Raw genomic sequence first — 115,343 nt, forward strand, 5'->3', positions numbered from 1 at the left:
AAGCCTTCCTCGGTGTTGGAGGCCTGCTGGTAGGTATAGCCGAACGAGAAGTCGACATCGTAGAAACCCGGCGTGTAGCCCGGGTGCGCTCCGAAGGGCTCCTCGGTGACGGCCACCACCTTGAAGGCCGGAAGGATGGTGCGCGACGGATCCTTGCCGATCGTCTCGCGGCTGACGATGCGCTCGCAGCTGACGATCACCTTCTTCGCCGCGTTCGCGCCCCACTTGCAGTCCCCGCCGATCCCCCACATCTGCGCGTTGCCGTCCTCGTCCGCCTGTTGGACGTGGATGATCGCCGTGTCGGGATTTAGCGCCGGGACCAGCATCACGGGACTGCCGTCGAACGGGGATTCGATCATCCGGTACTTGTTCTCGCCCATGAAGGACTTCACCCTCATGAGGTCGGTGCCCACCATGTCCTTCACCGGAACGAAGGGCATCCCGAGCGCCCCGGCCATGAGCATAAGCGGAAGCGAGAGATTGGTGTATTCCTCGAGCTCGATTTTGTGTGGAATACCTTTCTCAATCGAGCGGCGGTAACAGCGCGCGAGACCGTAGAGGCCAAGCGAAATGAAGGTGGCGATGAAGCGTTTGACGCACCCCGCCCCGATAAGCATGTCGAAATCGTCCGCGGCGTTGCTTCGCGTCACCGTGAGCTCCCGTTTTTTCTGGCGGATGATCTCGTGCACCGCGGCGAAGGGGGGGCGGCATATATACCCCCCTATGAAAAGAAAGTCCCCGTCGTTCACGAAGCGCTGGACCGCTTCGGACGTACTCATCACCTTGCTCATACTCCCTCCGATCTACACAGCGATGATGAAGCCGGGGGCGCGAATGCGCCCCCGGTATCGGTTACAGTTCGAACTCGGTCCGGCTTATGATCTCGTCCTGGGCGATCTCGGAAAGCCCCGTAAATTCCGCGGAATAGCCGCTGACGCGCACCACCAGGTCGCGGTGCTTTTCGGGCTCTTGCTGCGCCTCGCGCAGCGTTTCGCTGTCGAGCATGTTGAACTGGACCTGCACGCCGCCCTTTCCGAAATAGGCCCGGATCAGCGAGGCCAGGTTCTCGTTCGAGATCTTTTTCCCCTGGAAACGCATATTGAGATTTACTCCGTTATATGCTTTCGTAAGCGGGAGCTTCGTTATGGAGTTCATTAGCGCCGTCGGGCCCGATACGGCGTTTCCCGTGGTCGGCGTGATGCCGTTGCCAAGCACGTCTCCCGCGTAGCGCCCGTCGGACGTCGCGCCGGTGAACGCGCCGAAACTTATATGAAAGCCCACGGAGAATATCCCCGGCCAGAACCTTCCTCCGCGGAAGTTCGGATACCCAAAAACGACGTCGCAGTAATGGTCCATCACCCTCGCCGCCATCGCGTCGACATCGTCGTTATCGTTTCCGAACTTGGGCACGCGGTGCAGGAAGTGGGCGCGTTTTTCGTCGACGTCCTGCCAGTCGTCAGAGAGCCATGCGGCCAGGTCGGTTATTGAAAAGCGCTTCTCGTCGAACACCGTCGTCTTTACGGAGTACAGGCTGTCCGCGACGTTCGCGAAGCCCATCATCTGGACCCCGGTCGAGTTATACACCGCGCCGCCGCGCGTGAGGTCCAGCCCCTTCTCGAGGCAGCCGTCGATCATGGCGGAGGCGAATGGCGACGGAACCTTTTCGGCGATGGTGCGGTCGAGGATTTCCATCCCCCGCGTCATCTGTCCTATGAAATGGCGCATCTGCGCGTCATAGGCCTTCCAGACGTCGTCGAACGAGGTAAAGCCCGACGGCTCGCCGGTCTCGATCCCCGTGCGGTACCCGAAGACGTTGTCGATGCCGTTGGAGAGCGCAAGCTCGACGCACTTGATGCCGTTGAACTGCACCGCGAAGGTCGAGCCGAAGCTCTTGCCCTGGGCGTTGGCCTCGAGGCAGCCGACCACGCCGTAATCGCGCGCGTCCTCGACCGAATGCCCCGCGTCGACGAGCGAGCGCACGACCGCCTCGTCGTTGAAGAAGTGCACGAGCACCCCGTCGCGCGCGTACTCGACCGCCCGGTTTAAAAAATCGGCCGGCGGGTTCTTCGACAGGCGCACGCCGAAATTGGGCTGCACCGTGCGTACGTCCGCGTAGGCGTCAAGACCCATGTAACTCAACTCGTTCGTCGCGTCGGCGCCGTCCGGACCCATCCCGCCGACCGTTACGTTCTGCGTGGTCTTGCCCTCGGTGCCCTCGCCGCCCGGAATGAAGGCCTCCTCGAGCACGTTCCAGATTTCGTTGGTCTTGATAAAAAGCAGAGCCATGAGCTCGCGCGCCCCGTCGGGCGTGATGCGTCCCGCCGCGGCATCGGCCCTGTAGTACGGATAGAGCACCTGGTCGATCCTCCCGAGCGAAATGGAGTTCCCACCCGATTCTATCTGCGAGATCAGGTGAATGAAATACACGGACTGCACCGCCTCGTGGAAACTTCCGGCCGGATGTTCGGGCACCCTTTCGCAGACGCGGGCGATCTCCCGAAGCTCGGCCGCGCGCGCGGTATCGCGCTCCTTTTTGGACTGCGCCAACGCGGCGGCGGCATAGCGGCGCGCGAAGGATATTGCCGCGCCGCACGAACGGATCATCGCGTCGTACAACAGGCCCTTCTCGCCTTCACGCTCGGCGGGCGACAGCCGCTCCATCGCGGCCTTGGCGTCCGCGATGACGCCCGAAAGTCCCTTCGCCAGCACCCTCGAATGGTTCATCGTGAAGTGTCCGATACCGTAGGTAATCTCGAGCATCATGGTGAAGATGTACTTGTCCATGTCCGCGGAGACGTCCTCCGGCAGGAGCTCCTCCAGCCGGTTCTCCACGGTCTTCCCCTGCCAGAAGGGAAGGATCTTATCCGCCAGTTCCCTTTTTTCTTCGGCGGTGATGAGCGCGCGCTGCAGCATGCGGACGTCGAAGTTCTCAAGGTCCCCCTCGATCCAGCGGGACTTGTTCTCGGGAAAGAGCGGCGCGCCCTTCAGCTTCGAGGTGCGGCACCCGACGACAATCTCGTCATCCCGGATGATTACGCTGATGTTGTTCAGGATATGCTCCAGCGCGAGGCTCATCCGGGTGAGCGGGTGTTTGTCCCAGTGGAGCTTCATCGACTCGGTGAGATATCGGGCCCGCTCCACGCAGACCTCCTGGTTCGCGTCGATGATCCGCTGTCGGAGGCGCTCCACGCGGGAGGCCCCGACGGCCGCACGGATTGCGTGCTGTGTATTCATACAAGCCTCCTGTTCGTCGATGGTGGTGCGGACGGGCCGGTGGGATCGGTTTTATATGTTCGGCAAAGGGCCAGTCCGTACAGATACAATACGGCGGCAATCACGGAAAAGCCACCTTTTTATACCTTGATGTCCATGTGGTTCACCAGTATCGCGTCGCGCCACGCCCTCGGCAGGTAGTTGTTGAGCCACAGAAAGAAGGTGCTCATGAAATCGACCTGGTTGAAGATGGCGGGCTTTTCCGATTTGACCACCTTGAAGATCCTTTTCGCCGCGGCGTCCGGCGTCGGAGCGGTCTTGATGAGCTCGTCGTCGCGCGCGATGAAACGCCCCGCTCGTTCGCGATAGGGCGAACCCTCGGGCGGAAGCACGTGTATCTTCGCGGCGAAGGTGGTCGACACCTGCGCGGGCTCGATCAGCGCCACGCGTATGCCGAACGGCTCGACCTCGTAGCGGAGCGAGCACATGAGGCCGGTAATGGCGAATTTGCTCGCCGAATAAATCGACTCGAACGGAAACGGAATGCGCCCTACAAGCGACGACATCGCGATGAGTTTCCCCCTGCGCCGCTCCCTCATGGAGGGCAGGAAGGCCTGGAATATGGCCGAGGCGCCGATCACGTTGATTTCGAGGCATTTGAGTGCCTTCTCGAGGTCCGCCTCCTCGAAGGGACTGAAGAAGCCGATGCCCACGTTGGAAAGCACCGTGTCAACGCGGTTGAACCGCTCGAGCACGCGGTTACGAAAACGCAGAATGCCCTTGCGGTCAGTGATGTCCAGCGTTTCGAGATAATGGTCCCCGCCGATCGCGGCGAGTTCCTTTTCGAGCGACGCGATCCCCTTCTTATCTACATCGAACCCGGCGATGCTGTCCCCCGACGCGGCGAGCATCTTCGCCACCTCGCGCCCCATCCCATCGCCCAGCCCCGTGATCACCACTACCTGTTTCATTGCCCGCCCTCCTTTTTATCCACCGCTGTATTTGTTCGGCATGCCGTGCATACCTCCGACGACAGCCCCGCCGAGGCGGGGAGAACGACGATCATCGAGATGCGTTATTTCCTCGCGCGATACCACTCTCCCATCTGCTTCATGGAATCCCGGAAATCGGAATAGGCCATTTTGTAGCCCGCGGCCTTGAGCTTGGTGTTATCGACTACGTAGTCATCGTACAGATAGTTCACCGCGTCGTATTCCAGGTCGGGAATGCTTCCCTTCCGCGCGGCCTTGGCCCCGTCGATCTTCGCCGCTATCTTGACCAGCCACAGTGGAAGGTGAAGTTTCGGCGGCTTCGTTCCGAATGTCTTCGCGGCGAGGACGAGCGCCTCCTCGAGCGACGGGCAGTAGTCCTCGGCGATGTTATACGCCTGCCCCACCGCCGAGTCCAGGTACGACAGATGGTCCACCGCGCCTGCCACGTCCTCCGCGCGGATGTTCGAGAGAAGCTGTCTGCCGCTTCCGGGGATCGCGCTTATATCGGTCGGGCGCGAAAAGGCCTTGCCGGCGCCGTCGTTGCAGCGCGGCCCGTATACCGTGCAGGGGCGCGTGATGATGGCGGGAAGGCCTTCCTTTATCCTTCGCCATATCACGTCCTCGCCGTCGCGCTTGCTGCGGCCGTAGGAATCGGCCGGATCGCGCGGCCCGTCCTCCCTGAACGGCGTCCCCTTGTAATAACCGTAGACGCTGGTGGAGCCCACGTGCACGTAGCGCTTCACGCCGTGCTCGAGCGCCAGGCCGGTGATGCGATCGACCCCCAGGACATTGGTTGGATGCAGTTTTTCGTACGGCGTGGAAAAATTACAGATGGCGCCGAGGTGGAAGATGCGGTCCACCCCGCCCTCGAAGAGCGCCGGCAGTGTTTCCGGCTTTGTCAGGTCGGCGGGAACATATTCCACCCCGAGGCGGTCGAAGAAGGATGTATCCTTGCGGGGACGCGCCGTTGCCCGCACGCGTACTCCCTTTTTCGCAAGGTACTCGACCAGATGACTTCCCATAAAACCGGCCGCGCCGGTGACCAGCGTAATCCCGTTGAATTCCATGCGAACCTCCTCCCGGACTATAGGCGGGGGAAATTACACCTTCTGCAAAAGCGCATCCCCCGACTCTTTCTTTATCTCTTCCCGCGCGCGCCGCAGCCACGCGAGAAACATTTCGTTGAAGTTTACGCCGAGCTCGGCGAGCATGCGCACGTACACGCCCTGCCTGCGCCAGCGGGCCTGGTTTTTTACGCGGCGCTCGAGCTGCTCTTCGTACAGTTTTATCTGCTCGTCGATTATCGAAAGCGAACGCTCCGGATCGCCGAAGCCGAAAAAGGCGAACTTGAGCAAAAAAGGATCGCGAAGCAGCATGGCCCGCTCGGGCGAGTCCATCAGCCAGCGGGCGAATTCCGCGCGACCCTTCTCCGTTATGGAGTAACTCTTCTTATTGGGCCCGCCATCGTCGGAGGGAACGAACCCGCCCATGGAGATGAGCCCCTCGTCCTCGAGGTCGCGGAGGTTCGGGTAAATCTGACCGAAATTGATCGACCACATGTGGCCGAAGTTTTTCTCGATGTGCTCCTTGATACGGTAGCCGTGCATATCCGTGTAATGCAGCAGGCCGAGGATCGCGTATTTGATCGACATTTATTACCTCGATTCCATCACCATAATAGACTAAGTGTAAATCTTGGAGATATCGGCCTCTTCCTGCCGCACCCGGGGGGAAGCCCCGCCACATCCTCCAGATTAAACAACAATCTCACTATATATAATCTATATATATTATATATATAGTGTCAAGTGCTATTTTATTTTTTTTGTAGAAACGGAGTACTTTGCCAGAGGGATTATTTATAAAGAATCTGAGGCTGAACAGAAAGAGTTCGAAATACCGCCTCGAGTCGTGTGGACGAATGCCGCTGCTCCAGGCGGGCAAGCCCCCCTGGAATGCTGAAAGCCGTCTATTCACCTGCGTAAATCGTAGTCACATAGAGCAAAGAATCACCCTGATCCTATGGAAATTGGGAACGTATACAGGTTCCCTTCAGATAATCATTGAAGGCGAGGTTGCCTAACGACCCAAAGGCCGTTTTCGTACTGAACCGCGGTTTCCTTCCTTCTGCGGCGTTCCATGTAAAAGAATAGCACCACGGGTTTATGGGAATTGAGAAACTGAAGCGCTTCTGTTTCTGTAATAATATTAAAGGCCCACCAGACGGCCATTTCGGCCACGTATTCATTTATACTCCCGTCCCAGTAATAGGGTTGCCTGTCTTCATCGTGCGCACGCGCTCCCGACGATGTCGCCGGGACGACTATCTCAATATAATTTGAAGGAGCAAAATCGGCATATCCCTGGTATCGGGTAAAAAGCTCGTACCTCTGCCCGAGCGACTGCCATCCATCCATTCGATTGCCCGTGGTCGACAGGCCGAACGGAGACCTTAGAAGCCCGATCATGCGTGCCTCTTCCTCTTTCTCGAGGACGTACTCGTTTAATCGTTTATCAATCACAGGTCCGCCGCTCATATGCCGCATTGTACATTCCCAAACTTCGCCTTCAAGCATTATTCCAGACACTGATTTTTGACAAATTGCTTTCTCCTTTCCTGGTTAAAGCCATCAATTCGGTGCGGCGCTCGGATGTGCCGGTGGGATTGCAGATTTTTGAAGTGAACCAGGTTAATCCGGCATGGAACGGGTGTATTCACTATTAAGAAAAAGCCCGTCGACATCGACGGGCTTTTTCTTTTTCCTGTTGTAGGCGGTTTCGGGTGTAACCACCCGCGGCGGCGGTGTGTCCAGACGTATCCCGGTTCTGATAGTTTTCAGAAGGCTTTTCTTTTTATTCTTCTTCTTTTTCATAGCTTCCACCGGAACATCATTCTGTCGCTCAAAGATGCTTTCCTGTCAATGATTATTCCTACCGTATCTGTGAACTGCACAGCAAATTATCACTTCTGAAAAGAATCCCCGTCTTATACGTTCCCATGTACGGGTCCGCCTGCTATTGAGCGGGATTATTGCATAATGTTACGGCTTTACGGCAATCGCTTCAATCTCGATAAGGGCGTTTTTCGGTAGGTTTGCGACCTCGTAAGCCGCCCTTGCCGGATAGTCCCCGTTGAATTGCAGGGCGTACACCTCGTTGACAGCGGCGAAATCACCGATATTTTTCAACAAAACCGTAGTTTTCACCACATGTTCGAATCCCAGGCCTGCCTCCTGGAGTATTGCCTTCATGTTTTTAAATACCTGCTCCGCCTGTTCGGCGGCGGTGGCCCCGATCATCTCCATGCTCACCGGATCGAGTGGTATCTGGCCCGAAATAAACAGAAGGTTTCCCGCCAGAACGGCCTGTGAATACGGACCTATCGCCCCGGGTGCTTTATCGCTGGCGATTATCTTTTTCATTGGAACACCTCGCGTATCATTAATGAATTTGTTTCTTGATCGCGCCGTATGATCATTGCCTTTTCTTGCGCGAAAAGAAATTTTCGACATCAAGGGTGTTATCGAAATCGTCGTCGGTGAAATCGGCGTTTCAAAATATACCATTTATCGCTACCTGCGGTAAGCGAAAAACGCACGGTGAAACTTAGGGAAACGGCGTACCGTCCGCCATCTACAGTCTGTCCATGATCCACTGAAGTTTCCCTTTTTTCAGGGTAATTGCCGCCTCGGGGCATATTTCCATGCAGCAGTAACATCTGATACACATGTCATAATCGTAGCGGGGCACCCGCGCTGCACCCTCCGCTTTATCGATCGCTCCCGCCGGGCATATGCTATTACACTGATAGCAAAGGGTGCAACGCTCCGCGGATGGAACGGGCCGTTCCACACAGAGATTTTTGACCGCATTGAATTTGAGCACACCGTCCTGCAGCCTGGACGAAAAGCTCCTCCCGGGGGCCTTGAAATCCCGTACGGTCATGTCTTCCGGTGATTGTCCCGCAATCTCAATGTCTTCCAGATTGCCGGCGCCAAGGCCCCGGGTAACGGCGGAGCTGATGGTCACGATCTTTGACACATCCATGCCGGTGAGATGTGCGACGACTCGGTCAACAGCCACCGCATCGGTGCCCGCAATCACCATATCAAGCCTGCGCGGGGTACCGCCCGGCCCCGGACCTTCTCCTTCCATGCCGACAATCCCGTCGACAAGGTGAATAATCCGCCTGCCGTCACCGAATAGACCCTTTATCGCACCGTAAAAATCGAGTATGAACTCCGGGAACTCTTCCCTGGTCTTCGCCCGCATGTGCCATTGCGATTTCGCCTTCCCCGGTATCGTACCGAAGAGGTTCTTGACCGCACAGGTGAGGCAGGTTATGGCATGAGTTTTTATTTTCGGAAGATTCAACAGCACGTCAGCCTCCAGCAGGGTCTTCGCCACCTCGAAACGTTTGAACTTCCTTCCCGAGTTATTGGCTATTACGGCGACCGATCTATTGTCCCAGACCTCTATCCGCTCTTCCGCTATAATCCTGTCGTATCCTGTTTTAGCGGCGACTTTTTCGAGGCTTTGAAATGCGGGAGACTCCACCAGCACCGGCACCCCTCCGTGGTCTTTCACCATGCGCACCGCGGCGGCGAAGAATGCCGGGTGCGTGACAACGGCCTTTTCCGGAGCGCTCGCATTCAGCATGTTCGGCTTTAGCGCTACTCGCGCACCGCGGAAATCCTCAGCCTTGAAGCCCACATCGTCAAGGGCCCTGATAAATATTTCATTTAATACGCGCTCATCATATTCGGCACAACTGTAAATGGAAACCCTGGTCATCGGCATTATTTCCCCATTCGCGCGGCCTGCAAAACCCTGACCTCTCTGGCTACAAGGTACGGCCGGGTGTCGCCGCCCGGATTGTTGACAAAAAGGGCACGCACCATGACCATGTTTCCGTTTGAAACGCCGGGTACATCCTTTTCGCAGTATATGTCCGCTATTCCTGAAAAAGTATTCGCCCCATCATGCCCCGTCATCAGATTGAAAAGAAGCCTTCCATCCTTCCTGCTAACGTTGGCCGCCCTCCCGGTCCATTCCACGGCGAATCCCCGGTAGAGGTAAGGCCTGCCGGCGACATCTTCAAACGCGATGGCGTCATACGCCCTGTCCTCCACGGTAAGCGTGTATTTACTCAAAAACTCGGCCCGCTCCTTGACCGAAAACGCGGCATTGCTGTTCAGTATTTTATTAATCATAATAAGAGCCTCGTTGTGCCGATTTTTCTTGAGCAGCGCGCGGGCATTGTTGAAATCGGCCACGACCTCTTCGTTGGAGTAGTAGAATACGCGCGCGCGCTCCCTGCGTATCTTATCTATCAGGTCGTGCCGGCTGCCGTCTATCGTCACCATGTCTACAGGTGTCGAGCCGGTAAAATTTCCGACTGTTTTAAAATCGAATAAACCGATCAGCCCGTCTCTGTACAGAAACGCCGTCGAAAAGATTACGAGCAGAGCGATTGAAAACGCGGCGACGACCAGCATTCTCGTCGAAATACGATGTCGGCTCATTCCATTAAAAGCGCCCAGCGCCCTGCGGTTATTTTTCGTCGGGTGTTCGAGCGGAACAAAATCGAGAAGCCGGGCCTTGCGCTGGAATGTGGCAAAATCACCCGCCCGGCGGATGGACGCGATGGCCCGCGCGATATGGCGATCCCCGGGAAAACGCTGCAAGGCATCGATATATCGTGCGAGCGCGGAAACCGTGTTTTCCGCGCTTTTTAAAAAAAGGAAAAGCTCGAGGCGCACGAGCGGGGGATACTGCTGATCGATTGAGCGGAGCTTCCTTAAAACGGGCTCTATTCTGCCGATCGCCCCCGACTGGAGATACTCAACCGCGAGCAGGAATAAAGCATACGGGTCCGAGTGGGAAGCGGCGGTTATTCTTTCGAGAATGAGCACGGCGTCATCATGTCGCCCGGAACTGGCGAGACGGTACGCCTCTTTCAGCAGGGGGTTTTTCGTATTCACTCAATGCCAACGGGTATCAATAGTATATGGGCGAGCGCCCGGCGGCCTTTGTCGGCCACGGTTTATCGCCGCCTGCGGAACAGATCGTTCAGCTCGTCGAGGATGGAAACATTGTCGTCTCTGCTTTTACCGATGATGTACCCGATCAGTACGAACAGGACTATGAGGAGCGTTTTTATGATCCCAATGGTAAACAGCAACACTCCAAACAGAAAACCCGCGAATGCGCCCGCGGCCTTCCCCGGATTCCGCCCGATCCATTCGCCGGCCGCTCCCAGAAAGCTCATTATTGTTTTACCCTCTCTACATATTCGCCGGTGCGGGTGTCCACCTTGATGGTATCGGATTCGTTTACGAACAGCGGGACCTGGATCATGGCTCCAGTCTCGACCTTCACCGGCTTGGTGACATTGGTCGCCGTGTCGCCCTTGACGCCCGGCTCCGCATAAACGACCTTCAGGCTGACGAACGTGGGAGGTTCGATATTGATCGGTTTATCCTCGTAAATCGAGATATCCACCGTGTCCCCTTCCCTGATGTAATCGAGAATATTGCCGACGTATGTCTTGGCGACGGAATCCTGCTCGTAGCTTTCGGTATCCATAAAAACGAGCGAATCGCCCTCATCATAGAGATACTGCATCTTCTTTGTTTCGATTCGAACGTCCTCGACCTTCTCGCCGCCCCTGAATGTCTTGTCGACGATCGAACCCTTCATTATCGAACGCAGTTTTGTACGGACGAAAGCCGCTCCACGGGCCGGTTTAACATGCTGATACTCGACAACCGAATACAGGTTGCCGTCCAGCTTGATGACCATTCCCCTTTTAAAATCGTTGCTCGTGATCATGGAGTACTCCTCACACTATATGAATATCTTTGGATGATTTCGTCAGTATTTCGGAGCCTTCGCCGGTAACAAGCACCACGTCTTCTATCCGAACACCGCCTTTGCCCGGGATATAGATGCCCGGCTCCACCGTTATCACCATATTTTTCCTCAGTTTTGTCCGCCCGCCCGACTTCACCGCCGGTATTTCATGGACTTCCATGCCGACACCATGCCCCAGCGAGTGCCCGAAGGCATCCTCATAGCCGGCCGCCCCGATCGAACTGCGCGCCACCGAATCGAGCGTCCCACAGCTTATTCCCGGCCTTACCGCCTCTATGGCGCGTTCCTGCGCTTCCCTTACGATTCCGTATATTTTGCTCAAATCTTCATCAACGCTATTGATGAAGATGGTTCTTGTCAAGTCTGAATTATAGCCATCATACTCGCATCCCATGTCTATGAGCAGCGCGTCGCCCTTTTCCAACTTTTTTGTCATGGAGGTTAAATAGTGTGGCATTGATGAGCCCGCGCCGGAGGCGACGATGCTGTCAAACGAGGTTTTCCTGCAACCATTTTTCCTGTAAAAGTACTCTATCTCTACCGACAGGTCCCATTCCAGCATGCCCGCTTTCGCCATCGAAAGAATATGCTTAAAGCACCGGTCGGACAGATCGACCGCCGCCCTGATCGTTTCAATTTCTCCCGGCTCCTTTGCCATTCGGAGCTCGTTGACCGGACTGCCCCCTTCCCTCAGGTCAACCTGATGGAGCGCCTTTTTAAGTGCGCAATACTGTGAAAGCGTTGTGGTGTGATCTTCCAGGAAGAGCCTGCCGCGGCGACTTCGCCTGATGATCCCTGAAATGGTCTTTACGGCCGTCCCGCGCATGAGGACGAACTCCATCCCCGAGGGTATAATCGAGCGTGCATATTCTTCATAACGGGAATCTGATATAAAATAATCCCCGTCAGCATCCAGGAGAAGGAGGGCTGAAGAACCAATGAAACCCGTCAGGTAGCGGATATTTACCAGATCCTGTACCAGGAACGGGAATTTATCCTCACGTTCAAACCGCTTTCGCAGAATATCGAGCTTCATCCAGTCGGCCGTTCCTTCCGCATATGATCGAGCAGCGCCAGCAGTCCGGCAATATAAGAATAAGGGCCGAAACCGCAAACCTGCCCCACGCACACCGGGGCGATCATCGAATGCCTGCGAAACTCCTCGCGTGCATGAATATTCGAGAGGTGAACTTCCACCGTCGGCACCCTGACCGCCGATATCGCGTCCCTGATGGCGATCGAGGTATGCGTATACGCTCCGGGATTGATGACGATGCCGTCAAAATCGCGGACCACATGAATGTGATTGATAATTTCACCTTCTATGTTGGACTGGAAAAACTCAACAGAGGCTCCGCCCGGCGCGGCTGCGTTTTCGATTGCGGAATTAATTGCGTCGAGTGTCGCTCCTCCGTATATGCCCACCTCACGGTCCCCAAGCAGATTGAGGTTCGGACCGTTTATGACCGCTATCCTCATTTTGCCCATTTGCAGCCTCCTTTCAGCCAGCTGTCTGAAGCATCTTAACCGCCGCAAGCCGGCAGCAACCGCCCTCTCTGCGGCATGTGACATTGCCTGTCGCCAATGGCGCGGCATGCCTATTTGGAAAAATTGAGATATTCGGCGAGATTCTCGGCCTGCGCCTTCATCACCGCATTTTCGGGGCCCGCCTCTATTTCTTTGAGCAGTTCTTCAGCCCTCGCGCGATTTGCGCCTTCGCTCATCAACAGGGCCAGGTTTATTCTCGCTTTCATGGCGAACGAGTTTTCGGGATCGGATGTATCAATCAACCGCTGGAAATGTCCCGCGGCGATACGTGCGTTTTTGTGGTGATGCAGGCTTATTATCCCCAGGAAAAAAAGCGCCTCCTCGCGGTACTCACTCTCTGTCGCCGCAAGCCTGCCGAAAAAATAACTCGACTTCGTATACTGTTGCTGTTCGAAATATATTTTTCCGGACAGGTAATTCAGCAGCGGATCATTACCCGAATATTTTGTGAGATGTGAAGAGTACACGGCGAAATTTTTTAAATCGCCTTTCAAATAATAATAGAACAGGGCTTCCTTAACGACCGTTTCGCCCGCCGGGTGTCCGAGTATGTTCCGGATGCCCGATCTGGTCATTTCCACGGCTTCTTCGATCTTCCCCGTTCGGAACATCGCGACGATTCGGAGGATCAGCTTCCTGTCGGCGTGCTTTTCGGATTTGATCTCGTCGAGAAGCGTGAGTGCTTCTCCGTATTTCCGATTATTCCCGTGTATCTCCGCCATTTCAATACGGGCGTCATCCCTGAAGGCCGAATCCGGGCAGTCCGCGATCACTTTCGCAAAATAGTCGAAGGCCACATCCTCTTTTCCCTCGGAGATATAATATTTTCCGAGAATATACAGGGACTCTGCATACTGATCCGATCCCTTGTGGAGGAGCGCGGGAACGGCCTGGGCCGTCCAGATGTCGCCCGCTTTCAGCGCGCTTTTAGCCAGTATCAATCGGTCATCGTCTTCAAGATCCCCGGATGATAATGGCAGCAGTGTCTTGTACGACATTTCGAGGTTTTTCTCATTAAAGTACGCGCGCCCAAGGTATAGCGAGAACTGTATCGACGCGTTTTTGTCAAGCTCCGGCATGGTCTCGTCTCCGGCGATCGAGATGATCTCCCGGTAACGTTTAAGGCGGGAAAGAGAATCCACGCGGCCTAAAAGCGCGTCCTGCGCCCTTTCCCTCGCGGGCACCGCCAGGTATTGCCGGTAAAACTGTTCTGCACGGGAGTAGTCACCCGCCACATAGCTCTCCGTGGCCCAGGCGAACATGATCCTGCCGGCGCTGTCGGACTTCGGGTGGGTGTTAACGACAAACTGCAGATACCGCGCGGGATTTCCGCCTTTGAGGGCGAGCGCCTGCGCGAACGCATAGAGGGCTTTTTCCGCTCCCTCCTGCCTGGGATAACCGGACTGTATAAGCTGGGCCGTCTTTTCCGCATTTTTGATGTCCGATGCGCTGATATAGAGTTCAAGAAGCCGTACCAGTGCGTCGTATCTCTTTTCCGCTCCGGTAGTCGAGATGTATCTGTTGAGCAGTTCGACTGCCTGGATGTACTCATTCTTCATCGCGTGCGCGAGCCCGAGATAATAGACCGCCTCGCGAAGGTAGGGGGATGATGGGTTGATTGATTGTATCCTGTTAAATCCGTCGATCGCGGCCACGGGATCGTTACGCTCCAGCGCAACGCGCGCTATTAGGAACTGCACCTGGTCGTTTCCCTCGTTTTCGGGGTATGTATTGATCAGCATGGAAAGAATCCTTTCGGCATCCTCGTAGCGCCTAACATCGACATATACCCTGGCCAGGAGCGACAGGGCGTCGCGCTGTTCCTCCTGATCGGGAAGGGAGACTGCGTCTTCCAGATATGGAATCGCCTCGACCGGGTTTCGCTCAAGGTGTATCCGGCTCAGTACGAGGGCCGCGCGGCTTCGGAGCGCCATCACCTTTGTGGAATTACGCACCTCCTCCAGAAGCTCGGTCCCCTCTTTCTCGTTGTTCTGGCGTATAAAAATGCTGCCGAGTTCATATTTCCCGTGATAGTACCATTCGGAAGATTTGCCGATAAGGAGAAACGATTCCAGGAAGGATTTCGCCGAGTAGGCGTCGCCGAGAGCGATAGACGACATGGCCTTAAAATACTGTGCGTCACAGTATGGCGACTCTCTGAGCATAATTTCGGGGATGCCGTATAAGGCTTTCAGCGCCTCGCGGTGGCGGCCCTTTATCTGGTATATCCTGCCGATGATCATGCGCGCCTGGGCTTCGTGAGTTTTGTCACTCTTCGTCGAGATGAGCGATTCGAGCAGTTCGAGGGCCTTGTCATAATCCTCGTTGAGGAAGAGGGCCCGCCCGATCCAAACCACCCGCTGGCTGTTCTGCGAAACATTCGTATTGCGGTTGATGGCCTCCTTCCATTCTATCACGGCCTCGTCGTAGCGCGCCTGCATAAAGTAGATCTCCCCTATCCTGTCCAGGGCGGCCACCGTGAGCATTTCGTTCCTGCTTTTCGCGATGAATCGCTTGAATTCCTCGATGGCCCTAATGTAATTTTTAAGGAAGAAGTTCGATTCCGCGATCCAGTAACGCGATTCATGGCAGAGGTCCTGGGCCGTACAGATGAGGAGGAAACGGTTGAATTCGAAAATCGCGTCCTTATATTTTTTCTGGTTGAAGATCGAAAGGGCCAGATAATACCAAGCCCGGTCCCGGTACTCGGCACCGTCCCCCGAATCGATTATCTTCCTGAACAGCAGCTCGGACGATCCGTAATTGCCGGCCTTGAAGGCCTCCGTTCCCTGTTCGTAAAGGGACTGCAAGCCCCTCATCGACGCGTCGGATACGCCTACCGAAAGGGCCAGGACCGTGATGGCGAGTATTGCGCGCAATGGTCTCATTATGAAAGTATGCCTCTCCGGATTCCGTCAAGCGCGTACTGGGAGGAAAACTGTCGAACCCTTTCCCTGTCGCCCGTGATATTTCTTGTAAAGGTTTTAGCCGTCCCGACGGTGGCGATGGCGAAGCAGACCGTACCTACCGGCTTCGCCTCCGTTCCGCCCCCTGGCCCCGCGATACCGGTAACGGCGACGGCCATGTCCGCGGCAAAACGCCGCAAAGCGCCGTGCGCCATTTCGAGCGCGGTCTCCTCGCTCACCGCGCCGTAAGTATCCAGTACCTCCGCCGAAACATCAAGCAAATTACGTTTCGCCTCGTTTGAATAGGCGACGACGCCTCCCTTAAAAACACGCGAGGATCCCGGCACATCGGTGATCCTCTGCGCAATAAGCCCTCCCGTGCAGGATTCCGCGGTCGCCGCGGAAATCCCGCTGGCTTCAAGCAGGCGCACCATATCCTCCTCAATGTTTTTTGAGGAAAGGGCGAGCATTTTATTGCCGAACGTACGCTTAGCCTCCGCGATTATCAAGTCCTTCGGTAACGGGTCCTCGGCGCGGCTGACAAAGCCAACCGTGTTCATCCCCGGGGAGGTAGTGATTCCCCAGTCAATCGAGTCGAAAGGAAGCGCCATCTTCTTTATCTGGTCGTTGACCTCCGCCTCGCGCATAAGTACGACGCGCAGGGTCAATGAGTCGCGACCCGAACCAGGATAAAGCAAGTGCAGGTGGGGCATCACCCTTTTTTCGAACATCGGCCTCAATTCGTGGGGGACGCCCGGCATCGCCACCAGGATTTTTCCTCTATAGTCTATCGCAAAACCCGGCGCCAAGCCTGTTTCGTTCTCGAAGACGATGGAGCCCGCGGGCACCGTCACCATCTTGACGTCGCCGGGAAGCATTTCCCTTCCCATGCTATTAAAAAAGAATTCCACCCGCCGCAGGGCCGGCTCGTTGACAGTGGACTTAACACCGCAATGTGCGCCTACGACTTCCATGGTTCGGTCGTCGTCGGTCGGTCCGAGCCCGCCTGACATGATAACGATGTCCGCCTCGCAGAGCGCCGTGTTTATTGTGCGGCGCAGGTCTTCCACGACATCGCCGACCGCGTGGTGCGAAACCACGGTGAAGGCCGTCGGGAAGAGGCACGCGCTTATAAACGCCGCGTTCGAGTCCTGTACCCTTCCGTATACGAGCTCGCTTCCGGTGGAGATTATCGAAACGCGCTTCATTGCCGCAACCTACATGCGCTCCGGAGCGGAGACACCGAGGAGCCTCAGCCCGTTTTTCATGACGATGCGCACGCAGTCGCACAGCGCCAGGTTCGTGTTGGCCTCGGACCCATCTTCTGAAAGCACACGGTGCTCGGCATAAAACCTGTGATATGCCTGGGCCAGCCGCATGAGAAAGGTCGCGATGCGATGCGGCTCGAACGCGCCGGCCGCGTCAGCTATCTCCTCCGGAAAACGCGCAAGGAGCTTGAGGAGGGCGAGCGCCTCCGGGTTCCTGAGGTGCACGGTGTCTCTTTTGCCGGGGTCATGGCGAAAGCCCCGTTTTTCGGCCTCCCTAAAAATGGAACAAATTCGTGCGTGCGCGTATTGCAGATAAAATACCGGATTTTCCGAGCTCTGCCGCTTTGCCAGGGCGAGGTCGAAGTCGAGATGACTCTCGGTTGATCGCATGGTGAAGAAATAGCGCGCGACATCCCCGCCGATCTCGTCAAGGAGTTCGCTCATCGTGGAGAACCTGCCCAGCCTCTTGGACATCTTAACCATCTCTCCTTCCATTACCAGGTTTACCTGCTGCGCGATGAGCACCCTGAAGGCGCCCTCGGGGCACCCCAGGGCCTTCATGGCCCCGGCCAGCCGGGCGATGTAGCCGTGGTGATCCGGGCCCCAGATGTCGATAATCAGGTCGTAGCCCCGGTCCTTTTTATTCCGGTGATAGGCTATATCCGCCAGCAGGTATGTGGGCCTCCCGTCGTCACGCATAACCACGCGGTCCTTGTCGTCACCGTATTCGGTGGAGCGGAAAACCTTTTTACCCTCCTCCTCGTATATAACGCCCAGTTTCTCGAGTATTCCGAACGTTTCCCCCACGCTGCCGTCCGCATGTAAAAGGCTTTCTTTGAACCAGCGCTTGAAATTAACGTTGAATCTTTCGAGATCGCGCCTCTGCCCGCTCACGTTGTATTCCACGGCCTTGCGCGCCATCAATTCTATGAGCGCGTCCTCGCCGGCGGCCGACCGCACTTCACTTTCAAAATTCCCCCGTATGAACGCCGCTATGTCGCGTATGTATTCGCCATGGTATCCGTCTTCCGGAAATTCCACGCTCTCCCCCTCGAGCTCCCGGTATCTGCACAACACCGATCGCCCGAGCAGTAAAACCTGGTTGCCGTAATCGTTGATATAGAACTCGCGGTCCACGTTCTCTCCGCAGGCCTCGAGCAGATTGGCGAGCGTGTCCCCGACGGCCGCCGCGCGCGCCGATACGATATTCAGCGGGCCCGTCGGATTGGCCGACACAAACTCTATGCTGATGCGCCTCGGGTTTTTCTTTTCCTGCTTTCCATAGCGGTCGCGTTCGGTTAGAATCTCCTCCATTTGACGATAGAGTAATTCCTGGTTAAGGAATATATTAATGAAGCCCGGTTTCGTAACCTCGACCGCGCCGGCGAGTTCGCTGCGTTCGATATACCCTTTCAACACGGCGCCGATTTCGAGGGGCGAGCGCTTCAGCACGCGCGCCGATTCCATCGCTATCGGTGTTGAGTAATCGCCGAACTTTTCCTCCCTTGGGTATTCTATTTTCGGGACGGGCAGATCCCCGGAACCGAGCGCTCCGTCGGCCACGGCCTGTCGAAGCGCGGTTTCGACCACCTCGGCGATCTTATCTTTGACGTTCAAACTCATACCTCTCAAACTGTTGATGAGGATAAAATCTCCCGGTCGCGGAAATATTTTGTCAAGACTTTAATAAAATACTTGAAAAACCCGCTCCATCCGGTGAATCTATGGGATGCCTTCTCTTCATTCCCATCAAGACACGAGGGACATCGTATGAACAACAAGTTCATCCAGGAACACAAAAACCATTTTATCGGCTTCCTATTATCCATCTGCCTGTTCATCGCCCTTGGCTTCGTTTACACCCAGACCCGAATTCTCGACGGCCTCGAGAACGGCGCCGTCAATTTCCGTTTTTTCCTGCGAGACCCCTCGGAGAAAGCGAAAAAACTCCAGGAGGGAGTGCGGATCACGAAAAAAAACCAGCGCTCGCGTGACGACATCATCATCCTCGGCATAGATGAAAACACAATCCGCGAATTTACCGGCCAGAATATACACTGGCCGTTCTCCTGGGACATCCACGCCAAGTTCACCCGCTACGTTGCAACTGGAAACCCCAAGGCCATTTTTTTTGATATCATGTTCCTGGACCATAAAAAACACGAGCAGGAGTTCGCCGACGCGATTCGCGAAGCCGGCAACGTGTTTCTGGATTTTCCCTTCGAAACGGCGGAGGTGGACGTCAAGTATTCGGACACCGACGATCGAATGGCCATACTGAACCGCCTGCGTTTCCCCGTCGACCCGAGCGACAGCAGTTATGAGTGGGCCGAAGAGGCCGTGCCTCCCACTACGAAACTTGCCGGGGCCGCGAAGGGAATCGGTTACGCCAACATCCGCCCGGACGCCGACAGTATAAACCGGAAACTTCCGGTCGTCATCAAACACAAGGGGTTTTATTACCCGTCAATCGACCTCGTTCTCGCCATGCACTATTTCGACATCGGGGCAAAGGACGTGGAAATCATGATGGGCAAGTATGTTAAGCTAAAGAACCTTCCGACCGAAAAAATGAAAAAGCCGAATCCGGAGAGGGAGGTGCGGATCCCGATCGACAGCGAGGGGTTCATGGATATCAACTTCATCGGGGGCCCCGGAAGCTTTCAGAACTACCCCTATTATTATTTCTATAACGACGGAAAAATCACCAACAAGTCGCTCGAGAACAAGATCATTTTCGTGGCCGCGTACTCTGTTACCGGAATTTCGACCGATATACACAAATCCCCGTACGGAGACCTTTTCGGAATCGAGCACCACGCCAACGCGCTCAACACAATCCTCAATCAGGATTTCATCATTAAATTTTCCGAATGGGAGAACGTTCTCATCCTCCTCGTGATCGCGATTATTCTGGGGCTCCTTGCTCCAAAGCTTTCTATACTGATGTCGATTCTGTTCTCCACCGGCTTCGGGCTGGTATACATCGTGGCCGCATACCTGCTCTTCGACACGATGAACCTTCTCTGCGTATTCGCCACTCCCGTCATTCAGATCGGAGGAACCTTTACGCTGATTACCGTTTACCGGGTTATGACCGAGCAGCGCGAGAAAAAATACATCCGCCAGACCTTTTCCAAGTTTGTTTCCAAGTCGGTCGTCGATGAACTGCTCAAACACCCCGACAAGCTGAAGCTCGGCGGAGAGAAAAAGATACTCACCGTGCTCTTCTCCGATATCCGCGGTTTTACCACCATCTCGGAGCGCCTCACCCCCGAGGCCCTTGTCGAACACCTCAACGAGTACCTCCAGGCCATGACCGACATCGTCTTCAAGTACCTCGGTACGCTCGATAAATACGTCGGTGACGAGATTATGGCCTTCTGGGGAGCTCCGATCCCACAGGACGACCACGCCGTTCTCGCGGCCAAAGCCGCGGTCGAAATGATGCACGTACTCGATGGGCTCAACAAAAAATGGGTCACCGAGGGCAAACCCGAGCTCCACATAGGCATAGGACTTAACACCGGCGACATGGTCGTCGGCAACATGGGTTCGGCATCGCGAATGGATTATACGCTTATGGGCGACAACGTAAACCTTGGAGCCCGGCTCGAGGGCACCAACAAGGTGTATGGAACCGGCATAATTATAAGCGAGGTGACATACGAGTACGTAAAGGAGCACATCATTGCCCGCGAGCTCGATCTGATCCAGGTAAAGGGTAAGAAGTTGCCGGTTAAAATTTACGAATTAGTCGATATTATAGAGGGCTAATTCGGCCGAATCCTTTTTGTTCATCACCCGAAGCACCGGCGCGAACAGGCGTCCCGTTATCACCAGCGGGGCGTTTGTCATTTTGCCGGGCGCGTCTTCCGTTCCGATCCCCATATAGGTGAAATTGATCGGTAGGCGCAGGCCATCCTGGGGTCGGAAGGCACCGTATCCGCTTGCGCTCAGTGAATCCCCGCTGAAAACCACATTGCTGAAGTATACGTTTTCCGCCGATTGGTTCGCCGAAAGCGTAACCCTGGTGAAACCGATATCTCCGATTGAAGGCTCATCAAGACCGTTGGCGACAACGAATTTCTTCAGTCGTTTCTGGAACACCGTATCGCTTAAACGCCCGGAATCCATTCCAAGGTTGAACTCGAACTTCCCGTTGTCCAGAAGGTGCGCCTTCCTGGTGCCGCTGAATTCGAATTTGAAATCCGCTCCCAGTGTTCCCGACATAGAGCCTTCCACTCCGAGGCTTCTGCCGATCTCCTCAAGATTGATTCCCGTAATCCTGCCCCACACTGACCCCCCAGGATAATCGCTTTTAAGGTACGCGCGCATTTCAAGACCGTACTCGCCCCCCAACCCGGAAAGTGCGAACTCCTCGAGCCTGAGGTATCCGTCCGCGAGTCGAAACCTGGATTTCAGATTGCTCAGGGCCGCCCTCCCGCCGAAGAGCAGCTTTTCCACGTTGAAATCACATTCGATCGTGTTGTTATTCACGAAAACCCCCAACGGAGTTTTCATGAAAAATATCTGTTCGTATCCCCGGGCCTTGTCTTCAAACGCGTCTGTGTAAAGTTTTTTCAATGCACCGCCGGCCGTCTTTATCGGGTAGAGCGCCTCCATCCTTCTGGAATTAAACGCGAACCCGCTTTCGGAAACAAGCGGCATCCATCCCGCAATATATCCTTCACCTTTCAGCCCAAGGTCCGACCGGCCCTTCCGCGCGTCCACGGAAACCAGGAACGCCCCGTCGGCGATTGTCAGGTGTGCAGCGGGCGCCGAGAGTAGCGTGGTCTTCCTGCCATCGGCCTTCCTCGTTATGGAAAAATCATCAAGTCTCATGACAAGCGACACGTTCGTGGATCGTTTATGCCGGATGTCATATGAAAAGCGGCCCGTGCCTTCTATGGAACCTTGATAAGACACATTTTCCCACGGTATCAGCCATTCCGAAAGTCGCGCGAGATCGATCCTGCAGCGTTCGAGAAGCACATCGAAATATTCCTCTTGATTGCTGCTACAGTATATTCCGCTGGCGTTAATCCTCGACGAATCATCGCCGATATCGATCTTCCGAACGATTATGCGTTTGCCGGCATTCAACACATCGGCGGCAAGTGCGATGTTCAGGTTCTCGTTCGCCACTACACTGCGTGCTCCCTCCTGCCGTTGTTCGACGAGATTCAGGTTGTTCAATTCCGCCGTAGCGTCGATGCTTGCATGCCCGTCCATGACATGCACGGTCGCACCGGCCGACAACCCGCCGAAAACCGCATATGGCGGCGACATCAGTTTCGCGTTGATATGCGATATATCTAAATTCTCCACTGAAAAGCGATGGACGGACGAGTACCCCCGTCCATTACCGGCGCGATAAACCGTCCCCCTGGCCGTTACGCTCCCCCTGCTGATCTCCCTGCTGCCGAAAGGCACCAGAATGCCGTTAAGGTAATAATTCACCGCATCTTTTCTGAAATTCAGCCCAATGGATACTTTTCGACATTCAACTGAAATCCTGCCGCCAACCAGGTATTCAACATACATGATCCTGCCATTGGAGAGGAGCACGCTGAAATCATCCATGTCGACATCGCTGACTTCAGCGAGCGGTTTGCCCGACATGAACAGATCGCGCAGGGTCTCACCGTAACCAAGGTTATATCTTTTTAACAGGGTGATCTGGGGATGGTCGAAACGGATTCCAGTTATGCTGATCTTTTTACTCAACAGCGCAGGAAGGTTAAGGTCGATGGTGACCGATGGACTCCGGATCAGACTTATGTTGTCGTTGAAATCGCTCGAAATCGACACGTCGAGGTTGACTATCCGTACATTGCCGGCAAGCGTCAGCCTGACATCCTCAAACTTTACGGCCTTGCCAAAGTTGTCCTTGAAGAAAACGCTGAGCGAATCTTTCAACAGCCGCTCCGGGGCGACCCATGACAGGTATAATCGCAAGACTATTACCATCGCAAAAAGGGCCGCGGCGGCGGCTCCAATTTTAAACAGTATTGACTTTTTTACGGCTTTCTTTATTATGTTGGGCATGGCATGTTTTCGTGCATTTCTTAAAACAACAATGAGATCGCGTCAAGTACATTAGCCCCGGTGAATTGGTAAATAAGGTCATGCCTGAAAAACGATACATCAAGAAGCTTCTGCAGATATCAGAGAAATTCGATATCGATCGCTATGAAGATCCTGATTTCGTCAGGTCCCACGTTTCCTATGAGGGAATGCCCCGGAAACACGCGACCGACAATAAAAAAATAGTGCTGCTTACCGATCCTTTTTCCGATGAAAACCGTTTTTATGAGTTTCCTATCAGCGCCATCAGCTTTATCGAAGAAATCGGTACGATTGCTTCGGAGGACGGCCGAAGCGCCCAGAAACTGCGCCTCTGGATAAAAAAAGGCACACTTGGGCTCAGGTACACGCCTTTCATCGTCTGAATCGCTTTGGTGTTTGAGGGAGTTTATTCCGATTATTATTTGCATTTTTTGTTGTCTTCGCTATTATTAGCGGAGATGGGCGCTTTCTCAACCTCATCCTGCTCCGGTAAGGGCGATGAGGCGTAGAACACTTCTCTTCGGTTCGGGAAAAGGCATGGCCAAACGCGCGATCGCGACTATTCGGGAAAAGAACATCATCATCAACAACATCATAGAGATGATGCTTGCGCGGAATAATTTTCTAATCTGCGGACATAAAAACCCCGATGAAGACTGCATCGCGAGCATGGTGGCTTTCGCCATTCTGCTTACCAGGTTCGACAAGTTCCCGCAGATATACCTTCCCGGAGCGGTTCCCGGTAATTTACAGTACCTGATAAACATCTGCAAATACAATTCCATACGGATCGTCAGCGGAAGGCTAAGAATAGTGAACAGCGTCGAAGCGATCGTAATCTGCGATACGCCCAAACGTTCCATGCTCGACATCAATCAAAAAATCGTCCGCATGATGAATACAGAGGCAATCGTAAAGATCGAGATCGACCACCACCTCGGAGGCGACAGCGATTATATCGGCATGCCGGCCTACTCCCTGGTGACCGCGGCCTCATCCGCGAGCGAGCTTGTGGGTTACCTCGCCCTTAAGTTGCGCGGCAGGAAAGTGATCCTCAACAGGTACCTGATATCCGACCCGTTCTCCCGCAACTTTGTTCTGGCGATCCTTACCGGCATTCTGGGCGACACACAAAAGGGGCAGTTCCTGAAATCCCGGAGGGAAAAAAAGTTTTACGACATCTTCTCCGGGATGTACAACTCCATCCTCGAACGGATGACCGTGAGAGACACCAATTTCACCAACATGGAGCAGATATTCCGCGAGCTCCAGCATCTGACCGCGCGCGAGGTGGCCTGTTACGAATACATCAACGAACGACGACGCTTTTCCGAGTCAATAGGGTATGTGATTCTGCATGAAGACGATATGGGATACCTTTACCGTGAGTTCGACAATGAAATCATCACCACCGTCACCAAGGCGATAGCCAACACCCTTGCCGAAAAGAGCGGCAGACTCAGTCTTATCTGCTTCGCGGACGGAACCGGAGCCGAAAAACTGGTGCAGTTTCGCATGCGTCGCGGCCATCTTTTCAGGAGCTTTGACCTGAGGGACGTACTGAAGCTGCTCAATATCGCCAACGGCGGTGGCCACGAAGGGGCCATAGGGTTCCGCTTTCCCCGAAAGAGCATCCCCGACGTGGACGCGTACGTCGCGGGGATGATCCCACTCATAGAACAGGCGGTCGAGCGCACACTGAAGGCGTGACGCCGGGCCTCATTTCATTTTTCTTAGCTCATTCAGTTCGAAAAGCGCGAGTTTATTGTCCGCGTCGAGATTGGCGACCTTCTCGAAACATCGTATCGCCTCCGCGCGGTTGTCCCGCTTCTTGTGCGACATCCCCAGCGCGAAATGCGCATTGGCGAAATTCTGATCTATCCTGACCGCCTCCTCGAGCACGTCGATCGAGTTCTGATAGTCCATCATCTGGTAGTACGCGGCTCCCGCGATATAGAAGGCGAATTTGTTTCGCTTGTCGCCGGCTATGTACGACTGGATGCATTCAATCGTTTTTGCGTAGTTATTGACCCTGAAATAATTCTTGGCGAGGTTGTACATAAGTTTTTTGTTTTCCGGATACAACGAAAGCCCTCGCTCCAGGTGTTCTATGGCCTCGTAGTAACGGTTCTCCGTCACCAGCTTCTTCGAGTTCTTGATGATATCAACCGCCGCGTCGCGCGTGAGCTCCACAACTAAAAGGGTAATATCGTCCTCGACCTGCGCGCTGCCGATAAAGCGCTGCACGTCCTCTATGATCGCGCTGGTAAAGTCCTCGAGCGGCAGGTTACGGTTCTTCACGACCATGTTCTGAAGTCGGTCGAGTGAATATTCGCGCCTTTCCGCGTCGATCGCCTCCGGTATACCGTCCGTGTACATGATAAGCCTGTCACCGTATTTCATCTTCGAGGTCTTTTCCTCGTAGGTGTCCCGCGCCTCCTCGATGGCGCCGATGAAGAGGCCATTTGTGTCGAGCAGCTCGGTCGATTCCGCCCCCGCACGGAGCAGGATGGCCTTCTGGTGGCTCGCGTTCGCGTACGTTATGGTGTAGTCCTCGTCAATCGACAGGAAAAAGCAGGTCAGGTAATCCTGGGTTTTGACGTGGTCGATGATGTTCTGGTTCACTTCCTGGAATATACGCCTCGGCGAGTCGTTTTTGTTGCAGGCGTTGCTGAATGATATCTTGGCCATCGTCGTCACAAGCGCCGCCGGAATACCGTGACCCGAAACGTCGGCCATGAGGAGGCCCAGCTTGTTGCCCTTCAACTGATAAACGTCATAAAAGTCTCCCCCGATTTTCTCCATCGCGATATAGCGTATTGAAAATTTAAGCTCGTTCCAGTCGTCTATGCGGCCGGGAAGGATGCCCCGCTGAATGGTACTCGCGATATCGAGCTGTTTCTGGATGAGGTCGTCCCGCTCCTTCAGGTCGGCGAGTGCTCCCTGAAGCTCCGCCGTGCGCTGTTCCACCTTCATCTCGATGTTTTTACGGTACTCCCTGATCTCGCGGGCCATTTCAACGAAACCGAACTCGATCGCCGAGAACTCCTTGTCGAGGGAAAGGACGCGGAATTCCGCGTCGCCTCCGGTCGAGATTTCTCTCGCCACACGGCTCATCTCCCTGAGCACCCGGAGGATGGAGCTGGAGTTGACGGACATGAGAAAAGCCATCGTGATAATGGCAACGAGGAGGTACACGATTACCGCCGTCATGTCCGCCTGGTAATAAAAGCGGCTCTTTTCCATCAGCGCCGCGAAGGTGAGAAGCGCGAGCACCATGAGAATGAGGAAAAACGAGAACTTAACCCTCACTCCGCTCAGTACCCTCGGATAGGTAACAACCCCGCGCGCGAGGAGGGTATTATAACAGGTCGCCCGCTCGTAGCCGGTGATGATCTCGGTGAAAAGATACGTGGACATCCCATACAGTATAAAAACCACGAGTGTCGCAATCCCGATGATCTTGACCATCATCTTGAAAACCGCCGGATCGAAGGTACCGCCGAGATGCATGTCGGCATATAACGCGGCGATTAACAGAATCCCGCTGAGCAGCGCGTAAAACACGGAGCTGAACATATTATGCAGAGAAAGATCGGACACATTCCCGTACAGCCTGCGGAGCTCTTCATCGCCGATTTCGCCATGAAGGATCCCACCGTCAAAGTGCCTGTTGACCATCCTGAGCGATTTAAAAAAAGCCGGAACCCCCATACGCGTCAGCAGACCGAACTGCATATAATGGAGCGCCGTCACCGTCGCGACGACCCAGGGGAACCATTTGATAATGAGGATGTTTATCTGTTCGACCGACGAGAGGAGAAAGGAAGTGCCGAGGAAATAACCGAACACCGCGCCCACCCATCCGCCGAAAACGGTCAGAAAGGCGAGCGCAAAAGTGTAACTGATTTTTCTTGCGAGAAAGTAGAATAATCTCATATCGGCACCTTGTTACACTGGATCACGCGCCCTTTCACAGGGCGACAACCGCGAAAACGCCGAAGTGGTCCGAGGGATGTATTTCCTCGTACGGACGGTCGAAACACACCGAAGCGTCCACGACCGGCCCGGCGCCGAGCGATTCGTTGAGCAGAATGAAGTCTATCCTCTTTCCGGTTGCTTCATTTATACTGTTGAGGTGCTCGTATAAAGAATCAAACCTTTTTTCATTATCGGTTAAATAAAAGCTTTTGATGTTCATATTAATGGCCGGATTCCAGGTGTATCCGGGGAGGCGCGATACGCGCGACCAGACGTCACTGTAACCCTTGTCCGCCATGATCCGCATCTCCGGGCTGCCTATCTCAGCGTTGAAATCGCCCATCACCACCAGGGGCGCCCCGCAGGGAACGAGGGTATCAAGGTATTGGGCCATCGCCGCGGCCTCGCTCATGCGCCACTCATTGTCGGAAGCGAGGGCCTTCTGCGCCTCCGCGTATTGGGCATCGCCATAACTCCACTTCTCATTGAGCCTCTTCAGGGTTGTGCGTGTAGCCCCGTCGCCGGGCGGCGAGGCGTGCCAGTGCGTCACGGCCGCGTAGAGGTCTTTGCCGTTCACCTTCATCCTGCCGACAAGCACCTGGGTGGCGTCCTGCGTGTGAAAGGAAAAAGTATTGCCGATAAACCCGCCGCCCGAAAGCTGCTTTCTGCCCGCGATCGAAAGGCCGAGGTCCTTTTTCGCGAGGATAGCATCTCCCTCACGGAGATTCCACGGTAACCCCACCCTGCCGATATGCAGGCCGGAAACGCCCACGTGATAGATATAATCGTAATCGATTTCCTTCGCCAGTCGCTGGATGTAGTCCGGAAGGAAGTTGGCCTCGTTGATTCCAATGATATCCGGATCGAGGCGCCGTATTTCCGCAAGAAGGCCCTGAAAACGCGTCTCACGACGCTCAGGAGTCTCGTATTCCCCCATGATAAGCGTTCCCTTGTAGTCCAGGCCCGACCATATATTGATGCTCATGAGCCTTAGATTTTCCCGCACGGCTCCGGTCTCGTTTTGCTTCCGGCCGCAACCGATCGCCGTCATTACGACGACCAGAAAGATGAACAACGATATGGAACGTTTACCCATTCCGACTTCCTCCGAATGCGTAATTTATCCACGTTTGTGGATAAGTTTGTTGATAACTGTAGCATTTTTACACATAGCAAACAACGCTAATGTTGTTCTAATTCCCTTCAGAATCGATATCGAGCAGCGCCGGAGACTTGACACAGCGGAATCCAGCCGCCGCGTCGCTATTGAGATTCGGAATACCCCCTATCTGACGCCTGGTAGTACGTACCGCTTCGCGCCCTGAATACCATGCCCCGCCTCTGATCACTTTGAACCTCGTCCCGAATCGCTGATTGGCATACCGGCTCCCCGGATAGGCCCTGTAAAAGTCGGCCGTCCATTCGGGCGCGTTTCCTGCCATATTGACGGCGCCATATGAAGAATCACCGATTCCCCCGAACGATATAACGGGCAGAAGGCCCCTGGAAAAAGATCCCTTAATGTCTCCTCCCGATTTCGGGTCCTCCCAGAATTCCATCGTGTTCGCCCGTCCCGCTTCGAAGTCCGGCCCCCATGGGTATGGCAGCGAACCGGATCGGGCGGTTGCCTTCACACCGCCCGAGTCGTACACCGCCGGACCGCGCGCCGCTTTTTCCCATTCCATCTCGGTGGGAAGCCGCTTGTTCGCCCATCGCGCGTATGCCGCCGCTTCCATCCAGGTAACGAGTACAGGCATCTGCATCAGCCTTTCCTCGGGAAGCCCCCCCTTCCATGAGCGCGGCGGACCTGTCCTCGCGTCGCGCACATATGCCAAATAATCCGCGTTGGAGACTTCATATTTGTCGATGAAGTAATCTCCCAGTTCAAGAACGCGTTCGGGTGCCTCGTCCCTGTCACCGGTATCGCTGCCGAATACGAATTTGCCGGCGGGGACGAGCACCATTTTGCGGCCATCGATGGGCGATACGATCTCGTTTTTATAGACGAGGATCTCCCTCTTCTGCGGCTCGGAGTAATCCCGCAGCTTTCTTTCAGCTTCGCTTCGCAGGCCTATCTCGATACCGGCACGCATGAGCGCCTCGTCCACAGCTTTTTCGAGCATATAGTATGCACTTACCCGGTAAACACGGTTTTTCCCGACGGGTATTTCATCAAAAGAAATCACCGAGATATTGCCGATAACCCGCTCGCCCTCTATGATAAAATACGAGCCGGCCGCGGGCTTCTCATCAAAGCGCAATGTCAATAGACCGTCCTTCCGTTTGGACTCGATGCGGGCCAGTATATCGTAGTTCCGTGCCGACAGCACCCCGGCCACCGCGACGACGAGAGCCAGCACAGAAAGTATCGGAAGAATTCTGCGCGTCATTTTCCCCTTCATCGATTGATGTGCTCTCCAACTCCCATGCCTAATCTCCATGAGGCGGGCGGCGCCTCACCTATCTCTGAAAAATCTCCCTGTCAGGCCATCTCAGACAAGTCAGCCTGCCTCCGAACACGGCGCCTGTATCCAGCCCTATTATATTGCGCCGCTCGTCGAAATAGGGCCTTGACATTACCCCGGCGAAATGAACCGCGGCCGTATGGCCGAAGATGACCGTTTTGGGCCAGCGTTTATCCGCATGATAGAATTCCTCGCGGATCCAGAGCATATCCTCTTCGGATTGCAGGTCCATTGTGGTTATTTTCGGATTAAGGCCCGCGTGAACCGCAATAAAATTGTCGGTTTCGTGGTAAAGGACCAGGGATTGAAAAAACTCCATGTGTCGGGAGGGGATGCTGAAGGAGCCGAACGCGCGCCGGTAGCTCTCTATGGTGCGCCTGCCGCCGTTTTGAAAATAGATGCCGTCAGTGTCCCCACCGGACAGGTACGCGAGCAGCATGAACTCGTGGTTTCCCTTTAAAAATACGGTCGGATGCAGCCTCGAGAGCCCTATGAGAAATTCAACGGTCTTATATGAGTCGCCGCCCCGGTCGATATAGTCTCCGAGGAAAAGTAGGGTGTCGTCCTTCCGTATGGTTTCGCGCAGCCGCCCGTACAGGGACTCAAGCCTGGAATACATGCCGTGCAGGTCGCCGAAGATATAGTACATCGCAGGCCCGATACCCCCGTCAATCGGTTGTTGTGGCGGAAACCTCTCCATACAATATGTTGATTGCCGCGTTCCCGTCCACAAGATTTTCGGCGCGCACGAGGCCGAAAACCAGGTCCCCCCACCGCGCCGCGAAGACGTACCCTCGGTCCGGCCGGGGCTTGAACGAAACCTGCCGCGCACCGGCGCTCGAGAGCACGAATCCGCCGCCACCCTGCCCCTGAAGACCCGCAAAATCCCGTATCGCCGAGGATTTCGATGAACGCCGGGAATAATACACGTCGTATTCTATACCGTTTATCGACCTTGTTCGCACGAACAGCCCCCCTTTCAGCGGGATATCGGACGGCGCCCGGGAGTAATATACCAGTCCTTCCCTTTGATTACCGACGCCGAAAAGGTTTGCCCAATCGGGCAGGTCGGATTTTACCGGCGGTATATTCTCGAGTATGATCCGCGCAAACGCGACAAGATCGCCCCCGGCGTCGTTCTCGTCGGCGACAAGGGCGATGAAATGAAGTCCCTGGCGAAGCAGAAGCCCGTTCCGGATTACCGCGATGTCATCGCACATGACAGACGGCGCGGGCATCCTCATTGCTTTCCCGACCCTTCGGCCGAAGATGCCGAACGCGTCGACCGGAGTGCGCATCCGGTATACCTCGATCGTTACCCGGCCACGCGTTTCTCCGATCGGGCGGTAGGACGAGGTCGCGAGGCTTTCACCGCCGTATTCCCGAAAGAGCGCCGATTCATCGTCGACCCGGAGGGCGATATTGGTATTGTCGTAGCGTCGCGGAGGGGCCGCGATTTTCCAACCGGGCAGGTCGGACTCCCGCGGAAGCAAATGGAGGACATCCGGATCGCGTTCCATCAGCGCCGCGCACCCCGAAAGTGCGCCGAGCATGACGACCGCCGCAAAACATCGGGCGGCGAACGTCAATCTATGTCCGGTGGCGGGCGCTTTCATCATCCTGAATTGGATTTATCGCATATCCGGTTAATTATTTTTTGACGGAACGCGGATCGATCGCGTCCTGGAAACCCTCGCCTACGAGGTTGTATGCTGTGATCGTGATGAATATCGCGAACCCTGGGACGAGGGTGAGCCACCAGGCGAAATCCATGAAGTCGCGCGACTGCGACAGTATATCACCCCAGCTCGGGGTCGGGGGCTGTACGCCGAAACCGAGAAACGAAAGCGACGATTCGATCAGGATGGTCGAGGCTATACCGAAGGTGGCCGAAACCAGCACCGGGGCGAGTGCGTTGGGCAGCATATGCCGGAATATGATGGCGCGGTCGCGCGCTCCCAGCGCGCGGGATGCCTGTACGAATTCCATCTCGCGTAGTTTCAAAAATTCGCCGCGCACGATGCGCGCGATTCCGGTCCACCCAGTAATACCGATGACGAGCATCACGTTTACCAGGCTGGGGCCTACAAGCGCGAGTATGGTAAGAATGAGGAAAAAGGTCGGGAAGCAGATGATGATTTCGATAAAACGCGAAATGACCATGTCCACCACGCCGCCGTAATAGCCGGCGATCGCGCCGATGATGATGCCCATCGTCACATATATGAAGACCGCGATAAAACCCACCAGGATCGATATGCGCGTTCCGTGTATCATCCGCGCGGCGAGATCGCGGCCCTGCTCGTCGGTCCCCAGCATGTGCCGCGCGCTCGGAGGCATTACGATGGCGTCGAGATCGTACTCCGAGCTGGTATAGGGCACCGGCGGCATGAGGACGAGGGTTTTGCCGGCCTCGTCCCGGAAATTTTTTCCGGCGAGTTCCGGGTAGTCGAACAGGATTGGGAAATACAGTCTGCCGTCGGCCGAGTATATGTAGGGTTTGTCGTTGGCGAGTAGCGGCGCGAAGAGCGCCACGGCGAAGAGCGCGAGCACCACGACCAGGCCCGCGAGCGCGAACCGGTTGCGCCGGAATTCGCGCCAGGCGATCGCCCAGTATCCGCGTGCCGCCTTCACTGCCGCGCCTCCAGCCTTATACGCGGATCGACCACCGCGTAGAGGATGTCGGCGATCAGTATACCGATAAGCGTCAGCACCGCCGATATCGAAGCGATGGCCATGATGACGGGTATGTCGCGCGCGAGGATCGCCTCGAACGCAAGCATTCCCATGCCGGGGATCGAGAAGATCGATTCAACGATGACGCTTCCCCCGAGAAGGCCGGGAAGAATAGACGCCATGAGCGTAACGAGCGGCACGAGCGAATTGCGAAACGCATGCACCAGCACCACGCGCTTTTCGGTAAGTCCCTTGGCCCGGGCGGTCATGATGTACTGCTGGTTGACGACGTCGAGCATGGTCGAGCGCGTATAGCGCGAGAGGAAGGCGAAACCGCCGTAGGTGAGGGTAACCACCGGCAGCACAAGGTGCCAGGCGATGTTCACCATCCTGTCGAAAAACGAAAAGTCCTCGGCCCAGTCCGAGATGATTCCCCCAAGCGGAAAGAGGTTCAGGTAATCGCCGCCCGAAAGGACCATGAGCAACAAGAGCCCCACCCAGAACGATGGAAGTGAATAAAGGACAAAAAGGACCAGGCTCGAGACTCTGTCGTAGAGCGAGTCTTTTTTCAGCGCTGAAACGATCCCGCCGGGAATGGAAATGATATACACGATGATCATACTGATGATGTTGAGGGAGAGCGTAATGGGCAGGGCCTCGCCTATCCGCTCCGCCACCGGCCTGCCGTCCTTTCGCGAGACGCCGAAATCCAGCACCACGAGTTTTTTAAACCAGTCCCAGTATCCGACGATCACCGGTTTATCGAGCCCGTAGAGCTTTTTTTCCTGCTCGATGATCTCAGTGCCGATGGCCCCGGCCTTCAGCTCTCCCTGGAGGCCGGCGCGCAGGGTCGTGTAGTCGCCCGGCGCCAGGCGGATCATGGCGTAGGTGATGAGGCTGATGCCGATGAAGGTCGGCACGAGCAGGAGAAGGCGCCTGACAAGATATTTAATCATCGATCGCCGCCACCTTCCATTCAAGATAATTAAGGCCCCTCAGGTGGACCTTTACGTCGTTGAAACGGCGGCTGACCACCACCTGCGCGGGCAGGCAATAAAGAAAGGTATAGGGCTGCTCCTCGTGGAGTATGCGGTGAAAGCGGTGGTACATTTTTATACGCCTGTTTTCATCGAACTCCTTGCGCAACCGTATGATGATATCATCGGCCTCGGCGTTTTTAAACGAGCAGAAGTTGGAGCCCCCGACAACCTGCGTCGAATGCCAGAGCTGATAGGGGTCGTCCTCCCACGAGAGCGACCAGGCCAGGGTGACCGCGTCGAAATCACGCTGATGGAGCTTCTGCACGAAGACGGCCCACTCGTAGCGGTTGATGTCCATCGTTATGCCGGCTTTTGACAGGTCCTCCTTCATGATGGTCCCCAATCGCTCGGCGAACTTGCTTCCCGACGGCATCGTAAAGGTAAACGTAAACTTTTTCCCGCCTTTATCCAGTATTCCGTCACCGTTGGTGTCGCGCCAGCCGGCCTCGGCAAGGAGCTCCCGCGCCCTGGCTGGATCGAAGGGCCAGGGCTTTATGCTTTTATCGTAGCCCTTGCTGTGGATATACGACGAGCCGGTCACGATCTCGCCGATGCCGAAGAGCAGCTTGTCGAGGATCGCTTCTCGATTAACCAGATGCGTCATGGCAAGGCGCACCCGCCGGTCGGCGAAAAGGGGCCGGGCCGCATTCCAGCCGATGTAATTATACGCGGGAAGATAATACTGGAGCTTGTAAAAGCCCTCGTTGAATTTCTTCGAGTTCGTCTGACGCACCCATTGGATGGCTCGCACGGACATCACGTCCATCTCGCCTTTTTTCACCATCTGCAGGGCGATGTTCGGCTCGGCGACTATCCGGTACACGATACGATGCAGGTCCGGCGCCTTTCCCTTGTACCGCTCGTTTCGAACCAGGACGATGCGTTTGCCCGTGTCCCAGCGTTCGAATCGGAACGGCCCCGTACCGACCGGAAACCGGTTGTTTTTGTGCGTGTTGAAGTCCGTACCGTTATCGAACACATGTTTGGGCACGATAGGGATCGTACCGCAGATTTCGAGCGCCCGGAAGTACTGCGTAGAATAGCGGAACTCGACCGTATAGCGGTCGATCTTTCGGACCTCCCGTACGTCGATGTAATATACCTTCAGCGGCGCACAGGCCACTTTCGGATCCTTGATCGTTTTAAACGAGTAGACGATGTCGTCGGCGGTCAATTCAACGCCATCGCTCCACTGTATCCCCTTTTTAATCCTGAACCGGTACCGCAGCCTGTCGCCGGATATCGACCACGATTCGGCCAGCCGGGGGATGAGCTCCGCCGTGTCGTAGTCGCGGTCCAGCAGCGTTTCATAGATATGCTGATTAATGGACGAGGCCACCGCCTCGGTCGAGGTGATGGGGTTGAGATGCCCCGGCTCGGACCCCAGATGGATGTAGAGCGCGCGCGGGTCGCGGACGGATGAAAAATCTCCGCATGCCGTCAGGGCATGGAGCGCGACACAGAGCGCAATACACCGGGCACCGAACACCAGTATATTCAGAATCCTCATTATAGCGCCGCCGGAAGGTAGCCCATGGTCCGTGCACTCTACGGCCCCCTGTTTCAGTAAATCAAGTCTTTTTCCTTAACGCCCCGAATGACCCGGGCAGGCGCGTGATTAACTGTATTTTGCGGCAATATTTCCGTATCTTTACCGGTATTGTATATTCGTTCAACACGAAGCCTTTCGCTTGACAAAAACAGGGTGAATATCCATATTCGAACATAGATACGGGAAGGAAATATGGTCTCACGAAAGATAAAAATAGACCTCGAGTACCTCAGGCCCGATAACAGCTTTATTTATCCGCTGTATTCGAAAACCGGCGAGATGGTGCTCGAGGCCAGGGCCGTGCTTACCGCCGAAAAGATAGCATACATTTCCGAAAAATACGGCCATAAGCTATATTACACCGATACCGGTGAGCGCGCGGTCATTCCCGCCTACCGCATGAAAATCGCCTACAACAAGTCGCGCGAGATCATGGAAGAGATCATGAACACCGAGAAGCTCTCGCGCACCTCGCTCCGCGATGCCGAGAAAGTCGTCGAGGAAATCGTCAACGACCTGAACACCGCCGACGTGGAGGCCGTGGAGCTGTTAAAGGACCTGAAATCCCACGATGAATACCTGTACAATCATTCCGTCAATGTGGGGGTTCTCGCCGCGCTCTTCGCGAAAAAGCGGGGCAATTTCTCGCTCGAAGAGATCAAATACATCACCCTCGGCTCGTACCTGCACGACATCGGCTCCACCAGGATCGACAAGCAGCTGCTCAACAAGGAGGGAAAGCTCAACATCACCGAAGTACAGAAGATGAAGCGCCACCCGCAGCTTGGATACGAGATTTTAAAGAACATCGAGCGGGTGAGCCCGATAGTGTTACAATCCGTTCTTTTTCATCATGAGAAATTCAATAACCGTGGATATTACGGGCTGCCGTATGAAAACCTTCCCGACTTTCCCAAGATCGTGTCGATTTGCGACATCTACGACGCGCTCACCTCGAAGCGACCGTTCAGGGAAGCCGTATCGGTCGAATACGCCCTCAAGGCGATCGTAAACACCATCGATGTGCATTTCGATTATGAAATAATCAGCGACTTTATAAACAGGATAGCCCCGATACTCAATCACTCCCAAAGCTTCTATACTAAAAACGATTTCTGCGAGCTCAACACGCAAGAGCTGGCAATGGTCCGCGAGCTTGGAGTGAAAGACTACCTGAAACCGAAGGTTACGGTCTTTTGTAAGTTCGTCAGGGAAGGAAACAGGCTGGCCGTCAACTTCTACCAGAAACCGATACAGGTGGACCTGGACAAGGACGCACAGCGAAAGCTCGCGAAGATCATCAGCAACGAGACCCAGATCGCGGCCATCAAGAAAAAGCTTGAAGAGCGCGACTTCTTTTAACCCCCGGGCCCCCCGGATATCGGCCGAATCGACCGGTCGCGGTTCCAGGCCTCAAGGCCGAAAAGCCCATTTTCGATCCGTACGGCCTCTTCCTCCTCCCGTCCATTGAGGCCTCCTTCCCCGAAGACGCATCCAAGCCTGTCCGCGAACGCGCGTGCAAGTCGCCCGGCGAGTTCGGACGCGAATCCCGTCGCCAGCACCCGTTCCCCAAGCAGCCGGCGAAGCGATGTCACACGGCCTTCAGGCGCGGCAGACGGGCCGTCCGGGGACTTTTCCTTCGCCACGTTTAAAATGCGGAACATCCGTTCGGTGTCGACATCAATGAGCAGCGTTCCATGCTGGAGCAGGACCCCTTCCCTTCTGGTCTGGGCGCTGCCCGACACCTTGGCCCCTTCCACCAGAACATCGTTGACCGGGGCGAATTCCGCCTTCAGTCCGAGCCCCTGCAGGGCATCAACGATCGGCGCGCAGAGCAGCCCGTATGATTCTCGGATGGATTGCGCGGCCGTGCGGTGCGAAAGCGGTATAAAGACGCTGTAGGTAAGCTCGTGCTCGTGGAGTACGGCCCCTCCGCCGGTAACGCGCCGTATGACGGCCACGCCCTCCCGGCTGCACTCCGCCTCGCGCACCTCCTCCTCGATCCTCTGGAAGTAGCCGATCGTAACGGCGGGCGTATCCCACGAGTACAATCGGAGCGTCGGCGGACACGCGCGACGGGCAAGCGAATGAAGGATGGCGAGGTCGACCGCCATGTTGTACGCGCCCCGCCGTGGAATATCGATGATAAGCCGCCATGTCTCCATTATGGCTGTTTCTCCGCATCGCAGCCCGAAGCGGCCTCGACCGTTCCACGCGCGATGCTCTCTATTGACAGGCCGATAAGTTGAATGCCCCCGGAATCTACCGCCTCCCGCAGACGGTCCCGTACCGTGTTCAATTCCGGGCGCACTCCGCGCAGCGCCTCCTCGATCCTGAGCACCGCTTCTTCCGGATGCACGAAAAAGTCGCCGGTGAGCCGCACGCCTTGCACCAGGCCGTCCGCCATGTCGATCGAAACCCGAAGGAGCTTTTCCCCCGGCGCTTTAATGACCGCGGTATGCATCGTCACCGCTTCGAAAGCTCGCCCGCGTGATAGGAGCTTCGCACCATCGGGCCCGCGAGCACCCGGGCAAAGCCCATCGATTCGGCACGCAGGCGGATCGACTCGAACTCCGCGGGAGTGTAATACTTCGCGACGGGGTGGTTTTCCTTTCGGGAGCGGAGGTACTGCCCTACGGTCAGGATGGAGCAGCCCGCATGGCGAAGGTCCTCCATCGTCGAGCTGAGATCATCGATCGATTCTCCGAGCCCCGCCATAAGGCCCGACTTCACCGGTATGCCGGATAGGACTGCGCGCGAAATAAGCCCGAGCGACAGTCCGTAATCCCCCTGCGGGCGAAGGGCCGGAAAAAGCGGGCCGACGGTTTCCATGTTGTGATTGATTACGTAAGGACCGGCACCGACGACGCGTTCGAGCGACCGCTCCATGCTCGCGCGGAAATCGGGCACGAGCACCTCGACACGGCACGATGGGGAGATATCCCGTATGGCCGAGACGGTTTCGGCAAAAATGGCGGCGCCGCCGTCCGGCAGGTCGTCGCGCGTAACCGAGGTGACGACCGCGTATTCGAGGCCGAGCTCGGCGACGGCGCGCGCCACGCGGCCTGGCTCGTCCGGGTCTACCGGCGTGGGCCTTCCGTGCCGTACCGCGCAATAGCGGCAGTTCCGCGTGCACACATCACCCATAATCAGGAACGTCGCTGTCCCGCTGCAGAAACAATCGCCGATGTTGGGACAGCGCGCCTCCAGGCATACGGTGTGAAGGCCCTCGCGTTCTATGACGCCCTTTACCCGCACGTAGTCGGTGCCGCCGGGTATCTCCAGGTTGATCCAGCGGGGGATGCGCGCGCCTATCCCTCCCATTTAAGCACCGGTTTGCGCGCCGCGAGCACCGCATCGACCCTCCGCACAGGCGTTGAGTGCGGTGCGCTTTTAACGGTTTCGGGATCGCTCTCCGCCTCGCGCTTAATTTCGATCATCGCGGCGGCGAAGGACTCCAATGTCTCACGGTTCTCCGTTTCGGTCGGTTCAATCATGATCGCACCGGGGATGAGGAGCGGGAAATAAACCGTGGGCGCGTGGAATCCGTAATCGAGAATTCTCTTGGCGATATCGTTGGTGGTGACGCCGTTGGGCATGTCTTTATCGTTGAGGACGAACTCGTGCTTGCATATTCGGTCGATCGGGAGGTTGTATTCCCTTCTCAGCAGGGAGAGCAGATAGTTGGCGTTGAGTACGGCGGTCTCTCCGGCGTCGCGGATGCCATCGGGTCCCAGCATTCTGATGTACGCATACGCACGGAGCGCCACCAGAAAATTCCCATGGAACGAGTGAATGCGGCCGATGGAATCGGGCCGGTTTTGCTCGAGGTAAAAGCCGTCATCGCCCTTTAACACAACGGGGACCGGCAGGAAGGGCTCGAGTTCGTCGCTCACTCCCAGTGGGCCCGAGCCCGGGCCGCCGCCGCCGTGCGGCGTCGAAAATGTCTTGTGTAAATTGATATGCATTAGGTCGAAGCCCATGTCGCGCACCTTCGCCACGCCGAGTATCGCGTTGAGGTTCGCGCCGTCGCAATAAAAAAGCGCACCCTTCCCGTGCAGCACACTGGCGATTTCAACGATGTTGCGGTCGAAAAGACCGAGCGTATTGGGACTGGTGAGCATCATTGCGGCCACGTCTTCATCGACCATCGATGAAAGCCTCTGCATGTCGACATCGCCTTCGGGGGTCGACGGCACCTCCCGCACATCGAAGCCGCACATGGCCACTGATGCGGGGTTGGTGCCGTGCGCTGAATCGGGGATGAGGATAACGCTGCGCTTTTCGCCTTTCTTCTCAAAATATTTTTTTGCCACCATCAGCCCGGCAAGCTCGCCGTGCGCGCCGGCCGCGGGAGCGAACGAGAAGCGCCGCATCCCGGTTATGGTTGCAAGATACTCCGACAGATCGTACAGCACCTCGAGCGCCCCCTGGGCGAGGGCCGGCGATGAAAGTGGATGGAGCGAAGTGAAGCCGGAGAGCGAGGCGACGCGTTCGTTGACCTTGGGATTGTATTTCATGGTGCAGCTTCCCAGCGGATACATTCCCGTATCCACACCGAAGTTCATCCGGGAAAGGGCCGTGTAATGCCGCACGATGTCGACCTCGCCCACTTCGACAAGGTCCACGCCGTCGTTACACAGAGCCGCGGGGATGGGGTCGGTTTCCTCGAGCTGCCACGACGGCATGGCATAGGCGCTTCTTCCGCATCTGCTCTTTTCAAAAATAACCGGCATGTCTCCACCTCTTCATCATAATTCCAAAAATCATTATTCCTTTTGTTCCCGCACGTCGGATGGCCCTGAATACGGGTTTACCGGGCGCACCGCTTCACCGCTTCAGCGAAGGCGTCTATTTCCGCGGGGCTCGTCATCTCCGTACAGCAGACGAGGACGCAGTCTGCGTATTCCCCGTAATAATCCCCCAGGTGTACTCCGGGAATAAAACCTTCTTCCTCCAGTCGCTTCATCACGACCGGGGCTTTTTTTATCCCTACCGCGAACTCGTTGAAATAGGGTCTGTCGAATACGGCTGTAAATCCCTTCGATGCCAGCAGGGATTTGCAACGCGCCGCAAGCCGGTGGTTGAGTTCCGCAAGCGGTCGAATGGCGTTGCCCAGCGCGGAAAGGTAGATTACCGCTCGAAGGGCGCAAAGCCCCTGGTTGGTGCAGATGTTCGACGTGGCCTTCTCGCGGCGTATGTGCTGCTCGCGCGTCTGGAGCGTCAGCGCGTACGCGTCCTTGCCGTCTGAATCGACCGTTTTTCCGACAAGGCGGCCGGGCATGCGGCGCATGAACTCGCCCTTTGCCGCCAGGAACCCGAGCGCCGGCCCGCCGTATCCCACGGGATTACCGAAAGACTGCGCTTCACCGCAGAGGATGTCCACGCCGAGCTTTCCAGGCGCGGCGATCAGGCCAAGGCTGTGGGGCTCGGTCACCACCACGATGCTGTGCGCCTTCGCGACATGGGCGGCCCCGGTTATCGCCGCGACGTCCTCTATACAGCCGAAGAAATTGGGGTTCTGGGTGACCACCGCGGCCGTGGCAGAGTTCAGCGCCCCGGCGAGTGCGGATGTATCCATCACCCCGTTCGCAGATGGCAGTATGCGCAGTTCGAGCCCGTTCGCTCCGCAGTAGGTTTCAAGCACCGCGCGATAATGAGGATGCAGCGTGTCGCCGGCGACCACCGATTTTTTCCCCGAAGCGTGCATCGACATGAGCACCGCCTCGGCGAGCGCCGTCGCGCCGTCGTACATGCTCGCGTTGGCGACGTCCATGCCCGTGAGCCTGCAGACGAAGGTCTGAAACTCGAAAATGGCGGTGAGGGTGCCCTGGCTCACCTCGGCCTGGTAGGGCGTATACGCGGTGTAAAACTCCGACCGCGAGGCGAGCGCGTCAACCACCGCGGGCATGTAATGAACATAGGCCCCGGCCCCGGCAAAGCAGCGTCCCGGGCGGTTTTTTGCGGCCAGTTCCTCCATAAGACGCATGGTCTCGATCTCGGATAGCGCGGATGGAAGGTCGAGATCCTTCCCCAGACGCATGGCCTCGGGTATATCCGTGAAGAGGTCGTCGACGGCGCGCACGCCGATTGATTTCAGCATTACATAACGGTCGTCCTCGGGGCTGCACGTATATTTCATATCACTTCTCCGGTTCTATGTGGGCGGCGTAGGCGTCGGCGTTCATCAGGCTGTCGAGCTCGCCCGGGGATTTTACCTCTATCTTGAATATCCAGCCCTCGCCGTAAGGGTCGCCGTTGAGAAGTTCAGGTGAATTTTCGAGCGCCTGGTTGACGCCGGCGATTCTTCCCGAAAGCGGCGAATACACGTTCGATACCGCCTTTACGGATTCGACCACTCCCACCTGCTCCCCCTGCGCCACCTCCATTCCGGTTTCGGGCAGTTCGACGAAGACGATGTCGGTAAGCATCTCCTGTGCGTGGTCAGTGATGCCGCAGGTGGCGTTGAACTCGTCGTCCATGCGTATCCACTCGCTGTCTTTCGTGTACTTAAGATCTTCCGGTATATTACTCATGTATTCCTCCGATGTGTTTCTCCGGACCTGGCCGGAAATGGATACCTGACTTCATGCAAATCATGGGATTATCGGGTTTGCCCCCGCGCCCGGCGGGATGAAGCCCGTCGTATTGCCCGGTTATGAAGCAACTTAACTACTTTCGATCTTGTGCGATGTTTGAGAACATTTTATTCAGCCGTTGAAGGCGTAGAACGGTCGTTTTACCACCCTCGCCGGGACCGGATTGTCCCGTACCACGAGCGAAAACCAGTCGCCGATCCCGAGCGAGCCGGCCCGTACCAGGGCCATACCGATCCCTTTTTTGAACGTGGGAGAAAAACCGCCGCTGGTGCTTATCCCGATCCCGACACCGTCTTTGATTACCTTGCAGTGTTCACGCGGCACACCCCTGCCCTCGAGTTCGAAACAGATAAGAGCGCGCGGCGCACCATTTTCCTTCTGCCCGGCAAGGACACCGCGGCCGATATAGTCGTCCGCGCTCGTTACAAGCCATCCGAGGCCCGCTTCGACCGGCGTGATGGTATCGGACAACTCGTGACCGTAAAGCGAATAAGCGGCCTCCAGACGCAGCGTATCGCGCGCGCCAAGGCCGACGGGCCTTATTCCATACGCCTCTCCCGCGCCGAGGATGTCTCTCCACAGGGGAACCGCCAAATCGTTCGGAACGAAGAGCTCGTAGCCGTTTTCGCCGGTATAGCCGGTGCGCGAAACCATCATCCGAACGCCTTTGTAATCGGTATGAAAGAACTGAAAGCGGCCCATGCTTCCAGCCCGCTCATCACCGACGACCTTTTTCAGAATATCACCCGAGGCGGGCCCCTGCAAGTCAATTTTGGACGTTTCGGCCGAAACGTCGATTATTTCAGTGTCACCGGTCGCGTGAGTGCGCATCCAGTCGAGGTCCCCGTCGAGCGTCGCTGCGTTTACCACGATATAGTATTCAGTTTCAGAAACCATAAAAATGAAGATATCATCGACCACTCCGCCGTTGTCGCGGCACAGGCAGCTGTACATCGACGTCCCAGGAGCGAGTTTGCTCAACCTCGTCGGGATCAGACGGCGGAGAAAACTTTCCGCCCCCGTTCCCTTCACGATCACCTCTCCCATATGTGAGACGTCGAACAGGCCCGCCTTCGTTCTTGTTGCGTTGTGTTCCTCTATTATCGACGAGTACATTACCGGAAGCTCCCATCCCGCGAAATCGACCATGCGTCCCTTGAGGGCCAGGTGTTCCCCGTGGAGCGCCGTTCTTTGTATCATCGGGCAATCCTCCTTAATGCGAATTCAACCGCCCTGTTGAGGGGATCGATCACCTTGCTCACCGCGGGGCAGTACGCGAGCTCGACCCTCCAGAAATCGGCCGGCATTACCCCTGCATCAAGCGCCATGCTCACGAGGTTGATGCGTCCGGCCGCTCCATTTTCGGCCACCGCCTGAGCCCCTAAAAACCTCCCCGAGTCCCTGTCACATATCACCTTGAGTGAAATCTCGGTATTGCCGGGGAAATACTCCGGAAGTATACCGGTGCGGATTTTCCCCTCGACCGGGGTATAGCCGGCGCCCTTCGCGGCCTCGGTGGTATATCCGGTGCCGGCCACCTCCAGCTTGCCGACTTTCGTTACGAACGTGGCGGCCGTTCCCCGATAGGCGACATCGCCCCCCGACGCGTTGATGCCCGCGACAACGCCCTGGCGATAGGCGCAGGTTGCGAGCTTGACCGGCACCCTCGCGCCGTCGATCACCGACCAGGCCGCAATACAGTCTCCCGCCGCGAACACGCCGGGGACCGAGGTTCGCATCCGTTCATCCACGGTGATGCCGAGCGGTTCGAAGGCGATTCCGGAACCGGCTGCCAGGTCCGTGTCCGCGCGGAACCCGGCCGCGAGGATGCCGATCTCGGCCTCATATGCTTTTTCTCCGCTCGTTACACCGGCGAACCCGGCGTCCGAAAGAATGCCGTCGACCGACGCCCCGGCGTTCATCACGACACCGTGTAACTCCATATGTTCCCGTACCGGCACGGACATGTCCGGGTCGAGGATGCCCGGAAGCACCTGCGGTTTCATCTCAAATAGATATATTGTTTTAAGATGTTTGCGGAGCGCGATCGCCGCCTCGAGGCCGATCGCCCCGGCCCCGATAACAACCCCCCGAACCGCCGAATCGAGTCGATCCTTTATCTTCTTTAAATCATCCACGGTCGCAAGTGGATAGAGCCCGTTGTAGAGCGCCCGCTCCATTCCCGCTATCGCCGGTATCGCGGGAACGCTCCCCGTGGCGATGATAGCGGCATCGAACGCAATGGCGCGCTCTCCGTCGCCGGCGTGCATTGTTATTGTCCGTGAATCGGCGTCGATTCTCACCGCCTCTCCGGCAAGTTTTTTGACTCCCATTTTGGAAAGAAGGATATCCTGTTCGAGGCCCGCGGCGGGAACATGTCCCCCGAGGGAATAGGGGATGCCGCAGGGGTGCATCAGGTCGGTCAACTTTGGATCTATTACGGTAATCCGCGATTTCGGCGCCGTGCGTCTGATGCTCATCAGCGCCGCGTATCCGGCGCTTCCCAGTCCGATGATAACAATATGGTTCATACAGGCCCCCGCCATCTCACCTGTTTTCGGGTATAAAACAAGCGATACCCCCCGATCCGCGGGATATCATTTTCCCGGAAATAAAAAAAGGAAGACGGTCGTGAAACGCGTCTTCCTCCTGTCGTTCAACCTGGGATATTATCCCCCCGGGGAGGATTTATAGCCTTCGGTGCCCGTTATTGCCGGGACTCTCCAGGATGTATACAGACCGCAGTCCTTTTGCCTGAGAGTTTCATCCTTAAACGTTACGGACTTGCCCCTTCGGCGCCCCTTTAGCGACAGGAGTCTCTCGTGCGAACCCTGTTGAGCATAGCCGTCGCTCTCCCATCAATGTCAAGAAAAAATTGGGCATGAAGCCATATCCGGCCGGCAAACGGCTGCGGTCTTTGTCGTTCCATCCTGTTTTTTACGTTTCAGGACGGCAGGAACATGAAGACAAAGAGGCCCACAACAGAGAGCAGGGCAAAAACTATAAGCGATATGCTGAACTTGTCACTTTTCCGCTTCATGCGGCTTGACTGCACCGCAAGCCCGGTGACGCAGAGAATGAACTGCGCCGCCATGAGGGCGATCGCCCAGCCCGTAAGAGCCCCGCCGCCGGCCCTGACGGCGCCATACATCTGCCCGCCACCGGAAGGCCCGGAAATCGACACAATTATGAATGCCACAAGAAACACCCCCCATGAAATGACCACCATGCCGTTTATCGCCTTAACCACACCGTCCGCGCCCTGCCTGCGTATTTTTTTTATTTCCTCAGCCATTGGACACCTCCGCGCTACAATAGTACACACTTCATCGGTCTTTTCCAAGAGGTAAATTCCATTGTCAGTTACATAAGCGCCGAATATTTTGTCACCTCCCGCTGTTCGGGGGCCATGCCCAATTTGTATGTATTACGACAGGCCGTTTCCAATTTATACTTGCAAACGCCGGGGTCGGGTAGTATAGCCTGAACCGTCATGGGACCGCTTAAAAAGATCATAACTTTCATCACGGCATGCCTCCTCGTTTTTTATTTCGTGCCTTTGATCGTCGAGGGGCTCAAGCCGACCACCGACCGGCTGCGCGCCGGCATGACGGAGCTCAATACCGTCCCGGTACTCAATTATACCATGAACTACCGCACTCGCGGCAGGGGGCCGGCCGTCATATTGGTCCACGGCTTCAGCCAGTCCACCCTGATCTGGGAAAGCAACATCAACGCGCTCGCGCGCGCCGGATACCGCGTCTATGCCATCGATCTTTTCGGACACGGCATGAGTGACAAGCCTTATGGAATCCGTTATTCTCTCGACCTGTACGCCCTGCAGATCCGCGAATTCATGAACGTTCTCGGAATACGTCGTGCTCACCTCGCGGGCCACTCGATGGGAGGGGCGGTCGCACTGAAGTTCTCCTGCCTGTATCCTTCGATGACCGGGAACCTCGTGCTGATCGGAAGCGCCGGTCTTCACCATGAACGAAACGGAAACCTCGTCTTCCGCCTTATGCGCTACCCGCTCCTTGGTGAATTCCTCATCCTCTTTAATTTCAAGCCCGTTGTCCGGATGGTCAACAGCGCCATCAACACCAACGGCCTGATCGCGGTGAGCGATGATTACATCAACCGCTATATTATGCCGTCGAGCACCCGCGGGTATAACTACGCTTTTTTAAGAATACTGCGGAATTTCAGCACCCCCCCCTGGGAGGTGGAGGACTGCATAGCGGGCGTTAAAAGACCGGCGTTCATCCTTCATGGAACCGACGACCGGCTGGTCCCGGCGTCGTCGGGGAGAAGAATGCACGCACTGCTTCCCGGTTCGAAGCTGGTAATGGTCTCGAAGGGGCCGCACGCTCTCATGGAAACCCACGCCGGGCTGGTCAACAGGGAGATTATCGAATTTTTACGAACACGGCGGTAACATTTTTACCGGATATCTCCACCAACTACTCGTATTCTCGGCCGGTACGGAGACCCGACAAAGAAAATCGCCGGTGACACAGGATACAATAGACATGTTTCTTTACTCGAAAATTTTGTATATTTTACCCCGCCGCCAAAGGCGGAGTGGTAAAATATAATCAAAGAACCAAATTAAGAAACAAGTCTGATCATAGTAATCACGGGAAGTGGTGCAACGGTTCTTGCAAACGGGACGGGAATCCCGTTATCCGGTGTTTGGTTCGGTCGAACCAAACACCATCAGGAGGAGGACATAATGAAACCGATAGAACTTAAAAAGGGCGTTTACTGGGTGGGTGGAATCGACTGGGACCTCAGAAACTTCCACGGATATCTCACCCAGCGCGGCTCGACCTATAACGCGTACCTGATCATTGACGATAAGATTACGCTGATCGACACGGTTAAACACTACCTCTACGAAGAAATGCTCGCGCGCATTTCGGCGGTGGTCGATCCTGCGAAGATCGATTATATCATATGCAACCACGTGGAGATGGACCACTCCGGTTCCATCCCGCTCATCACGAAAACAGCGAAAAATGCCAAGGTGCTTGCCTCTCCGGCCGGCGAGAAAGGGCTCAGGCATCATTACAGGGAAGAGCTCAATATCCGCGCGGTAAAGGCCGGCGAGACGATACTACTCGGCAAACGCAGCCTCCAGTTCCTGCTGACCCCCATGGTCCACTGGCCGGACAACATGATCGCCTACTGCCCTGAGGAAAAGATACTCTTTTCAAACGATGCCTTCGGCCAGCATATAGCGACCTCGGAGCGGTTCGATGATGAATACCATGCGGACGTCATCATCGAGGAGGCCAAAAAGTATTACGCAAACATTGTCCTGCCCTATTCGGCACAGGTTAAAAAAGCGCTCGACGCCGCGGCCACGCTCGACATCGGCGTGATCGCCCCCAGCCACGGCATCATCTGGAGGAGCGCCATTCCCAACATCCTCCGGCACTACAAAGCGTGGTCGGAGAACACCGTCGAGAATAAGGCACTGGTCATATACGACACGATGTGGAATTCGACCAGGAAAATCGCGTACGCGATACGGGAGGCTTTTGAGAACAGAGGCGTTCACACGGCGATGTACGATCTGAAATTCAACCACATCTCGGATATCATGACCGATGTATTGACGGCAAGATACATCTGCGTGGGTTCTCCTACCCTCAACAACAACATGCTTCCCGGTGTCGCGGCTTTTCTAACGTATTTAAAGGGCCTCGCCCCGAGGGATCGCACGGGCCTGGCCTTCGGATCGTTTGGCTGGGGCGGGCAGAGCATCGAGCTCGTCCACAGGGAACTCGAGGGATGCGGCTTCAAAATGCTCGAAAAAATAAGGGTACAGTACATTCCCGACGACGACACGCTTTCAGGGATTGCCGGAAAACTCGAGTCGGCGTTGTAATCGCATTATCGGACCCGCCCGAATATGGGTTTTCAGGTCTGGCGACAGGCGGAATATTTTTCTTGATTTCATGCCGCCCTTTGCATAGTATCAATTGAGTGTTTGGCGGAGTCTGAGCCTCGAGGCGGGCGACAGGAGACAGGTGATGAAATTTTTAGTGAAAGATATGTCCTGCCATCACTGTGTCGGGCGAATCAACGATGCGCTTTACCGCCTTGACGGTGTAGACGGTGTGAAGATCGATCTGGAGCATAAACTCGTTGAAGTCAGCGGCCGGGCGAGCGTCGACGCCGTTATCGACGTCATTAAAGGCGCCGGATACACCGCAGAAACTGAGTAATCAGGCCGCGGACCGGGCGTTTCATTTTTCTGTTGAAAATTTTATTAAGTTATACCAATTACCTGGGGAGGATTTTATGAAAAAGTACGTATGCACGGTGTGCGGCTATATTTATGATCCCGCCATCGGTGATCCCGACAATGGCGTTAAACCCGGCACCGCTTTCGAAGACGTCCCAGCCGACTGGGTATGCCCCGTTTGCGGAGTTGAAAAGGATTCGTTCGAGGCGGAGAAGTAATACGGCTCAATCGGGAGGTATACAATGGATGTTGTTCTTCTTTCCCGCATTCAGTTCGCCGTTGCGGCGGGCTTTCATTTTATCTTCCCGCCGCTGACATTCGGGATAACGCTTGTCATCCTCGTTCTCGAAACCCTGTATCTTAAATCGGATCAGGAAATCTTCAAGACGATATCTTCGTTCCTTATCAAAATCCTGGGGCTAATATTCGTTTTGGGCGTCGCGACGGGCATAGTTCTCGAATTCTCTTTCGGAACCAACTGGTCACAGTATTCGCGCTTTGTGGGGGATATTTTCGGCGCCCCACTCGCCGCCGAGGGTATACTGGCGTTTTTCCTTGAATCGGTGTTTCTTGGATTGCTCCTGTTCGGCCGCAACCGCGTATCGCGGAAGTTTTACTGGTTTTCGGCCTTCCTGGTCTTTTTCGGCGCGCTCCTGTCGGGTTTCTGGATAATCATCGCCAATTCCTGGATGCAGACCCCGGCCGGCTATGCTATAGAAGGCGGCCGCGCGGTGCTGACGGACTTTTACGCCGCCGTGTTCAATCCATCTACAGTCATAAGGTTCCTGCACACCATGCTCGCCGGCTGGATTACCGGCTCGCTTTTCCTCGCGGGACTTGCGGCCTGGTACCTGCTCAACAGGCGTCATGAGGCCATCTCCAAAATACTAATGAAGATATCGCTGACTATCTTTATCTTCTCGGCGCTGGCCCAGTTCGTATCCGGTCACTCGAGCTCGGTCCAGGTGGCTAAAACACAGCCGGAAAAAATGGCGGCCTTTGAAGCGCTCTGGAACACGATGGAAGGGGCGCCCCTCTCCCTCTTCGGAATCCCCATCGAGAGCGAGCAGAAAACATACCTTGAGGTTTCGGTCCCGAAGCTGTTGAGCCTGCTGATTTATTCCGACCCGGACGCCAGGGTGCTTGGACTCAACGAATTCAAGCCCGACGAGAGACCGCCAGTATTCCTTCCGTACCTGTCCTATCATGTGATGATCGCACTCGGCGCGCTGTTCGCCCTCCTGGCGGCCGTCGGCGCGGTGATGCTCGTTCGCGGCACCGCGTATACCGCCAGATGGTTCCTTGTCGCTCTCATCGCCGCGATCCCGCTGCCGCATCTTGCCAACCAGTTCGGCTGGATCGCCGCGGAGGTCGGCCGCCAGCCCTGGGTCGTGTACCGAGTGCTTAAAACTGCCGACGCGGTTTCCGTCGTCGTGCCAGCCTGGCAGGTGCTCTTTTCTCTGATCATGTTCTCGCTTATCTATATGCTTCTTTTCGTGGTGTTCATCATGATACTCCTTAAAATCGTGAAGAAGGGACCCGGCGCGACATCCGAAGGATACTGACCTGCACGGGAATTACAAAGGAGAAATCACCATGGAAACAATGGCATTCTTACAGACGTCCTGGTTTGTGATCATTGGGATTCTACTGACCGGCTACGCGATCCTTGACGGTTTCGACCTGGGAACGGGCGCCCTGCTCCCCTTTCTTGCCAGGGATGACGACGAGAAGCTCATGGTCTTCAACTCAATCTGGCCCTTCTGGGACGGGAACGAAGTCTGGCTGATCACCGGGGGGGCGGTCCTTTTTGCCGCGTTTCCGCATGCATACGCGACGGTTTTCAGCGGTTTTTACCTGGCTTTCATGTTTATCCTTTTCGCACTCATCTTTCGTGCTGTTTCCATCGAATTCTGGTACTACGATGAGAAGCGCCGGGGCCTGTGGAGCGCGGCCTTCGTTGTGGGCAGTCTGCTTCCCTCGCTCCTCTTTGGTGTCGCTCTCGGCAATGTGATAGTCGGCATCCCGCTCGCCGAATCGATGGAGTTTACCGGTAATTTTTTTACGCTCCTGCGTCCCTACCCGCTTGCGCTCGGCCTGCTCGGCCTTTCCGCCATATTGATGCAGGGGGTTACATTTATCACCATGAAGACTGACGGCGCGGTCCAGAAACGCGCCCGCGAACTCTTCGGCAAAATATGGGCCATCTTCGCCGCCGCGCTGGCCCTGTCGTTCATCGCCACCATTATCTACATGCCCGAAAGCCTCGCGAGCCCGTATGTATGGATATCAGCGACCGTGGTAATCGCCGCGTGGCTCCTCTGCAGGCGTTTTGCCTCGACGGGGAAGATGGGGGCGTCATTCGCAATGTCATCGCTCAGTTTCGCGGGACTGTGGGGTATCGTTGGCGTAACCCATTTCCCAAACCTGGTAAAGGCGACCGGCGACGCCGCGCTCAGCATCACCATATACAACGCCTCCTCGGGGGAGAAGACTCTTACGGTCATGTTGTGGATAGCGCTTATCGGCATGCCGATTGTCATCCTGTATACCGCCTTTGTTTACAGGGTGTTCAGGGGGAAAGTGATGACGGCAAAATAGGCCTACCGTGTTACTTTGGCGGGATTGTATTCTTTATATTGAAAAGGAGGAAATATGGTTAAAGAAAGGCTGGAAGTCTATAAATGCGATGTATGCGGAAATATCGTGGAGGTTCTTCATGTGGGCGGCGGCGAACTGGTATGCTGCGGTCAACCGATGAAGCTGCTCTCCGAAAACACCACCGACGCCTCGAAGGAGAAGCACGTTCCGGAGATTGAAAGGACCTCCGACGGCCTCAAGGTAAAGGTTGGAAGCGCACCGCACCCGATGGAAGATAAACACTGGATAATGTGGGTTCAGCTTATCGCCGACGGAAAGAGCTACCGGCAGTTCCTCAATCCCGGCGACGCTCCAGAGGCCGTGTTCAAGGTCTCCGCGGACAAACCGGTCGCGCGGGAATACTGCAATCTGCACGGGCTCTGGAAGGCTTAGAACGGTATCGGGTCAGTATATTTTACGCACGAATCCGGCGAGAGGCTTCGGCGCATTCACCGTTTCTATCAACGTATATATTAAACTGGGAGGATCAATGAAAAGCGTTAAGGGAACAAAAACCGAGAAAAATCTCCTCGCTTCTTTCGCCGGCGAATCGCAGGCGCGGAACAGATACACCTATTTCGCGTCGGTGGCGAAGAAAGAAGGGTACGAACAGATGGCCGCCATATTCCTCGAGACGGCCGAAAACGAGAAGGAGCACGCCAAACGATTTTTCAAGTTTCTCGAGGGCGGCGAAGTCGAAATCACCGCGTCGTATCCCGCCGGTGTGATCGGCACCACGGCCGAGAACCTCAAAAATGCCGCCGCGGGCGAGAACATGGAGCACACCAAACTTTATCCGGAGGCGGCGAAGATCGCCGAAGAGGAGGGATTCAAGGAAATCGCGTTTGTATTCCGCAAGATCGCCGAAGTCGAGCTTCACCACGAGATTCGGTATCTCAATCTTCTTAAAAACCTCAAGGAAGGGAAGGTTTTCAAAAAAGACACCGAGGAGAAATGGATATGCCGCAACTGCGGATACATTCACGAGGGCAACGCGGCCCCCGAGAAATGCCCCACGTGCGATCATCCCAGGGCGTATTTCGAGCTGCTCTGCGACCATTTTTAGGAGTTGCCGTCATCCGCGATGTAAAAAGGCCGCCCCGTCGGGCGGCCTTTCCTCAGGCCTCGACGAAGGTTCGCATCATTCTTTCCACGCTCGCGGCGAGCGCATTCAGGTTATAGCCACCCTCCAGAAGCGCGACCACCCGGTTTTTCGCGTGCCGCGCGGCGACCCCCATGAGCACCGTGGTGAATTCGCCGAACATGCCGGTTGAAATGTCCATTCCCGCCAGCGGATCATTGCGGTGGGCGTCAAAACCGGCGGATATCAAAATGAATTCCGGTTGAAAAGCCTCGAGCGCAGGTATGAGGCGGTTCCTGAAGGCGGCGCGATACTCCTCGTCGCCGCTGCCGGCGTCCATGGGAATATTAAGCGTGAAGTCGACGCCGGCGTCCCTCCCCTTTTCCACGCCGGAACCGGTCCCCGGATAATAGGGAAACTGGTGGAGGCTCGCATAAAACACCGTGTGATCCTTTTCGAACGTGTGTTGTGTTCCGTTGCCGTGGTGCACGTCCCAGTCCACTATGGCCACCCGTTTCAGACTGTGCTCTTTTTGAATATAGCGCGCCGCTATCGCGATATTGTTGAAGATGCAGAATCCCGCCGCGTAATCCCTCTCGGCATGGTGGCCGGGCGGCCTCAGGGCGCAAAACCCGTACTCGGCCCTCCCTTCCATGACCGCGTCGCATATGGCGAGCGCGCCTCCCGCCGCATAGAGCGCGACCTCGTACGAACGCGGGCAGACCGAGGTGTCCATCGAGTCGAAATATTCTTCACCGCTCTCGATTTCCTCACGCGCCCGCCTGATATACGCCAGATCGTGAACAAGCTCTATGTGCCTGATATCGGCCTTCCTCGGCCTGACGCGCACCAGATCCCCGTAATACGGCCGCGACTGAAGCATGGTGTCGATCGCTATCAGCCGCTCGGCGCTCTCGGGATGCCCCCACTCGGTCTGGTGTTCCAGGTATATCGACTCGAAAAGGTACGCAGTCCTGCCCATTGAATACCTCCGTAAACAAACATCCCCCTGCTTTTTACAGGGGGATGTGGGTTGTCCGAATCTCGCCGCACGCGCTCCCTTTAAACCTCGACCTCGGCCGTCACGTTCTTCTCGACCTCGTCGCCGTTGTGCCTTGTCACCTTGAGGTTCAGTACCGCCCTGCCGCCCGAAACGTCGAGCACCTCTCCGGCGACGGTGATGGTGTCCTCGATATGCACCGGGGTCGCGAACCTGCACCGGAGTTTCTTGAGTTTGCCGGGATCGCCGGTCCAGTCGGTCACGCTCTTGGCGACGAAACCGAGCGCACAAAGACCGTGAAGGATGACGCCGCCCAGCCCGACCATCTTGCCGAACTCCGGATCGATGTGTATGGGATTGAAATCCCCCGAGGCGCCCGCGTAATAGATGGCGCGATACTTGTCGACGACCTCCTGCGCCTGGAACGTCGCCCCCTTTGTTATTTTATCCGCCATGGCTATTTCCTTACCACGAAAGTGTAGATTCCCCTGCAGACGTTGCGACCATGCTGGTTTTTGCTGAGCGCCTCAATTGTCAGAACGTCCAGCTTCTCCTTGTTGACGATATCCGTTATTTTCGCGGTGCTGGTGATGGTGTCCCTGTCCTTCACCACCTCGAAGAACTCGAATTCCTGTTCGCCGTGGACCAGCATCATGAGATTGAGGTTCAACTCGTTGTCGAAGAAAATCGGTTCCATGAGCGCCCCGCCGAAAACAACGCAGAAGGTCGGCGGCGCTATTATACGGCCATACTTGGATTTCTTCGCAAATGCCTCGTCTACAAAGTGAGGATCCGGGTTCTTAATGGCCTTTGCGTATTCCCGTATCTTCTCCTTGCACACGTCGTAGGAGATTTCCGGCCATGTCTTCCCGATGAATTTTGTATCGATCGCCATTGCCCCTCCTCTATTTCTTGAAGCGCGCCAGAATACTTTTCGCTATCAGCACGCGCTGTATTTCAGAAGTACCTTCGCCAATTTCGCCGAGTTTGGCGTCGCGATACAGGCGCTCGACGGCGAAGTCCTTGATGTAGCCGTATCCGCCGAACACCTGTACCGCCATGCTCGCTATCTGCGTGGCCGATTCGCTCGCGAAAAGCTTTGCGCACGACGCCAATACCGCCGACTCCGGGTCCTTCACTTCCTTGGCCCACGAGGCCCGGTAGATGAGCAGACGCGAGATGTCGGTCATGATCATCATGTCCGCGAGCTTGAACGAAATTTCCTGGTAGCGGTTGATCGGCTTGCCGAACGCTTTGCGCTCCTTGGAGTATTTGTTGGCCTCGTCCATACAGGCCACGGCGATCCCCAGCGAGACCGTCGCCATGCCGATCCTGCCGAATTCCAGGGTCTGCATGGCCTGTATGAATCCATGCCCTACGTTACCGAGCACGGCGCTCTCCGGCACCCTGCAATCCTCGAGAACCAGCTCGGAAGTAGGAGAGCCCCTGAATCCCAGTTTGTCAAACGCTTTCCCCACCGAGAATCCCGGGGCGTCCTTTTCGACCAGGAACGCCGTAACGCCCGCACCCGGCCCGGCGGCCTTGTCGTTATATGCCATGATCAGTGAGACGTCGGCAATCGGGCCGTTGGTGATGAAGGTCTTGGTGCCGTTGAGGACCCACTCCGGGCCCTTCTTGACCGCGGAGGTGCGTATCGCAGCGGCGTCGGAACCGGCTTCCGGTTCGGTGAGCCCGAAGCATCCCACAAGGTCTCCCTTAATGATCCCGGGCAGGTATTTCTGTTTCTGTTCGGCGTTTCCGAAAAGCCTGAGCGGTATTCCGAATAGCCCGTAGCTCGCTCCGCACGACAGGAAGGTCGAAGCGCATGCCCTGGCCACCTCTTCGCCCGCGATCGCCTGGCTTATCAGGTCGTTCGAGGTGCCGCCGTACTGCTCCTCGTGCGGCATTCCGAGAAAGCCTATGGAGGCGAGTTTCTTCATGTTCTCCTTAATAAGCGAGTGCACCTCCTGCTCGCTCGCCCGATCCAGTATCGAGGCGCGGGGCGCGATCTCCTTCTGGCAGAAATTGGCGAAGTTTTCTTTTATCGCCTTCTGTTCATCGGTCATTGTATAATCCATATCGATGTTCTCCTTATTACATTTCGCTGTTCGTTTCGAGCCGCTTAAAAGCTCATGAGGCGCGAGATGATGAAACGCTGAATCTCAGAAGTCCCCCCGCCGATCTGGGCGAGCTTTGCGTCCCTGAGCATCTTTTCGATCGGGTAATCGTGTATGTAGCCGTAACCGCCGAATATCTGCACGGCCTCCGACGCGGCCTTCATCCCCCAGTCACCCATGAAGGCCTTGGCTATTGACGTGTGCATGTGATTGAGCGGCTGACCGGAATCCTTGTCGAACGCCACGCGGTAGACCGCCATCCTCGACGCTTCCAGAATGACTTTGATATCCGCCAGCTTGTGCTGTATGGCCTGGAAACTCTTGATCGGTTTGCCGAACTGGACGCGGTCCGTGGCGTACTGCCCGCACTGCTCAAGCGCAAACATAAGGCCGCCGACGAAAGGCGCCAGGAGTGCGCTCCGGTCCCACGAAAGCGTTTCGTGCGTATAGGCGAAACCCATGCCGATTTCGCCAAGCACGTTCTCTTCGGGCACCTCGCAGTCTTCAAGGAAGACCTCGGAGGTAGCAGAAGCGCGCACACCCATCTTGTGGAAGGGCTTGCCGGTTGAGAATCCCTTGAAGTTCTTTTCAACGATGAACGCGGTGATTCCCTGGTGCTGTTTGGCCTTGTCCACAGTGGCATACACTACGCAGATATCACACACCGGCGCGTTGGTGATAAACGTCTTGCTCCCGTTGAGCGCCCAGCGGTCGCCCTTTTTCACGGCCGTCGTCTGGATGGATCCGGCGTCCGACCCGGCGCCGGGCTCGGTAAGCCCCATGCAGCCGATCCACTCGCCCGAGGCGAGTTTTGAAACATACTTTTCGCGCTGCGCTTCGTTGCCGTGCTTGTACAGCGTGTCCGTGCACAGGTAGGTGTGTGCTCCGAGCGCGAGCGTGTGCCCGCCGTCCACGCCGGCATGCCCCAGCGCCTCCGCCGCGAGGCAGCAGGTGACGACGTCCGCACCCGATCCACCGTACTGTTCCGGAAACGGGAGTCCCAGAAGGCCCATCGCTCCCAGTTTCTTCCAGACCTCGAAACTGAACTCGGCCCTGAGGTCCGCCTCCTCGCAGAGGGGGTATATCTCTTTTTTCGCGTACTTGTAGATGGTATCCCTGAACATCATCTGTTCTTCGGTGAATCCGAATTCCATGATCGCCTCCCTCTAATTTTTCCTGGCCGATCGGCCCTTTATTTTTGTTTCGTTATCATTTTTACGATCTGTTCCCTGGTCTTCTGCGTGTACCGCTGATAATCGAACGCCCCGTTATCGATAATGTACTGGATGATGGTCCCCTGGATAAGCGAGATTATCAGCGTCGCCGTGTACATCACGTCCATTTCAATAAAGAGCCCGTCTTCGAGTCCTTCATGGAGGATGGCCGCGCATTCGTCGCGGTAGCTCTTGAAAAGCTTGATATTCGCCGCCCGCATGCGGTTGTTGTGGTTTACCTGCGTCCAGAAATCGATAAGGACGTAGAAGTATTCTTTTTCCTTCTCCACCAGGCCGAAGGCCTGATCGATATAGGCCATCAATTTTTCCAGCGGCGTCACGCAGTTCTGAAATTCTTTGTTAAGATAGTCCCGGATATTCTGGTTGATCTCCTTGAGCAGGTTGAGAAGCAGGTCCTGCTTGTCTTTGAAATAATAATGCACCAGTCCAGCCGAAAGCCCGGCCTCCTTCGCGATATCCTTGATGGTGAAGTTATAATAGCCCTTTCGGCTAACAACCTTGTATGTCGCCTTGGTCAGCTGTGCGCGGCGCATTACGCTGATGTCGTTGAGTCGCTTATCTTCCATGCCATTTCGACTGTTCTTTGCTGGATGACCAACCAAAGCATTTGCGCCTTTTTCCGGCTTCATTACTACAATATCCTAATGCCGCAGGAATTGATCAGCGAGGATTGCGCCGCCATCTCACCCACGCCGAGCCACCTGTTGAAAATCCTCTCGGGCAGCACCCGCCGCTGGTATTCCTCTTCCTCTCCGGGGCTTGTCCCCCCCATTACCATGCGCAGATCACCCGACTCGTTCATCACCGACGGCTCCAGCACGATGAAGCTTATGTCGTCGTAATCCCTTTCCGCCTCCCTCATCAGGAAATCGCTGATGATCTTCTTCACCCGTTCGGGGATTTTCCTGACCGCCGCCCTGAGCGCGGTGGACGACAGAAGCCCGGCGATGTCCCTTCCCGCGAAACGCGCCACGTCGATGAGACCGTCCGAACAAATTACGATCCTGTACTCTCCCTTTTTCAGGTCTATTTCGGTGACATTCGTCACGGTTTTACTCCTGCCCGCAAAGCTCATATCAACGCCTGTGCGAAACTCTATGGCTCCCGTATGCTTGTTGACGACAAATACCATGCTGTCGCCGCCGTGAATAACGACGAGCCGCCTCGATCCGGGCGGACCGGCCAGCGCCGCGCAGCTGAACGTGGCCTTGTGCTGGTATCGCTGTCTCGAATAGACCCTGTTGACGAGATCCCGCCATTCGTCCGTTCCCGTCGGCACCCCTTCGACCTCGATGGCCTCCGACAGTCGCTCGAGCAGCAGGCGCGACGCGCGCGCATAGCGTTCGGCGCCGTCGGAAAGCGCGAAGACACTGTGCTTAAAATCGAGCAGCAGGCAGTCCCCGTTGCCGTAGCCGCTGCGTATTTTGTCCGAGCCGGTAAGTACCATTGCACATGCCGCGTCGCCCATAACCAGCGTTCTCTCGGCCGCGTTTATCATGACACCGCCCGTCAATCAATAACTCTGAAATACAGGATGTCTCTGATGGTCCCCTTGCGCTCGTCCGCGAAAACCGCTTCCACTCTGGCGCCAATCTTGATATTCTTCTCGTCCACGATGTCGATATAGTGCTGAAACAGCGTGTCGGCGCCGTCCAGCCTGATGAAGCCGTACCCGTACGGCACCGGTTTCTGCTGGCCGGTCTCCGGGTCAATAAAAGCGAATCGCAGGATGGTGTATGTACTGATCACGCCGCCGGGGCCGACCTCCACGAAATCGGTCATCTCCTCGAAGCAGGGGCCGCAAACCCCCCTGGGGGGGATATACACCTTTTTACACTTCGGACAGCGCACTCCCATGAACTTTTTATTGTCGCGCAGTTCCGTGAAAAACTTCGATCCGAACATGCCCACCGCGTAATCAAACGGCTGCGATGCTTCGCCGGATTCTATGACGATTTGTTCTTTCTCTGCCATTTCAGCGCTCCTAATAGTTCGGTTTATTCTTCCCGTGGAGGATCATGTCGGTCCACCAGCAACCGCCGAAGCCCGTACTCACAGCGAAATTTACATCGGGCACCTGGCGCCCCTCGGCTTTGCCCATCACCTGCATAGCCGCCTCGGCGCAACGTATGAGACCGGTGGCACCGATTGGATTGGTCGAAATCGGGCCGCCGGAAGGGTTGATTGGAAGCTCCCCCCCCATGTCGGTGGCGCCGCTCCAAATATATTCCGCTCCCTTTCCATGCGGAACGATCCCCATATCCTCTATCCAGATAATCCCTCCGAAAGAATAGGGCTGATAGAGCTCGATCACGTTGATCTCCTTGCGCGGCTCCCTGATTCCCGCCTTCTTGAATATCTGTTTTGACGTGCGTTCCATGCTTGTAAGCCTGCCGTAATCGGCGTCGCCGAGGTAGGCATAGGAATGACGGTTGCCGGTTCCCCATATCCAGTCGGGAGTGGCGGTTATCTTTTCAGCGCTGTCTTCGCTCGCCATAATCACCGCACATGCCCCGTCGGTACGCGGACAAATGTCCAGGAGATGGATGGGGTCCGCGAGCATGGGCGAGGCCAGCACCTCCTCCAGCGTAACCTCCTTGCGAAGCTGCGCATAGGGATTGTTTAGCGCATGCCTGCGGTCCCGCACCGAAACGCGCGCCCCGTCTCTGTCTGTGGCGCCGTAACGCGCCATGTATGCCTGCGCTTCGGCGGCCAACCCCGAAATCGCTCCCGCGAAGACCCGCCTGTCCCATACCGGATCGAAAGCGGTGGTGATGGCCCCTGACGTGTCCGATTCCGAGTTTTTCTCCCAGCCGATAACCAGCACTTTCTCAAACATCCCCGAAGCGACCATGTGATACCCGCCAATGGCGATGGTGCACCCGGTGGTGCCCCCGGTCGTTATCTTGATGATTGGCCTCATCAACCCGCCCGAACCGTCCACGCTCCAGCAGTCCACATAATTGATTCCCTCAAAGTGGTCCATGTTGCCGATGATGATGGCGTTGATGTCAGTCATCGTAAGGCCGGCGTCCGCAAGCGCGGCCTGCACCGCCTCGTTGATGAGCTCCTGCCCGTTAACGTCGGGCCGATGGCTTTTATGAAAGGTCTGGCCCGTTCCTACTATCGCGACTCGCTTTGCCATTCCGTACCCCCTACCTGTCCTTACCGAGAATCCACACGCAGTGCGACTGTCCCGCCAGGCCGTTAACGCCGTGCGCAAGGCCCGTATTGGTCTTCTTTGCCTGGTACGCTCCGGCCTCGCCGCGTATCTGCCGCACGACCTCGGCGATGCGGTAAAGCCCCGCGGCAATGACCGCGTGCCCGCCCAAAAGCCCTCCCGACGCGTTGACGGGGAGCCTGCCGCCGATATCGAAAGCTCCCTTTTCAAGGAGTTTGCCCGCCTCTCCGTCGGCACAAAGCCCCAGCCCCTCGAGCCACATGAGCTCCTGGTAGCTGAACGCGTCATACACCTCGGCCAGATCGATCTCTTTCTCCGGGGAGGTTATCCCCGCCATTTTATACGCCGTTTGCGCCGCCTTCACCAGCGATTCAGACCGCGAGAGGTCGCGGTCGCCCAGAAAGTACGCATCCGCGCACATCCCGACCCCTTTTATCCACACCGGTTTCTTCTTCGATTTTCCGGCCCTCTTTTCGTCGGCGATTATGATGGCGCAGCATCCGTCCGAAACCGGCGAACAGTCGAGCTTATGCAGCGGATCGGCGATCATCTCGGAGTCGAGCACGTCCTTTACCGTGAGCTTCATGCCCAGGTGCGCGTTTTCGTTCATCATCGCGTTGCCGTGGTTTTTTACCGAGACACGGGCGAGTTGTTCGGACGTGGCGCCGGTTCTTGCCATGTAAGCATTGGCCTGCATGGCACAAGCCGTGATCATATCCGCGCCCAGCATGCGGTTATAGATCGGATCGAAGGCGGCGTTGGTGATGAGGCTGGAAACGCTCTGCGAGCCCTTCGAGTGTCCCGTCACCAGCGTGGTGCCGTATGAACCCGACAGTGTCCGCGCAAGCCCGTATAAAGCTCCGAAGGTGCCGTCGCCCTCCACGCACGAAACGTTTTTGTCCGAAGCGCCGCTCGCGTCGCCGACCGCCATGCACGAGATGGTCCTGCCGTCCCAGAAGTCGTTGGATGTGGTGATTACGTTGTCGATATCGTTGATCGTCATCCCCGCATCGTCCAGCGCCTTCCGCACCGCCTCGAAGACCATGTCGGCGAAGGTCTTGTCGACTTTTCGCGCCTCGATCTTCGTCATTCCTATCCCGATGATTGCCGCTTTATCCATGGCCCCTCCTTATTCGCCCTTCGGAATGAAACATTCAATATCCTGCATCCTCGCCCCGCGGCTTCCGGAAAATTTCGCCTTTACCCGCATGCCGATATTCACTTTCGCGGGATCGACCCCGTCCAGGTAATGCATCATGGCTGTATCGGCCCCATCCAGTTTAATGAGCGCGAAAATGACGGGGACCTTCCTGGGAAGGGACGCCAACTGCCTTCGTGCGACCGTAAACGTCACCACACTACCCTCGTGAGAGAGCTCCACCCATTCCATCGAAGCCCCGAAGCACGACGGACAGTTTTTCCTCGGCGGCACATACGTTCTGTTGCATTTGGCGCACTTTGTCCCCATTATCTTCTGTGCGTCCCGGAGCGTCACCAGGAACTTCGACGCTGTCTCGCCCGCCCACCAGTGATAGGGGACGCTTATCTTGCTCTTGTACACCATTGGCTCTATACCCTTGAATATTTCCGTCATTATGATTCCCTCCAGCCTGATGATTCCGGTTCTCCCCCGGTGTGTTTCCAGGCGCGGATCATGATCAAGGCCTGGAAAACGATTTAGCGCGCCTACCGCCCGATGATATACCGGTGCGGGTCGACCTCCTCCCTCAGTATCCGAAGCTCATCCGCGGTCGGCGGGTCGGTGTCGGCGATATTGTCGTCCCAGCGCAGCTCGAAACCGCAGTTGTCCTGCACGTCCTTGCGCGAATATCCCGGGTTGATCGAGAGGACTTTCATCCACTTTGTATCTTCTTCGAAACCCATGATCGCCATGTTGGTTATTATCCGGTACGGTCCGGTCCCCTTCGGCAGCCCCGCCTCGTACCGGGTGTTTCCGCCCTTGAGGTAGCCCGGCGACGTGATGAAGTTGATCTTGTCCGTGAAGCGCTTGGCGTCCTGGACCGTCATCATCATCGTGCGCCAGCAGAGGGAGGCCAGGTCGTTCGCGCCCCCCGATCCGGGAAAACGCACCTTCGGTTTCGCGTGATCGCTGCCGATCATCGTCGAGTTGATGTTTCCGTACATGTCGATCTGAGCGCCGCCCAGAAAGGTGTAGTCGACCATGCCACGCTGACACGTCTCCATGATCTCGGGCATTGAGCTGGCCATGAGCGCCTTGTGAAACGTCCGCGAGTCGCCCACGGAGATCGGCATGGCCGGAAGGATCGGCGCAACGCCGCCGGCCTCGAACATGATGCAGAGGTTGGGCGAGTGCGTCTTCTGCGAGAGCATTGCGGCCGCGCAGGGAGCGCCGGTGCCGACCACGACCGTGGCGCCGTCCTCGAGGTTCCGCGCCGCGACGCAGATCATCAATTCCATGGGATTGTAGTCCGCCATTTCGTCCTCCTACTTTTTGTCGATCAAAAGCTCTATGCGGCGTAGCTTGTTCATCTTTTCGATGCCGCCGCAGAGCGCCAGGTACTCGCTGAAGTTCTTCGTGCCGTAGATGTACTTATCCATAAATTTCTTGAGCGATTCGGCATCCTTTTCCGCGGCGAGCCATTCCCTGATGTGCTCCTCGTCCGAGAAGTACTCATAGGGCATGTTTCCGGGATAGCTTCCGTACGGCGACTCGATGACCGCGTCCACACACCAGAAGGGTATGAACGTGGCCTCCGGCCGCTGCCGGATGGATTCGGTGGACACCAGCCTCTCGGTGGTGATGACCACGCGCTTGGCCGCCTTGGCGAGGTCCTGGTCCGATACCGTCGCACCGTAAACGTGGCAGTTGCCATAGACGTCGCATTCATGCACGTGGATGGCGGCGAAATCCGGATAGAGAGCCGGGAAGGCCGCGTACTTCTGTCCCGTGAACGGACAGAGGATCTCCTTCGCGGCGCTGTATTTAAACGTGTCGGTACCCATGATGTTGCGCGCCGGCATGAACGAAAGCCCCATCGCCGCGGCTTTTATCCGCCAGGACAGCGTCGCGTTTGTCCACTCCGTAAGTTCCACTTTGCCACTCTCGATGTAGCGTCGCGCGTTGGGGGAAAGGCCGCGCGCCTCGAGCCCGATGATATAGGCGATATCGCACCGGTCGAAGACCTCGCCGGCCGACAGTATCTGGAAGTCATGCGTCGAGGTGTGGCCCGCAAAGCCAAGACCCTTCTTCCCCTGCCGGACGATCTCATGGCAAATGGCGGTCGGTATCCTGTTGGCTCCGAATCCTCCGATCGCGAAATAGTCGCCGTCCTTTATCATCGTGCGCACCACTTCCTCTGCCGTAGCGAGCTTGGGCTTCAGTGCCCGCGACTTTCCGCGGAAGTATGCACGCGCCGCATCCGCGTCCGGGTTGGTAAAAATCCTGTTCAGTCCCGATTTCAGCTCGATATTGTTTTCCATTACTTCAGCCGACATGCTTCCGTCCTCCTGCATGGATTTTTCTTCATCAATCCCGTTCATCCGGCCTGCGCCACGTCGTCCGCATACATGCTCTCGATTACGGGACCGTATTTTTCCTGTACGACCTTGCGTTTCACCTTGAGTGTCGCGGTGAGCTCTCCCGACTCTTTCGAGAAATCCTGCCTGATAATCCGGTATTTCTTTATTGTTTCATACCTGGCAAGGCGCGAGTTCCTTTCGGCCACATGCTCGTCCAGAATCTTCAAAAACTCCGGTTTATCCAAAAGCTCCTCGGGGTCGTTGAACGCGAGTCTCCTTTCCTCTGCAAGTTTGGCCGCGATCTGCCGATCGACATTGATGAGCGCCGTGAGGTATTTCCGCCTTTCGCCGATTACAATGCACTGGGTAAAGAGCGGATCGCTTTTAAAGAGGTTCTCGATGTTCTGCGGCGCCACGTTTTTCCCGCCCGATGTTATGATGATATCCTTCTTCCTGTCTGTGATGATGAGAAATCCCTCTTCGGTGAAAATTCCAATGTCGCCGGTCCGTAGATAACCATCCGGCGTAAAGGCCTCTCTGGTGGCTTCATCATTGCGCCAGTAGCCCCTGACCACGCAATCACCCTTCACGAGAATCTCGCCGTCGTTGTCAATCTTGATGTCGACGCCCGGCAGGGGCTTGCCCACCGTGCCGATACGGTAGTCGGCGAGGTTACTCATCGTTCCCGGTGCGGTCAGCTCGGTCATACCATATCCTTCGATCACATGTATACCGGCCCCGTTGAAGAACTGTATGATCTCCTTCGCCGTTGGAGCGCCGGAGGCCGTCATCCAGCGCACGCGCCCGCCCAGCGCGTTCTGCAGCTTCTTGAATATCATTTGAAACGCAATGAAGTATTCTAACCTGAGCAGAAGCGGAATGCGCTTTTTGCGCTCGCGGTAATCGCTTATCTCCGCCCCGACCTTCTGCCCCCAGTAGAAGACCTTCTGCTTCCATGCGGGCTCGTTTCGCACCTGCATCGTAATACGCTGGTACACCTTTTCGCAAACGCGGGGAACGGCAAGAATCTCGGTGGGCCGCTTTTCCTGTATGTCCTGCACGATGGTGTCCATGCTCTCGGCGTAGGACGAGGTGAGACCGACGTACATGCCGAAGAAATGCCCGGCGATCCTCTCGAACACGTGACTGAGCGGAAGGAAGGGCACGGTCTGGTCGGTATCAAAACCGTACTGCGGCTCGACCGAGGCGAGCGCCTTGATCTGGGCCATGATGTTCTTATGCGAAATCATGGCGCCCTTGGGGTGCCCCGTGGTACCCGAAGTATACACTATGGAGGCCAGATCCTCAACGTCTACCTCGTCAGCCTGTTTTTCGAAAAGCTTCGGATCCTCATCGTGTTTCCGGCTTCCCGCCTGCATCATGTCCGCGAAGCTCAAGACTCCCTGCGGCATGAGGGACTTGCCTTCGGCCTCAATAACCACGATCTTTTCAAGCCGGGGACATCCCTTCCGGGCCGCGAGCGCCTTTTCCATCTGCTCGTTGTTTTCGACTATCACCACTTTCGATTCCGAATGACCGATGATAAACTCCATTTCCTCGGCGGAAAGCGTGGAGTAAATAGGCACCAGCACCGCCCCTATTCCGAGTGTGCCCATATCGGTATACAGCCATTCGAGCCTGTTCTCCGAAACGAGCGAGACACGGTCGCCTTTCTTGATCCCTATCGATAGAAGCCCAAGACCGGCCGATCGCGATCGATCATAGTACTGGTTCCATGTCGCCTGTTCCCACACTCCTTTGCGCTTCTTCTCTACCGCAAGCCTGTCCCCATAACTGAGCACCCTGTTGCGGAAAATCTCGTTAATTGTCCTTTCGGCAACCTGCATCGTCACCACCTCCTGGATTTTACTTTATATGTTTTTGAACACCGGTTTCCGTTTTTCAAGAAACGCCCGTATGCCCTCTTCCTTATCCTCGCTGGCGGCGAGCTTTCCGAAAAGTTCGCTTTCCAGCGCAAGTCCTTCACTCATCGAAAGCCTGCCGCCTGTGATAACCGCCTCGACGATCGCGCGGACGGCGAGCTGTCCCTTCGAAGCGATGCTTCTCGCCAACTTCATCGCCTCGTCCACCACGTCGGCGTGCGGCACGATCCTGTTGACCAGCCCCACGCGCTCGGCCTCCTTCATGTCGATGAACTTTCCGGTAAGCATATATTCCAGCGCCCGCGCGGGGCCCAGAAGGCGCACCATGCGCTGGGTACCTCCGAAGGCGGGAATAATCCCCAGCAATATCTCGGGCAGTCCCATCTGCGCCTGATCGCCGGCTATACGCAGATGGCACGCCAGTGCGAGCTCGGTGCCCCCGCCGAGGGCGAGGCCGTTTATCGCCGCGATATACGGCTTCCTGGAATTTTCGATAAGGTTCAAGATGCCCTGAGCCCGGGCGGTGACCGCGACACCGTCCTCGAAGGTCTTCACATCGCGAACGCGATTGATGTCTGCGCCGACAATGAACATGGGCCCATCCCCGGTGATCACCGCGACCTTCGAATCGGTATCGGCATTTATCCGCCCGACAGTCTCCTCCAGGCCCATGAGCAACTCTTCGTCAAACGCGTTCATCGGCGGATTCGCGAGGGTAATCAACGCCACTCCCTTCCCGTCGGTCAGGCAGGTGCATTTCCCCATGATCGTTTCCACCCCTGTTCGGATTTGAATCCGCGCGGGAACGTAACCCGTCCCCGCGCGGTGTCCATTAGCGCTTCTTCAGTCCCATGATCTCACGCGCCTCGTCCGGGGTGGCTGGTTCCCTGCCCTGGCACTCGGCGATGCGAACGGCCCATTCGACCTGCTCGTAACTTCCCTTTGCCATCTCGCCGTTCGGTATACGGATGTTGTCCTCGAGGCCAACCCGCATGTGGCCGCCCACCAGACAGGACATCGTGACGGCCGGGAACTGGTCATTACCCACGCCGCAGGTGGTGAAGTTAGCGCCTGCGGGAATCGCGTTTTTCAGACACAGGAATGCATCGGGCCTGAATGCCTGGCCGCCCGCTACGCCCCACACAAAGTTGAAATTCATCGGTTCGCTGAAAAAGCCCTGTTTCATGATAAGCATCGTGTTGTCGAGGCCGCCCATGTCATAGACCTCGATCTCCGGCTTTACGCCGTTTTCCTCCATGGCCTTGCCGAAGTTCTGCAGCATGGTGAAGGTGTTCTCGAACACGAAATCGATGAAGATCTTTCCGGTCTTGCGGTCGAGCAGGCTGAAGTTCATGGTATTGGTATTGAGCGACGCCATCTCCGGTTTGACATGGATGATCTGGCTGATGCGCTGTTCGGCGGTCTTGCCCATACCAACGGCCGAGCTCATGTTTACGATGAGCTCGGGGCACTTTCCCCTGATGGCGTCGTAGGTAGCCTTAATGCGCGCGTGATCATGCGTCGCCATCCCTCCATCCTCGCGCGCATGCACATGCACCATCGCAGCGCCGGCCTTGTAGCACTTGTAGGCCTCTTCGGCGAATTCCTGGGGCGAATAGGGTACGGCGGGATTCTGGTTCTTCATCGTGGCGGCTCCGGCAAGCGCCGCGGTGATAATAACCTTCCTCGACATCGCTTTTCTCCTTTCATCCAGCCCGGGCTGGGGTTCTATTTTTGCCGCCGCCGGGGCCTTTTCGGCCGGCGCGCGCTCGGATACCTGCACCTTCTTCGTTTTGGACGGCGCGAAGTGGTCGATATCGAGAATTGTATTGGTTGTTTCATCGGCGAATACCGCTTCAACCTTCATGCCAATCTCAACCTGTTCAGGTTTCAAACCGTCGAGGATATGGGCAAACGGCGTATCGGCACCATCGAGTTTGATGAGGGCCAGAATATACGGCGCCTTGCGTGGAAGGTGACCATCGTTATAGCGGACCACGGTAAAATTAACGACCTCCCCGATGTTCCCAAGCTCGACCCAGTTGTTTCGAATGTCCTCAAGGCATCGCTCACAGGTCTGCCTGGGCGGAATGAATACTTTATTACACTTGTCGCATTTCACCCCCATTATTTTCTTCTGGTCTCTTATGGTGGTGATGAACTTGCTTCCCACCCTCCCCGCGAAGTACGAATAGGGGAGTGCGAGTTTCCCGTTTACGACGAAACAATCCTTCCGATCATAGTCCAGACTCATCGTTCCCCTCCTCACTCATCTATCTCAAAATACTTGATATCAAAGATGCTGCCCACGCGCTTGTCGCTCCAGACTGGACGGACGCGGGTCCCCGATATCTCGTAGTGGCCCCCCTTTATCAGGTCGAGCTGGTCGCGCCGTACCAGATGGGCGAAGGTGTCGTTCCCCCCGCACCCGTCCAACAGGATGTTCAACATGCCGTATGGAGTCTCCCGCGTCTCCCCGGTGAGAGGGTCCGGGCTGGCGTAATACACGTATTCCATGTATCGCACCTGTCCCTTCGGCCCCACTTCAACCCATTCGTCCGCGCGTACCCGGCAATCCGCGCATACCTCGCGCGCGGGAAGCTGTATCCGGCCGCATGTGGGACATTTTGTGCCGAAAATCTTTTTCTCTTTCAGGGCATTCAGAAACCGTCCCATCACCGGTCCTGTCGCGAATCGCTGATTCACCGCGATTGTTTTTTTTAACACTATCAGCTCCTGTTCCGGCTCCCCATCCGTCGAGGAGGGCGGCTGGTATTTCGCGAAGATCTCCCCCAGCTTCAGCGCAAGCGCGGTCTCGCCCGCAATGGCCGCCCTGCCGGCCGAAAGAAGCGAGAACGGGTCGGTCTTGCCCAGCATCACATCAACCCAGTCACTGGCCTCGTTCACCTCAAGCCGCACCGTGGGCTTCTCGACATGCCCCTCTTTCAACTCGCACGTACCGTCCTTTATTGTCGCGGTCCACACGCCTCCGCCTTCCCCGCCTATCTGGTAGGTGATCGTGGCGTTGAGATCCTTGGCGTTCTGCGGCTGGAAGCGGCTCACCAGCGACCCGAACATGTCGAGGATGTAGTCCTTCGTCGACATCTCCTTCCTGCCGATTACGAATTTCTTGAACATCTTCGCGGTTTTGCCGAAGGCGCCAAAATCCCCCTCGACCTTCACCTTGCCCGAGGTAAACGCATTGACACTGTCCACCTTGCCGGTGTTCACGCCGACGAAAGTCTCTCCGTCGCAGAGCATAATCGAGGCGCAGCCGGAAAGATCGTCGATTTTCTCCACCTTGAGCGTTCCGCCCTTGACTGTTATCTTCCATTTACCCTCACCGGCGATGTCGTACCCGAACGAGGCGTCGACATCCCTCGCTCCCTCTTCGCGGAAGCGTTCGGGCATTGTGTTGAAAATATCCCCTACTTTGACTCCCCAGTATTCTGCCATTCTGTCCCCCTTACCAGTTGAGTTCCTTTTCGAGCATCATGAGCACCGTCCACATGGTACCGCCAAATCCCGACGCCAGCGCGTGCCTGACTGGAGAGGGTATCTGGTGTTTTCCCGCATCGCCGCGTATCTGCAGCGCCGCCTCAGCGACGCGTATCAGGGCGGTTGCGCTGATGGGATTGGACGCGATCACGCCGCCCGAGGGATTGATGGGCATCTTTCCGCCTATCATTATGTCCTTGTTCTCCACGAGCCTCAGGTGCTCGTCGCCTTTCAGCAGGAAAAAATCGCGAAGCCAGTCGAGGGCCCACCACGAGGCCGGATCGTACATCTCGAACACGTCGAAATATTCGAGTGGTTTGCCGATACCGTTTCGCTTGTAAAGGTTTTCCGCGGCGACGCGCATTGTCGTCTGAACGGGAAACTTCTCGTCGTACCCGAAGATATTGAAGGTTTCTTCCCTGTGGATGGTGATATGATCTCGTATCCACACCGGTTTTTTCGAGATTTTTTTCGCCTTTTTCTCCTCCGCGAAGATAACAGCGCACGCGCCGTCCGATTGCGAGCACATATCTATGAGCTTGAGGTCGCCGACGAGCTTCGGCGAAGTTCGGATAAGCTCATCGATCTGTTCGAATTCCAGGCCGAACGCGCGATGAGCCAGCGAATTAAGGCAGGCGTGCTTGTCCATTATGATGCGGTACATGAGCGAGGCCCGCTTCCCCCGCTCCTCGCCGAATTCGCGGATAACGTCGTACGCCTTCGAACCGGTCAGTGCGCCGGTCTGGAGATTGCGAAACCACAGCGGATCGGCCATGTTCGTGATACCGCCCGTGGTATGACCTTCCTGCAGCTTCTGAAAGCCGATGGCCATCACTATGTCGTACATCCCCGAAGCCACAAAATTGTCCGCCGCACAGGCGATAGTGGCGCCTACGGTGCCGCCCGTGGTGATTCTGATGCAATTTTTGCCGTATGCTCCGGTGCCTATCACGTGCCAGAGATCGGGCTGGTGCACCATCTCGAAAAGCTCCATGTTTCCGTGCACCACGCAATCGATGTCGTTCATTGTGATGCCCGCGTCCTCAAGCGCCGCTTTCACCGCCTCGTGTATCATTTCCGGCTGGTTCACGTCCTCGCGGTGGCTTGAATACTTCGTCTGTCCTATGCCAATGATTCCGACGTTTTTATTCTTTTTTCTGTGTGCCATTGACGAACCTCCCTACGCTTCCATGATGACGACGGCCTGGTGCTGCCCCGCGGCCCCGTAGGTGCCGTGCGCGAGCGCCTTTTTGACACCGTCCACCTGGCGGTCTCCCGCCTCCCCGCGCAGTTGATAGAAACATTCGATCGCGCGAGCCGCCCCCCCGAGAAGAAAAGGATTCCCGTTCAGCATGCCGCCGGAAAGGTTCACATGGAATTTATCCATCCCGCCTTTATCGACCCACGCGCCCCCTTTGCCCTCGTCCACAATACCGATTCCCTCGGCCCACATGGGAAGCTGATACGCGGCATGGTCGCAGAGCTCGAAAATTTGAATGTCCTTCTTCGGATCCTTTATACCCGCCATTTTGTAAGCGCGTTCGGAGGCCTTTTTGAGTGAGAAATTCGAAACATATTCCCTGTCGCCCGGAAAATAGCTGTCCATGCAATTGGCGAATCCGGTAATCCATACCGGGTTTTTGCTGAACTCCTTCGCGCGCTCCTCGCAGCACAGCAGCATCCCGAAGGCCCAGTCGGTGATGGGATAGTAGTGCAACTCGCGCAGCGGATCGGCGAGGAGCGGGGAGCTCATAACCTTCGCCTCGTCAATCTCCTCGTTCTCCCGCGCATAAGGATTTTTCTTCGCGTTTTTCCTGGAACGCACCACGATCCTCGCCAGATGCTCTTCCTGGACGCCCGACCTTTGGCCATAGGCCCGCGCCTGAAGGGCGTTCATGTTCATGTTATCCAGACCCAGTGGCCGGCAATAAAAAGGATCGAATGAGAGATTGGAGACCATCCTGCGGCTCTCCCCCTGCGACTCTTTCATATGCCCCATGAAGAGGATCGCGTCGTCATGCCCCGAGAGGATGCTTGCCATCGCATAGCCGAGGCCGTTAAGGCTCTCCTGGGCCATCTTCTCCTCACCCCGTAAATGCGCACCCACTACATCGGTCATACCGTTGTTCGAAATGGTGCGGGCGTCGAACACGTCATCTGAGCAGGTAACGACGTTTCGTATGCCCTTTTCCATGTCGAAGGTTACTCCGGTCTGCTGCATGACCGACTCGAAGCATTCCAGAAGCATGTTCTGGAATCGGGCATGCCAGAGATCGCCTTCGTTCTTGATCTGCGCCACGGCGCATATCGCGACTCGTTTACCCATTTACAATAACCTCCTGTAATTAGTGTAGACTATTGCGAAACCTGGGAATCTCGTCCATCCCCCGGATGGTAAACACGTTCGTAATTATATGTAACAGTTCCAGAAATCACCCTGCCTGATCCTCTTGATAATCGAGTCCTTATCCCTCGGCGCGTCGAGCTCGATCCAGGCCCGCCCCACTCCAAGACGCGTGTGCGCGTCGTCGGAGGCTATCTTGGGGTAGCGTATCTCCGGTATTTCGTATTCCGGATTCCGAAACCCATTCGAGGTTATCTCAACCGCGTCCAGCGGAAACATCTCGGCCACGGTTTCGATTCTTTGCAGTACCTGCCCCATACCGAGGTCATATTCGCCAAGGTGGTTAAGGATATACAACTCCTCCTCGTCGCCGTGTATGCGGTTTACGTGCACATACCCCTTAACGAAAACGGTAAGCTCGACCCCCTCGAAGATGATCATCCCCGAGCTCACCTCGCGGTAGAGCTCGATGCTTTGTGGCTTGAGGAGATAGTCATGATCGGTAAACGCGATGAAGTCATACCCCTTCTCCTCGTAGGCGTCCGCAACCTGCTGCGGCGTCAGCTTGCCGTCGGAGCAGGTGGTATGCGTGTGCAGACAGCCTTTTATCAGCATTATTTACCGACCGGCTCCGACGATGCATGCGCCCGGCAAAAAACAAAAAACTGGAAATATAAATTAAATTGGACGGCCAACCAACTTGTCGATAAAAAAAATAGCACTTGACTAAGCATCCAGATTATTGATTTATCGTCCAATCAGCAGATAACACTTATTCGATCATTACAATATGTCAACTCATTAATACTTTTTTTCGCGAAAAATTTCTCGAACCACTGAAGTGTATATCTTTACTTTACTTTTTTTTTCTGCTACATTACAGCTATTGTATAACCCCGAAGTAAGCCGATTCCCGGGGAAATTTGCAACAGGACTGTTGGTGTATGTGCCGCGATTGAATTATCCAGCGGCCGCTCTTGCGCCTCTTTGTCGCAAGAGGACTTTTTACCATTGAAGCGGCCCTGTATCATTCGCGTTTTTTCTCTTACTTTTATTTAAGCGCGAACCGGATAATCCGATTTCTCAAGGAGGAAATCATGTCTTTCGGTAAACTTTTTCCCAGAAGAGATTTCATCGTGAAGATACTTTGTATCGCCGCGGGTATGCTTGCGGGAGGTTTGACGCGTCCGTTTTTCCGGACGATTCAGGCACAGAATCGTACTGACGGTTCAACAATCGCCGTAATCACCGGTAAAAGCCTTTCCAGGGATTCAATCACGTCGATGGTGGAATCAGGATTCAGGCAGATCGGCGGCATCGATCGATTCATTAAAAAGGGCATGAAGGTGGTAATAAAGCCCAATATCGCCTGGAACTCGACCCCGGACAAGGCCCATAACACAAATCCGGATCTCGTGGAGGCGGTCGCTCGTATGTGCGTACGGCGCGGCGCCAGTGTCACGATATTCGACCGTACTGTCAATTCCGCCCGTCTGACCTACCGTAGAAGCGGCATTCTGCAGGCGGCGCAAAATGCGGGGGCTTCCATTGAGTATGTAGATTCGGGAAGGTATAAAGATGTCAGAGTGCCGGATGGTGTCTATGTGGATTCCCTGCCCGTGTATTCGGGCATTCTCGATGCCGATTTTGTCATCAATATGCCGATCGCCAAGCACCATTCTTCGTCAAGGCTGACGCTGGCAATGAAAAACCTCATGGGTGTTATCGGAGGCAACCGTGGTTACTATCATGGCGATATCCACTCCAGTATCGTTGATTTCGCCAAGACCGTCAAATCGGACCTCGTCATACTCGACGCCATCAGGATCCTCACCGCTCATGGCCCCAATGGCGGCACCCCGGCGGACGTAAAGGAGCTGCACACCATCGTGATGGGCACCAATCCCGTAACGGTCGACGCTTTCGCGGCCACCCTCTTCAATATCCAGCCGGCCTCGCTCAGGTTTCTTAAAATTGCCGCCCGCGAGGGCATGGGCGAAATAAACATCGACAAGATGAAGATACTGCGCGCCGCGGTATGAAGCATCGCCGGTGGTTTTATATCAGGGCCGCCGTACAGGTATGCTGCTGGTTCGCGTTTATAACGCTCGTCGTTTCAACGAGGGATCCAATCGAAGACGGCTACCTGTACGGGCTGTTCCCCCGGCTTTCACTCCACCTTGGAATAGCGACGAGCATTGCGGCCCGCGCGGTCCTCGCCGCCTTTCTGCCGGGGCTTGCGGTCCTGGCGCTTTCTCTTGCGTTCGGACGGTTTTTCTGCTCGACCGTATGTCCTCTTGGCGCGACCATAGACGCCTCCGATAAGATAATTGCGCGGCGGAAGGGCGCTCTGAAACCCGAAATCGCGCGGGCGGGACGGGGAATTAAATACATCGTACTTGTGGTTTCGCTGATCCTCGCCCTTGCTGGAGTCCAGGCGGCCGGCATCATCGATCCGCTGTCTCTGTCGCTGCGGGTGTACTCCACGGTCGTGTATCCTTTTTTCGACCATCTTGCCAAGCTTGCATTTGACGGGCTGTTGCCTATTCCCGGTCTCGGCGCCGCGGTCGGCCCCCTGTACGGTTTTCTAACGGACACGGTCCTCGATTTCAACCCGATCGTGTTCCATAACGCCGGCGCAGTAATGCTTCTCCTTATTCTGATTCTGCTGCTTTCGCTCTGGGCGCGCCGGTTCTGGTGCCGTTACCTGTGTCCGCTGGGCGCGCTCCTCGCGCTCGCCGGAGGCTTCGGCATGCTTCGCAGAACGGTCGATGCGTTGAAATGCGTAAACTGCCTGCGATGCGAACGGGACTGCCGCATGGGCGCAATCCACGATCGCGGCCTCGCGACGATCCACGGCGAATGCGTACAGTGTTTCGAATGCCTCAAATCCTGCGAGCACGATGCCATCTCGTTTCACGCCGTGTCGCCCTTCGCATCGGGACGCGCGGACGCGACCGCTGCCGAATCATCATCCATCACCGCCGTTCCCGAGCGGCCCGCTATTTCGCGTAGAGCGCTTATTGCCGGCACGGCCGCGTCGCTTGCGCTTATTCCGGGATTCAGGCTCAACGCGGCGCGCAGGGCGGACTTCAGCGAAATAATCAGGCCTCCCGGATCGCTCCCCGAGCACGAATTCCTCGACGCGTGCATACGCTGCGGCGCCTGCATGAAGGCATGCCCCACGAACGCGCTGCATCCCTCGTTTCTGGAGTCGGGCCTCGAGGGCGTCTATACGCCCCGCCTCATCCCGCGCATCGGCTGGTGCGAAAAGAACTGCGTGCTCTGCACCGAGGTCTGCCCGACCGGCGCGATAAAAAAGCTTCGCATGGGGGATAAAGAGACCACGGTCATCGGCACGGCCTATTTTCTCAAAGACCTGTGCATCCCATGGGCCGAGGGCCGCGAATGCGTTGTCTGCGAAGAGGTATGCCCCACCCTTACCAAGTCGATCAAGTTCAGGGAAGAGACCGTGCCGAATAAAAAGGGCGGGTCGGTGCGGGTCAAGCTTCCCTACGTGCTCGAGGACATCTGCATCGGATGCGGCATCTGCGAGAACAAATGCCCCGTACGCGGCAGCGCGGCCATACGGGTCCGGACGCGCAAGGCCGAGGTACCGTCGGCGGGATGACGGTACCCGTATTTTTTTGATTCCATAACGCTTCTTTCTTGCAATTGGAACGGCCGGAGGCGGACATCCCCTCATGAGACACTGTGAAATCGTAATCCAGAAAGTCGCCTATGGCGGGTTCGGCCTCGGCTTTCTTGACCGTATGGCGGTCTTTGTGCCCTATGCCTTTCCCGGCGACCGAATTCGCGCGGCTTTAACCGTTGAGAAGAAGAGCCACGCATTCGGCGAGATTGCCGAAATAATAGATCCGTCGGAAATGCGCACGACCCCCGAATGCCCGAACTACACACGGTGCGGCGGATGCGATTACCTTGCGGTTTCCTATGAACACGAACTCGAGATCAAGCGAGGCATTCTCGCCGAAAGCATCGAGAGAATTGGCTCGTTCCCGCGCGACACAATCCCCGCGATCGAAACGATCAGCGGCCCCCGGTTGCATTACCGAAGTCACGCCACGGTGAAGTACGACGGAGGCGCAACCGGACTTTACGCGCGCGGTACGTCCTCGCTTATTGCGTTTCCTCCGGAAGGCTGCCTGCTGGTTTCCGAACGAATTGCGGCCGCATTGAGGGAAAAAGTACCCGGCGTGGCCGACGAGTTCAGGATTGCGGAGGATGCGCACGGCCGTATATTGCGTTCGACAGAAGCGGACAGGATGGTGGAGGATATCGTGGCCGGCATTCTCTATCGGCGCGACATATCCTCGTTCTTCCAGTCGAACCGTTTTCTACGGGAAAGAATGCTTGGGACGGTCGGAGAGTTCGCAGGGCTTAAAAAGGACGAGCGCTTTATCGATATTGGATGCGGAGTGGGGTTCTTTACACTCGACCTCGCGCGCTCAGGAAATCCCGGAACCGGCGTTGACCGCGACCGAATTGCGATTTCATCGGCAAGAGAGAATGCGCGTGCAAACAATATCGGATCAGCGGCTTTCCTTACCGCCGATGCGTCCTCTTTCCCCGCCCGGGGCCATGCCGGCGATACCGTTATTCTCGATCCGCCCAGGGCCGGGATTTCGGCCGCGGCGCGCGGCGCCATCTCAGGGCTGAGTCCGCGGAGAATTATCTATGTTTCGTGCAACCCGACCACATTCGCGCGCGACATCAGGGATTTCGCCGCCGCCGGATATCCGCTTAAAAAGATTTTATTCATCGATATGTTCCCCGCCACCATGCACATTGAGGCGATCGGTCTGCTGGAGCGCGTTATATGATGTCGTCGGAAATCTCCATGCAGGCGGCACGGCATCACTTTAAATCAAGCCCGCCCATATAGAGAAACATCGTTGCGACCATCATGACCAGATGGTAGAGCCCGTTCCAGTTTAATGGGTGAAAGATATTTACCTTTGCCATCTGAATGGCCGAGGCGATGAATGCGATCACCAGTCCGATAACGAGGTTCAGGCTTCCCGTCCCCGTCGAAAGACCGTAGATGTTCAGGCCCAGAAACAGGAGCATTACGGGTACGTAGTTGACGATGACAACGAGGAATTTATCGGTCCGGAATATGAGCACCAGGAAAACACAGAGCTGTGCCAATCCGGCCGCGATGACAACATTACTGTATCTGTCGGGAAAGAAGCGCAGCGCGCAGACCACCACGATCGCGAAAGTCATGACGCCCGCCACAATCCATGAGAGTTTCTGCATCGCCATGCGCCCTTTCCACTCCCGGCCGATGGGCTCGAAGAAGCCGTGATCGATACCGCCCAGAAGCGCCCCCGTGCCCATAAGAGTTATGGACACCGCCCATATGCCGTACGGCCCCATTAAGATGTCCATTTGACCGAAGAGCATGCCGGCCAGAAAAAACGCCTCACTTGCCCACAGAAAGTTTGTAATTGCCGTCAATGCAAGCGGTGTCATGAGCGCCTCCGTCTTACCGTTTACCCCTATTATCCAGATCAGCTAACTTTTGTCCATCGAAATCGTGCCGTTTCACACGGGCCTCCCTGTAGATTCTGAAAAGATTGGTTTGGGTTAATAACCGGCTCGATTACCACCCGTTTTTTTGAATTTACAGATGAAACGATCCGTGCAGTATAGTATCTTTATCCGGATACGGCTGTTCGCGCGCGTGCGGCGGTTTATGTTTCGCGCCGGGCGTGACGATAGAAGTACGGGGAACCGGTACAATGAGATCGAAAACAGCGATAATTATACTTCTCGGCCTGGCGCTCTGCGGAACTGGCGCACCGGCGCAGACGAAGGGAAAGGAAAAGGCCGGGGACGATGGCTTTAAAAAGGCCACCGCCTACTTCTACGAGCGCAAGTTCGAGATGGCGGAAATTCTTCTTCAAGAGGAACTAAGGAAGAATCCTGAGAACCGCCTTGCCTATTCCTACCTGGGCGACATCTTCCTCTATAAAAAGCGCCTGGATGGCGCTATGGAGCTCTATAAAAAGGCCCTGGAACTGGACCCCAAAGGCGCCGAGGAGTACTTCAGGCTGGGACAGATTCATTATTACAAGAAAGAAGCCTTCCCCGCCATCCAGAACTTCGAGCGGGCCTACGCCCTCGATTCCAAGATCAAATTCTCGCACTACCACATAGGCCTCACGCACCTCATGCTGGAGCGCGACAAGCTGCGCACCATCGCAAGCTGGGAGAAATATCTCTCCATTGCGCCCGAGGACCCGCAGTATGAAAAGATACGGCGCGCCATCGAGCTCCTTAAAGATCCGAACTTCGTGCTGCCGCCGGTGGGAAGTGATGTTTCCATAGAGGAGGCCCTGCACCTGGGTGGCGCAGTGCTGCGCGAGACCGACCGCAAGGCCGAGGACAAGAAAGCGGGGCACGAGGGCAAGAAGACCAAGTCGAAACTGGAAGACATATACCGCGACGACGGACTTTGAACGGGGAGGCATAAACATGGCATCATTCCGCAGGGACAACACGGCACGCAACATCGGCATCGGGGCGCTCATATTGCTGCTTCTGGCCGGAGGAGGCTATCTCATCTACCGAAGCGCGGGCGATCCGCTGCGCGACATAGAGGATCTTCGCGTAAAGCAGATCGGCCTGTACGAAAAGCTGCTCGAGACAGACCCGGCCAATGTGGACATACTGGTTAAAATAGGCAACCTTTACAAATCCATCGGAGATATCGACCGCGCCATCGACTACTATAAAAAGGCGCTGGCCATCGATCCCAATAACTACGCCGCGCTGAACGAGCTGGGCCACGCCTACGCGCTCAAGGGCGATTACGAGAACGCCATTGCCGCGCTCGAACGGGCCAAGCGCTCTTTTCCGAAGATGCCTGTGGCCTATAACAAACTTGGCAACGTCTACGACGACCAGGACAAGCTCGACGCGGCGCTTGGCGAATACAAAAAGGCCATGAAGGTGGCGCCGAAGCACCAGGAGAGCTACTGGAACATCGCGCAGCAGCGCCTAAAAAAGGGCGATCTGCGCGGCGCGATCGAAATATTGAAAAAAGGCATAAAGGAAAACCCGAACGACCCTGAGGGCTACTACAACCTGGGCAATCTCTACATGCGCGCGCGCGATTATGGCAACGCGCTTAAAAACTTCGAAAAGGCCGCCGACCTCGATCCGCGCGTGTCGAAGTACCACCGCGGCGTGGGCGAGGCCGAGCTTCGGCTGGGTAACACCGACCGTGCTGTCGCCGCCTTCATGAAGGCGCTCCAGGCCGATCCCGGCGACGCGCTTGCCGCGGAGCGCCTTGGCGACATATACGCCAAGGACGCCGAATACCCCGGCGCGGTGAAGTACTACAGACAGGCCCTCTCCTATAACAGCCGCGACAAGAACCTTCAGCGTAAATATCTCGCCGCGCTCGCCAACCTGCGCAACACCGAACGCATGGCCGGTCGCGGTACGTCCGATGGCGGATCGCGTATCGTCGGCGACGGCCCCGGCGGCGACCGGATCGCCGGACGTTCCGACATCGCCCCCGGCGGCGACATGGGCGCGGAGTCGAACATAAAAACGCCCAAACCGCCCGATACAAAGGGCGACGCGGCGAAGTGGCGCGAGCTGGGCGACCGCTACCGCGACGCGAAGGACTACGACAACGCCATCAAGGCCTATAAAAAGGCCACCGAGATCGAACCCTCCGACGACTACTCGCACTACTGGCAGGGCCGCATCTATTACCACAACAAGCTCGACGAGGAGGCCAAAAAGTCCTTCCAGAACGCCATTGTTGCCAATCCCAAGAACGCCGATTCGCACTACCGGCTTGGGCTCATCCACTACATGAACGACAGGTTCGACACGGCCGCCCGCCATTTCGGCAAGGCCGTGGAAATACAGCCCGACTTCCCTCGCGCATATTACTCGCGCGGACTGGCGTACCACAAACTGAACGACCAGGGCCGGGCGATTAATGATTTAAAGACCGCCATACGGCAGGACCCGAAGCTCGACCGCGCTTATTTCAACCTTGGCGATATCTATTTGAAGAGCAAAAACTATCCCGAGGCGCTCGCCCAGTTCTCCAAGGACCGCGAACTTCGGCCCGACAATCCCGATACGAACTTCAAGCTTGCCGAGACCTATCACGAGATGAAATCGTATAACAACGCCTCGCAGTTCTACCAGAAGACGATAGACCTCGATCCCAATTACTCCCAGGCCTATTTCAACCTGGGGCTCATCAACGCCGAGAAGAATCAGTACCAGGCGGCCATTTCGCTATACCAGAAGGCGCTGTCGATAAAGGGCGACGATTACGCCACGCTCTACGAGCTGGGCAAGTCGCACGAGGCGCTGGGCGACGACAACAAGGCAATCGAGTACTACTCGAAGGCGATCGCCAAAAACCCCAACTACGCGAAGGCTTACATCAACCTGGGGAACCTCTACGCCAAGAACAACCTTAACGACAAGGCCATCCAGCAGTACAAGCTGGCAGCGACCAACGACCCTAAGTCCTATGACGCGCACTACAACCTCGCCAACGCCTACCGCGAGGCCAAGCTCTACGACGAGGCCATAGAGGAATACAAGACCGCCATCGACCTCAACCCGATGGACTCCAAGGCCCATTTTTTCCAGGGGATCGCCTATCGCGACAAGGGCGTGTACGACGACGCCGTGCGCGCCTTCGAGCGCTCGGTGCAGATCAACAAGAGCAACTGGCAGGGGCACGAGGAGCTGGGAATGATCTATTACCGCAAGATCAAGGACAGGCAGAAGGCCATCAGCAATTTCGAGCGGGTGCTCTCGCTCAAGCCCGACCACCCCAGCGCGGACAAGATCCAGGATATCCTGGGGCTTCTTAAAAAGGAGCCGTAGGCGCGAAACTCTTGACAGAGGAGAGGGGGCCGATAGCATCCAACGACAAACGACGATTTTGGACGGGATTCCGATGAACGCCATCACCCATCGCGCCGCAGGGGCGCTCTTTTGCATCGCCGCCGCGCTTTCCATCACGGCGGCCTCGTGCAGTATCCGCGTGCTCGACACTTCGCGCCTGCTCGACGACTTCCGCACCGAGGGCTTTCTTGACGGTGACCACTTTCAGGTGATCGTAAAGGGAAGGCCCGACCCGTCGGCGCGCGGACTGGTGGGCCGGCGCGAGAGCGCTCTTAAAGAGGCCGAGTCCGGAATCGCCAAAGCGGTCGCCGCGGGCATCGGCGCGTACCGGCTGGACCGGCTCATGCAGAGGCTCGAACCGGCCGACCGCGCGCGCGTCACCAACCTTGCGGAAGTCCGCGCCGAGATCGACAGGGAGTCGGCCGGGTACATCAAATACGGCTACCGCGCGTTCGAATATTACAACGAGGACCATTCCGCGGCGATCGTGTTCCGTATCTATCGCAAGGGATTGCAGAAATCGCTGGAGTCCGGTGGACCGAAACTCTCCCTGCCCGAAGACGCGCCCAAGAAAGGCGATAAAGAGGGAAATGGTTAACCGCATGTCATCATACCTGACACGCGCCACGGCTGCCGCCGTTATCATCCCCCTGCTCGCGTTCATCGTCTTTTTTTTTAACTGCGCCAAAGAGGTGAGGAAACCATCCCAGGTCGATATATGCCCGCCGACGATCGGCGACGGCCCGCGCGTGATGTTCGAGAAAGAGGGATTCATGAGCGCCGACGTGTACCGTGTGGTTATCGTGGAGCCGGAAAGGGTCTTCGACGCTGCGGCCGCGGCGAAAACGGCCCGCATACGCGCGCTCAGTTCGCTCCAGAAATACCTTCAATCGCGGGACATGGTGGTGGACCAGAACGTTACGGCGCGCCTGCTCGCGCTAATCGACGAAAGCGGGCATATCGGCGAATCGACCGCGAACGGCGCGGGGCGGTGCGTGTACTATTTCGACATTACCAGGCCGCGCCTGGCGGAGTACGTGTTGTCCATCTCGAGGAAGCGGTAAATTCTCCCGGCTACCTGCTGTTGCGGTAGATGTAGTAGGCGAGGTTTTGGAAGATGAACATCTCGAGCTTCTCCCGGTGTTCATCGTAGATGCTGCTGAACATCACGCCAACCCCATAGGTGTCGCCGGAGAGCCTGTCCACGCGGACCACCATGGCGAGCGCCTCGATGTCCCTGAGTTCGATGTCCATCGACGAAAGATCTATATGCACCCGTATGATGCTCGAAATCTCCATGGGCTGGCTGAACTTGAAGTAAAACCCGCCCTTGCTGATGTTGACGAGCGTCCCCACAAAATCGAAGGCCTCGGTCTCGTCTCTCGATGATTCTATGAGCGTCTCGACGATGCGCACCGGCACCTCGATGTCGAGGCGAAAATGCTTTCGCCGAACGCTCGCCCTGCGGTCGGCGTCGCGCTTCTTCTTGGGTTCGGGCTCAACATCCACGAGCGGGCGCTTGCGCCGCTCGTCGGTTCTCCTGTCCTTTTTGTCGCGCCCGGCGTAGTTCTGCACCATCCAGATGTCGAACTCCTTTTCGAACCACGTCAGCATGGCTTCTTCCCTGGACAGGAACGAGTCGCCGATTTTATTCTCCATGTAAAATCGTTCGATTTCCTTCTTTATCTCCGAAGAAAGGTCTTCGTATTTGATATAATTCCTCTTCATACGCCCTCCATCGGATGCGAACGAATACCGCCCAGCCTGTGATCGAAAGTTCGAGGTGATATGCGCCGGATTTACCGCCGGTGTGCGCATACCGGCCGCGCTGCGACACCGTGGAATATCGAGTTATCAGTCCAGGTCAGCTTATGTATGACAATTATACCGTAAAAAAGCAATTATTTTCTTGCAAAAGGAACGATATTATTATTATAAACAAACATTGTAGTTTTATTCAGCGTCCGCACGGCGGCCGCCACGGAAGACCGTCCGCCTGATGAAGAATACGAAAGTGAAATATTCGATATATATCACCCTCCTCGCCGCCGCATTGGCGTTTTCGACGGCGTCAGCAGCCGAGGAACAGCCGTCTTACTGCACGCTCGGCCAGCCAGAAACGATCAGCACCATCCTTTCCAAAGAAAACAACATAGTCCATCTCAAGCTCGCCATCGAGCTCCTCAAGGCCATCGACGACACTTACGTCGATATATACAAAAACCTGAACTCCGGCAAAAAGCTTATCGTCTTCGTGGATCCCGCGCACGGCAAGCTGGATAACGGCGCCTGGGAGGGCGAGATGACCGGTCGCCTGAGTTCGACGGGGCTCCCCGAGGAATACTACTCGATCATGCTCTCGCGCGAGCTATACCGGACGCTTTCGGCCAACCGATTCATCGAGGTCCGATCGACCGATGACTTCATGACTGTGATGAAGGGTAAGAGCGACATCTACAGAAACATCCCCTTCGTCGACACGGTTCGAATGGCGACCGAAGCGGGCGCCTTCATCATCGTGAGCGAACATCTCAATAACATCGCGTCCATTGTCAAGGCCAGCGGGCTCATGAACATACCGGGAGTCCACATCACCACGGACAGATGGGGAAACCGCTACCTCTCATATGTCAGGGACGTCCACCGCGGTTTTCTCACACTCTACAACAAGTACGACGCGACCGATTTTTCCCGACGCTATGCCCTGAACCTCAAGGAGGCCCTCTTGGCGCGGGGCATGCGGGCCAACAGCTGGCAGTTCGGCGCCGTCCCCGACGACCGCTTCTCGTACTTCGTGGACTTTCCCATCTCGGTGATCTACGAGTCGGGCTTCATCTCCAATCCCGAGGACGAGGAATTCCTGCGCGATCCCGAAAACCAGCGTCTTATAGTGCGCGGCCAGTACGAGTCTCTGATTGAAACCGTCCGCGAGGTCTTCGGCGTCGACATCTCGGGCGGAACTCCGGTGCGCGTCGGAAAGGCCCCGGACGAGCTCATCGAGCTTCTCAAGCTCTCGCGCCTTGTGATCTTCTATATAACCAACTGCGAGGCGCAGAAGGCTATCGGCGTCATCAACCTCATGGAAAAAAAGTTCGCCGGTGTCAACCCGCAGTTCGTGGCCCCGTACCGCGAGATAAAGAACACGCTTGTACGGGCCGACAGCTACTTCCGCCAGGGCATGGCCCATCTTAAGAAGAAAAACTATAAAAGCGCCACCTGGTGCCTGCAGCGAGCCAAGCGCACGCTGCGCTACCGCCCCCTGTATTCGTCGCTGTTCGCGCGCTACTCGGGGCAATACCAGGAGATGGGCGTTCCCGGTCGCGCCGTGGACCTCTTCGTCTACAATCCGAAGAAGCTACCGCCGGCGACGTCGCGTCCGACCCCTCCGCTCGTACCCGTTCGTTCCGCCGCGCTCACGACGCCGATCATTTTGGCGGTGGACAGCGACCAGACGCTGGAGAACGCCGTTAAAAAGGCCCTCAGTCCGGACAAAAAAACACTGGAACGCCTGATCAAGTCGTTCACAAACGCGTATACGTTCAAGAGTGTAAAGACCGGCGGCAAATGGCGCAAGCTGCGGCAGAAGGTTAATTTCGGACCGGGCATATATATCGTTAGACTCGACCGCAACCTGAACGTGGTATCGGTAAAGCCGGTTAAAAAAGTGGCGCTCATCCCGGCAAAATTCCAGAACCACCAGTATTTAAAGAATTCGTATTTCGCCCTTGAGCACAAAGAACGCGCGCTCTGACATCCCCGGCCCCCGCCCCCGGGCCTACAACTTCTTCGGCGACTACCTGTGGAACACCTACGGCGCGCGCGTCCTGAAACTTCCCATTGACGCCGGGTTCACCTGTCCCAACCGCGACGGCACAACGGGGGATTCCGGATGCGTCTTCTGCTCGGAAGAGGGCTCGGCCTCGCCGACCGCGCTCCGGGCCAAAGGCATACGTGAACAGATGGAGAATGCCCGCCGGAGCTTTCACCGCTCCGAGGCCGAGACCCGCTACATTGCCTATTTCCAGGCCTTCACCAACACCTACGCCCCGGTCGAACGACTCAGAAAACTCTACGACACGGCCCTCGCCGGCGAAGGCGTCATGGGTCTCATGATCGCCACCCGCCCAGACTGCCTGGGCGACGATGTGCTCGACCTCGTGGCCTCGTACGCGCGCCCTGGTTTCGAGCTGTGGCTGGAGGTCGGCATGCAGACCATGCACGGACATAGCCTCGAGTTTTTGCGCCGCGGCCACACGCACTCGGTCACACGCGACGCCGTTCTGCGCGCGGCTCGGCGCGGCATAGCCGTCTGCGCGCACATAATACTGGGCATTCCGGGCGAATCGTGGGAGGACATGATGGCCACGGCCGTCGAGGTGTCCGCCCTGCCCGTCCGCGGGGTCAAAATCCATCACCTGCACGTAATCGCAGGTACGGAACTTGAACGGTTGTACCGCGCGTCTGATTTTTACCTTCCCTCGCTCGGGGAGTACGTGTCGACCGTCTGCGATTTTCTGGAACGCCTCAGGCCCTGCATCCTCATACACCGTCTCCTGGGTGACCGCGCTCCGGCAACGCTCGTCGCCCCGGCCTGGGGGCTCCACAAGGGCACGGTGCTTGGAGCGATCGACGAGGAGTTCGGGCGGCGCGTCACGCGGCAGGGATTTTTATGGCGGGAAGAGTAAAGCTCGACGTGAAACCGGAAAGGTTTCAGAAAAATAACGGGAGGGGAGCGTAAGCCGAATCCTGTTTACACGGCCATTTATCTTGGACGCACGTCACCGTACGCCTCCTTGCGACCTACCCGCAACCTCGGACGGGCCGTCCTCGAACGGTTGCCTATTTGGTCTTGCACCGGATGGGGTTTGCACTGCCGCCCCCCTCGCGGGGGGCGCGGTGAGCTCTTACCCCGCCATTTCACCCTTACCCCGCGCTTTCGCGCCGGGCGGTATGTTTTCTGTTGCACTTTCCGTCGCCTCGCGGCGCCCGGGCGTTACCCGGCATCCTGCCCTGCGGTGTTCGGACTTTCCTCACCGCCCGCCTTGCGGCGGGCCAGCGCGGCCGCGTGCCCCCCTCCCGCGATGTTCAGTATCGATTGCGTCAATTGTACGTCCAGCGTTTATTTTTTTCGATTGAAATAATCGGCGGCACTTCCGACGCCTGCCGGTGCACCCGCGACCGCTCATATTACGGTTGCGGGTGCACCGGCCCGTTCGTAGAAAGCGAGCGCGTTGGTGCCGTACGTCCGGTGGTCGGCCAGGCGCAGCGAGCCGACCGTTTCTTCCAGTTTATTGTGTATATAGTGCTGGACGATAGCGCTGCCGTCCGGGGCGAGAAGGTCGTGGCGTTCGATTTCCCCGAGCACGCTCCGGTAAACCGACGCTTCTCCGCGCGTTTTTTCGTAGGGCGGGTCCAGGTATATAAAATCGAAGCGCACTCCGCGCGAATGCATCAATCGCATACAGCGCGAAGCGGGAAAGTTGAACAGCAGCACGCCCTCAGCCTCCTCGCCCCAGTCGGCGAGCAGTTTGCGGATGAATTCGAAGCGGCGGCGCTCCTTTTCATTGAAGACCACCGGCGAACACCCCCGGCTGAGCGCTTCGATTCCCACCTGCCCGGAACAGCTGTACAGATCCAGGAACGATTTCCCGGCAAGGTCGCCGCCCAGCACCGAGAAAAGGGCCTCCTTGACCATGTCCGGGGTTACGCTGGCGTCGCCATGGCGGCGCACGTTGAAGGGGATGGTCCGGCCTTTCAGCCTTCCCGTTATGACCCTCATGGCGACAGTCAGTCCTTTTCCTTGAGCGACCTGTTTAGCTCTTTGAGAAGGGCCTTGAGATCCAGACCGTTGTTCAGCGCCACCTTTTCGATGGTGTCTTCCTTCGCACCCCTGCACGAAGCACAGTCGAGCCTGTGTTTTTTAAAGACCGCGGCCACCGCCGTCGACTTCTTCATGGCCTCTTCGACCGTGGTTTTTCCTTTTATTTCCATTGTTTGGTCCTTTATATAATCGATATTTACTCTTTGCATCAGGGCTGAATTTTTATTAAAAGACATAGCTGCTCTCCGGCTAACCGACCAGACGGGCCAATACGGACTCCGACGGTTGAACCATGATACGACGAGCATAATTCTTCAACGATTTTTTCTGTACCGGGCATCGAGTGACCCGCTGGTCCCGCGGCTCCTAATCACGTTCAGGGTGTTCTATCAGCCGGCTGACTATGATCGAGTAAAGCTTAGGAAGTATCTCGTAGAGCCATTCTATATACTCCGCGGACAGGGGTGTAACCCGGGCCCCTCTACGGGGGATCAGTTCGGCGAGCCTGTTTTTTCTTAGAATCTGCACGGCGCCGGCCATGGGCGTCTTAATCGAAAAACTGAACGGAAATGCCGCGATTAACTGCAAGGACAACAGCCGGGGCCCTCTGGCGGAGTAAGATTATGCACATGCAAAAATACCGGGGATTGTTGACATTAAAAAAGCTGGTGGCGCAGGTCAAGGGAGAGTACTCTATTGATAATAAATTCCGTACAGGGCGGGCACCAAACCCCGGATGCAAAGATTTCAGGCAACATGCATGGGAAGCAATCGTGGCACTCGACGTTAAACAATGACCTAAATTCCAACCCGTTTGTCAGACTCCCCACCGCCGCAGGCATCCTTCCACCGCCTCAAGCGCCGGCGAGCCCTCAAACTCGAAAACAGTCTAAGGTATGGGACGCCATGTACTTTCATTTGACATTTCACCGCGCCCGTGCACCCTCTTAAATGCCGGCGGGCTTGAACGTCCGGCCATACCGCCCGAGGAGCCTGCCTATGCCGCGTGGAAGTATTCTTATCGTAAGGGCCCCGTCGCCGAAAAGCCATCAGTTAGGCGCCCTGCTCCGTGGGCACGGCTTTTCGATTACCGAGCTGTCATTCAGAGAATTCAGGGAAACCGCCGCAACCGGCAAAAGCTTCGACCTGATACTCTACCATCTTGACGATTCGATCGCGGCGGACTGCGCGCCGGACGACCTGCTCGGCCGTCACGACGCACCGTCGCTTGCCATCGCCCCCGCCGCGGCCGACTTCGAGTACCTCCAGAACTGTCTCAGGTGCGGAATGGGTAACTTCCTTACATTCCCCTACGGGAAACGATCGCTCGTCAAACGCATCGAGGAAATCATAAGCTCGGGAGGAACGGCAGTTCCAAACGGCGACGAAAAGCTGAGGCTCTTCATGCGGCACGGCGAAGAAGCGGATTCGATTGAGCTCGGGAAGAAACAGCTCGTCGATTTCATTGTTTCATCGCTGGAGAACTCCATTCACAGCTCCAGGTTGCTCCGCAAATTCCATGGCGGGAGCAGGCTCGTCGCGGAAACAGATAATCTGACACAAAACGCGCAGACGCTATCCGCGCGCGCCGGAGACAAGATACTGCTCGAGCAGGAGATATTCCACGCGATAGAGAGGGACGAGTTCGAGATGTTTTACCAGCCCATTGTCGACATGACTGCGGGCGGGATAGTCGGCTTCGAGTCGCTCATACGGTGGAAGCACCCTGACCGCGGATACGTTTCACCCGCGGAGTTCATCCCTTTCGCCGAGGAATCGGCGCTAATCCTTTCACTGGGATTCATTGCGATAGAGAAGACCTGCAGGCAGCTACGCGATTGGCACGACACCTTCACGGACGCAGGCCCCCTGAGTGCATCCATCAACCTCTCCACCGTGCAGTTCATCCATCCCGAACTCGCGGAAGAGATCACCGGAATTGTCGATGGCATCGGAATTCCTCACGAGTATATCCGCTTCGAGATCACCGAAAGCACCCTTATGGCCGACATGGACTCGGCCAACATGATGCTGTTAAAGCTCAAGTCGATGAATTACAAACTGTACATGGACGACTTCGGCACCGGCTACTCCTCGCTGAGCTACCTGCGGCATTTCCCGATGGACGTAATCAAAATCGACCGGTCGTTCATCAAGTACATGGGGATCGACGACGAAAGCCTCGTCATTACAAAGACCATCATCGATCTCGCGCATAACCTGGGAAAGCTTGTGGTCGCCGAGGGCATCGAGACGGAGGAGCACCTGGCGATACTGCGCGAAATGGGCTGCGATTACGGCCAGGGCTACCTGTTTTCGCCGCCCCTCTGTGCGGCGGACACTCGGGCGCTGCTGGCGAAGAGGCAGCGCTGGTAAAAATCCCCCCGCCTCCGGCGCGCCCCATTCGATGAAGGGGGCTCCTGTTACATTGGCTTCCGGTTGAGTATTTCGCCTGATATAGCCTGGAGATTTACCGCCGACCGGCCACATCAATACGGCTCCACTTTACAACAGAAGAGCTGTGACGCACACGATGTGCTAATGCCGTCGTTGCGACAGGAGGTCGCGTCGTCAGCCGGGACGGCGGCTGAAAGGATTCAAACAAGTTCTGTGAAAAACAAACCGGTATTTTCGATAAAGCTCCCTTTTACCAAAGGGGAGCTGCCGGCGGCGGAGGGGATTTACGCCGGGGCCCCGCCGAGAGGCGGTCGCTGCTGCGGATTCCGTTTGCGTGGTCTGCGCGGGCGGCGGCGCTTCTTCGGTTTCGGGGTTTCAGTCGGATCGGCACATTCAGCCGGCGGTTTCAGCGGCGGCCTTCGGTCACTCCCTCCATGTGCGGACGCCGCCGGTCTGGTGCCGATGGGTTCGCCCGCCGGGTGCGCGAAGCGCCGCCAGTATGCGAGCTGTTCGCCGTGTTTTCCCGTCGCCTCCGCCAGGATTTCGAAAAAGAGCATGGCGTGCGGAAAGTAGGCGTTGCCCGCGAATTTATTCTCGAACTTCTTCCAGTTTTTTCCGCCGCCCGGGCGCATGAGGATCATCTGGCGGGCGGCCGTATTGCAGATATTGTCCCACTCCGGCCTGGGGAGTCTGAGCTTCCCGGCCATCTCGCCGAACCGCTCCTTGAGAAGTATAAAGGCCTCCTGGAAGGACTGCCTGCCGCCATCGGTGCCCGTCGCTTCCACGAACAGGTCGTACAGGAGCGCGGTGATGAGCACGCTCACCGGCAGGTCCTCCCCCTTCGCGTGGCGGCGGTCGACAACCGCAAGACGCCTGAAAAGCCCGTCGTGGTAGCGCTCGGACGCGAATTCCGGCAGCCACTCCCGTAAAAGGTTGAAACGAATGAGGTTCCGCATGGTCCCCTCGGAGGAGCCGCAACGGAGTATCTTGAAGAGCTCTTCGCGGAGGCGCTGATCGTTCGCCTGTTTTATAAGGGGTGCGCAGGATTTCGCCGCCTTGAGGTCGGCCCTCGATGGCTGGAAGTCGAGCTGGGCGCAGAAGCGGGCCGCGCGGATGATGCGCACCGGGTCTTCGGCGAAGCGCGTTACCGGATCGCCTATCGAGCGAAGGAGTTTCTTTTCGAGATCGCGCAACCCTCCGGTATAATCGACAACCGACGAGTCGGCGCTGTTAAAATACAGTGAATTTACCGTAAAATCGCGCCGCTGAGCGTCACCTTCGATCGCGCCGAAGACATTGTTGGCGGCGTATCGCCCGCCCTGCACCTCCTCCGGGTCGACGGCCGCGCGAAACGTCGCCACCTCCACGAAGCGGTCGCGGCTGATGTACACGTGAGCGAGGCGGAATCGCCTTCCTATGAGGAAACAGCGACGGAAGAGTTGCTTCACCTGCCGGGGACGCGCGTCGGTGGCGATATCGAAGTCCTTGGGCTTTTTGCCAAGCAAGAGGTCGCGCACGCAGCCTCCTACAAGGTATGCCTTGAAACCGCCGCGCCTTATCCGCGCCAGGATTTCGAGCACCTCGGGATCGATCGAACCTCTCGACATTACGTGACGGTCGGTTGGAAGTATGATGGGGTACTTTTTACGAAAAATTGACAGAACGGAGATCATAGGGCGTGCCGGCTATATTTATAGTATAAGGGCGACATTGTGATGGGGCCGTTTGAATTTGTCAATCCCAGCACGGATTATTATCAATATTTTCGTGGCGCCGCCCGCCCCGCCGCCGGTCACGCTCACTTTCCTTTCATCATGTCCGCCATCTTTTCGACGAACTTCCGGAACTCCTTTCGCTCGTTCGCGTACGCCTCCTCCAGCGTGGCCCCGTTCCGATACTCGATTAGCCCCTTTATGGTCATCATCATCTCACGGTTCACCGCGCATATCTGGGAGGCGATCTCCATGGCGCGCGGAAGGAGCCGTTCGGCCGGAACGACCTCGTTCACCAGGCCATAGCGGAGCGCCTGCTCGGCGTTGAAATACTGGCAGGTGAGCGACATCTGTTTTGCCATGCGCTGGCCGACGGCCTGCTGCAATAACTGCGTCATTCCCCACCCCGGGTGTATGCCGACCTTGGCGTGGGTATCGCCGAATATGGCGTTCTCGGATGCTATGAGGAAATCGCAGTTGAGCGCGATCTCGAAACCGCCCGTTATCGCGTGCCCGTTGATCGCGCCAATCACCGGTTTGCGGCAGGCGCCGATAATGTCGGGGTATTCCTTGCCGTCGCCCCGCGGGTCGAACAGCTCCTCCTTGCCGAGCACCGAAAGGTCGATCCCTGTGCAGAATGATTTTCCGTTCCCGGTGATTATGGCGACCGTGATGGCGTCGTTACGCGAAACCTCGTCGATCGCGTCGTAGAGCATGGCAAGCAGTTCCCGGTTGAAACAGTTGCGCCGCTGCGGGCGGTTGAGCGTGATGACGGCTATGCCGTTTTCGACCTCGAACAGTAATGGCTTTTCCATGTTATCCCCCTTGTTATACACGGGCACCATGTGCCCCAATTTCAGACTTATATCTCACGCCCCGCCCCGGCCCCTTCGTGAACCGCCTCGATGAGGCGCCGCGGCCGCACGGCATCGCCTACGGTTACACAGGCGAGTCCCGACTTTTTTACCGCCTCTTCGAGCACTTGCTCCGAACGCGCTCCCAGCGCCGTCACCACCATGGCGGCGGGCTCCGACTGTTCCTTTCCTTCCAGTTCGTAGCGCACACAGTCGGCACCGATGGACGTGACCCTGGCGCCCAGCACCAGTCTGCCTCCTTTTTTAAGCCTGCGGTGCAGCCAGTAACCGTGAGCGGTGAAGGGCGGCACCGGCGGTGCCGCGCTCATTTCAAGAACGGTCACCGTGACCCCCCGCTCCATCAGAAAATCGGCGGTCTCCATGCCCACATAGCCCGCGCCGAGCACAACGGCCGGGCTTATAATTTCGGACTTTCCGGTAAGGACATCGCGTGCTTCGCGCACGATTACGCCGTCGATTCCCGGAATGTCCGACACCGAGGGAAGCGCGCCCGTTGCGAGGATTACCGCCTCCGGCGTCCCGGCAGCTATCATCTCCCCCGTAACCTCGGTTCCATACCGTATCGCCACGCCCGCCTTCCCGGCCATCCGATTCGCCCAGCGCGTCCATTTGGCCAGGCCCTCCTTGTGCGGTGGTTTGCTCGCCGGGATAAGCTGCCCGCCCGGCTCCGCCTCCCGTTCGAACACCGTTACACGGTGACCGCGCGCGGCGGCCTCCAGCGCGGCCGAGAGCCCGGCGGGACCCGCACCGATCACCCAGACTTCCTTCGCAGCGGGAGCCTTTTCACCGGTGCGCCGGTACTCGTACCCGCAGTCCGGGTTGACGGTGCACGTCGCGGTGCGCATCTCGAAGTTAAGCCGGTCGATGCATCCCTGGTTGCACGAGAGGCACCAGCGGATATCGTCATACGCGCCGGACTGCGCCTTGACGAGCACGTCCGGATCGGCCAGAAGCTGGCGGCCGAAGCTTATAAGATCGGCATCGCCGCGTTCGATCGCGGCGTCGGCCGTGCGCGGGTCGGTGATCCTGCCCACGCCGATGACCGGCACCGTAACGGCTTCCTTTATTTCCCGCGCGCGGAAAAGGTTGAACCCCTCCTCCATGTCCGAGGACGCGATGGTGAGCCCGCCCGGCGTGGAATAAACACCGAGCGATACATGCAGCGCGTCGGCACCCGCCTCCACAAGCCGCGGCGCGAGCCATTTCATATACCTTAAATCGTATCCGCCCCGTATGAGCTCGTCCGAGGAAACGCGCATGATGACCGGAAATCCCGGCCCGACGAGCGCACGTATGGCGCGCAGCACCTCGATCGCGAAGCGCGCGCGGTTTTCGTCCGAGCCGCCGTATTCGTCGGTGCGCTTGTTCGAAAACGGAGAGAGAAACTGGCAGACAAGGTAGCCGTGCGCACCGTGGACCTCGACCGCGTCGAAACCCGCGTCGCGCGCCCGCCGTGCCGCTTCGGCATATGCGCGGGCCACCTCGTGGATGCGCGCGACCGACATGGCTTCACAGGGCTGATTGAGGATGGCGCTGGGAACATCCGACGGCGCCTCAGGCATCGCGCCCGTAAAGTCCTTCATGGTCTCCCTGCCGGCGTGATGCAGCTGGAGCGCTGTCGCGGCCCCCGCCGCGTGCACGGCCCCGGCCAGCGCCGCAAGGCCCGGAATGTGGTCATCGCTCCAGGCGCCGATCTCGGCGGGAAAGCCCTTGCCGCGCGGATCGACCGCGCAGATCTCGGTGATGACGAGTCCGACTCCTCCCCGCGCTCGCCGTTCCAGGTAGCGGATGAGACGCTCGCTCACCGAGCCGTCTTTGTTGCCGTAGCCGGTGGCCATGGGCGGCATCACCGCGCGGTTTTTCAGTCGGAGAGAGTTGATCGTAACGGGTGAGAAAATGCGTTCGAGCTTCCCGCTCATGTTTTCCTCCATATCAAATAGCGTAACAACGTCGATACGTCGCCCTGATCATTCAGCGTCCGCATAGCGTCCCGCCGGGCAGTGGGCGGAATAACTCACCCCGACCCCAGCAGAGTCAGGACCGACCGCTTGATATCGCGACGGTACGATTCCGCGTCTTCGTCACTTACGTAAAAGTGCTTGAAATGCCGGTACCCCTCGAGCAGCGACATCACGATCTCCGCCGTTCTTCGCGGATCGCGCCGCCCGATGATTCCGGCCTCGCCGAGCGCCAGGAACTCCCCGGCGAGGAACTTTTTGTAGCGCGCGTACAGACGCCTGACGCGCTCGTCGATTTCACTGTTTCTGAAGCTGATCGATATCACGGAAAAATCGGCCGCGATCCCGGTCATGCGGTACCACTCGTCCCCCACCAGTATGTCCACCAGCCGCTCGAGCCGCCTAACCGGATCGGTCGTGTACGATTCCATGCCCTCTATCAAGATGCCGTATTCGCGGACGATGCGGTCCACGGCCGCTATGACCAGCTTCTCCTTGGTGGAAAAATAGTGCATGATAAGGCTGGGGTGAATACCCATCCTCTTCGCGATTTTAGCGATGGAGACGCCCTCGATTCCTTCTTCTATCAGGATGTCGTAGAAGCTTTTAAGTATTTCGGGCTTTCGGAGTTCCGCATTCTGGCGTGCTTTCATGTCGAAGACTGCCCAGTTTGTTAACTGTATATTCAGTTAGCAAGCAGGGCCTTAACTGTCAACAATAAAAATACACAAAGAATTGACCATGGGTAAAACGCATACGCTGTACACTCGTCGAAATTAGTTCACTTCTGCATCGCCGGCGCACGGAGCGATGAGGCGGACCGAGCGAATCGACGACGAAGACCGCTCCCGGACCGCGCCGGTCCCCCGCCTTACGATCATTTTATCGGAAGGCCGCCGAGGAGACGGGCAACGGCGACGCTTCGCGGAAGGGTGGATGGGCCGGCTGTCCTCATATGGATATGTCTGAAATCCGCAGCCGCGCTCACCGGCGCACGGCCTGCAGGGCGCGCTCGATGAGCATCTCGAAGAGGTTCTTGTGTGAGAAAGAAAACGAGGTGAACATGGTGTAGGCCTTGGTCATGACGTTCGAGAGGTCGACCTCGGTCACGAAATGGGAATACCCTCCGTGGTGCCGTTTCAATAATCCCAGCTCCCCGGCCACCTGGAAGATGTTCGCGCGGGTGAACACGTTGGTGAAGGCGCCGTTCGGAAGGCTGAAGCTGTATCCCATCTCGCCGTTGGGCCGGGGGTGCAGGACGAGTCTCATGGGCACGAGGTGGCCGCGCGCCTCTATGACCCCGCGGTCCAGTTCGGGGTTCATCTCGGTTATCGAGCAGTTGTTGCGGGCGTCCTGCTCGAGCCGGTACACCTCGATACGCTTGAGGCGCTCGGCCAGCGAAGATGAGGGGTTCCGCGCCGAAACGGACTTCGCCGTATTTTCGCAGAAGATGCAGAGCCGCGCGAGGCACTCGCTGAACGAATCGATGCCCTTGCGGAAAAAGTGAATCGCCCCGCGTTCGTCGGAAACGAAGAAATGGCAGTACTTGGTCGTCTTCTGGAAATATATCCTTATGACGCCTTCCCCGTGGTTTTCCTCGATCTTCCGAAGGTAATTGAGTTCGGGTATCATGGGATCGAAGCCGTACCGGGCGAGCGCGCCGGTGTTCATCCCCAGGCCGAAGAGCATCTTCGCCTCGGAATCGAAAGAGGTCGCCACGACGGTCTCGGCGGTCGGGGTCTTCCTGTTCGAGAAGACGAACCAGGTGTTCCCCAGCATGGTCACGTATCGCTTCCTGGCCGGGGTGCGGTCCTCGACGAACAGCAAATGCATGCTTTTGAGAAGCAAGTTGATGCGGTCGAAATCGCGGCTGGATGTGTACGGTTGTGACGATGAAAGCCTGAGCGCCCGCTCGTAATCGCGCCGGGTGACGAGCGCGCCGTTGAGCACCGCCGTCGCGATCTTCGCTATGTCGAGCTCGCTTTTATAGGTTTCGAACCTGGTCTCGCCCCAGCTGTTGTGGTAGAGAAAGATGATATCCTCGATCTTCTTGGCGTATTTTGAATACGGATTGATGATGATATAGTTGATGATGGGAAACGGGTCCCGGACGAAATAACCGTTCTGGATCTGCAGGCGCTTGAACGCGAAATGCACCGTAAGCTCGGTCACGAGATCGCGGATGTAGTTGGGATCGACGGCGTGGATGCCGGACTGTATTTCCAGGCGGGTGTAGTCCTTCTGGAATATCCTGTTCGTCGCGATCCATACGATAATGCCGATGAAGGTCTCGTCCTTGTGGAAGATCACCTTGGCCGGGTAGTTTTTCACGATGATCCGCTTGGAGAGCAGCCAGAACTCCCTGCCGTCGCGGTCGCGCACGAATTCCACTGTCAGCAGCTTTTCCTGGGGGTAGCCCTTGAAGCTGAGGGAATTGTCGATCTTGTTGGCCGAGATCGAGAAATGGGAATGTATCTTCCGGGTTATGCCTTTTAAATCATCGCCCGAGAGTTTGTGGGCGATCTTGTCCGTTTCGATGACGTTGAGGATGTCGCGATACCCGCGCAGAACATATTTCTTGGTGTCGTTCATCAGCCTGTTGACGGAATCGATGTCCTGGGTTTCGAACTCGTCCATCTGGCGGATCATGGATTCCGACCAGTTCCATTTCTTAGTGTAGGCCTGCATGATCCTGGTCTTTTCCGAGAGCTCGACCTTCTCGCCGTTGTCGAGAAAACGCGACAGGCGCGGGTCCACCTTCAGGTAAAAACAGACATTGAGCAGATCGGTGGCATTGGCGTCGTTTACGATGGAATTGTAATAATTGAAGACGTGGTTGAACATGATGACGTACGAGTCAATGTTCTGTATTCCCAGTTTTCCTTCGTGTACGTTCTTTTTAATGATGTTGCTGATGAACGGGTTCGCGCCCGTGCTGTGTATGTAGCGCTCCAGAAGCCCGAGCTTGATGATGGACTTGAAGGGATTCCCCAGGGATTTCAGCAGCTGAAAGAGCGCCGAGACGAGAAAGTCCTCACGTTTTATGTTGTAAAGGTTTCCCAGGTCCACGAACTCGCCCGCGTAGCGGGTATCCTGCGCGATCCCAAGCCACTCCTCGTACACCGTGTCGTTCGAGCCGGCGGGCACCATCCACCAGAACGGCGTTTTACCGCTCACGACGATTGAGCTTCGAAAAAACTCTTCTTTCAGCAGCTCCCCGAGCGAGGCGCCGGAGAAGTTTTCCTCGCTGTCGTCGTCAAAGATGTTTTTTTTAACCTTTTTAATATCGTTGAGGAAAAAATGGACCTCGATGTTGAACTTTTCCTCTATCCAATTCTCGATGGCGCGGCACTTGCCCCTGAACAGCCTGAGCGATTCCGGGCCCACACGGCGCTCGTCGGCGCATACCCAGAAGTCGAAATCGGAGTGCGCGTTGTAGGCGATGGTGCCGCCGCTTCCCATGAGAGCGAACATCTCGACGAAGGGGACCTCCGGTTTCTGCGGGCTCAGCGGGACCGACGGGAAATGCGCCTGGATGAAGGCCGCGCCCCTCTCCCCGAGATGGAATCCATGAAGACCCAGTGGCATTTTATCGGACTGAACGTAACCCGGCAGTCCATGCAGGTTGTATCCGAGCAGGAAGGGAATCACCTCGAAGAGGTCGATGGTTTTCTGGTCGGTGATCGAGGAATAGAGGTTCGCTATCTTGATATTGTTATAGCGGATGAACTTGTCCCTGTTCGCCTGTATCGTATCCGTGATTTCCTTTCGCTTGTCGTTGTCCATGGCGTTCACCGAATCATCGCGCTGCGGGCAGAACCCGCCCCACGGCATCAATTGAGGGCCACCGACCCGGAATGTCAAGTATTTGCAACTACCAAAACGGCAAATTAAGGAATATGTACCGGCAGGCGGCAGCAGCGTGGAACATGCCCCCGGCGGCGATAATACTCTGAATGACAGGCTACCGCTTCCGCCGGGGGTTCCGGAGATCTGGAATACGAGCGCGGGCGGAAATAAGCGTCAGATCGACAGCTTCAGTCCCAGGTTTACCGAATGCGTACGAAAAAACTCACGGTCATTGTTGTCATACTTACTGTTCAGAAATAAATACTCGGTGAACAGCCAGAGCGGTCCGTACAGCGCATAGGCGAGCCCCCCACCCGCCATGCTGGTGGAGAAAAAGCGCCCCTTGGTCCGACGCGCGCCGGCGTCCGGTTTCAGGATATAATGGTCGTAACAGGAGAAACCGGCCCGTCCATAGACCGCGAGGTCCGTCGTGGGTATGGCCACCCGGAGGGCGATCGAAAGCCCCGTTGTTCTACGAATCACGTCGGCATCGCTGCCGTCCTTGCTCGTATCAAGCACCGAGGAGTTGTGAAAGAGCCCCGCCCCTATCTGGAGCGGGTGGATTCCGCCGGTAAGATGCGCATACCCCCCGTACTGCGGGCCCGTACTTTTGTCCGTATCGCGTTCCGGGTAATACACGTAATGCCGCCCCCACGAGCAGCCTCCGTACCCGGCGAGCTCGATTATCGCATACGCGCCCGTCCGCCCGGCCAGTACAATGAGCAGCGCCAGCACAAACCGGAAATATTTCATACTCAAACCCCTAATAAACGATAATCTTCGCCCCGTGGCCGGGGCGGTCAGCTTTTCCCGCCGTGGATGGAACGCAATTCACCTATCACCGCCTCCAGTACCTCCTTCCTCTCGATATATTGAGCCGCCTTCAGAAGCTGCAGGCTGTCCTTCGGCTTGAACTCGGCCATGGCGATCGTCATGTATTGAATCCGGTTTATCTTGCTGTTAAGCCAGCCGGTCAGGCGCGAAGGATCGTTGTCGGGTACCACCTCAACGCATTCCACGTCCGCGCATTCCGCGAGCAGCCTCAACGCTTCCACGATGAAGTTGTAACGATGATCGTCGGGCATGTAATCGCCGTGAGCGTTGCGAACGATCCGCCTGAGCCCGGACGGCGCGCCCTCCACCGGTCTCCACGACTCGCCGTTTTCCGTTGTACGCAACTCAAAAAATTCCAGGTATTCCCGCGCGGCCTGCTGCAATGTCTTCATGAAGGCTTCCCCATCATACCGGATATTTCGTAATCTGGACATTCAAACCTTTTATCATCCGGGCGATTATACCACGACCGTGGGACCGGCGCAAGAACAATCAGGGCGTACGCGGCCTACGCCCGCCGGACGACATCGCCCGCAAGCACTCTCTCGACGCAGGCGCCCTGGCGCACCACCGCCCTGCCGTTTACAAGAACGTGCTCTATCCCCTCCGGATATACTTCCGGGTTGTAAAAATCCGCCCCGCTTCGTAGTCGGTCCGGGTCGAATACCACGATGTCCGCGTGGAAACCCTTCGCGAGCGCTCCCCGTTTTTCGAGACCCATAACCTCCGCGGGCAGCGAGGTGATCTTTCGTATCGCCTCCTCCATGCCGAGCATCCGCCGCTCACCGGTGAAGGCGTGAATGAAGCGCGGGAAACAGTCATAGAACACGTGAGAGGGCCGCCCCACGGGGCGCAGGATCGCGTCGGTCGCGGGCATTGAGAGCGGGTGCGTAAACCCCGCCCACATCGAGCGGAAGACGAAGGGATCGTCGGGCACGGTGGGTGTGTGAAACACCAGCACCTGCCCGTTCTCCTCGATAAGAAGATCGCAGATTACATCGAAGGCCTCGCTCCCCGTCTCGCCGGCAATTTCGGGGAATGTCTTTCCCTCCATCCAGCGGTTGCCCTCGGTCGGGACCGCCATTACGCGAAGGCCGTCCCAGCCCGTCATCTTGAGGTAATTGAACGACCAGGTGGCGCCGTCGCGATGCGGCCAGTCGGGCTCGACTTGGTCGATATCGTGGATCACCCGGTTTCGAAAGGCCCGGTCGGCAAGACGTTCGAGCGCCTGGGACCGGCTCCCCTGTGAGACATACGGGGGAAGAAACGCGAGGAGTTCGGTAAAGCCCTGCGAGGTCGGCACCATGTCGAAATGGACATTGATGCCCTCGCGGCAGCGTTTCTCGATCGTCCGTATCTTGGGCACCAGCCCCCGCTCCACCGGTATCGGCAGCTTCAGCCTGTTGTAGGCGAAGGAGCCCAGGCGCACGGCCTGCCTGGTTAAGGAGGCAAGGCCGCGCGAATAGGGCTGCCAGTAGAGATGCGATATCTGTATCCGAACGCCGTTTCGCCGTCCCACCTCGAAAACCTCTTCCATGGCGAGGTCGAGCGTATGGGAATAGCTGCGCAGGTGCGAGGTGAAGATGCCGCCGTATTTTTTCAGCACGGAGCCCATGCGCACCAGCTCGTCGGTGTCGCTCATCGATCCGGGGAAATACTGCAGGCCCGTGGACAGCCCCAGGCAGCCCATCTCGAGGGACTCCTCGAGCAGGCGCTCCATGTCCATCATTTCGTCGGGGAAAAGCAGGCGGGTCTCCAGGCCCGACGAAGCGATGCGAAGCGTGCCGTGCCCGGCGAGCATGCCCATGTTGAGCAGCATCCCCCTCGCCCGTACCGTATCGAAATATTCCGCCGGCGTGCGCCAGGTGATGATGTCGTCCATCGGCCGGCCCGAAAGGTTTTCCAGGTGCGAGGCGACCAGGGCCCTGTTTTTTTCCGGAACATATGCAGCGGAAAAGCCGCAGTTGCCGCCGACAAAGGTGGTGACCCCCTGCATCACCAGGGGCTTTAAGATGCGGTCGTGGTCGGGAAGCGGCATGACGAAATCGGCGTGGGAATGGATGTCAATGAATCCCGGCGCCACGATTTTGCCCGCGGCGTCGATAGTCTCGCGGGCCGGTCCTTCCCCGGCATCTCCCACGGCGGTAATTCGGCCTTCACTTATCGCGATATCGCCCCGAAAGCCGGTCTTCCCCGTTCCATCGATGATCGTTCCGTCTTTGATCAGTATATCGTGCATGGCGTCCTCCGCAGGCAGGCGTTTCCGGGTATTCCCGTCCCATTCCTTAACATTAAGAACGACCGCCTGTCAACCGTTTCTATGTTCCAGGACCGTATCCCGCGCGCTCACCGTAAGTCTCATCAGTTTTTTCCCGCCTAAGCAAACGTCCCCTGCCGTAATTATACTCTTGACGTCGACGCCCGACCGACTATAGTATCGCCAGCGAAATGGAGAAAGGCGCCGCCCGCGCGCTCAATACCGCCACCGGACACCAGCGCATGACGAGAAAGAAAAAGGCCCTGTACACTGCCGTTATCGCCGCCGGCGCGCTCGCGCTGCTCTCCGCGTGCGCGACGCTGTACACGCTGTATATTAAAACCCCCGATCTTTCGCGCGGCGTCATCCCCCTCGCGGGGGCGCGGGGCGACATCATCATCCGGCGCGACGCGCTGGGCGTTCCGTTCGTTGAGGCGGCCGACGAGGGCGACCTCTTCTTCGGCGCGGGATTCGCCGCGGCCGCCGACCGCATGTGGCAGATGGAGGTGATGCGGATGGCCGGCCGGGGACGGCTTTCCGAGTTCACCGGGGCCGACTCGCTCCCCCTGGACCGCTTCCTCCGCGCGCTCGACATCCAGGCCTCGATCGGCTCCGCCCTCGCCTCGATCGACCCGCACTCGCTCCATATCCTCGAGAGCTACGCGCGCGGCGTGACCGCCTTCATCGAAACACAGAAACTCCCGGCCGAGTTTTCTCTTACCGGCCACCGCCCCGCTCCATGGACCCCGGAAGATTCGCTTTACGTCTTCGCAATGCTGAACCTTGGTATTTCATACAACTTCTGCGAAGAGCTCAACTTCCTCCTGCTGGCGCGGCGCGTCGGGTATGACCGGGCCGCATGGCTCGTGCCCGTCTACCACGACGAAACGCTTCCCTTTGCCGAGGCGGAAAAACTCGCCCAATTGCCGCACGAAAAGCTCATCGCGGCCGCAACCGCCGGTCCGGTGACGGCGGGAATGCTCGCGCGCGTGCTCCCCAAAAACGCCGCCGCGTCGAACAACTGGGCCATGTCGGGACGGCGTACACGGAGCGGCCGCAGCATCGTCGCCAACGACACGCATCTGGTGCTCTCCATACCCAATTCGTGGATGATGATGCACCTGCGCTGTCCCGGCTACGACGCCGCGGGCGTCGCGGTGCCGGGCGTACCGCTGGTCACCCTCGGCTTCAACGGCCGCGTCGCCTGGGGGGCCACCATGGTGATGGCGGACAGCCAGGACGTCTTTCTCGAAAAAATGCGCACCATGGACGGGAAGCGGGAATACCTGTACCGCGGCCGCTGGCACCCGGTAACTGAAAGAAAGGAACTTATCCGCATTAAAGGTGAAAAACCGGTCGAGGTCGTACTCGGCCGTACGCGTCATGGCGTGCTCATTGACGAGGCGCTGGCGAACATCCCCTTCGAGGTTGCCGCTCCCATGCAGCCGATCCGGCTCCCCGGGGGCTATGCCCTTGCGCTTCGCTGGCCGATCGAGGACAGCGCCGAAACCTTCCGCGGATTTTACCTGCTCGGCCGCGCGCGCTCGGCGGGCGAGGCCCGCGAAGCACTGCGGAAGATTAAAAGCGTCTACCTTAACATCGTCTACGGCGACGCGGACACGATAGCCTGGCAGGTGACGGGAAAATACCCGGTGCGGAAAAAGGGAACGGGGATGCTTCCCTCGCCGGGATGGAACGGCGAGTACGACTGGACCGGCTGGGTGCCGTTCGAAATGCATCCGCACGCGGTCAATCCGCGCGAGGGATATGTCGCCACCGCAAACCAGCGCATTGTGCCGCGCGGCCACCCCTTGCACCTGTCCGCCTCGTGGTACAGCCCGGCCCGGGCCGGGCGCATTCGCGAGTTTCTGGATGGCGTCCGCGGAGCGACGCGCGAACATTCGCTCGCCATGCAGATGGACACGCTCTCGCCGACCTCACGCTCGCTGCAGGAGATGCTCGGGCCCGGCGGCACGCTGAGGGCCGGGCTGGAGGCGGTAATCGGGTCGTGGAGCGACGGGCGAATGGCAGAGCGCGCGCGCGAGGCCATGGCCATGCTCGACCCGTCCGCATTCGACGCGGTGCTTTCGACCGGCTCGGCACCCGCCGCGGTCTACGGGGCCTTTTTGCACTGCTTCACGCGCAACACCTTCCTTGACGAACTGGGGCCGGACGACGGGCCCGCGTGGGAAGCCTTTCTCGACGCGAACAGAAGCTCGTACTCCGCGATGGACGACCACCTGCTGCACCGCGCGGACTCGCCGTTCTTCGACGATATCGCGACCCCGGAAAAAGAGGTTAAGACCGATATCGTCGCCAAATCGCTTGCCGACGCCATATTACTCTGCGAACAGCGCCTGGGGGGCAACCGCGCACGCTGGCAGTGGGGCCGGCTCCATACCTACACATGGCGCCACGACATCGCCGGGAAAGTACCGTTTCTCCGATCGCTCCTCGACCGCGGACCGTTTCCGGCACCGGGCGACGCCTCGACCATGAACGTCGCCGGCTATTCTACGGGCAGGGACTTCGAAGCACTGTGGATACCGGCCATGCGGATGGTGGTTGATTTCGGGCTCGACGAGCCCGCCGTCCTTGTGGCGGTGCCGGGACAGTCCGGGGACCCATCGAGCCCCCATTACGACGACATGATCGGAGCGTTTCTGTCGGGGGAAAACCATCCACTGCCCTTCAGGAAAGAAAACGTGGAGCGCCATTACCCGCGCGTGCTGACCATCCGGCCTGCACGTTAGACGGCTACGTGCCGCCTTCGGCCAGGTTTTTCAGGATGAGTCCGTAGAACCCCGAGTGGCGTGATTCGTAGCGCCAGCCCATCTGCGCCCCGCAGCCCCTGCAGTGCGCGTAGCGCCACGCAAAGCCCCGGAACCAGGTATGCGCCTCGGTGGGCGCGCCGGCGGAGATACAGCCCCCCGCGCGCGAAAAGCAGCAGATGCGAAAAACCACACCGCCAGGATTGGCGAAGTCGTGGACGCTCGCGCCGTCGACCCCGATGATGTCGCCGGGTGCCGCGATGGTCTCTCCGCAGAACACGCAGACGAAGCGACGGCCGGGCGAATCCTTTTCGTTCAATTCGCCGGAGGGAAGAATGCCCGGCGGAAGGCAGTCCGGTCCGGGCTGTTTGGCGAGAAGGGGCGCACACCCGTCCACGTAAGGACGACAACCGGCTGCCTCACCGACAGGGTCCATCCCGGTCATACCGGCCGCCACCCGTCGGTGAGCATCGATGATTCTTTTAATGCGCTCATCATGCCGACCTTAAAAAAGCGCGGGTCCGGAAACACAAGTGTCCCCGGACCCGACATCGTATACTATGCTGATTGTCCCTGCGTCAGTTCGCCTTCGCACCCATCAGGTCGCTCGAAAACGAGTATCCCACGAGCACGTAGGGAACCGCCCCCACCCTGTCGGGATGCTTGAAATACCAGCCGAGGATCATGATAAGTGTCGGCTTGTTGAAGCTGCTGTAGTCCCGGGTATGGAAGGACCACGCAAAGAGCGGACCCACGCGCATGTGCTGCAGATCGTTCCCCGGGAACACCGCGGTATAGCGCACGCCGAGCGTCAGCTGTCCGCTCATGTACAGGAGATCACTGTCGTTCGACCAGAGCATCTTTTTATCCGGAACGAGCGTGTCGAGCGACGGGTCGTAGAAGTATTTGTCCTCGATCCCCGATTTGTCCTCGAGTTTGAGGTCCCAGTACTCGAACGCGAACTTGGAACGCACGGCTATTTTGCCAACCTTCATCTGCAGCGTCGGCTCGGCAAAGAAGTGATGCCCTCCCGCGGAGTAGGCGTTGTCCTCGTTATCCTTGCGCGCGTCATCGGAGAAGTTCGCCTCGGAGGTTGAAGAGGACTGCAGGTGTCCGCTTGTGCCGAAGTACTTTACGTACTCGTACCCCAGTCGCAGGTTGAAAATGGCGATTGGCTGAAAATCGATGAGCGGCCCCACCTTTCCGATCGCCGGATTGATTTTAGTTGATAGTCCCATCGCAAAAAAGGTGTCGCGAAAGAGCGGCGACGTGCTGTCGGCCAGCCTTCGGGCGTACATGAGACGGTTCTGCAAATCGAGTCCGACCGGATTGTAACGCACGACGGAAAGCGACGCCAGATACAGCCTGCTCTGCGGCGGAGTCTGTACCGCCGCTTCGCCGGCTTCCTCCTGCGCCATTGCGGGAACGATAAACAGGCATGCGATCGCGAGCATGCATAAAAAAATGCCGGATTTCTTAAAGCGCATGATACCTCCCTCTTGTAATGTTAGATGGTACCTTCAATAAAATGGCCCCCGGCAGCCAACGCCCCCTTCCCCCGCCAGGAGTGGAAGCGGGACATCATGCCCGCACAGCGCCAAATTACCTTCAGGATAATACAGGGAACTTTTCCTATTTTTTTATACTACAGGATGGATTCGGGTTCAATCATTTTTTGTGGTTTATTTATAAAATATGAAACGGTCACGCCGCGTCATCGTTCCTCCCTCCCTGCGCACAGCGCGATGGCCTGCTCCCAGACCGCCAGGCTGAACCCATCGTCGAGCGCGATGGGCGCGAGCGGCGTTTGTTTGAAGCGGTCGAAATACGCGCCGGTAAGCGATTCATATGAAGTGTCCGTAACGAGCCGAACCGGCGCGGCGGCGCCGTCGGCGGGACTGAGATAGAGCTTTCTGAGCAGGCGCAGGAGCATCCCCCCGACTCCCTTCATTTCGACGAGCCCTGTGTTGACCACGCCCGGGTGGATGGCGTTGACGGTGACGGGCCTCCCCTTCCAGAGTTGGGCGAAGCGCATGGTGGCGATGAGGTTGAGAAGCTTGGTGGTGGCATAGGTCTTCATGAGGCTGAAGTTATCCCCCGTGGCGGCGGCCGCGTAATCCTTCATTCCGGCGATGTAGAGGCCCGCCGATATCTGCACCACGCGCGCCCTGTTGGCGAGGAAAAGGTCTTCCAGCCGGCGGTTCAGGACGAAGGGGGCGAGATGATTGGTGACGAAGGACTGTTCGAAGCCGTCGGAGTTGATGATTTTTTCCGTGGGCCACAGCGCCGCGTTGTGGACGAATGCGTGGAACCCGGACGCCCCGGCGCGGATCCTGTCCGCGGTCTCGATTGACGAGGCGATGGTGGAGAGGTCCCCCTCAAAAAATTCGATTCCCGTTATACCGCGCGCCCGGGCCGACGCGATGAACTCCTCCGCGCTCGCGCGGCTGCGGCAGACTATTTTGACCGTGTACCCGCCCGCGGCGAGCGTTTCGGCCATGGCCGCTCCGATTCCCCTGTTGCCGCCGGTTATAATGACCGTTTTCTTCATTGCCGACCTCCATGAACCGTTGTGTCGTTCCCCTGTCTGCCTGATGGCCGGACGCTTCAGGCGGCCTTCCGCCCCCGCCACGGCTTGAATACCGATATCCACACCATCATCACGAGGAAAGCCACCTGCACCACACCCCAGAAGGCCACCATGGCCTGGTTGTGCAGAAATACCTGGTTCTCCGGCGCGGCCGCGCGTTCGGCGAATGCAATCGCCGTGTTGCCGTTGAGCCATGGCCCCAGGCAGAAGGTTCCGAAGAGTATCTGCGCCACTGTAAGGAGCCACTTCACCGCAAGCCAGTGGTGTTTGAAGAATCCCCAGCCCGTGAACGCACCGTACACCAGGCCCATCAATAAATTGCCCATGGCGCCGGGTATTATAACGAAGTCGTCGACGATCTTCATGGACGCCCACGTGGCGTAGAGCTCGTCCCCGCCGGACGGGGAGGAGAGGAAATAGACGAGCACGATGCTGAGTCCGCCGCCGACCCACATGGTAACGAGGAAGAGGTGTACGGTTTTGAGCCAGCGCACCGGCATGGGACCGAGCTTTTTCATCGCGTGGAGACCTCCGTTTGCATGATGATCGCGAAGTGTGCGCCGGTCTGATAACGGAGCACGCACAAAACGGACGGCCGTTCGGGCCGCCCGTCGCGCTTCCGGTTTTGGCGCCGGCTCACTTTCCGGGAAACTTCGGCTTGCGCTTCTCGGCGAAGGCGGTGAACGCCTCGATGAGGTCGTCGGAAGGGATGATGTTCGCGCTTATGGTGGCGACATATTTCAGCGCGTCGTCCACGGTCTTGCCAATGCCGTAATTGAGCACCACCTTCGACGCCTGCACCGCCAGCGGCGAATTGCCGGCGATCTCGAGCGCCATCGCCTCGGCTTCCTTCATGAGAGTTGCCTGGTCGGCGTACACCTCGTTTACCAGCAATATTTCCTTGGCGCGCTTCGCCGTGATGTTGCCGGCGCGGTAGGCGAGCTCGCGGGCGTTTCCCTGGCCCACTATGTGCGGTATGCGCTGGAGCACGCCCACGTCGGCCACGAAGCCCACCGCCGCCTCGCGCAGTGAAAAGACCGCGTCCTCGGTGCAGAGCCTGATGTCGCAGGCCGTGATCATGTCGAGCCCCGCCCCTATGCAGACGCCGTGCACCGCGGCGATGACGGGCTTGCGGCAGCGCTCGATGCAGCTCATGGTCTCCTGGAGCTGGTAGATCTTCGGGAGGAACTTCCATTTGGTGCCGCCCTTCTGATTCTGGTCGGCGATCTCGGAAACGAAGGCGCTCATCTCGACGAGGTCGATGCCGGCGGAAAAACCGGGCCCTTTTGCGGCGAGGATGATCGCGCGGATCTCCGGGTCGTTGTCCAGGTCGGCGAACACGGCCGGGCTTTCGAGCCACGCCGGCGGGTTCATCGCGTTTTTCTTCTCGGGCCTGTTGAGATACACCCAGGCAAGCGGGGGCTTCTTTTCGACGAGGTAGAACTTGTAGTCGCTCATGGCGCTCTCCTGCGGGAATTATTAGACCTGTTGCGGAACTTTCAAAAATGTCATCGCGAGGAGGCCGCAGGCCGACGCGGCGGTCTCAAAAGGCAACACGTTTTAACAGGAAAACCGGATACTATATGAGACCGCCACGCCCCGATAAGGCCGGGGCTCGCTTTTGACACCTGGTAAAGCAACAACTCTATTAATGACCGGCAAAGCTTACAGGCCGGCGTCCGGAAGTCAAGGGATTATCGGTAAAGCGGGGGATTAAGTTGAATATACAACAAAAACCGGCCGGCGCCGGGGTGGTCCGCAGGGCGCCGGAAGGCCTATATACGCGCTTTATATGGATCGTCCACGGGGAAGGTGATAATCACGCCCGCGCCGTTGTCGCGCCGTATCTCCATGGAGCCGCCGATCTGGTCCACGAGCGAAATGATGATCTGAAAGCCCAGCGTGGAGGCGGCACTCCCGGTAAAATCGTCCTGGAATCCCACGCCGTCGTCCGCCGCCGCGAGCGAGTAATGATTGTTGTGGCGTTTGAACTCCACGCTGATCTCACCGCGTTCCCTTCCGTGGAACGCGTGTTTGAACGAGTTGCTGAGTACCTCGTTCAGCAGAAGGCCGCAGGGGATGGCCCGGTCGATGCTCAGGAATATCGACTCGGCGTTTACCCGCCAGTTGATGAAGCGCGAACCAATTTGGTAGATACCATGCAGATAGCGCGCCAGGTTCTCGATGTATTTACCGAAGTCGATCATGGAGAAGTTGTCCGAACGGTAGAGCTGTTCGTGGATGAGCGCCATGCTGCGGATGCGCCGCTCGCTGTTCCTGAAGAGCTCGAGCAAGGCGGGGTCTTTAATCTCGCGCGACTGGAGGTTCAGAAAGCTCGTTATCACCTGCAGGTTGTTCTTCACACGGTGATGGATCTCACGCAGCAGCGTCTCCTTCTCGCGGAGCGATGTCCTCAGGCGCTCCTCGTTCAGCCTTTTCTCGGTAATATCACTCATAAGCCCGGTGATGCCGACCGGCTTTCCATCCTCAACCAGGAGACGGCTCGAGGTGCGGACGTGCCGAACCGAGCCGTCCTTATCGAAGATGCGGTATTCATACTGCTCGATCTCGCCGGCAAGCGCGCGCTTATACATTTCGCGCAGACCCGGCAGGTCGTCGGGATGGACGTAATTGATGAATTCTTTTCCAATGATATCGTCTACCGTAAACTGGCTCAACCGGTATGCCGCCGGGCTGATATAGGTGAGCCGTCCCTCCATGTCGAGCGTGTAAATGACCTCGTTGATGTTCTCCACCAGCGACCGGTAGCGCTCGCCCGACTCCCTAAGCTTCCGCTCGCTGTTCGCGCGCTCCCGCTCCTTTGTCGCGATGGCGGCTGCCATCTCGTCGAACGCGGTGGCGAGTTGCCCGATCTCTCCACCGTCATGCGTCATTCCGGTCCTGGCCGAAAGGTCGCCCAGGCCGAGCCTCCGCGAAGCCGCGACCAGCCGCTCCAGCGGCCGGACGATGGTCGAGGTTCCCAGCGCATAGGCCAGAAGCAGCGCGAGCGCCGCCGCGACGCCGAGGAGCGCGAGGTTACGCAGCACCAGAAAATTCGCCCCGGCCAGGGCGATGCGCTCCGGTATGCCGACACGGAGATATATCGGTTCCCTTTTGCCGGGATGATACAGGCGCTTGTAACCGTAAAGTCGCCGTACCCCGTCCGCGCCCCTATCGATAAAGGAGCCCTCGACACGGGCTCCCGACATGTTTCGTATCATATGGTCGAGGTCGACCAGTCCTTCATATTTTTCGGGGTGCGGGTAGCGGTAGATCCTCGTGCCGGTATGATCCGCGAGCACAAGCGACGAGCCTTCGGGCAGGTTCGCCTTAATAAAAAGCCGTTCGTAATACGATACGTCGATCGTCGCCACGAGCACTGAACGGACCGTTCCGCCCGACACCACCGGATAGGCGCAGTGCAACACCATGCGCTTCGCAATGCGGCTTTTCATGTAATTGCCGACCGCGAATTCGCCCGTTTTTACGGCGTCACGGAAGTACCCGTGCTCAGCGATGCTGAAGGACTCGGACGAAACGGCCGAAGCATGGACCGTGCCGTCGGCGGAGGCGATTTTCAGGTTGGCATACATGGGGTTGATTCGCAGAATCTCCCGGAGAAACTGAGAGCTGCCACCCCAACGGCACCCGGCGGTGTAAACATGCGAGAGTTTTATGAGGAGCCGGCGCGTGTTCTCCACGGCCCCCTCCTGGTGCGAGGCGATGCCGCGCACCAGGCGCAGGGCGTTCTCCCCGGCGCCGGCCCTGGCGAGGTTTATGCTCTCGATCCCGGTGTACAGTATTATAGCCAGGGCTGGCAGTACGCATGCCGCCACCAGCACCGCGAGCTGTACGCGTATCGATTGTCTGGAAAGCCAGTTCATGGTTCTTTTCATAACCTCCTGGTCCCGGTTCCAGGACTGAAAGGGGGTTCGCAATGCCCGAGCGGCAAGCCCGATACAATATAAAGCGTTAAGGCGGGATCCGGACTACATATATCAATTGTATCGTATATGAAAGAAGAATGCAAATTAATTCCGGCAGAACTGGAAGGGGAGCATGCCACCAAGAGCACATTCTCTAACACGACACCAACCGAAAGAACTCATCCCCCCGGCCCCCTTCTCTTCGGGGAAGAGAAGGGGGAGTTCAGGCAGGCGGACTGATGCCGCGATCCCCCCTCTCTTTCGTTCAAAGAGAGGGGGACAGGGGGTGAGTTCGAAGTCCATCCGCAATTAAAAAAGGCTTTCAGCCGCGATATAGACGCCGCCATGGGATGGGCCGGCCGACGCATCCCAGGCATAGGAGACCGAGGCCATGGTGCCGCGGTGCTCGATCGCGGCCTTGAGGCCAAGACCGGTCGCGCTTCGTCGGCGCTCTTCCTCGTCGAGGAAGCGGCCGCCGCTTACTAATGGCCCGGCGAAAAGGAACGAAGGGACGATCTCGAACTCAGCGTCGAGCCCGGCCACGAGCTTCCAGCGCGCGGCCGAAAAGTCGCCCGCGAAGCCCGGGAGATCGCCGTCGAAGACATAGCGCATATGGAAACGCTCCCGCGAATCCGTATAATACGACGAGGCGCGGGGAATAAGCCTGAATATCGAAAAGAGCCGTATGGGGGCGCAAAAACGCGACTCGGCGATGAAGTAGCCGCCGGGCTCGAGATCGCCCGCGCCCAACGAGAAGACCGCGGAAAACGAGGTGGCGTCGCGTTTTTCAAGCAGATAGAACCGGTCCGTAACGAGCAGGTCCGCGACGCCGCGAAGGTCCCGGATGGTGCGCGACGAGCCCTCCCGCGTGTAATCGCGGACGTCGGAGTACTGTCCCCTGCCGTACAGGTTGAGCCACGCGAGGAAGGAGAGCGGGAGGTCGGCGGCGAAGCCCATCCCCAGGATCGAAGCGCCGGCCTTAACCGCATAGTCGCGTTCGGGCGCCTCCCACCGTTCCACCGTCATGCCGCCGTCCGCGCCGATGAAGAAGGACGAGTGACCCTCCCCGAGGGTGTGCGTATAACGCGCCTCGCCCCCGGCCTTGCGCAGGCGGTCGCGGAAACCGGCCGTCGTCTTCAGGTCGAGCGACGAGGGCGCAAACGGCAGCCTCCAGCCGATGCGGGGCATGATGCCGTAGATGGGGTCCACGCCGATGCCTCCGTAAAAGCTTCCCGGGCTGCGGCGGCGCACATTCACCGACAGGAACACGTCGCCGGTGCCCTCGTAATTGAGCGGGCGCACGACGACCGAATCGAGATTGAAGCGCGCGCGCGCGAGGTCCATCCTCTCTTTAAGGGCATTCCGGTTGTACAGCTCGCCCTCCGCGGGCACGAGGAGGCTCCGGATCTCGCCGGCCTCGCGCTCGCTCACGCCGCTCACCGAGGCGCCCGCTATCCGCGACTCGATCACACGCACCTCGATGGCGCCGTCGGGCCGCACCGAGACCTTCTCGACGTAGCTCGTGGTGTATCCCCGGCGGTGATACTCGTCGGTGATCCTCGCGGCAAGCGCCTGGAGCTCCGCGCGGCCTGTCGACACGGGCCGCCCGCCCTCCATACTCTTCACATCGAGGCCGAGCGTGGAGCCCACCAGGACGATATCCGCGGCGAAGACGTGTGATGAAAGGCCGAGCGTGATGATGACAAGCGCGGTCGTAAGGATCGTATTATTCATAAAGCCGTTTCCTCGTCACGCCGCGCGGGTGGTCGGCCCGGAACACGGCGTCGGGGACGGGTCCGTTAAGCGTAACGCGACCGTAATCGGTGACGTTGGAGGTGATCCCCTTCGCCGTCCGGGCCGTCACGCTCACCCGCGAAGGAAAGTATATCCCACCTATCGCGCGATACCCCTCGTAGGTCTCCTTAAGCAGCTCGTATCCGCGCCGGTCGCGCACCGTCTTCGAAATGACCGCCTTCGTCGACGGATCGACGCGCACCTCGATGTCGACGCCGCTCTGGCGGTCTTTGAGGTGATACACGCGCGCGCGTTTGAAAAAGCCGTACAGCCGCCAGGCGCCGCCCGAGAGCTCGAAACGCGTTTCAAGCTCGCTGTCGATGCCGTCGAGCGGGTTGAAGCCCGGACGCGCCGGGCCACGGCCCGCGGCCTTTGCGTAATAGAGCAGGCGGTCGTCGGGATAATACCATTCGAAGCCGGCCCCGTCGCTGCGGACGATCTGGCGCGAGGGGACCGTGTAATCGATGCGAAAGCGCCCGCGCCCGTCGGCGCGGTAGCGCCCGCGGAATATCTCCCGCCCCCTGCCCGGCTCGGTTATATACTGCGTGATTTCGGCGTCGATCGTAAGGATCTTCGCGTGGGCGCGCGCGACCTCGCGGAAGAGTACGGCGGTTTCATCGGCCGCGACAGCGAGCGGCGCGGCGAAGAGCGCAGCCAGCGAGAGCGCGAGGACGGCGTGGGGTGTCGTGTTCGGTCGCATGGTACGGGTGTGGTTGTAACGCTGCCGGCCGGGGTTCGCAACCGTTTTTTTCCGGCGGCGGGGGCATAATGGCGCCCCTGCCGCCGGGGCATTGTGCGCGTTGCGGATGTCAACTTCCAATGGTATCATCGTGCCGGGTGCTCCGGCTGGAGCTTAACGTGCTAAGAGTGGGCGTACGCGCGCATCGATCATCGAGCCGGGGGTGCCCTTTATGGCCGCCGCGGCGGGGTGGGAGCTAATTTCGGAGCGAGGTGGGTTTAACCAACTCATCCTCCCGGCCCCCCTCTCTTCAGGGCTGAAAAGGGCAAGTTCCCCATGGCTGCTGAAATGAGGTCTGGTTAAAAGCGCGGCCGGTTCTTCCGCGTACCGTTTTGGCCAGCGTTCGTCGTATTCCACACGGGACCGGCGTGAATGGGAAATGGGCCCGGCGCCATGGGAGAAACAGGCCATTTGCGCGTTGTGTTTGTTGTCGGAATGGTGTATCATGGGACCGGTTCTCCGATACCGCCATCCCCGGACCACAGTCCGGTGCCGGCAGTGTCGCATCAACCGGTGATGAATCAAAGAATTTTTCTGCACGAGAGGTGAACACGCAATGTCAACATGGCGGGATAAAACCATAGAGGGAATCCGTCCGGGAGATGTTTTTATCTTCAAGAGAACCTTTTCGCGCCACGACACCGAGATCTTCGGCGATATCACCCGCGACTACAACCCGGTGCATTACGATGCGCGCTTCGCCGGGGCGAAGGGTTTCGCCGGTCCAATCTGCCACGGCCTGCTCGTCGGCGGCATGCTCTGCGAACTGGGCGGGCAGCTGGCCTGGCTTGCCTCGGGCATGTCGTTTAAATTCATGAGGCCGGTGTATTTCGGCGACACCATTACCTGCACCGTCGTGATCACCGATGTCGACGCAAAAAACCGCGCCCGGGCGGTCGCCGAGTTCGTCAACCGGGACGGCATCAAGGTGATGGAAGCGCACCTGACCGGGCATTTGCCGGGGAATACGGATAAGAATGTTTTACGTGAGATGGTGGCGGAGGGGGATGAAAGTAACAGGCTCCACGGGAGGGTTTGAGGCGGGATGATTCCGACTGTCGGCGCGGTTTTGCTTCGTTTGATGGTTGGGTCTTCCGATTGGAGTTAACGCTTTACGGATTTAATTTTCCGGTATTTTCATCGTACCGGGCGCCTCGCCGTTTTCATTGTAGCGCCCCTGCGAGGAGGTATGCATATGCCTGGGCCCTGGAATTTCCTCGTTCATGGGCCCGTATCCCATCTCTTCACGCTCCTTCGAAAAGTCGTTTGGGCATGAATAATCGATTATCCGGCGCTGATAAGCCTTTTCCGAAGTGGGGAGTATAGCCGACCCTGGAACGAATAACGGCCTTGTTACCCCCGCTCCTTAAAATACCTCTCAACCCTATCCAGGCCCTCTTTAATATTTTCAAGCGAATTGGCATAACTGAATCTAAGAAACCCTTCTCCGCCGCTGCCGAAATCGATGCCGGGCGTCACTCCGACCTTTACGGTGTCAACGATCCGAAAGGCTTCCTTGAAAGAGTCATCGAAGATATGCCGGCCGTCGGCGAAAACATAAAAGGCCCCGGTGGGCTCCATGTGGATCTTCAGACCTATCCGTTTCAACCGCTCGATCATATACACCCGGCGCTCGTCGTATGTCCTGCGCATGAGCTCGATATCGTCTTTTGTGTCCCGGAAAGCGGCCACGCATGCCCATTGCACGAAGCTGTTCGCCGAAATGGCGAAATTCTGATGAATGCGCTGCATGACCGTGGCGAATTCCATCGGGAAAATGACATAACCAAGCCTCCATCCCGTCATAGCGAAGAGCTTAGAGAAGCCATTTATCACGAAGGCCCTGTCGGTGAACTCAAGGATGGAGCGCGCCCTGCCCCGGTACACCAGTCCGTGGTATATCTCGTCCGAGATGATGTACCGGTCGCCGAACTGCGCGATATCACGGAGGTTTTGGTCGTTCATCACTATGCCGGTGGGATTGCAGGGGGAGTTGATGACGATACCCCGGGTGCGCGGGGTCAGAGCGCTTTTTATCGCCTCCGGTCGATACTGAAACCCCTCCTCGGGATGGGTTCGGACAAAGACCGGTTCGCCACCCACTGTGCGAATAAAGTTGGGATAGCACGCGTAATGCGGGTTGGAAAGGATGACCTCGTCTCCAGGTTCCAGCATCGCGAGCATCATGAAAAGAAATGCCGGAGAAGTGCCCGAGGTAACCAGAATCCGCTCCGGGCTTATTCTGACCCCGTATTCGGCAAGATAATGCTCGCAGATCGCCTCGCGAAGCTCGAGAAGGCCCATGGCGTGCGTATAATGTGTCTTACCGGAGCGGATTGCCTCTATTGCCGCGTGGCGGATGGACTCGGGAGTCTCAAAATCGGGCTCGCCCACCTCCAGATGGATCACGTTTTCGCCCGCTCTCTCAAGCTCCTGCGCCCTGGCCATGACATCCATGACGATAAATGGGGTTACTTCCTGCGCTTTTTTCGAAATCATGGTTCTCTCCGATTGAACAATAGCACCATTCTTGCATCTGGAACACGAAATGATCGTCTTCGCGGACATGGCCGCACATTTACCACGGGGTCAGAGCGACATTTTTCACTCAACCACTCCCGATCATCAGGCCGGCGTCTTGATTCCCGTCGCGCCAACCGGCCCGGAATCGAGTCTCGGCATCAGATCCGCAACAATGTCATGCTTTTAATTTGCCCCGACCCCTTTTTTCGGCACTTTCCCAAAACTCTTCTTCGCCACCCGTAAATGCCGCTCTGACCCCAATTTTCGCCTCACCACCTTCTCCGCTTCACCAGCGCCAGCACCCCATAGCACGCCGCCGCGATGATACCGCTCGCCACGAAATTGATGATATGATACCCGAAGGCCGTGGTGATGGCGTCCTGGGAGCTCATGCCGACCAGCATGAAGCCGCCGGCCCATCCCGCCTCAAGGGTGCCGAGGCTCCCGAAACTGTTGACCGGAAGCACGTTCGCCAGCACCTGGCCGGTATTGCCGACCACCGCCTGGACAAAACCCACGTCCACGCGGAAGGCGAGGATCGTGAGATAGGCGAAGACGTACAGCACGACCCACACCGCGACGCTCGTGAGCACAAGCATCGGGAGCTGGCGCGCCGTACGGTAATCCGAGAACTCGCTCACAACGGGTTCGGCCTTCTCCCGTATTTTTGAGACCAGCCGATTGTTGTAAAGACCTATCAACCGCGCGGTCGCGTTGAATATCCGGTCGGCGAAAATAACCAGCCATTTAAGGTTAAAGAGCGAAGCGACTGAGATCGCAAGGCAGATGCCGCCGATCGCGAGCAGGCCCGGTCTGATCGCATCGCCATAAAACGCGAGCACCGAGGCCATGAAGAAAACTGCGACGATGATGAGGTCGTAGATGCGCGTTACCACCAGGATATGAAGGCCCCGCGAGAGCGAGGCGCCGCCGACTTTTTTAAGGTAATAGATGAGCGTGAGCTCCCCGGTGCGCGCCGGGAGTATCTGGTTGAAGAAGTTCTGGTAGCTCGTGATGGCGAACATCTGAAACGGCGTGACCCGGATATCGCGTAGCATGACGTGATAGCGAACGGACTTGCAGAGGTTCGAGAGGAGATATGCGCCGCACGAGGCGAGGAGCAGCCGGAGATCGGCGTTCGCGATCGTCTCAATCGTGGCCGACAGGTCGATGCTCCTCAGCAGGAAGAAGAGAAGAGCCATCGAAAGCGCCAGGAACACAAGCGTTTTTATGCTGAGGATGCGGCGCTTGCGTTCCCGAATCACCTCATCGGAGGCGTCGGTGTTTTTTTCCGGTTTCGTCGACATGCTTCCCCGTCAGGACTCCGCTCGCAAACGAAGTGGGCAGCCGGTGCTCATCGCCGGCGGTTGTTCTTCACGAAGAGTTCGGCGAGAAGCCCGAAGAAGAAGGTCTGCAGGCCGAAGAGCGCAAGTCCCAGCACCGCGTTGACGTGCACCACCGGTTTGGGAATGAGCCCGTTAAAAAACATGACGAGCTCGACGGCGAAAATGAGAAAAGCCCCGAAGAGAAAGAAAAAACCCGCGGTGGAGAAAACACGCATGGGCTCCACGCTTATAAGCACCATGAGGATCTGCGCGGCCACCTTGAACGGATACCTGAGCGAGACGAAGGAGCTACCGGTGATGCGCTTTCTGAAACTCACCGTTACGTGGGCGAAACGCATCCCCTTGTGATAGGAATCCAGAAGGATCTGCTGGGTGTAGTTGTAGTCGCCCGGCAGGTTGAAGATCTCGAGATAGTCCCGGTTGATGGCGAATATCCCGGGCTGGCCGTCCTCGAGCGGCCAGCCGGTGAGAAAGCGCATGAGGCGCGTAAACACGATGTTGCCGATTCGTCTGACGAAGGGCATGCGGTACTCGATGCGCTCGAAGCGGTTGCCGTACACCACGTCCGCCTCGTCGTCCAGAATGGGGCGTACGAGCTCTATGATGTCGCGCGGATCGTGCTGCAGGTCGGCGTCGAACTTCACCACGATATCGGCCCCGTCGCGGCGCGCCCCGGCAAGTCCCGTACGGATGGCCGCGCCCAGACCCTGGTTCACCTTGTGGCGGAGAACCCTGTCAACGCCGGCCTTCGCGGCGAGTTCGCCGGTGCCGTCCTCCGAGCCGTCGTTAACGACGTACAGACGGTAATCGAGCCCCGCTTTCTTCATCGAGGGACTCACGGCCCGAAGCGCCTTTATGGTCTCCCCGATCCTCTCGGCCTCGTTATACGCGGGGATGACCACCACCAATTTTTTACGGCCCTTGGCATGTTTCCGCATGAGCTTTCTTCTCCGTTATCGATAGTGCCGGAATGGTCCGGGCGCCGCCTACGGTATGAAACGATAGACCGCGCTGCGTATCCCGCCCCTTGTCTCGAAGCGCGCGACGGGCCTGAAATGGCGCGCGAGCGCGGCGTTGTCCCTGATTTCTTTAAAAAGAGCGGCCTTCC

Annotated in this window: 105 protein-coding genes, 1 other RNA gene and 1 riboswitch (1 of these 107 running past the window's edge); of the genes, 25 read left to right on the forward strand and 81 right to left on the reverse strand. The window is 57.3% G+C overall.

Annotated features, from left to right (window positions below):
• From VLM75_15865 to argS, 17 genes are all read right to left on the reverse strand, one after another.
• Positions 1 to 791, reverse strand: a 791-nt coding sequence (locus VLM75_15865; GenBank protein ID HSV98396.1) for a CoA-transferase, incomplete at its 3' end; no start/stop codon positions are given.
• Between the two features lie 61 nt (positions 792 to 852).
• Positions 853 to 3,234 (reverse strand): formate C-acetyltransferase/glycerol dehydratase family glycyl radical enzyme, encoded by a 2,382-nt coding sequence (locus VLM75_15870; protein HSV98397.1) that lies wholly within the window; start codon positions 3,232 to 3,234, stop codon positions 853 to 855.
• Positions 3,235 to 3,353: 119 nt separating this feature from the next.
• Positions 3,354 to 4,184, reverse strand: a complete 831-nt coding sequence (locus VLM75_15875) for an SDR family NAD(P)-dependent oxidoreductase (protein ID HSV98398.1) — start codon at positions 4,182 to 4,184, stop codon at positions 3,354 to 3,356.
• A 104-nt stretch (positions 4,185 to 4,288) separates the two neighbouring features.
• Positions 4,289 to 5,272 (reverse strand): NAD-dependent epimerase/dehydratase family protein, encoded by a 984-nt coding sequence (locus VLM75_15880; GenBank protein HSV98399.1) that lies wholly within the window; start codon positions 5,270 to 5,272, stop codon positions 4,289 to 4,291.
• Between the two features lie 33 nt (positions 5,273 to 5,305).
• Positions 5,306 to 5,857, reverse strand: coding sequence for a PadR family transcriptional regulator (locus tag VLM75_15885; GenBank protein ID HSV98400.1), 552 nt, complete (start codon positions 5,855 to 5,857; stop codon positions 5,306 to 5,308).
• Between the two features lie 408 nt (positions 5,858 to 6,265).
• The gene (locus VLM75_15890; GenBank protein HSV98401.1) at positions 6,266 to 6,727 is read right to left on the reverse strand and encodes a hypothetical protein; all 462 of its coding nucleotides are present in this window, start codon (positions 6,725 to 6,727) and stop codon (positions 6,266 to 6,268) included.
• 168 nt (positions 6,728 to 6,895) lie between these two features.
• Positions 6,896 to 7,078, reverse strand: coding sequence for a hypothetical protein (locus VLM75_15895; GenBank protein HSV98402.1), 183 nt, complete (start codon positions 7,076 to 7,078; stop codon positions 6,896 to 6,898).
• A 168-nt stretch (positions 7,079 to 7,246) separates the two neighbouring features.
• Positions 7,247 to 7,627, reverse strand: a complete 381-nt coding sequence (locus VLM75_15900; protein HSV98403.1) for a RidA family protein — start codon at positions 7,625 to 7,627, stop codon at positions 7,247 to 7,249.
• A gap of 211 nt (positions 7,628 to 7,838) precedes the next feature.
• Positions 7,839 to 9,005: a DUF362 domain-containing protein gene (locus VLM75_15905; protein HSV98404.1), complete on the reverse strand. Its 1,167-nt coding sequence runs from the start codon at positions 9,003 to 9,005 to the stop codon at positions 7,839 to 7,841.
• Positions 9,005 to 10,189 (reverse strand): hypothetical protein, encoded by a 1,185-nt coding sequence (locus tag VLM75_15910; protein HSV98405.1) that lies wholly within the window; start codon positions 10,187 to 10,189, stop codon positions 9,005 to 9,007. Before VLM75_15910 ends, VLM75_15905 begins: the two co-directional genes overlap by 1 nt.
• 62 nt (positions 10,190 to 10,251) lie before the next feature.
• A complete protein-coding gene (locus VLM75_15915) occupies positions 10,252 to 10,476 on the reverse strand; it encodes a DUF2273 domain-containing protein (protein HSV98406.1) in 225 nt (74 codons plus the stop codon).
• Complete coding sequence (gene efp, locus VLM75_15920; protein HSV98407.1) at positions 10,476 to 11,039, reverse strand: elongation factor P; 564 nt, start codon at positions 11,037 to 11,039, stop codon at positions 10,476 to 10,478. The genes VLM75_15915 and efp overlap by 1 nt, the downstream gene beginning before the upstream one ends.
• A gap of 10 nt (positions 11,040 to 11,049) precedes the next feature.
• The gene (locus tag VLM75_15925; GenBank protein ID HSV98408.1) at positions 11,050 to 12,117 is read right to left on the reverse strand and encodes an aminopeptidase P family protein; all 1,068 of its coding nucleotides are present in this window, start codon (positions 12,115 to 12,117) and stop codon (positions 11,050 to 11,052) included.
• Positions 12,114 to 12,560 carry a type II 3-dehydroquinate dehydratase gene (aroQ, locus tag VLM75_15930; GenBank protein HSV98409.1) on the reverse strand — a complete coding sequence of 149 codons (447 nt, stop codon included), beginning with the start codon at positions 12,558 to 12,560 and terminating at the stop codon, positions 12,114 to 12,116. Before aroQ ends, VLM75_15925 begins: the two co-directional genes overlap by 4 nt.
• A 119-nt stretch (positions 12,561 to 12,679) precedes the next feature.
• Entirely contained in the window at positions 12,680 to 15,517 is a 2,838-nt protein-coding gene (locus tag VLM75_15935) for a tetratricopeptide repeat protein (GenBank protein ID HSV98410.1), read from the reverse strand.
• Positions 15,517 to 16,743, reverse strand: coding sequence for a CinA family nicotinamide mononucleotide deamidase-related protein (locus VLM75_15940; protein HSV98411.1), 1,227 nt, complete (start codon positions 16,741 to 16,743; stop codon positions 15,517 to 15,519). The genes VLM75_15935 and VLM75_15940 overlap by 1 nt, the downstream gene beginning before the upstream one ends.
• A 9-nt stretch (positions 16,744 to 16,752) precedes the next feature.
• Entirely contained in the window at positions 16,753 to 18,426 is a 1,674-nt protein-coding gene (gene argS / locus VLM75_15945) for an arginine--tRNA ligase (protein ID HSV98412.1), read from the reverse strand.
• A gap of 147 nt (positions 18,427 to 18,573) precedes the next feature.
• Here argS and VLM75_15950 point away from each other — a divergent pair, with 147 nt between their 5' ends.
• Positions 18,574 to 20,580 carry an adenylate/guanylate cyclase domain-containing protein gene (locus VLM75_15950; protein HSV98413.1) on the forward strand — a complete coding sequence of 669 codons (2,007 nt, stop codon included), beginning with the start codon at positions 18,574 to 18,576 and terminating at the stop codon, positions 20,578 to 20,580.
• Here VLM75_15950 and VLM75_15955 read toward each other — a convergent pair.
• Positions 20,557 to 22,854: a hypothetical protein gene (locus VLM75_15955; protein HSV98414.1), complete on the reverse strand. Its 2,298-nt coding sequence runs from the start codon at positions 22,852 to 22,854 to the stop codon at positions 20,557 to 20,559. The two genes, VLM75_15950 and VLM75_15955, sit on opposite strands and share 24 nt — an antisense overlap.
• Positions 22,855 to 22,934: 80 nt before the next feature.
• On the opposite strand from VLM75_15955, the gene VLM75_15960 reads away from it, so the two are divergent.
• Positions 22,935 to 23,258, forward strand: a complete 324-nt coding sequence (locus tag VLM75_15960; GenBank protein ID HSV98415.1) for an inorganic pyrophosphatase Ppa — start codon at positions 22,935 to 22,937, stop codon at positions 23,256 to 23,258.
• Between the two features lie 115 nt (positions 23,259 to 23,373).
• The gene (locus tag VLM75_15965; GenBank protein ID HSV98416.1) at positions 23,374 to 24,585 is read left to right on the forward strand and encodes a DHH family phosphoesterase; all 1,212 of its coding nucleotides are present in this window, start codon (positions 23,374 to 23,376) and stop codon (positions 24,583 to 24,585) included.
• A 9-nt stretch (positions 24,586 to 24,594) separates the two neighbouring features.
• Here the strand turns inward: VLM75_15965 and VLM75_15970 are convergent, their stop codons facing one another.
• The 8 genes from VLM75_15970 to VLM75_16005 form a co-directional block, all read right to left on the reverse strand.
• Entirely contained in the window at positions 24,595 to 26,814 is a 2,220-nt protein-coding gene (locus tag VLM75_15970) for a SpoIIE family protein phosphatase (GenBank protein ID HSV98417.1), read from the reverse strand.
• Positions 26,815 to 26,848: 34 nt separating this feature from the next.
• Complete coding sequence (locus tag VLM75_15975; protein HSV98418.1) at positions 26,849 to 27,952, reverse strand: endonuclease/exonuclease/phosphatase family protein; 1,104 nt, start codon at positions 27,950 to 27,952, stop codon at positions 26,849 to 26,851.
• A gap of 97 nt (positions 27,953 to 28,049) precedes the next feature.
• Complete coding sequence (locus VLM75_15980; protein HSV98419.1) at positions 28,050 to 29,246, reverse strand: SUMF1/EgtB/PvdO family nonheme iron enzyme; 1,197 nt, start codon at positions 29,244 to 29,246, stop codon at positions 28,050 to 28,052.
• A 70-nt stretch (positions 29,247 to 29,316) separates the two neighbouring features.
• Positions 29,317 to 29,970 carry a metallophosphoesterase family protein gene (locus VLM75_15985; GenBank protein HSV98420.1) on the reverse strand — a complete coding sequence of 218 codons (654 nt, stop codon included), beginning with the start codon at positions 29,968 to 29,970 and terminating at the stop codon, positions 29,317 to 29,319.
• Between the two features lie 19 nt (positions 29,971 to 29,989).
• Positions 29,990 to 30,874, reverse strand: a complete 885-nt coding sequence (locus VLM75_15990; GenBank protein ID HSV98421.1) for a DUF6599 family protein — start codon at positions 30,872 to 30,874, stop codon at positions 29,990 to 29,992.
• 97 nt (positions 30,875 to 30,971) lie between these two features.
• Complete coding sequence (locus tag VLM75_15995; protein ID HSV98422.1) at positions 30,972 to 31,955, reverse strand: ABC transporter permease; 984 nt, start codon at positions 31,953 to 31,955, stop codon at positions 30,972 to 30,974.
• The gene (locus tag VLM75_16000; GenBank protein HSV98423.1) at positions 31,952 to 32,953 is read right to left on the reverse strand and encodes an ABC transporter permease; all 1,002 of its coding nucleotides are present in this window, start codon (positions 32,951 to 32,953) and stop codon (positions 31,952 to 31,954) included. Before VLM75_16000 ends, VLM75_15995 begins: the two co-directional genes overlap by 4 nt.
• Positions 32,946 to 34,547 carry a peptide-binding protein gene (locus VLM75_16005; protein HSV98424.1) on the reverse strand — a complete coding sequence of 534 codons (1,602 nt, stop codon included), beginning with the start codon at positions 34,545 to 34,547 and terminating at the stop codon, positions 32,946 to 32,948. Before VLM75_16005 ends, VLM75_16000 begins: the two co-directional genes overlap by 8 nt.
• A 234-nt stretch (positions 34,548 to 34,781) precedes the next feature.
• Here VLM75_16005 and VLM75_16010 point away from each other — a divergent pair, with 234 nt between their 5' ends.
• On the forward strand, positions 34,782 to 35,951 hold the full coding sequence (locus VLM75_16010; protein ID HSV98425.1) for an HD domain-containing phosphohydrolase: 1,170 nt from the start codon (positions 34,782 to 34,784) through the stop codon (positions 35,949 to 35,951).
• On the opposite strand, the gene VLM75_16015 is transcribed toward VLM75_16010, so the two are convergent.
• The 9 genes from VLM75_16015 to VLM75_16055 form a co-directional block, all read right to left on the reverse strand.
• Positions 35,948 to 36,754, reverse strand: a complete 807-nt coding sequence (locus tag VLM75_16015; GenBank protein HSV98426.1) for a lipoate--protein ligase family protein — start codon at positions 36,752 to 36,754, stop codon at positions 35,948 to 35,950. The genes VLM75_16010 and VLM75_16015 overlap by 4 nt on opposite strands.
• Positions 36,754 to 37,053 carry a lipoate protein ligase C-terminal domain-containing protein gene (locus VLM75_16020; protein ID HSV98427.1) on the reverse strand — a complete coding sequence of 100 codons (300 nt, stop codon included), beginning with the start codon at positions 37,051 to 37,053 and terminating at the stop codon, positions 36,754 to 36,756. The genes VLM75_16015 and VLM75_16020 overlap by 1 nt, the downstream gene beginning before the upstream one ends.
• Before the next feature lie 2 nt (positions 37,054 to 37,055).
• Positions 37,056 to 37,913 (reverse strand): lipoyl synthase, encoded by an 858-nt coding sequence (gene lipA, locus VLM75_16025; GenBank protein ID HSV98428.1) that lies wholly within the window; start codon positions 37,911 to 37,913, stop codon positions 37,056 to 37,058.
• Positions 37,901 to 39,325, reverse strand: coding sequence for an aminomethyl-transferring glycine dehydrogenase subunit GcvPB (gcvPB, locus tag VLM75_16030; protein ID HSV98429.1), 1,425 nt, complete (start codon positions 39,323 to 39,325; stop codon positions 37,901 to 37,903). The genes lipA and gcvPB overlap by 13 nt, the downstream gene beginning before the upstream one ends.
• A 77-nt stretch (positions 39,326 to 39,402) precedes the next feature.
• Complete coding sequence (gene gcvPA, locus VLM75_16035; GenBank protein HSV98430.1) at positions 39,403 to 40,731, reverse strand: aminomethyl-transferring glycine dehydrogenase subunit GcvPA; 1,329 nt, start codon at positions 40,729 to 40,731, stop codon at positions 39,403 to 39,405.
• A gap of 1 nt (position 40,732) precedes the next feature.
• Positions 40,733 to 41,125 (reverse strand): glycine cleavage system protein GcvH, encoded by a 393-nt coding sequence (gene gcvH, locus VLM75_16040; protein ID HSV98431.1) that lies wholly within the window; start codon positions 41,123 to 41,125, stop codon positions 40,733 to 40,735.
• Between the two features lie 174 nt (positions 41,126 to 41,299).
• A complete protein-coding gene (gcvT, locus tag VLM75_16045) occupies positions 41,300 to 42,388 on the reverse strand; it encodes a glycine cleavage system aminomethyltransferase GcvT (protein ID HSV98432.1) in 1,089 nt (362 codons plus the stop codon).
• Entirely contained in the window at positions 42,385 to 43,719 is a 1,335-nt protein-coding gene (locus VLM75_16050) for an FAD-dependent oxidoreductase (GenBank protein ID HSV98433.1), read from the reverse strand. Before VLM75_16050 ends, gcvT begins: the two co-directional genes overlap by 4 nt.
• Positions 43,720 to 43,920: 201 nt before the next feature.
• Positions 43,921 to 44,023: riboswitch (glycine riboswitch) on the reverse strand.
• A gap of 109 nt (positions 44,024 to 44,132) precedes the next feature.
• Positions 44,133 to 44,483 (reverse strand): hypothetical protein, encoded by a 351-nt coding sequence (locus VLM75_16055; GenBank protein HSV98434.1) that lies wholly within the window; start codon positions 44,481 to 44,483, stop codon positions 44,133 to 44,135.
• A 198-nt stretch (positions 44,484 to 44,681) separates the two neighbouring features.
• Here VLM75_16055 and VLM75_16060 point away from each other — a divergent pair, with 198 nt between their 5' ends.
• The 8 genes from VLM75_16060 to VLM75_16095 all read left to right on the forward strand — a co-directional run bounded on the left by VLM75_16060 (position 44,682) and on the right by VLM75_16095 (position 51,150).
• A complete protein-coding gene (locus tag VLM75_16060) occupies positions 44,682 to 45,626 on the forward strand; it encodes an alpha/beta hydrolase (protein HSV98435.1) in 945 nt (314 codons plus the stop codon).
• 297 nt (positions 45,627 to 45,923) lie between these two features.
• A complete protein-coding gene (locus VLM75_16065; GenBank protein ID HSV98436.1) occupies positions 45,924 to 47,084 on the forward strand; it encodes an FprA family A-type flavoprotein in 1,161 nt (386 codons plus the stop codon).
• Between the two features lie 145 nt (positions 47,085 to 47,229).
• On the forward strand, positions 47,230 to 47,424 hold the full coding sequence (locus VLM75_16070) for a heavy-metal-associated domain-containing protein (protein ID HSV98437.1): 195 nt from the start codon (positions 47,230 to 47,232) through the stop codon (positions 47,422 to 47,424).
• Positions 47,425 to 47,500: 76 nt separating this feature from the next.
• Positions 47,501 to 47,662, forward strand: a complete 162-nt coding sequence (locus VLM75_16075; protein HSV98438.1) for a rubredoxin — start codon at positions 47,501 to 47,503, stop codon at positions 47,660 to 47,662.
• Between the two features lie 24 nt (positions 47,663 to 47,686).
• Complete coding sequence (locus VLM75_16080) at positions 47,687 to 49,009, forward strand: cytochrome ubiquinol oxidase subunit I (protein HSV98439.1); 1,323 nt, start codon at positions 47,687 to 47,689, stop codon at positions 49,007 to 49,009.
• A 31-nt stretch (positions 49,010 to 49,040) separates the two neighbouring features.
• Positions 49,041 to 50,045, forward strand: coding sequence for a cytochrome d ubiquinol oxidase subunit II (gene cydB / locus VLM75_16085; protein ID HSV98440.1), 1,005 nt, complete (start codon positions 49,041 to 49,043; stop codon positions 50,043 to 50,045).
• Positions 50,046 to 50,099: 54 nt separating this feature from the next.
• Complete coding sequence (locus VLM75_16090; GenBank protein ID HSV98441.1) at positions 50,100 to 50,477, forward strand: desulfoferrodoxin; 378 nt, start codon at positions 50,100 to 50,102, stop codon at positions 50,475 to 50,477.
• A 97-nt stretch (positions 50,478 to 50,574) separates the two neighbouring features.
• Positions 50,575 to 51,150, forward strand: a complete 576-nt coding sequence (locus VLM75_16095) for a rubrerythrin family protein (protein ID HSV98442.1) — start codon at positions 50,575 to 50,577, stop codon at positions 51,148 to 51,150.
• A gap of 52 nt (positions 51,151 to 51,202) precedes the next feature.
• On the opposite strand, the gene VLM75_16100 is transcribed toward VLM75_16095, so the two are convergent.
• The 20 genes from VLM75_16100 to VLM75_16195 all read right to left on the reverse strand — a co-directional run bounded on the left by VLM75_16100 (position 51,203) and on the right by VLM75_16195 (position 70,539).
• Positions 51,203 to 52,147, reverse strand: coding sequence for a histone deacetylase (locus VLM75_16100; GenBank protein HSV98443.1), 945 nt, complete (start codon positions 52,145 to 52,147; stop codon positions 51,203 to 51,205).
• An 80-nt stretch (positions 52,148 to 52,227) separates the two neighbouring features.
• Entirely contained in the window at positions 52,228 to 52,620 is a 393-nt protein-coding gene (locus VLM75_16105) for a MaoC/PaaZ C-terminal domain-containing protein (protein HSV98444.1), read from the reverse strand.
• Positions 52,621 to 52,622: 2 nt separating this feature from the next.
• Entirely contained in the window at positions 52,623 to 53,060 is a 438-nt protein-coding gene (locus tag VLM75_16110) for a MaoC family dehydratase N-terminal domain-containing protein (GenBank protein ID HSV98445.1), read from the reverse strand.
• A gap of 10 nt (positions 53,061 to 53,070) precedes the next feature.
• Entirely contained in the window at positions 53,071 to 54,243 is a 1,173-nt protein-coding gene (locus VLM75_16115; GenBank protein HSV98446.1) for an acyl-CoA dehydrogenase family protein, read from the reverse strand.
• Between the two features lie 44 nt (positions 54,244 to 54,287).
• Positions 54,288 to 55,436, reverse strand: coding sequence for an acyl-CoA dehydrogenase family protein (locus VLM75_16120; GenBank protein HSV98447.1), 1,149 nt, complete (start codon positions 55,434 to 55,436; stop codon positions 54,288 to 54,290).
• A gap of 38 nt (positions 55,437 to 55,474) precedes the next feature.
• The gene (locus VLM75_16125; GenBank protein HSV98448.1) at positions 55,475 to 56,083 is read right to left on the reverse strand and encodes a TetR/AcrR family transcriptional regulator; all 609 of its coding nucleotides are present in this window, start codon (positions 56,081 to 56,083) and stop codon (positions 55,475 to 55,477) included.
• A 65-nt stretch (positions 56,084 to 56,148) separates the two neighbouring features.
• Positions 56,149 to 57,015, reverse strand: a complete 867-nt coding sequence (locus VLM75_16130) for a SpoIIE family protein phosphatase (protein ID HSV98449.1) — start codon at positions 57,013 to 57,015, stop codon at positions 56,149 to 56,151.
• 11 nt (positions 57,016 to 57,026) lie between these two features.
• On the reverse strand, positions 57,027 to 57,491 hold the full coding sequence (locus VLM75_16135) for an OB-fold domain-containing protein (GenBank protein HSV98450.1): 465 nt from the start codon (positions 57,489 to 57,491) through the stop codon (positions 57,027 to 57,029).
• Positions 57,492 to 57,501: 10 nt separating this feature from the next.
• The gene (locus tag VLM75_16140; GenBank protein ID HSV98451.1) at positions 57,502 to 58,662 is read right to left on the reverse strand and encodes a thiolase family protein; all 1,161 of its coding nucleotides are present in this window, start codon (positions 58,660 to 58,662) and stop codon (positions 57,502 to 57,504) included.
• Positions 58,663 to 58,672: 10 nt separating this feature from the next.
• Positions 58,673 to 59,818, reverse strand: coding sequence for a thiolase family protein (locus tag VLM75_16145; GenBank protein ID HSV98452.1), 1,146 nt, complete (start codon positions 59,816 to 59,818; stop codon positions 58,673 to 58,675).
• A gap of 9 nt (positions 59,819 to 59,827) precedes the next feature.
• Positions 59,828 to 60,292 carry a Zn-ribbon domain-containing OB-fold protein gene (locus VLM75_16150; protein ID HSV98453.1) on the reverse strand — a complete coding sequence of 155 codons (465 nt, stop codon included), beginning with the start codon at positions 60,290 to 60,292 and terminating at the stop codon, positions 59,828 to 59,830.
• Between the two features lie 92 nt (positions 60,293 to 60,384).
• Positions 60,385 to 61,155 (reverse strand): CoA-transferase, encoded by a 771-nt coding sequence (locus tag VLM75_16155; protein ID HSV98454.1) that lies wholly within the window; start codon positions 61,153 to 61,155, stop codon positions 60,385 to 60,387.
• Positions 61,156 to 61,164: 9 nt separating this feature from the next.
• Positions 61,165 to 62,220: a CoA-transferase gene (locus VLM75_16160; protein HSV98455.1), complete on the reverse strand. Its 1,056-nt coding sequence runs from the start codon at positions 62,218 to 62,220 to the stop codon at positions 61,165 to 61,167.
• Complete coding sequence (locus VLM75_16165) at positions 62,217 to 64,046, reverse strand: long-chain fatty acid--CoA ligase (protein HSV98456.1); 1,830 nt, start codon at positions 64,044 to 64,046, stop codon at positions 62,217 to 62,219. The genes VLM75_16160 and VLM75_16165 overlap by 4 nt, the downstream gene beginning before the upstream one ends.
• Before the next feature lie 24 nt (positions 64,047 to 64,070).
• On the reverse strand, positions 64,071 to 64,847 hold the full coding sequence (locus VLM75_16170; GenBank protein HSV98457.1) for an enoyl-CoA hydratase-related protein: 777 nt from the start codon (positions 64,845 to 64,847) through the stop codon (positions 64,071 to 64,073).
• Between the two features lie 67 nt (positions 64,848 to 64,914).
• On the reverse strand, positions 64,915 to 66,336 hold the full coding sequence (locus VLM75_16175; GenBank protein HSV98458.1) for a 3-keto-5-aminohexanoate cleavage protein: 1,422 nt from the start codon (positions 66,334 to 66,336) through the stop codon (positions 64,915 to 64,917).
• Positions 66,337 to 66,347: 11 nt separating this feature from the next.
• A complete protein-coding gene (locus VLM75_16180; GenBank protein ID HSV98459.1) occupies positions 66,348 to 67,538 on the reverse strand; it encodes an SCP2 sterol-binding domain-containing protein in 1,191 nt (396 codons plus the stop codon).
• 10 nt (positions 67,539 to 67,548) lie between these two features.
• Positions 67,549 to 68,748, reverse strand: coding sequence for a thiolase family protein (locus VLM75_16185; protein HSV98460.1), 1,200 nt, complete (start codon positions 68,746 to 68,748; stop codon positions 67,549 to 67,551).
• A 12-nt stretch (positions 68,749 to 68,760) separates the two neighbouring features.
• Complete coding sequence (locus VLM75_16190) at positions 68,761 to 69,906, reverse strand: thiolase family protein (protein ID HSV98461.1); 1,146 nt, start codon at positions 69,904 to 69,906, stop codon at positions 68,761 to 68,763.
• A gap of 84 nt (positions 69,907 to 69,990) precedes the next feature.
• Positions 69,991 to 70,539, reverse strand: coding sequence for a PHP domain-containing protein (locus VLM75_16195; protein HSV98462.1), 549 nt, complete (start codon positions 70,537 to 70,539; stop codon positions 69,991 to 69,993).
• 482 nt (positions 70,540 to 71,021) lie between these two features.
• Here VLM75_16195 and VLM75_16200 point away from each other — a divergent pair, with 482 nt between their 5' ends.
• From VLM75_16200 to VLM75_16210, 3 genes are all read left to right on the forward strand, one after another.
• On the forward strand, positions 71,022 to 71,966 hold the full coding sequence (locus VLM75_16200) for a DUF362 domain-containing protein (protein ID HSV98463.1): 945 nt from the start codon (positions 71,022 to 71,024) through the stop codon (positions 71,964 to 71,966).
• Positions 71,963 to 73,555 carry a 4Fe-4S dicluster domain-containing protein gene (locus VLM75_16205; GenBank protein ID HSV98464.1) on the forward strand — a complete coding sequence of 531 codons (1,593 nt, stop codon included), beginning with the start codon at positions 71,963 to 71,965 and terminating at the stop codon, positions 73,553 to 73,555. The genes VLM75_16200 and VLM75_16205 overlap by 4 nt, the downstream gene beginning before the upstream one ends.
• Positions 73,556 to 73,628: 73 nt before the next feature.
• Positions 73,629 to 74,768, forward strand: a complete 1,140-nt coding sequence (locus VLM75_16210) for a methyltransferase domain-containing protein (protein HSV98465.1) — start codon at positions 73,629 to 73,631, stop codon at positions 74,766 to 74,768.
• 34 nt (positions 74,769 to 74,802) lie between these two features.
• On the opposite strand, the gene VLM75_16215 is transcribed toward VLM75_16210, so the two are convergent.
• Positions 74,803 to 75,423: a hypothetical protein gene (locus tag VLM75_16215; GenBank protein ID HSV98466.1), complete on the reverse strand. Its 621-nt coding sequence runs from the start codon at positions 75,421 to 75,423 to the stop codon at positions 74,803 to 74,805.
• A gap of 269 nt (positions 75,424 to 75,692) precedes the next feature.
• On the opposite strand from VLM75_16215, the gene VLM75_16220 reads away from it, so the two are divergent.
• From VLM75_16220 to VLM75_16235, 4 genes are all read left to right on the forward strand, one after another.
• Positions 75,693 to 76,412, forward strand: a complete 720-nt coding sequence (locus tag VLM75_16220) for a tetratricopeptide repeat protein (protein ID HSV98467.1) — start codon at positions 75,693 to 75,695, stop codon at positions 76,410 to 76,412.
• Positions 76,413 to 76,428: 16 nt separating this feature from the next.
• The gene (locus VLM75_16225; protein ID HSV98468.1) at positions 76,429 to 78,822 is read left to right on the forward strand and encodes a tetratricopeptide repeat protein; all 2,394 of its coding nucleotides are present in this window, start codon (positions 76,429 to 76,431) and stop codon (positions 78,820 to 78,822) included.
• Positions 78,823 to 78,895: 73 nt separating this feature from the next.
• On the forward strand, positions 78,896 to 79,441 hold the full coding sequence (locus VLM75_16230; GenBank protein ID HSV98469.1) for a hypothetical protein: 546 nt from the start codon (positions 78,896 to 78,898) through the stop codon (positions 79,439 to 79,441).
• Between the two features lie 4 nt (positions 79,442 to 79,445).
• Entirely contained in the window at positions 79,446 to 79,907 is a 462-nt protein-coding gene (locus VLM75_16235; GenBank protein HSV98470.1) for a hypothetical protein, read from the forward strand.
• Between the two features lie 10 nt (positions 79,908 to 79,917).
• Here VLM75_16235 and VLM75_16240 read toward each other — a convergent pair whose 3' ends face one another.
• Complete coding sequence (locus tag VLM75_16240) at positions 79,918 to 80,571, reverse strand: PilZ domain-containing protein (protein HSV98471.1); 654 nt, start codon at positions 80,569 to 80,571, stop codon at positions 79,918 to 79,920.
• A 271-nt stretch (positions 80,572 to 80,842) separates the two neighbouring features.
• Between VLM75_16240 and VLM75_16245 the strand changes: the two genes are divergently transcribed.
• Positions 80,843 to 82,594: an N-acetylmuramoyl-L-alanine amidase gene (locus tag VLM75_16245; GenBank protein HSV98472.1), complete on the forward strand. Its 1,752-nt coding sequence runs from the start codon at positions 80,843 to 80,845 to the stop codon at positions 82,592 to 82,594.
• On the forward strand, positions 82,569 to 83,528 hold the full coding sequence (locus VLM75_16250) for a TIGR01212 family radical SAM protein (protein HSV98473.1): 960 nt from the start codon (positions 82,569 to 82,571) through the stop codon (positions 83,526 to 83,528). Before VLM75_16245 ends, VLM75_16250 begins: the two co-directional genes overlap by 26 nt.
• Positions 83,529 to 83,563: 35 nt before the next feature.
• Here the strand turns inward: VLM75_16250 and rnpB are convergent.
• The 4 genes from rnpB to VLM75_16270 form a co-directional block, all read right to left on the reverse strand.
• Positions 83,564 to 83,920, reverse strand: an RNA gene (rnpB, locus tag VLM75_16255) — RNase P RNA component class A.
• Between the two features lie 105 nt (positions 83,921 to 84,025).
• Positions 84,026 to 84,622, reverse strand: coding sequence for an RsmD family RNA methyltransferase (locus tag VLM75_16260; protein ID HSV98474.1), 597 nt, complete (start codon positions 84,620 to 84,622; stop codon positions 84,026 to 84,028).
• A gap of 8 nt (positions 84,623 to 84,630) precedes the next feature.
• A complete protein-coding gene (locus tag VLM75_16265; protein ID HSV98475.1) occupies positions 84,631 to 84,834 on the reverse strand; it encodes a disulfide oxidoreductase in 204 nt (67 codons plus the stop codon).
• Positions 84,835 to 85,030: 196 nt separating this feature from the next.
• Positions 85,031 to 85,252 (reverse strand): hypothetical protein, encoded by a 222-nt coding sequence (locus VLM75_16270; protein ID HSV98476.1) that lies wholly within the window; start codon positions 85,250 to 85,252, stop codon positions 85,031 to 85,033.
• Positions 85,253 to 85,287: 35 nt separating this feature from the next.
• Between VLM75_16270 and VLM75_16275 the strand changes: the two genes are divergently transcribed.
• Positions 85,288 to 85,461 (forward strand): hypothetical protein, encoded by a 174-nt coding sequence (locus VLM75_16275; protein HSV98477.1) that lies wholly within the window; start codon positions 85,288 to 85,290, stop codon positions 85,459 to 85,461.
• Between the two features lie 202 nt (positions 85,462 to 85,663).
• On the forward strand, positions 85,664 to 87,040 hold the full coding sequence (locus VLM75_16280; protein ID HSV98478.1) for an EAL domain-containing protein: 1,377 nt from the start codon (positions 85,664 to 85,666) through the stop codon (positions 87,038 to 87,040).
• Positions 87,041 to 87,345: 305 nt separating this feature from the next.
• Here VLM75_16280 and VLM75_16285 read toward each other — a convergent pair whose 3' ends face one another.
• The 8 genes from VLM75_16285 to VLM75_16320 all read right to left on the reverse strand — a co-directional run bounded on the left by VLM75_16285 (position 87,346) and on the right by VLM75_16320 (position 98,528).
• Positions 87,346 to 88,668, reverse strand: a complete 1,323-nt coding sequence (locus VLM75_16285; GenBank protein HSV98479.1) for a CCA tRNA nucleotidyltransferase — start codon at positions 88,666 to 88,668, stop codon at positions 87,346 to 87,348.
• Between the two features lie 191 nt (positions 88,669 to 88,859).
• On the reverse strand, positions 88,860 to 89,588 hold the full coding sequence (locus tag VLM75_16290) for an enoyl-CoA hydratase (protein HSV98480.1): 729 nt from the start codon (positions 89,586 to 89,588) through the stop codon (positions 88,860 to 88,862).
• A 47-nt stretch (positions 89,589 to 89,635) separates the two neighbouring features.
• The gene (locus VLM75_16295) at positions 89,636 to 91,567 is read right to left on the reverse strand and encodes an FAD-dependent oxidoreductase (protein HSV98481.1); all 1,932 of its coding nucleotides are present in this window, start codon (positions 91,565 to 91,567) and stop codon (positions 89,636 to 89,638) included.
• Positions 91,568 to 91,662: 95 nt separating this feature from the next.
• Complete coding sequence (locus VLM75_16300; GenBank protein ID HSV98482.1) at positions 91,663 to 92,259, reverse strand: TetR/AcrR family transcriptional regulator; 597 nt, start codon at positions 92,257 to 92,259, stop codon at positions 91,663 to 91,665.
• Positions 92,260 to 92,590: 331 nt separating this feature from the next.
• Positions 92,591 to 95,440: a class I adenylate cyclase gene (locus VLM75_16305; protein ID HSV98483.1), complete on the reverse strand. Its 2,850-nt coding sequence runs from the start codon at positions 95,438 to 95,440 to the stop codon at positions 92,591 to 92,593.
• A gap of 189 nt (positions 95,441 to 95,629) precedes the next feature.
• Positions 95,630 to 96,208, reverse strand: a complete 579-nt coding sequence (locus VLM75_16310) for an outer membrane beta-barrel protein (protein ID HSV98484.1) — start codon at positions 96,206 to 96,208, stop codon at positions 95,630 to 95,632.
• 47 nt (positions 96,209 to 96,255) lie between these two features.
• Positions 96,256 to 96,681: a hypothetical protein gene (locus VLM75_16315; GenBank protein HSV98485.1), complete on the reverse strand. Its 426-nt coding sequence runs from the start codon at positions 96,679 to 96,681 to the stop codon at positions 96,256 to 96,258.
• A 116-nt stretch (positions 96,682 to 96,797) separates the two neighbouring features.
• Positions 96,798 to 98,528: an amidohydrolase family protein gene (locus VLM75_16320; protein HSV98486.1), complete on the reverse strand. Its 1,731-nt coding sequence runs from the start codon at positions 98,526 to 98,528 to the stop codon at positions 96,798 to 96,800.
• A gap of 209 nt (positions 98,529 to 98,737) precedes the next feature.
• On the opposite strand from VLM75_16320, the gene VLM75_16325 reads away from it, so the two are divergent.
• Positions 98,738 to 101,299 carry a penicillin acylase family protein gene (locus tag VLM75_16325; GenBank protein HSV98487.1) on the forward strand — a complete coding sequence of 854 codons (2,562 nt, stop codon included), beginning with the start codon at positions 98,738 to 98,740 and terminating at the stop codon, positions 101,297 to 101,299.
• 4 nt (positions 101,300 to 101,303) lie between these two features.
• Here VLM75_16325 and VLM75_16330 read toward each other — a convergent pair whose 3' ends face one another.
• From VLM75_16330 to VLM75_16365, 8 genes are all read right to left on the reverse strand, one after another.
• Positions 101,304 to 101,762: a cereblon family protein gene (locus tag VLM75_16330; GenBank protein HSV98488.1), complete on the reverse strand. Its 459-nt coding sequence runs from the start codon at positions 101,760 to 101,762 to the stop codon at positions 101,304 to 101,306.
• A 133-nt stretch (positions 101,763 to 101,895) separates the two neighbouring features.
• Positions 101,896 to 102,804 carry a hypothetical protein gene (locus VLM75_16335; GenBank protein HSV98489.1) on the reverse strand — a complete coding sequence of 303 codons (909 nt, stop codon included), beginning with the start codon at positions 102,802 to 102,804 and terminating at the stop codon, positions 101,896 to 101,898.
• A gap of 227 nt (positions 102,805 to 103,031) precedes the next feature.
• Positions 103,032 to 103,868 carry an SDR family NAD(P)-dependent oxidoreductase gene (locus VLM75_16340; GenBank protein HSV98490.1) on the reverse strand — a complete coding sequence of 279 codons (837 nt, stop codon included), beginning with the start codon at positions 103,866 to 103,868 and terminating at the stop codon, positions 103,032 to 103,034.
• Positions 103,869 to 103,924: 56 nt separating this feature from the next.
• Complete coding sequence (locus VLM75_16345; protein HSV98491.1) at positions 103,925 to 104,425, reverse strand: hypothetical protein; 501 nt, start codon at positions 104,423 to 104,425, stop codon at positions 103,925 to 103,927.
• A 118-nt stretch (positions 104,426 to 104,543) separates the two neighbouring features.
• Positions 104,544 to 105,365, reverse strand: a complete 822-nt coding sequence (locus VLM75_16350; GenBank protein ID HSV98492.1) for a crotonase/enoyl-CoA hydratase family protein — start codon at positions 105,363 to 105,365, stop codon at positions 104,544 to 104,546.
• A 317-nt stretch (positions 105,366 to 105,682) separates the two neighbouring features.
• Positions 105,683 to 107,803 (reverse strand): histidine kinase dimerization/phosphoacceptor domain -containing protein, encoded by a 2,121-nt coding sequence (locus VLM75_16355; protein HSV98493.1) that lies wholly within the window; start codon positions 107,801 to 107,803, stop codon positions 105,683 to 105,685.
• A 339-nt stretch (positions 107,804 to 108,142) separates the two neighbouring features.
• A complete protein-coding gene (locus VLM75_16360) occupies positions 108,143 to 109,567 on the reverse strand; it encodes a hypothetical protein (GenBank protein ID HSV98494.1) in 1,425 nt (474 codons plus the stop codon).
• Positions 109,560 to 110,456: a DUF4292 domain-containing protein gene (locus VLM75_16365; GenBank protein HSV98495.1), complete on the reverse strand. Its 897-nt coding sequence runs from the start codon at positions 110,454 to 110,456 to the stop codon at positions 109,560 to 109,562. Before VLM75_16365 ends, VLM75_16360 begins: the two co-directional genes overlap by 8 nt.
• Before the next feature lie 466 nt (positions 110,457 to 110,922).
• Between VLM75_16365 and VLM75_16370 the strand changes: the two genes are divergently transcribed.
• Entirely contained in the window at positions 110,923 to 111,405 is a 483-nt protein-coding gene (locus VLM75_16370; GenBank protein ID HSV98496.1) for a MaoC family dehydratase, read from the forward strand.
• A gap of 314 nt (positions 111,406 to 111,719) precedes the next feature.
• Here the strand turns inward: VLM75_16370 and VLM75_16375 are convergent, their stop codons facing one another.
• From VLM75_16375 to VLM75_16390, 4 genes are all read right to left on the reverse strand, one after another.
• Complete coding sequence (locus VLM75_16375) at positions 111,720 to 112,865, reverse strand: pyridoxal phosphate-dependent aminotransferase (protein HSV98497.1); 1,146 nt, start codon at positions 112,863 to 112,865, stop codon at positions 111,720 to 111,722.
• Positions 112,866 to 113,158: 293 nt separating this feature from the next.
• On the reverse strand, positions 113,159 to 114,196 hold the full coding sequence (locus VLM75_16380) for a lysylphosphatidylglycerol synthase transmembrane domain-containing protein (GenBank protein HSV98498.1): 1,038 nt from the start codon (positions 114,194 to 114,196) through the stop codon (positions 113,159 to 113,161).
• A gap of 47 nt (positions 114,197 to 114,243) precedes the next feature.
• Complete coding sequence (locus VLM75_16385; GenBank protein HSV98499.1) at positions 114,244 to 115,173, reverse strand: glycosyltransferase family 2 protein; 930 nt, start codon at positions 115,171 to 115,173, stop codon at positions 114,244 to 114,246.
• 48 nt (positions 115,174 to 115,221) lie between these two features.
• Positions 115,222 to 115,343: the 3' end of a hypothetical protein gene (locus tag VLM75_16390; protein ID HSV98500.1), read on the reverse strand. 1,576 nt of this gene lie beyond the right edge of the window; only the last 122 of its 1,698 coding nucleotides appear in the window; the start codon falls outside the window, past its right edge; it ends in the stop codon at positions 115,222 to 115,224.

The organism is Spirochaetota bacterium (assembly GCA_035477215.1).
Lineage (GTDB): Bacteria > Spirochaetota > UBA4802 > UBA4802 > UBA5368 > MVZN01.

Bases quoted from the DNA above. Each gene is read 5' to 3' on its own strand.
- VLM75_15870 (HSV98397.1), bottom strand. From the start codon at position 3,234: ATGAATACACAGCACGCAATCCGTGCGGCCGTCGGGGCCTCCCGCGTG.
- VLM75_15875 (HSV98398.1), bottom strand. From the start codon at position 4,184: ATGAAACAGGTAGTGGTGATCACGGGGCTGGGCGATGGGATGGGGCGC.
- VLM75_15880 (HSV98399.1), bottom strand. From the start codon at position 5,272: ATGGAATTCAACGGGATTACGCTGGTCACCGGCGCGGCCGGTTTTATG.
- VLM75_15885 (HSV98400.1), bottom strand. From the start codon at position 5,857: ATGTCGATCAAATACGCGATCCTCGGCCTGCTGCATTACACGGATATG.
- VLM75_15895 (HSV98402.1), bottom strand. From the start codon at position 7,078: ATGAAAAAGAAGAAGAATAAAAAGAAAAGCCTTCTGAAAACTATCAGA.
- VLM75_15900 (HSV98403.1), bottom strand. From the start codon at position 7,627: ATGAAAAAGATAATCGCCAGCGATAAAGCACCCGGGGCGATAGGTCCG.
- VLM75_15905 (HSV98404.1), bottom strand. From the start codon at position 9,005: ATGCCGATGACCAGGGTTTCCATTTACAGTTGTGCCGAATATGATGAG.
- VLM75_15915 (HSV98406.1), bottom strand. From the start codon at position 10,476: ATGAGCTTTCTGGGAGCGGCCGGCGAATGGATCGGGCGGAATCCGGGG.
- efp (HSV98407.1), bottom strand. From the start codon at position 11,039: ATGATCACGAGCAACGATTTTAAAAGGGGAATGGTCATCAAGCTGGAC.
- VLM75_15925 (HSV98408.1), bottom strand. From the start codon at position 12,117: ATGAAGCTCGATATTCTGCGAAAGCGGTTTGAACGTGAGGATAAATTC.
- aroQ (HSV98409.1), bottom strand. From the start codon at position 12,560: ATGAGGATAGCGGTCATAAACGGTCCGAACCTCAATCTGCTTGGGGAC.
- VLM75_15935 (HSV98410.1), bottom strand. From the start codon at position 15,517: ATGAGACCATTGCGCGCAATACTCGCCATCACGGTCCTGGCCCTTTCG.
- VLM75_15940 (HSV98411.1), bottom strand. From the start codon at position 16,743: ATGAAGCGCGTTTCGATAATCTCCACCGGAAGCGAGCTCGTATACGGA.
- argS (HSV98412.1), bottom strand. From the start codon at position 18,426: ATGAGTTTGAACGTCAAAGATAAGATCGCCGAGGTGGTCGAAACCGCG.
- VLM75_15950 (HSV98413.1), top strand. From the start codon at position 18,574: ATGAACAACAAGTTCATCCAGGAACACAAAAACCATTTTATCGGCTTC.
- VLM75_15955 (HSV98414.1), bottom strand. From the start codon at position 22,854: ATGCCCAACATAATAAAGAAAGCCGTAAAAAAGTCAATACTGTTTAAA.
- VLM75_15960 (HSV98415.1), top strand. From the start codon at position 22,935: ATGCCTGAAAAACGATACATCAAGAAGCTTCTGCAGATATCAGAGAAA.
- VLM75_15965 (HSV98416.1), top strand. From the start codon at position 23,374: ATGAGGCGTAGAACACTTCTCTTCGGTTCGGGAAAAGGCATGGCCAAA.
- VLM75_15970 (HSV98417.1), bottom strand. From the start codon at position 26,814: ATGAGATTATTCTACTTTCTCGCAAGAAAAATCAGTTACACTTTTGCG.
- VLM75_15975 (HSV98418.1), bottom strand. From the start codon at position 27,952: ATGGGTAAACGTTCCATATCGTTGTTCATCTTTCTGGTCGTCGTAATG.
- VLM75_15980 (HSV98419.1), bottom strand. From the start codon at position 29,246: ATGACGCGCAGAATTCTTCCGATACTTTCTGTGCTGGCTCTCGTCGTC.
- VLM75_15985 (HSV98420.1), bottom strand. From the start codon at position 29,970: ATGTACTATATCTTCGGCGACCTGCACGGCATGTATTCCAGGCTTGAG.
- VLM75_15990 (HSV98421.1), bottom strand. From the start codon at position 30,874: ATGCTCGGCGCACTTTCGGGGTGCGCGGCGCTGATGGAACGCGATCCG.
- VLM75_16000 (HSV98423.1), bottom strand. From the start codon at position 32,953: ATGATTAAATATCTTGTCAGGCGCCTTCTCCTGCTCGTGCCGACCTTC.
- VLM75_16005 (HSV98424.1), bottom strand. From the start codon at position 34,547: ATGAGGATTCTGAATATACTGGTGTTCGGTGCCCGGTGTATTGCGCTC.
- VLM75_16010 (HSV98425.1), top strand. From the start codon at position 34,782: ATGGTCTCACGAAAGATAAAAATAGACCTCGAGTACCTCAGGCCCGAT.
- VLM75_16015 (HSV98426.1), bottom strand. From the start codon at position 36,754: ATGGAGACATGGCGGCTTATCATCGATATTCCACGGCGGGGCGCGTAC.
- VLM75_16020 (HSV98427.1), bottom strand. From the start codon at position 37,053: ATGCATACCGCGGTCATTAAAGCGCCGGGGGAAAAGCTCCTTCGGGTT.
- lipA (HSV98428.1), bottom strand. From the start codon at position 37,913: ATGGGAGGGATAGGCGCGCGCATCCCCCGCTGGATCAACCTGGAGATA.
- gcvPB (HSV98429.1), bottom strand. From the start codon at position 39,325: ATGCCGGTTATTTTTGAAAAGAGCAGATGCGGAAGAAGCGCCTATGCC.
- gcvPA (HSV98430.1), bottom strand. From the start codon at position 40,731: ATGAAATATACGTGCAGCCCCGAGGACGACCGTTATGTAATGCTGAAA.
- gcvH (HSV98431.1), bottom strand. From the start codon at position 41,125: ATGAGTAATATACCGGAAGATCTTAAGTACACGAAAGACAGCGAGTGG.
- gcvT (HSV98432.1), bottom strand. From the start codon at position 42,388: ATGATACAAAGAACGGCGCTCCACGGGGAACACCTGGCCCTCAAGGGA.
- VLM75_16050 (HSV98433.1), bottom strand. From the start codon at position 43,719: ATGAACCATATTGTTATCATCGGACTGGGAAGCGCCGGATACGCGGCG.
- VLM75_16055 (HSV98434.1), bottom strand. From the start codon at position 44,483: ATGGCTGAGGAAATAAAAAAAATACGCAGGCAGGGCGCGGACGGTGTG.
- VLM75_16060 (HSV98435.1), top strand. From the start codon at position 44,682: ATGGGACCGCTTAAAAAGATCATAACTTTCATCACGGCATGCCTCCTC.
- VLM75_16065 (HSV98436.1), top strand. From the start codon at position 45,924: ATGAAACCGATAGAACTTAAAAAGGGCGTTTACTGGGTGGGTGGAATC.
- VLM75_16070 (HSV98437.1), top strand. From the start codon at position 47,230: ATGAAATTTTTAGTGAAAGATATGTCCTGCCATCACTGTGTCGGGCGA.
- VLM75_16075 (HSV98438.1), top strand. From the start codon at position 47,501: ATGAAAAAGTACGTATGCACGGTGTGCGGCTATATTTATGATCCCGCC.
- VLM75_16080 (HSV98439.1), top strand. From the start codon at position 47,687: ATGGATGTTGTTCTTCTTTCCCGCATTCAGTTCGCCGTTGCGGCGGGC.
- cydB (HSV98440.1), top strand. From the start codon at position 49,041: ATGGAAACAATGGCATTCTTACAGACGTCCTGGTTTGTGATCATTGGG.
- VLM75_16090 (HSV98441.1), top strand. From the start codon at position 50,100: ATGGTTAAAGAAAGGCTGGAAGTCTATAAATGCGATGTATGCGGAAAT.
- VLM75_16095 (HSV98442.1), top strand. From the start codon at position 50,575: ATGAAAAGCGTTAAGGGAACAAAAACCGAGAAAAATCTCCTCGCTTCT.
- VLM75_16100 (HSV98443.1), bottom strand. From the start codon at position 52,147: ATGGGCAGGACTGCGTACCTTTTCGAGTCGATATACCTGGAACACCAG.
- VLM75_16105 (HSV98444.1), bottom strand. From the start codon at position 52,620: ATGGCGGATAAAATAACAAAGGGGGCGACGTTCCAGGCGCAGGAGGTC.
- VLM75_16110 (HSV98445.1), bottom strand. From the start codon at position 53,060: ATGGCGATCGATACAAAATTCATCGGGAAGACATGGCCGGAAATCTCC.
- VLM75_16115 (HSV98446.1), bottom strand. From the start codon at position 54,243: ATGGATTATACAATGACCGATGAACAGAAGGCGATAAAAGAAAACTTC.
- VLM75_16120 (HSV98447.1), bottom strand. From the start codon at position 55,436: ATGGAATTCGGATTCACCGAAGAACAGATGATGTTCAGGGATACCATC.
- VLM75_16125 (HSV98448.1), bottom strand. From the start codon at position 56,083: ATGGAAGATAAGCGACTCAACGACATCAGCGTAATGCGCCGCGCACAG.
- VLM75_16130 (HSV98449.1), bottom strand. From the start codon at position 57,015: ATGATAAACGCGGCCGAGAGAACGCTGGTTATGGGCGACGCGGCATGT.
- VLM75_16135 (HSV98450.1), bottom strand. From the start codon at position 57,491: ATGGCAGAGAAAGAACAAATCGTCATAGAATCCGGCGAAGCATCGCAG.
- VLM75_16140 (HSV98451.1), bottom strand. From the start codon at position 58,662: ATGGCAAAGCGAGTCGCGATAGTAGGAACGGGCCAGACCTTTCATAAA.
- VLM75_16145 (HSV98452.1), bottom strand. From the start codon at position 59,818: ATGGATAAAGCGGCAATCATCGGGATAGGAATGACGAAGATCGAGGCG.
- VLM75_16150 (HSV98453.1), bottom strand. From the start codon at position 60,292: ATGACGGAAATATTCAAGGGTATAGAGCCAATGGTGTACAAGAGCAAG.
- VLM75_16155 (HSV98454.1), bottom strand. From the start codon at position 61,155: ATGGCGGACTACAATCCCATGGAATTGATGATCTGCGTCGCGGCGCGG.
- VLM75_16160 (HSV98455.1), bottom strand. From the start codon at position 62,220: ATGAACGGGATTGATGAAGAAAAATCCATGCAGGAGGACGGAAGCATG.
- VLM75_16165 (HSV98456.1), bottom strand. From the start codon at position 64,046: ATGCAGGTTGCCGAAAGGACAATTAACGAGATTTTCCGCAACAGGGTG.
- VLM75_16170 (HSV98457.1), bottom strand. From the start codon at position 64,847: ATGGGGAAATGCACCTGCCTGACCGACGGGAAGGGAGTGGCGTTGATT.
- VLM75_16175 (HSV98458.1), bottom strand. From the start codon at position 66,336: ATGAGTCTGGACTATGATCGGAAGGATTGTTTCGTCGTAAACGGGAAA.
- VLM75_16180 (HSV98459.1), bottom strand. From the start codon at position 67,538: ATGGCAGAATACTGGGGAGTCAAAGTAGGGGATATTTTCAACACAATG.
- VLM75_16185 (HSV98460.1), bottom strand. From the start codon at position 68,748: ATGGCACACAGAAAAAAGAATAAAAACGTCGGAATCATTGGCATAGGA.
- VLM75_16190 (HSV98461.1), bottom strand. From the start codon at position 69,906: ATGGGTAAACGAGTCGCGATATGCGCCGTGGCGCAGATCAAGAACGAA.
- VLM75_16195 (HSV98462.1), bottom strand. From the start codon at position 70,539: ATGCTGATAAAAGGCTGTCTGCACACGCATACCACCTGCTCCGACGGC.
- VLM75_16200 (HSV98463.1), top strand. From the start codon at position 71,022: ATGTCTTTCGGTAAACTTTTTCCCAGAAGAGATTTCATCGTGAAGATA.
- VLM75_16205 (HSV98464.1), top strand. From the start codon at position 71,963: ATGAAGCATCGCCGGTGGTTTTATATCAGGGCCGCCGTACAGGTATGC.
- VLM75_16210 (HSV98465.1), top strand. From the start codon at position 73,629: ATGAGACACTGTGAAATCGTAATCCAGAAAGTCGCCTATGGCGGGTTC.
- VLM75_16215 (HSV98466.1), bottom strand. From the start codon at position 75,423: ATGACACCGCTTGCATTGACGGCAATTACAAACTTTCTGTGGGCAAGT.
- VLM75_16220 (HSV98467.1), top strand. From the start codon at position 75,693: ATGAGATCGAAAACAGCGATAATTATACTTCTCGGCCTGGCGCTCTGC.
- VLM75_16225 (HSV98468.1), top strand. From the start codon at position 76,429: ATGGCATCATTCCGCAGGGACAACACGGCACGCAACATCGGCATCGGG.
- VLM75_16230 (HSV98469.1), top strand. From the start codon at position 78,896: ATGAACGCCATCACCCATCGCGCCGCAGGGGCGCTCTTTTGCATCGCC.
- VLM75_16235 (HSV98470.1), top strand. From the start codon at position 79,446: ATGTCATCATACCTGACACGCGCCACGGCTGCCGCCGTTATCATCCCC.
- VLM75_16240 (HSV98471.1), bottom strand. From the start codon at position 80,571: ATGAAGAGGAATTATATCAAATACGAAGACCTTTCTTCGGAGATAAAG.
- VLM75_16245 (HSV98472.1), top strand. From the start codon at position 80,843: ATGAAGAATACGAAAGTGAAATATTCGATATATATCACCCTCCTCGCC.
- VLM75_16260 (HSV98474.1), bottom strand. From the start codon at position 84,622: ATGAGGGTCATAACGGGAAGGCTGAAAGGCCGGACCATCCCCTTCAAC.
- VLM75_16265 (HSV98475.1), bottom strand. From the start codon at position 84,834: ATGGAAATAAAAGGAAAAACCACGGTCGAAGAGGCCATGAAGAAGTCG.
- VLM75_16275 (HSV98477.1), top strand. From the start codon at position 85,288: ATGCACATGCAAAAATACCGGGGATTGTTGACATTAAAAAAGCTGGTG.
- VLM75_16280 (HSV98478.1), top strand. From the start codon at position 85,664: ATGCCGCGTGGAAGTATTCTTATCGTAAGGGCCCCGTCGCCGAAAAGC.
- VLM75_16285 (HSV98479.1), bottom strand. From the start codon at position 88,668: ATGTCGAGAGGTTCGATCGATCCCGAGGTGCTCGAAATCCTGGCGCGG.
- VLM75_16290 (HSV98480.1), bottom strand. From the start codon at position 89,588: ATGGAAAAGCCATTACTGTTCGAGGTCGAAAACGGCATAGCCGTCATC.
- VLM75_16295 (HSV98481.1), bottom strand. From the start codon at position 91,567: ATGAGCGGGAAGCTCGAACGCATTTTCTCACCCGTTACGATCAACTCT.
- VLM75_16300 (HSV98482.1), bottom strand. From the start codon at position 92,259: ATGAAAGCACGCCAGAATGCGGAACTCCGAAAGCCCGAAATACTTAAA.
- VLM75_16305 (HSV98483.1), bottom strand. From the start codon at position 95,440: ATGCCGTGGGGCGGGTTCTGCCCGCAGCGCGATGATTCGGTGAACGCC.
- VLM75_16310 (HSV98484.1), bottom strand. From the start codon at position 96,208: ATGAAATATTTCCGGTTTGTGCTGGCGCTGCTCATTGTACTGGCCGGG.
- VLM75_16315 (HSV98485.1), bottom strand. From the start codon at position 96,681: ATGAAGACATTGCAGCAGGCCGCGCGGGAATACCTGGAATTTTTTGAG.
- VLM75_16320 (HSV98486.1), bottom strand. From the start codon at position 98,528: ATGCACGATATACTGATCAAAGACGGAACGATCATCGATGGAACGGGG.
- VLM75_16325 (HSV98487.1), top strand. From the start codon at position 98,738: ATGGAGAAAGGCGCCGCCCGCGCGCTCAATACCGCCACCGGACACCAG.
- VLM75_16330 (HSV98488.1), bottom strand. From the start codon at position 101,762: ATGACCGGGATGGACCCTGTCGGTGAGGCAGCCGGTTGTCGTCCTTAC.
- VLM75_16335 (HSV98489.1), bottom strand. From the start codon at position 102,804: ATGCGCTTTAAGAAATCCGGCATTTTTTTATGCATGCTCGCGATCGCA.
- VLM75_16340 (HSV98490.1), bottom strand. From the start codon at position 103,868: ATGAAGAAAACGGTCATTATAACCGGCGGCAACAGGGGAATCGGAGCG.
- VLM75_16345 (HSV98491.1), bottom strand. From the start codon at position 104,425: ATGAAAAAGCTCGGTCCCATGCCGGTGCGCTGGCTCAAAACCGTACAC.
- VLM75_16350 (HSV98492.1), bottom strand. From the start codon at position 105,365: ATGAGCGACTACAAGTTCTACCTCGTCGAAAAGAAGCCCCCGCTTGCC.
- VLM75_16355 (HSV98493.1), bottom strand. From the start codon at position 107,803: ATGAAAAGAACCATGAACTGGCTTTCCAGACAATCGATACGCGTACAG.
- VLM75_16360 (HSV98494.1), bottom strand. From the start codon at position 109,567: ATGAATAATACGATCCTTACGACCGCGCTTGTCATCATCACGCTCGGC.
- VLM75_16365 (HSV98495.1), bottom strand. From the start codon at position 110,456: ATGATACCATTGGAAGTTGACATCCGCAACGCGCACAATGCCCCGGCG.
- VLM75_16370 (HSV98496.1), top strand. From the start codon at position 110,923: ATGTCAACATGGCGGGATAAAACCATAGAGGGAATCCGTCCGGGAGAT.
- VLM75_16375 (HSV98497.1), bottom strand. From the start codon at position 112,865: ATGATTTCGAAAAAAGCGCAGGAAGTAACCCCATTTATCGTCATGGAT.
- VLM75_16380 (HSV98498.1), bottom strand. From the start codon at position 114,196: ATGTCGACGAAACCGGAAAAAAACACCGACGCCTCCGATGAGGTGATT.
- VLM75_16385 (HSV98499.1), bottom strand. From the start codon at position 115,173: ATGCGGAAACATGCCAAGGGCCGTAAAAAATTGGTGGTGGTCATCCCC.